Source organism: Streptomyces sp. NPDC024017 (assembly GCF_040638895.1).
GTDB lineage: Bacteria > Actinomycetota > Actinomycetes > Streptomycetales > Streptomycetaceae > Streptomyces.
Map to the genome: position 1 here is coordinate 1 of NZ_JBEZYZ010000012.1, position 111,746 is coordinate 111,746.

107 protein-coding genes (1 of these 107 running past the window's edge) are annotated in these 111,746 nt (G+C 71.2%); 42 read left to right on the top strand and 65 right to left on the bottom strand.

The annotated features are described in order from the left end of the window. Positions 1–233: 233 nt before the first annotated feature. The gene (locus tag AB0G20_RS29270) at positions 234–599 is read right to left on the bottom strand and encodes a DUF3618 domain-containing protein (protein ID WP_361307480.1); all 366 of its coding nucleotides are present in this window, start codon (positions 597–599) and stop codon (positions 234–236) included. Beyond that, on the bottom strand, positions 596–1,015 hold the full coding sequence (locus AB0G20_RS29275; RefSeq protein ID WP_361307482.1) for a phage holin family protein: 420 nt from the start codon (positions 1,013–1,015) through the stop codon (positions 596–598). The genes AB0G20_RS29270 and AB0G20_RS29275 overlap by 4 nt, the downstream gene beginning before the upstream one ends. A gap of 202 nt (positions 1,016–1,217) precedes the next feature. On the opposite strand from AB0G20_RS29275, the gene dapA reads away from it, so the two are divergent. After that, positions 1,218–2,123 carry a 4-hydroxy-tetrahydrodipicolinate synthase gene (gene dapA / locus AB0G20_RS29280; protein ID WP_361307484.1) on the top strand — a complete coding sequence of 302 codons (906 nt, stop codon included), beginning with the start codon at positions 1,218–1,220 and terminating at the stop codon, positions 2,121–2,123. On the opposite strand, the gene AB0G20_RS29285 is transcribed toward dapA, so the two are convergent. The 6 genes from AB0G20_RS29285 to AB0G20_RS29310 all read right to left on the bottom strand — a co-directional run bounded on the left by AB0G20_RS29285 (position 2,124) and on the right by AB0G20_RS29310 (position 6,369). Then, a complete protein-coding gene (locus tag AB0G20_RS29285; protein WP_361307486.1) occupies positions 2,124–3,335 on the bottom strand; it encodes a WD40 repeat domain-containing protein in 1,212 nt (403 codons plus the stop codon). Beyond that, positions 3,332–3,889 (bottom strand): SigE family RNA polymerase sigma factor, encoded by a 558-nt coding sequence (locus AB0G20_RS29290; RefSeq protein WP_361307984.1) that lies wholly within the window; start codon positions 3,887–3,889, stop codon positions 3,332–3,334. The genes AB0G20_RS29285 and AB0G20_RS29290 overlap by 4 nt, the downstream gene beginning before the upstream one ends. A gap of 163 nt (positions 3,890–4,052) precedes the next feature. Beyond that, positions 4,053–4,283, bottom strand: coding sequence for a hypothetical protein (locus AB0G20_RS29295; RefSeq protein ID WP_361307488.1), 231 nt, complete (start codon positions 4,281–4,283; stop codon positions 4,053–4,055). A gap of 106 nt (positions 4,284–4,389) precedes the next feature. After that, positions 4,390–5,379: a 2,3,4,5-tetrahydropyridine-2,6-dicarboxylate N-succinyltransferase gene (gene dapD / locus AB0G20_RS29300; protein WP_161367357.1), complete on the bottom strand. Its 990-nt coding sequence runs from the start codon at positions 5,377–5,379 to the stop codon at positions 4,390–4,392. A gap of 121 nt (positions 5,380–5,500) precedes the next feature. Further along, on the bottom strand, positions 5,501–6,049 hold the full coding sequence (locus AB0G20_RS29305; protein ID WP_361307490.1) for a TetR family transcriptional regulator C-terminal domain-containing protein: 549 nt from the start codon (positions 6,047–6,049) through the stop codon (positions 5,501–5,503). Further along, positions 6,049–6,369: a multidrug efflux SMR transporter gene (locus AB0G20_RS29310; protein WP_361307492.1), complete on the bottom strand. Its 321-nt coding sequence runs from the start codon at positions 6,367–6,369 to the stop codon at positions 6,049–6,051. Before AB0G20_RS29310 ends, AB0G20_RS29305 begins: the two co-directional genes overlap by 1 nt. A gap of 180 nt (positions 6,370–6,549) precedes the next feature. Between AB0G20_RS29310 and AB0G20_RS29315 the strand changes: the two genes are divergently transcribed. Continuing rightward, positions 6,550–7,383: an AbfB domain-containing protein gene (locus AB0G20_RS29315; protein ID WP_361307494.1), complete on the top strand. Its 834-nt coding sequence runs from the start codon at positions 6,550–6,552 to the stop codon at positions 7,381–7,383. Between the two features lie 56 nt (positions 7,384–7,439). On the opposite strand, the gene AB0G20_RS29320 is transcribed toward AB0G20_RS29315, so the two are convergent. The 8 genes from AB0G20_RS29320 to AB0G20_RS29355 are packed head-to-tail and all read right to left on the bottom strand — an operon-like array spanning position 7,440 to position 13,973. Next, complete coding sequence (locus AB0G20_RS29320; RefSeq protein WP_028809645.1) at positions 7,440–7,772, bottom strand: metal-sulfur cluster assembly factor; 333 nt, start codon at positions 7,770–7,772, stop codon at positions 7,440–7,442. Next, a complete protein-coding gene (sufU, locus tag AB0G20_RS29325) occupies positions 7,769–8,239 on the bottom strand; it encodes a Fe-S cluster assembly sulfur transfer protein SufU (protein WP_358327735.1) in 471 nt (156 codons plus the stop codon). The genes AB0G20_RS29320 and sufU overlap by 4 nt, the downstream gene beginning before the upstream one ends. 15 nt (positions 8,240–8,254) lie before the next feature. Next, on the bottom strand, positions 8,255–9,511 hold the full coding sequence (locus tag AB0G20_RS29330) for a cysteine desulfurase (RefSeq protein WP_361307496.1): 1,257 nt from the start codon (positions 9,509–9,511) through the stop codon (positions 8,255–8,257). Beyond that, the gene (gene sufC, locus AB0G20_RS29335) at positions 9,508–10,272 is read right to left on the bottom strand and encodes a Fe-S cluster assembly ATPase SufC (RefSeq protein WP_361307498.1); all 765 of its coding nucleotides are present in this window, start codon (positions 10,270–10,272) and stop codon (positions 9,508–9,510) included. The genes AB0G20_RS29330 and sufC overlap by 4 nt, the downstream gene beginning before the upstream one ends. Before the next feature lie 7 nt (positions 10,273–10,279). Next, entirely contained in the window at positions 10,280–10,597 is a 318-nt protein-coding gene (locus AB0G20_RS29340; protein WP_030852669.1) for a non-heme iron oxygenase ferredoxin subunit, read from the bottom strand. Continuing rightward, entirely contained in the window at positions 10,594–11,778 is a 1,185-nt protein-coding gene (gene sufD, locus AB0G20_RS29345; protein WP_361307500.1) for a Fe-S cluster assembly protein SufD, read from the bottom strand. The genes AB0G20_RS29340 and sufD overlap by 4 nt, the downstream gene beginning before the upstream one ends. A gap of 54 nt (positions 11,779–11,832) precedes the next feature. Then, on the bottom strand, positions 11,833–13,254 hold the full coding sequence (sufB, locus tag AB0G20_RS29350) for a Fe-S cluster assembly protein SufB (protein WP_361307502.1): 1,422 nt from the start codon (positions 13,252–13,254) through the stop codon (positions 11,833–11,835). Then, positions 13,251–13,973 carry an ArsR family transcriptional regulator gene (locus tag AB0G20_RS29355; RefSeq protein ID WP_306923951.1) on the bottom strand — a complete coding sequence of 241 codons (723 nt, stop codon included), beginning with the start codon at positions 13,971–13,973 and terminating at the stop codon, positions 13,251–13,253. Before AB0G20_RS29355 ends, sufB begins: the two co-directional genes overlap by 4 nt. A gap of 161 nt (positions 13,974–14,134) precedes the next feature. Here AB0G20_RS29355 and AB0G20_RS29360 point away from each other — a divergent pair, with 161 nt between their 5' ends. From AB0G20_RS29360 to AB0G20_RS29375, 4 genes are all read left to right on the top strand, one after another. After that, entirely contained in the window at positions 14,135–14,947 is an 813-nt protein-coding gene (locus tag AB0G20_RS29360) for an AAC(3) family N-acetyltransferase (RefSeq protein WP_361307504.1), read from the top strand. Between the two features lie 31 nt (positions 14,948–14,978). Beyond that, positions 14,979–15,902: an ABC transporter ATP-binding protein gene (locus AB0G20_RS29365; RefSeq protein WP_361307506.1), complete on the top strand. Its 924-nt coding sequence runs from the start codon at positions 14,979–14,981 to the stop codon at positions 15,900–15,902. Positions 15,903–16,035: 133 nt separating this feature from the next. Continuing rightward, complete coding sequence (locus AB0G20_RS29370) at positions 16,036–16,791, top strand: ABC transporter permease (protein WP_361307986.1); 756 nt, start codon at positions 16,036–16,038, stop codon at positions 16,789–16,791. A gap of 54 nt (positions 16,792–16,845) precedes the next feature. After that, positions 16,846–17,853 (top strand): COX15/CtaA family protein, encoded by a 1,008-nt coding sequence (locus tag AB0G20_RS29375; RefSeq protein ID WP_361307508.1) that lies wholly within the window; start codon positions 16,846–16,848, stop codon positions 17,851–17,853. Here AB0G20_RS29375 and AB0G20_RS29380 read toward each other — a convergent pair. The 3 genes from AB0G20_RS29380 to AB0G20_RS29390 all read right to left on the bottom strand — a co-directional run bounded on the left by AB0G20_RS29380 (position 17,850) and on the right by AB0G20_RS29390 (position 20,438). Then, positions 17,850–18,956 (bottom strand): amidohydrolase family protein, encoded by a 1,107-nt coding sequence (locus AB0G20_RS29380; RefSeq protein WP_361307510.1) that lies wholly within the window; start codon positions 18,954–18,956, stop codon positions 17,850–17,852. The two genes, AB0G20_RS29375 and AB0G20_RS29380, sit on opposite strands and share 4 nt — an antisense overlap. 173 nt (positions 18,957–19,129) lie before the next feature. Next, entirely contained in the window at positions 19,130–19,462 is a 333-nt protein-coding gene (locus AB0G20_RS29385) for a hypothetical protein (RefSeq protein ID WP_361307512.1), read from the bottom strand. Positions 19,463–19,520: 58 nt separating this feature from the next. Beyond that, positions 19,521–20,438 carry a heme o synthase gene (locus AB0G20_RS29390; protein ID WP_361307514.1) on the bottom strand — a complete coding sequence of 306 codons (918 nt, stop codon included), beginning with the start codon at positions 20,436–20,438 and terminating at the stop codon, positions 19,521–19,523. Between the two features lie 383 nt (positions 20,439–20,821). Between AB0G20_RS29390 and tkt the strand changes: the two genes are divergently transcribed. From tkt to pgl, 5 genes are read left to right on the top strand one after another with little or no spacing between them, the layout of a single operon-like run. Next, complete coding sequence (tkt, locus tag AB0G20_RS29395) at positions 20,822–22,909, top strand: transketolase (protein ID WP_361307516.1); 2,088 nt, start codon at positions 20,822–20,824, stop codon at positions 22,907–22,909. Positions 22,910–22,943: 34 nt separating this feature from the next. After that, the gene (tal, locus tag AB0G20_RS29400) at positions 22,944–24,062 is read left to right on the top strand and encodes a transaldolase (protein ID WP_361307518.1); all 1,119 of its coding nucleotides are present in this window, start codon (positions 22,944–22,946) and stop codon (positions 24,060–24,062) included. Positions 24,063–24,066: 4 nt separating this feature from the next. Then, complete coding sequence (gene zwf / locus AB0G20_RS29405; protein WP_361307520.1) at positions 24,067–25,590, top strand: glucose-6-phosphate dehydrogenase; 1,524 nt, start codon at positions 24,067–24,069, stop codon at positions 25,588–25,590. Next, positions 25,587–26,726, top strand: a complete 1,140-nt coding sequence (gene opcA, locus AB0G20_RS29410; protein ID WP_361307522.1) for a glucose-6-phosphate dehydrogenase assembly protein OpcA — start codon at positions 25,587–25,589, stop codon at positions 26,724–26,726. The genes zwf and opcA overlap by 4 nt, the downstream gene beginning before the upstream one ends. After that, the gene (pgl, locus tag AB0G20_RS29415) at positions 26,723–27,508 is read left to right on the top strand and encodes a 6-phosphogluconolactonase (protein ID WP_361307524.1); all 786 of its coding nucleotides are present in this window, start codon (positions 26,723–26,725) and stop codon (positions 27,506–27,508) included. Before opcA ends, pgl begins: the two co-directional genes overlap by 4 nt. A gap of 173 nt (positions 27,509–27,681) precedes the next feature. Here the strand turns inward: pgl and AB0G20_RS29420 are convergent, their stop codons facing one another. The 5 genes from AB0G20_RS29420 to AB0G20_RS29440 all read right to left on the bottom strand — a co-directional run bounded on the left by AB0G20_RS29420 (position 27,682) and on the right by AB0G20_RS29440 (position 34,377). Next, entirely contained in the window at positions 27,682–28,521 is an 840-nt protein-coding gene (locus AB0G20_RS29420; protein WP_191845532.1) for a carbohydrate ABC transporter permease, read from the bottom strand. Then, positions 28,518–29,879: an ABC transporter permease subunit gene (locus tag AB0G20_RS29425; protein WP_361307526.1), complete on the bottom strand. Its 1,362-nt coding sequence runs from the start codon at positions 29,877–29,879 to the stop codon at positions 28,518–28,520. Before AB0G20_RS29425 ends, AB0G20_RS29420 begins: the two co-directional genes overlap by 4 nt. Before the next feature lie 6 nt (positions 29,880–29,885). Continuing rightward, positions 29,886–31,211 carry an ABC transporter substrate-binding protein gene (locus AB0G20_RS29430; RefSeq protein ID WP_361307528.1) on the bottom strand — a complete coding sequence of 442 codons (1,326 nt, stop codon included), beginning with the start codon at positions 31,209–31,211 and terminating at the stop codon, positions 29,886–29,888. A 97-nt stretch (positions 31,212–31,308) separates the two neighbouring features. Beyond that, positions 31,309–32,964, bottom strand: a complete 1,656-nt coding sequence (locus AB0G20_RS29435; protein WP_361307530.1) for a glycoside hydrolase family 13 protein — start codon at positions 32,962–32,964, stop codon at positions 31,309–31,311. 141 nt (positions 32,965–33,105) lie between these two features. Further along, on the bottom strand, positions 33,106–34,377 hold the full coding sequence (locus AB0G20_RS29440) for an ABC transporter substrate-binding protein (RefSeq protein WP_361307532.1): 1,272 nt from the start codon (positions 34,375–34,377) through the stop codon (positions 33,106–33,108). 122 nt (positions 34,378–34,499) lie between these two features. On the opposite strand from AB0G20_RS29440, the gene AB0G20_RS29445 reads away from it, so the two are divergent. The 3 genes from AB0G20_RS29445 to AB0G20_RS29455 all read left to right on the top strand — a co-directional run bounded on the left by AB0G20_RS29445 (position 34,500) and on the right by AB0G20_RS29455 (position 38,131). Further along, the gene (locus AB0G20_RS29445) at positions 34,500–35,015 is read left to right on the top strand and encodes a PadR family transcriptional regulator (RefSeq protein ID WP_361307534.1); all 516 of its coding nucleotides are present in this window, start codon (positions 34,500–34,502) and stop codon (positions 35,013–35,015) included. Next, the gene (locus tag AB0G20_RS29450; RefSeq protein ID WP_361307536.1) at positions 35,012–35,770 is read left to right on the top strand and encodes an ABC transporter ATP-binding protein; all 759 of its coding nucleotides are present in this window, start codon (positions 35,012–35,014) and stop codon (positions 35,768–35,770) included. Before AB0G20_RS29445 ends, AB0G20_RS29450 begins: the two co-directional genes overlap by 4 nt. 78 nt (positions 35,771–35,848) lie before the next feature. Continuing rightward, entirely contained in the window at positions 35,849–38,131 is a 2,283-nt protein-coding gene (locus AB0G20_RS29455) for an FtsX-like permease family protein (protein ID WP_361307538.1), read from the top strand. Positions 38,132–38,149: 18 nt separating this feature from the next. On the opposite strand, the gene AB0G20_RS29460 is transcribed toward AB0G20_RS29455, so the two are convergent. The 13 genes from AB0G20_RS29460 to uvrC all read right to left on the bottom strand — a co-directional run bounded on the left by AB0G20_RS29460 (position 38,150) and on the right by uvrC (position 54,715). Continuing rightward, positions 38,150–39,106 carry a hypothetical protein gene (locus AB0G20_RS29460; RefSeq protein WP_361307539.1) on the bottom strand — a complete coding sequence of 319 codons (957 nt, stop codon included), beginning with the start codon at positions 39,104–39,106 and terminating at the stop codon, positions 38,150–38,152. A 93-nt stretch (positions 39,107–39,199) separates the two neighbouring features. Next, complete coding sequence (pgi, locus tag AB0G20_RS29465; protein ID WP_361307541.1) at positions 39,200–40,852, bottom strand: glucose-6-phosphate isomerase; 1,653 nt, start codon at positions 40,850–40,852, stop codon at positions 39,200–39,202. A 69-nt stretch (positions 40,853–40,921) separates the two neighbouring features. After that, positions 40,922–42,154 (bottom strand): MFS transporter, encoded by a 1,233-nt coding sequence (locus AB0G20_RS29470; protein ID WP_361307543.1) that lies wholly within the window; start codon positions 42,152–42,154, stop codon positions 40,922–40,924. Positions 42,155–42,277: 123 nt separating this feature from the next. Continuing rightward, positions 42,278–42,613 (bottom strand): RNA polymerase-binding protein RbpA, encoded by a 336-nt coding sequence (locus AB0G20_RS29475; protein WP_003957010.1) that lies wholly within the window; start codon positions 42,611–42,613, stop codon positions 42,278–42,280. Positions 42,614–42,821: 208 nt separating this feature from the next. Continuing rightward, a complete protein-coding gene (gene secG, locus AB0G20_RS29480) occupies positions 42,822–43,058 on the bottom strand; it encodes a preprotein translocase subunit SecG (protein ID WP_094052663.1) in 237 nt (78 codons plus the stop codon). Positions 43,059–43,153: 95 nt separating this feature from the next. After that, entirely contained in the window at positions 43,154–43,930 is a 777-nt protein-coding gene (tpiA, locus tag AB0G20_RS29485; RefSeq protein WP_030852764.1) for a triose-phosphate isomerase, read from the bottom strand. A 5-nt stretch (positions 43,931–43,935) separates the two neighbouring features. Further along, entirely contained in the window at positions 43,936–45,147 is a 1,212-nt protein-coding gene (locus AB0G20_RS29490) for a phosphoglycerate kinase (RefSeq protein WP_361307546.1), read from the bottom strand. A 142-nt stretch (positions 45,148–45,289) separates the two neighbouring features. Then, a complete protein-coding gene (gene gap / locus AB0G20_RS29495; RefSeq protein WP_361307548.1) occupies positions 45,290–46,297 on the bottom strand; it encodes a type I glyceraldehyde-3-phosphate dehydrogenase in 1,008 nt (335 codons plus the stop codon). 227 nt (positions 46,298–46,524) lie between these two features. After that, positions 46,525–49,479 (bottom strand): M14 family zinc carboxypeptidase, encoded by a 2,955-nt coding sequence (locus AB0G20_RS29500; RefSeq protein ID WP_361307550.1) that lies wholly within the window; start codon positions 49,477–49,479, stop codon positions 46,525–46,527. 151 nt (positions 49,480–49,630) lie between these two features. Continuing rightward, entirely contained in the window at positions 49,631–50,620 is a 990-nt protein-coding gene (gene whiA / locus AB0G20_RS29505; RefSeq protein ID WP_361307552.1) for a DNA-binding protein WhiA, read from the bottom strand. After that, positions 50,611–51,687, bottom strand: coding sequence for a uridine diphosphate-N-acetylglucosamine-binding protein YvcK (yvcK, locus tag AB0G20_RS29510; RefSeq protein ID WP_361307554.1), 1,077 nt, complete (start codon positions 51,685–51,687; stop codon positions 50,611–50,613). Before yvcK ends, whiA begins: the two co-directional genes overlap by 10 nt. Continuing rightward, a complete protein-coding gene (gene rapZ, locus AB0G20_RS29515; RefSeq protein WP_361307556.1) occupies positions 51,684–52,643 on the bottom strand; it encodes an RNase adapter RapZ in 960 nt (319 codons plus the stop codon). Before rapZ ends, yvcK begins: the two co-directional genes overlap by 4 nt. Then, the gene (gene uvrC, locus AB0G20_RS29520) at positions 52,640–54,715 is read right to left on the bottom strand and encodes an excinuclease ABC subunit UvrC (protein ID WP_361307558.1); all 2,076 of its coding nucleotides are present in this window, start codon (positions 54,713–54,715) and stop codon (positions 52,640–52,642) included. Before uvrC ends, rapZ begins: the two co-directional genes overlap by 4 nt. A 264-nt stretch (positions 54,716–54,979) precedes the next feature. Between uvrC and AB0G20_RS29525 the strand changes: the two genes are divergently transcribed. The 4 genes from AB0G20_RS29525 to AB0G20_RS29540 all read left to right on the top strand — a co-directional run bounded on the left by AB0G20_RS29525 (position 54,980) and on the right by AB0G20_RS29540 (position 58,488). After that, positions 54,980–55,132 carry a hypothetical protein gene (locus tag AB0G20_RS29525; protein WP_200839649.1) on the top strand — a complete coding sequence of 51 codons (153 nt, stop codon included), beginning with the start codon at positions 54,980–54,982 and terminating at the stop codon, positions 55,130–55,132. Between the two features lie 273 nt (positions 55,133–55,405). After that, a complete protein-coding gene (locus AB0G20_RS29530; protein WP_361307560.1) occupies positions 55,406–56,353 on the top strand; it encodes a hypothetical protein in 948 nt (315 codons plus the stop codon). Between the two features lie 186 nt (positions 56,354–56,539). Further along, complete coding sequence (locus tag AB0G20_RS29535; RefSeq protein WP_361307562.1) at positions 56,540–57,583, top strand: LacI family DNA-binding transcriptional regulator; 1,044 nt, start codon at positions 56,540–56,542, stop codon at positions 57,581–57,583. Then, a complete protein-coding gene (locus AB0G20_RS29540; RefSeq protein WP_361307564.1) occupies positions 57,580–58,488 on the top strand; it encodes a carbohydrate kinase in 909 nt (302 codons plus the stop codon). Before AB0G20_RS29535 ends, AB0G20_RS29540 begins: the two co-directional genes overlap by 4 nt. A gap of 33 nt (positions 58,489–58,521) precedes the next feature. Here AB0G20_RS29540 and AB0G20_RS29545 read toward each other — a convergent pair whose 3' ends face one another. After that, positions 58,522–59,391 (bottom strand): helix-turn-helix domain-containing protein, encoded by an 870-nt coding sequence (locus AB0G20_RS29545; RefSeq protein WP_361307566.1) that lies wholly within the window; start codon positions 59,389–59,391, stop codon positions 58,522–58,524. A 101-nt stretch (positions 59,392–59,492) separates the two neighbouring features. Here AB0G20_RS29545 and AB0G20_RS29550 point away from each other — a divergent pair, with 101 nt between their 5' ends. Then, the gene (locus AB0G20_RS29550; RefSeq protein ID WP_361307568.1) at positions 59,493–60,050 is read left to right on the top strand and encodes a YceI family protein; all 558 of its coding nucleotides are present in this window, start codon (positions 59,493–59,495) and stop codon (positions 60,048–60,050) included. 68 nt (positions 60,051–60,118) lie between these two features. Here the strand turns inward: AB0G20_RS29550 and uvrA are convergent, their stop codons facing one another. Further along, complete coding sequence (gene uvrA, locus AB0G20_RS29555; RefSeq protein ID WP_361307570.1) at positions 60,119–63,145, bottom strand: excinuclease ABC subunit UvrA; 3,027 nt, start codon at positions 63,143–63,145, stop codon at positions 60,119–60,121. Between the two features lie 222 nt (positions 63,146–63,367). Here uvrA and AB0G20_RS29560 point away from each other — a divergent pair, with 222 nt between their 5' ends. The 5 genes from AB0G20_RS29560 to AB0G20_RS29580 all read left to right on the top strand — a co-directional run bounded on the left by AB0G20_RS29560 (position 63,368) and on the right by AB0G20_RS29580 (position 67,567). Continuing rightward, the gene (locus tag AB0G20_RS29560) at positions 63,368–64,057 is read left to right on the top strand and encodes a maleylpyruvate isomerase family mycothiol-dependent enzyme (protein ID WP_361307572.1); all 690 of its coding nucleotides are present in this window, start codon (positions 63,368–63,370) and stop codon (positions 64,055–64,057) included. Between the two features lie 55 nt (positions 64,058–64,112). Then, positions 64,113–64,769, top strand: a complete 657-nt coding sequence (locus AB0G20_RS29565; RefSeq protein ID WP_361307574.1) for an MBL fold metallo-hydrolase — start codon at positions 64,113–64,115, stop codon at positions 64,767–64,769. Between the two features lie 286 nt (positions 64,770–65,055). After that, a complete protein-coding gene (locus AB0G20_RS29570) occupies positions 65,056–65,925 on the top strand; it encodes an ABC transporter substrate-binding protein (RefSeq protein ID WP_361307576.1) in 870 nt (289 codons plus the stop codon). After that, positions 65,922–66,818, top strand: coding sequence for an amino acid ABC transporter permease (locus AB0G20_RS29575; protein WP_361307578.1), 897 nt, complete (start codon positions 65,922–65,924; stop codon positions 66,816–66,818). The genes AB0G20_RS29570 and AB0G20_RS29575 overlap by 4 nt, the downstream gene beginning before the upstream one ends. Then, positions 66,815–67,567: an amino acid ABC transporter ATP-binding protein gene (locus tag AB0G20_RS29580; protein ID WP_361307580.1), complete on the top strand. Its 753-nt coding sequence runs from the start codon at positions 66,815–66,817 to the stop codon at positions 67,565–67,567. The genes AB0G20_RS29575 and AB0G20_RS29580 overlap by 4 nt, the downstream gene beginning before the upstream one ends. A gap of 58 nt (positions 67,568–67,625) precedes the next feature. On the opposite strand, the gene aroQ is transcribed toward AB0G20_RS29580, so the two are convergent. Then, the gene (gene aroQ, locus AB0G20_RS29585; RefSeq protein WP_361307582.1) at positions 67,626–68,099 is read right to left on the bottom strand and encodes a type II 3-dehydroquinate dehydratase; all 474 of its coding nucleotides are present in this window, start codon (positions 68,097–68,099) and stop codon (positions 67,626–67,628) included. A gap of 112 nt (positions 68,100–68,211) precedes the next feature. On the opposite strand from aroQ, the gene AB0G20_RS29590 reads away from it, so the two are divergent. Continuing rightward, complete coding sequence (locus AB0G20_RS29590; protein WP_361307988.1) at positions 68,212–69,258, top strand: S66 peptidase family protein; 1,047 nt, start codon at positions 68,212–68,214, stop codon at positions 69,256–69,258. Positions 69,259–69,352: 94 nt separating this feature from the next. Continuing rightward, entirely contained in the window at positions 69,353–70,627 is a 1,275-nt protein-coding gene (locus tag AB0G20_RS29595; protein ID WP_361307584.1) for an MFS transporter, read from the top strand. Between the two features lie 78 nt (positions 70,628–70,705). Here AB0G20_RS29595 and AB0G20_RS29600 read toward each other — a convergent pair whose 3' ends face one another. The 7 genes from AB0G20_RS29600 to AB0G20_RS29630 form a co-directional block, all read right to left on the bottom strand. Continuing rightward, complete coding sequence (locus AB0G20_RS29600; RefSeq protein ID WP_361307586.1) at positions 70,706–71,806, bottom strand: ionic transporter y4hA; 1,101 nt, start codon at positions 71,804–71,806, stop codon at positions 70,706–70,708. 73 nt (positions 71,807–71,879) lie between these two features. Further along, positions 71,880–72,182 (bottom strand): hypothetical protein, encoded by a 303-nt coding sequence (locus AB0G20_RS29605; RefSeq protein WP_361307588.1) that lies wholly within the window; start codon positions 72,180–72,182, stop codon positions 71,880–71,882. A gap of 130 nt (positions 72,183–72,312) precedes the next feature. Then, positions 72,313–73,314, bottom strand: coding sequence for a TerC/Alx family metal homeostasis membrane protein (locus tag AB0G20_RS29610; protein ID WP_361307590.1), 1,002 nt, complete (start codon positions 73,312–73,314; stop codon positions 72,313–72,315). Between the two features lie 222 nt (positions 73,315–73,536). Then, positions 73,537–75,546: a TerD family protein gene (locus tag AB0G20_RS29615; RefSeq protein WP_361307592.1), complete on the bottom strand. Its 2,010-nt coding sequence runs from the start codon at positions 75,544–75,546 to the stop codon at positions 73,537–73,539. A 76-nt stretch (positions 75,547–75,622) separates the two neighbouring features. Then, positions 75,623–76,201, bottom strand: a complete 579-nt coding sequence (locus tag AB0G20_RS29620; RefSeq protein ID WP_361307594.1) for a TerD family protein — start codon at positions 76,199–76,201, stop codon at positions 75,623–75,625. Positions 76,202–76,340: 139 nt separating this feature from the next. Continuing rightward, entirely contained in the window at positions 76,341–78,485 is a 2,145-nt protein-coding gene (uvrB, locus tag AB0G20_RS29625) for an excinuclease ABC subunit UvrB (RefSeq protein WP_361307595.1), read from the bottom strand. Between the two features lie 40 nt (positions 78,486–78,525). Next, positions 78,526–79,392 (bottom strand): MHYT domain-containing protein, encoded by an 867-nt coding sequence (locus AB0G20_RS29630; RefSeq protein ID WP_361307597.1) that lies wholly within the window; start codon positions 79,390–79,392, stop codon positions 78,526–78,528. A 289-nt stretch (positions 79,393–79,681) separates the two neighbouring features. On the opposite strand from AB0G20_RS29630, the gene AB0G20_RS29635 reads away from it, so the two are divergent. Next, entirely contained in the window at positions 79,682–80,554 is an 873-nt protein-coding gene (locus AB0G20_RS29635) for a glycerophosphodiester phosphodiesterase family protein (protein ID WP_361307599.1), read from the top strand. A gap of 52 nt (positions 80,555–80,606) precedes the next feature. Then, complete coding sequence (locus AB0G20_RS29640) at positions 80,607–81,161, top strand: methylated-DNA--[protein]-cysteine S-methyltransferase (protein WP_361307601.1); 555 nt, start codon at positions 80,607–80,609, stop codon at positions 81,159–81,161. A 32-nt stretch (positions 81,162–81,193) separates the two neighbouring features. On the opposite strand, the gene AB0G20_RS29645 is transcribed toward AB0G20_RS29640, so the two are convergent. Beyond that, complete coding sequence (locus AB0G20_RS29645; protein WP_361307603.1) at positions 81,194–81,622, bottom strand: VOC family protein; 429 nt, start codon at positions 81,620–81,622, stop codon at positions 81,194–81,196. 106 nt (positions 81,623–81,728) lie between these two features. On the opposite strand from AB0G20_RS29645, the gene AB0G20_RS29650 reads away from it, so the two are divergent. Together AB0G20_RS29650 and AB0G20_RS29655 are read left to right on the top strand one after the other, a co-directional pair. After that, on the top strand, positions 81,729–82,637 hold the full coding sequence (locus AB0G20_RS29650; protein ID WP_361307605.1) for a pseudouridine-5'-phosphate glycosidase: 909 nt from the start codon (positions 81,729–81,731) through the stop codon (positions 82,635–82,637). Beyond that, the gene (locus AB0G20_RS29655; protein ID WP_361307607.1) at positions 82,607–83,689 is read left to right on the top strand and encodes a sugar kinase; all 1,083 of its coding nucleotides are present in this window, start codon (positions 82,607–82,609) and stop codon (positions 83,687–83,689) included. The genes AB0G20_RS29650 and AB0G20_RS29655 overlap by 31 nt, the downstream gene beginning before the upstream one ends. Positions 83,690–83,764: 75 nt before the next feature. On the opposite strand, the gene AB0G20_RS29660 is transcribed toward AB0G20_RS29655, so the two are convergent. Next, on the bottom strand, positions 83,765–84,556 hold the full coding sequence (locus AB0G20_RS29660; protein WP_361307609.1) for a methyltransferase: 792 nt from the start codon (positions 84,554–84,556) through the stop codon (positions 83,765–83,767). 266 nt (positions 84,557–84,822) lie between these two features. On the opposite strand from AB0G20_RS29660, the gene AB0G20_RS29665 reads away from it, so the two are divergent. After that, entirely contained in the window at positions 84,823–85,950 is a 1,128-nt protein-coding gene (locus AB0G20_RS29665; protein ID WP_361307611.1) for a magnesium and cobalt transport protein CorA, read from the top strand. Positions 85,951–86,003: 53 nt separating this feature from the next. Here AB0G20_RS29665 and AB0G20_RS29670 read toward each other — a convergent pair whose 3' ends face one another. Both AB0G20_RS29670 and AB0G20_RS29675 read right to left on the bottom strand, forming a co-directional pair. Next, a complete protein-coding gene (locus tag AB0G20_RS29670) occupies positions 86,004–86,432 on the bottom strand; it encodes a CBS domain-containing protein (protein ID WP_361307613.1) in 429 nt (142 codons plus the stop codon). Between the two features lie 161 nt (positions 86,433–86,593). Further along, positions 86,594–87,235 (bottom strand): uridine kinase, encoded by a 642-nt coding sequence (locus AB0G20_RS29675; protein WP_361307615.1) that lies wholly within the window; start codon positions 87,233–87,235, stop codon positions 86,594–86,596. Between the two features lie 126 nt (positions 87,236–87,361). On the opposite strand from AB0G20_RS29675, the gene AB0G20_RS29680 reads away from it, so the two are divergent. The 3 genes from AB0G20_RS29680 (at position 87,362) to AB0G20_RS29690 (ending at position 90,341) form a co-directional block, all read left to right on the top strand. Further along, complete coding sequence (locus tag AB0G20_RS29680; protein WP_361307617.1) at positions 87,362–88,060, top strand: DUF2293 domain-containing protein; 699 nt, start codon at positions 87,362–87,364, stop codon at positions 88,058–88,060. 176 nt (positions 88,061–88,236) lie between these two features. Next, positions 88,237–88,716: an anthrone oxygenase family protein gene (locus AB0G20_RS29685; RefSeq protein WP_361307619.1), complete on the top strand. Its 480-nt coding sequence runs from the start codon at positions 88,237–88,239 to the stop codon at positions 88,714–88,716. Positions 88,717–88,850: 134 nt separating this feature from the next. Beyond that, the gene (locus AB0G20_RS29690) at positions 88,851–90,341 is read left to right on the top strand and encodes a glutamate synthase subunit beta (RefSeq protein ID WP_361307621.1); all 1,491 of its coding nucleotides are present in this window, start codon (positions 88,851–88,853) and stop codon (positions 90,339–90,341) included. A gap of 84 nt (positions 90,342–90,425) precedes the next feature. On the opposite strand, the gene AB0G20_RS29695 is transcribed toward AB0G20_RS29690, so the two are convergent. Beyond that, the gene (locus tag AB0G20_RS29695; protein WP_361307623.1) at positions 90,426–90,911 is read right to left on the bottom strand and encodes a carboxymuconolactone decarboxylase family protein; all 486 of its coding nucleotides are present in this window, start codon (positions 90,909–90,911) and stop codon (positions 90,426–90,428) included. Between the two features lie 47 nt (positions 90,912–90,958). On the opposite strand from AB0G20_RS29695, the gene AB0G20_RS29700 reads away from it, so the two are divergent. After that, on the top strand, positions 90,959–92,404 hold the full coding sequence (locus AB0G20_RS29700) for a PLP-dependent aminotransferase family protein (protein ID WP_361307625.1): 1,446 nt from the start codon (positions 90,959–90,961) through the stop codon (positions 92,402–92,404). A 36-nt stretch (positions 92,405–92,440) separates the two neighbouring features. Here AB0G20_RS29700 and AB0G20_RS29705 read toward each other — a convergent pair whose 3' ends face one another. The 3 genes from AB0G20_RS29705 to AB0G20_RS29715 form a co-directional block, all read right to left on the bottom strand. Then, on the bottom strand, positions 92,441–93,253 hold the full coding sequence (locus tag AB0G20_RS29705) for an SAM-dependent methyltransferase (protein ID WP_361307627.1): 813 nt from the start codon (positions 93,251–93,253) through the stop codon (positions 92,441–92,443). Positions 93,254–93,345: 92 nt separating this feature from the next. Then, entirely contained in the window at positions 93,346–93,600 is a 255-nt protein-coding gene (locus AB0G20_RS29710; RefSeq protein WP_361307629.1) for a DUF397 domain-containing protein, read from the bottom strand. Beyond that, entirely contained in the window at positions 93,601–94,461 is an 861-nt protein-coding gene (locus AB0G20_RS29715; RefSeq protein ID WP_361307631.1) for a helix-turn-helix transcriptional regulator, read from the bottom strand. It lies immediately after the preceding gene. 243 nt (positions 94,462–94,704) lie between these two features. On the opposite strand from AB0G20_RS29715, the gene AB0G20_RS29720 reads away from it, so the two are divergent. From AB0G20_RS29720 to AB0G20_RS29730, 3 genes are all read left to right on the top strand, one after another. Further along, positions 94,705–95,382, top strand: a complete 678-nt coding sequence (locus AB0G20_RS29720) for an ATP-binding protein (RefSeq protein WP_361307633.1) — start codon at positions 94,705–94,707, stop codon at positions 95,380–95,382. After that, positions 95,379–95,813 carry a hypothetical protein gene (locus AB0G20_RS29725; protein WP_361307635.1) on the top strand — a complete coding sequence of 145 codons (435 nt, stop codon included), beginning with the start codon at positions 95,379–95,381 and terminating at the stop codon, positions 95,811–95,813. Before AB0G20_RS29720 ends, AB0G20_RS29725 begins: the two co-directional genes overlap by 4 nt. 738 nt (positions 95,814–96,551) lie before the next feature. Continuing rightward, positions 96,552–98,432, top strand: a complete 1,881-nt coding sequence (locus AB0G20_RS29730) for an ABC transporter ATP-binding protein (protein ID WP_361307990.1) — start codon at positions 96,552–96,554, stop codon at positions 98,430–98,432. A 9-nt stretch (positions 98,433–98,441) separates the two neighbouring features. Here the strand turns inward: AB0G20_RS29730 and AB0G20_RS29735 are convergent, their stop codons facing one another. The 3 genes from AB0G20_RS29735 to AB0G20_RS29745 form a co-directional block, all read right to left on the bottom strand. Beyond that, on the bottom strand, positions 98,442–98,624 hold the full coding sequence (locus AB0G20_RS29735; RefSeq protein ID WP_248501361.1) for a hypothetical protein: 183 nt from the start codon (positions 98,622–98,624) through the stop codon (positions 98,442–98,444). A gap of 155 nt (positions 98,625–98,779) precedes the next feature. Further along, positions 98,780–99,469, bottom strand: coding sequence for a DUF899 domain-containing protein (locus AB0G20_RS29740; protein ID WP_361307637.1), 690 nt, complete (start codon positions 99,467–99,469; stop codon positions 98,780–98,782). A 100-nt stretch (positions 99,470–99,569) separates the two neighbouring features. Then, positions 99,570–100,934 carry an amidohydrolase gene (locus tag AB0G20_RS29745; RefSeq protein ID WP_361307639.1) on the bottom strand — a complete coding sequence of 455 codons (1,365 nt, stop codon included), beginning with the start codon at positions 100,932–100,934 and terminating at the stop codon, positions 99,570–99,572. 134 nt (positions 100,935–101,068) lie between these two features. Here AB0G20_RS29745 and AB0G20_RS29750 point away from each other — a divergent pair, with 134 nt between their 5' ends. Further along, on the top strand, positions 101,069–102,022 hold the full coding sequence (locus AB0G20_RS29750; RefSeq protein ID WP_361307641.1) for an endonuclease/exonuclease/phosphatase family protein: 954 nt from the start codon (positions 101,069–101,071) through the stop codon (positions 102,020–102,022). Positions 102,023–102,109: 87 nt separating this feature from the next. Here AB0G20_RS29750 and AB0G20_RS29755 read toward each other — a convergent pair whose 3' ends face one another. Together AB0G20_RS29755 and AB0G20_RS29760 are read right to left on the bottom strand one after the other, a co-directional pair. After that, positions 102,110–104,002, bottom strand: coding sequence for an FUSC family protein (locus tag AB0G20_RS29755; protein WP_361307643.1), 1,893 nt, complete (start codon positions 104,000–104,002; stop codon positions 102,110–102,112). 186 nt (positions 104,003–104,188) lie between these two features. Then, positions 104,189–104,968 (bottom strand): nucleotidyltransferase domain-containing protein, encoded by a 780-nt coding sequence (locus AB0G20_RS29760; RefSeq protein WP_361307645.1) that lies wholly within the window; start codon positions 104,966–104,968, stop codon positions 104,189–104,191. Between the two features lie 145 nt (positions 104,969–105,113). Here AB0G20_RS29760 and AB0G20_RS29765 point away from each other — a divergent pair, with 145 nt between their 5' ends. Together AB0G20_RS29765 and AB0G20_RS29770 are read left to right on the top strand one after the other, a co-directional pair. After that, positions 105,114–105,527, top strand: coding sequence for a RidA family protein (locus tag AB0G20_RS29765; RefSeq protein WP_361307647.1), 414 nt, complete (start codon positions 105,114–105,116; stop codon positions 105,525–105,527). Positions 105,528–105,537: 10 nt separating this feature from the next. Beyond that, a complete protein-coding gene (locus AB0G20_RS29770; RefSeq protein WP_361307649.1) occupies positions 105,538–106,152 on the top strand; it encodes a gamma carbonic anhydrase family protein in 615 nt (204 codons plus the stop codon). 1 nt (position 106,153) lies between these two features. On the opposite strand, the gene AB0G20_RS29775 is transcribed toward AB0G20_RS29770, so the two are convergent. Then, the gene (locus AB0G20_RS29775; RefSeq protein WP_361307651.1) at positions 106,154–106,876 is read right to left on the bottom strand and encodes an aspartate/glutamate racemase family protein; all 723 of its coding nucleotides are present in this window, start codon (positions 106,874–106,876) and stop codon (positions 106,154–106,156) included. A 5-nt stretch (positions 106,877–106,881) separates the two neighbouring features. After that, complete coding sequence (locus AB0G20_RS29780) at positions 106,882–108,333, bottom strand: NCS1 family nucleobase:cation symporter-1 (RefSeq protein WP_361307653.1); 1,452 nt, start codon at positions 108,331–108,333, stop codon at positions 106,882–106,884. A gap of 160 nt (positions 108,334–108,493) precedes the next feature. On the opposite strand from AB0G20_RS29780, the gene AB0G20_RS29785 reads away from it, so the two are divergent. Continuing rightward, positions 108,494–109,156, top strand: coding sequence for a GntR family transcriptional regulator (locus AB0G20_RS29785; protein WP_361307992.1), 663 nt, complete (start codon positions 108,494–108,496; stop codon positions 109,154–109,156). Here the strand turns inward: AB0G20_RS29785 and AB0G20_RS29790 are convergent. The 3 genes from AB0G20_RS29790 to AB0G20_RS29800 form a co-directional block, all read right to left on the bottom strand. Then, complete coding sequence (locus tag AB0G20_RS29790) at positions 109,153–109,857, bottom strand: uracil-DNA glycosylase (RefSeq protein ID WP_361307655.1); 705 nt, start codon at positions 109,855–109,857, stop codon at positions 109,153–109,155. The genes AB0G20_RS29785 and AB0G20_RS29790 overlap by 4 nt on opposite strands. Before the next feature lie 80 nt (positions 109,858–109,937). Continuing rightward, on the bottom strand, positions 109,938–111,251 hold the full coding sequence (locus AB0G20_RS29795; protein WP_361307657.1) for an MFS transporter: 1,314 nt from the start codon (positions 111,249–111,251) through the stop codon (positions 109,938–109,940). Next, a protein-coding gene (locus AB0G20_RS29800) for a helix-turn-helix domain-containing protein (RefSeq protein WP_361307659.1) crosses the window boundary here: on the bottom strand, positions 111,248–111,746 show its 3' portion. The gene runs 137 nt beyond the window's last position; 499 of the gene's 636 nt are visible here — the last part of the coding sequence; its start codon lies beyond the right edge, outside the window; it ends in the stop codon at positions 111,248–111,250. The genes AB0G20_RS29795 and AB0G20_RS29800 overlap by 4 nt, the downstream gene beginning before the upstream one ends.

Sequence of the window (111,746 nt, forward strand, 5' to 3'; positions counted from 1 at the left end):
GCGCGCAGGTGTTCAACCCGGAGAACGGGGGCGCGGTCCTGTGGCAGCACTTGTTCTGGTTCTTCGGCCGGGGGTGTCCGCCCGCAGCGGTTGGCGCGTCAACGAACAGTCAGTCGGCACGCAACCCCATCGCGCCGTTCCGAGGACGGACACCCCCCGACACGGCCCCGACCCACCGCATCGAGCAGGCGCCAACGAGGCGCACCCCCACCACCGGAGGGCACGAACCCCGCTCAGCGATGCCCGTGCACATGCCTCCACCGCAACACCCCGACAGCCACCACGGCCCCCGCCGCCCCGGCCACCAGCACCGGCTTCGGGTGCCGCATCCCGGCCTGGACAGCGGTCCGCACCGGACGAGGCCCCGTATGCGTCGCCCTGTCCTGCACGGTGTGCCCCGCCTGCGCGGCACTGCTCCGCAACTGCACCGTCATCGCCCCGGCCTTGTCCCGCAGATCAGCCGCCCGCGCCCGCGCACGCCCCTTCACATCCGCCTTCCCCGCCAACTCCGCCACCGTGTTGCCGAGTTCACCGCGGGTCCGCTCGATCTGCCGCCGCAGCTCATCGGGGCCCTTCGCCCCACTCGTCGCGTCCGTCATCGATGCGCCCTCTCCTTGATCTCCTCCACGTCGGCCCTGACACTGCCGAGGGCCTTCTCCGGCGTAGGCGGCGCGGCCTTCCTCAGCTGCCCACGCCCGGTCGCCGCCAGCACGGCCGCGATCACGAACAGCACCCCGGTGACGATCAGCGCCGCGGCCCACACGGGCAGCACCAGCGAGAGCGCGGCGACACCCGTACCGGCCAGCGCGAGCAGCCCGGCGTACGCGACGGCCCCCGCCGCCCCGAGCAGCCCGCCACCACGCCCCGCACGCCGGCCCTTCTCGGCCAGCTCCTCCTTGGCGAGAGCCACTTCCTGCCGCATGAGCGTGGAGAGCTGCTCCGTGGCCTGTGCGACGAGCTCGCCCACGGAGTGGCGCTCGTCGTGCACGGCCCGATGTTCCATGGTCCCGGTCACGGTGTTCCGCCTCCTCTCGAAGTCAGGAACCCCCGGGTACCCGGACGGCCCCGCGGCTACCCTGCGACTCGCCCCCAGCCCTGCCGAGCCCGCGCCTCGGCAGGGCACCGGCCAGAACTCCCCCCACCATGAAGCAAAACTTACACATACCTGGTAGCAGAATTAAGTGGAGCTACACAGTCAACAGCCCGACACTACCCCCATGACCACGCCGCCCACGCCGCCCACACCACCCCTCGGCCGCACCCTCTGCGCCATGATCACCCCCTTCACCCCGTCCGGAACCCTGGACCTCGACGGCGCCCAGCACCTCGCCACCCACCTGGTGGCGAACGGCTGCGACGGCCTGGTCCTCTCCGGCACGACGGGCGAGTCCCCCACCACCACGGACGCCGAGAAGTCGGCCCTCGTCGCTGCCGTCCGGGAGGCGGTGGGCGACCGGGCGAAGGTCGTCACCGGTATCGGCACCCCCGACACCCGGCACACCGCCGAACTGGCCCGGGAGGCCGAAAAGGCGGGCGCGGACGGCCTGTTGGTGGTGTCGCCGTACTACAGCAGACCCCCACAGGACGCGATCGAGGCCCACTTCCGGGAGATCGCGGACGCCTCCGAACTCCCGCTCATGCTCTACGACATCCCGGCGCGCACCGGCACCCGCATCGACCCGGAGACGATCCTCCGCCTCGCCGACCACCCCAGGATCGTCGCGGTCAAGGACTGCTCCTGCGACTTCCTGGGCGCCCAGAAGGTGCTCGCCCGCACAGCCCTGGCGTACTACGCGGGCTGCGACGAACACAACCTCGCGCTGTACGCCGTGGGCGGCACGGGATACGTCAGCACGGTCGCGAACGTGATCCCGAGCCACCTGCGGGCCGCCCTGGACGCCTTCGACGCGGGCGACACGGCCCGGGCGGCCCGCCTCCAGCAACGGGCGACACCTCTCATCGAGGCGATCATGTCGGCGGGCCTGCCGGGCACCGTCACGGCGAAGGCGCTCCTCAACGAACTGGCCCTGCCGGCAGGCCCGGTCCGCAGGCCCCTTCAGCCCGCCGGCCGCAGGACGACCGACGAGCTGCTCTCGCTCCACGAAGACCTGATCAGCACGTGATCACCGCTCCGCGAACACCGGCTCCCACCGCCCCTTGGTGTTGTCCTTGGGTGACCGGAAGTCGCTGAGCGGGGTGGTCTTCTCGCCGCCGATGGTCACCAGCACCAGCCGCTGGTGGTACTCGTTCCCGTCCGCCCCGATGTCCCAGGCGACGAGCGAGTTCCCGTCCGCCCAGGCGAGCAGTTGCTGCCCGCGCACCTCGCGCTGCTTCCCGGTGCGCGCGTCGAGGACGAAGGACGACGTCTTCCACTTCCGCCCCGCGAACGGCCCGGCGACGAGCTGTCCGTCCGGCGACACCCCCGCGTCGACGGACCAGTCCCGGTACCGCTCCAGCTCCGGCGCGAGGACTTCCTTGCCGGTGAAGTCGTACCACTTCTCGCCGGGTTCGGTGGGCATCCCGGACCAGACGAGACGGCCGTCGCGGGTGAACGCGAAGTCCTGACGGGAGTTGATGAACGCCTCGGGGTTGTGCGCACCCCCGCCGATCTCCACCCCGGCCCAGGAGCCGCTCCCGGACGCCACGTCGATGACATGGAACCCGGTCCGGTCCGACTCCATGAACGGGGCGTCCCAGCCCTCCGACCCGTCGATCTTCACCCGGCGGTCGGGGTTCTTGCTGTACGTCGTCGCGACGAGCTTCCTGCCGTCGGTGGAGAACTCCACGCCCGCCACCGGCCGGTCGACCGGGATCCACCGCTTGACCTGTCCGCTCGCCAGATCGAGCAGTCCGATGCGCGGCACGGGCAGGTCCCGCTCCAGCACGGCGGCGGTCGTCATCCCGGGGGCGACCGCGACGTACGACCACCGGTCGTCCTTCGCGTACTTCTTCGTCTTCGGGTTCAGCAACCAGTACGTCCGCTCCGAAACGGCACGGTCGGCGGACTGCTCGACGACGGTGCTGGTGTAGTAGGCGGCCAGCGCGACCCGCCCGGCCGCGATCATGTCGCGCGGCGGAGACTGGTCCGGGTGGGCGGTGATGCCGGTCTGCTCGACCCCGCCCGAGGGGCGTACGTCCTGCTTGCCGGCGTCCAGGACGGGCACGGCCACGGCGACGGCCACCACGGCGACGGCCGCGGCGGCCGCGGCCGCGAGCCGCCGGCTGCGGCGGCGACGGCGCACGGCCAGCACCCGGTCGGCGAAGCCGGGAGCCGCGGGCGGCTGCCCGTCGGCCTGGTCGCGCAGTGCGTCACGCACGAGTTCGTCGACGTTCACTGACGCACCTCCACGGGCGAGTAGTCACGGGAGGGCCGCTGCTCGGCGTCGGCCGGGCCGAGGGCGGCCAGCTCGGGCGCGAGGGCGCGCAGCCGGGCGAGGGAACGATGGGTGGCGGACCGTACGGTGCCGACGGAGCAGCCCAGGATGCGGGCCACCTCGCCCTCGGGCAGGTCCTCGAAGTAGCGCAGCACGAGCACGGTGCGCTGCCGCGCGGTCAGCCGGGCCAATGCGCCGCGCATCAGCAGGCGCAGCTCGGCGGCCCCGGAGGCGTCCGGGTCGGTGCCGGTCTCCGGCAGTTCGGCGACGCTCAGTTCTCGCCTCGGCCACTTCAGCCGCCAGCGGCTGACCTGCTGCCGGTAGAGGATCTGGCGGACGTACGCCTCGGGTTCGTCGATGCGGTGCCAGCGGCCCGCCGCCTTGATCAGCGCGTTCTGGAGCAGGTCCTCGCCCGCGTGCCGGTCGCCGCCGCTCAGCAGGACGGCGGTCTTCAGCAGCGCGGACGACCGGTTCGCCACGAACTCCCGGAAACTCTCCTGCGCTTCGGCATCCATCGTCACCTTCGCTCTCCCCCGGGGCGAACCCTGTGCCCGCTCCCCGTACTTCCTGTGACGCGTGCGGGGGCGTCCCGCTATGCCACCGGCCAGGAACAAAAAAGAGGGGACGGCCCGCACCGCAGTCACCTGCGGCACGGGCCGTCCCGTCTGCTCCGCCCGTTCAGTTCCAGGCGTACCCGTCACCGAACAGCAGCGTGTGCTCCAGCACGTCCTCCGCCGGGTCGTCGATCTGACCGACGTTGACGTTGATCAGACCGACCCGGTGGCCGTTGTGCGAGCCGGTGTTGGTCTCGTCGGCGTGCGCGGCCCCCGCCGGCAGCCAGCACACCGCCAGCACCGCGACCACCCCGGCCAGCCGGCACACCACGGCCCGCCCCCGCTCGTTCCTCATGCCCCGGTCCTCTTTCATCGGTTCGGCGTCTGATCGGACACTGCGTCCACCCGTTCATCTGCCAAAACCACCGCGAGGTCACGCCGGGTCATCCGTACGGGGGGCGTCAGTTGTGGCTGTGCAGGATCTCGTTCAGCCCGCCCCACACCGCGTTGTTCGGCCGGGCCTCGACCGTGCCGGTGACCGAGTTGCGGCGGAAGAGGATGTTGGAGGCGCCGGACAGCTCGCGGGCCTTGATGATCTGGCCGTCGGGCATGGTGACGCGGGTGCCGGCGGTGACGTAGAGGCCCGCCTCGACGACGCACTCGTCGCCCAGCGCGATACCGACGCCCGCCTCGGCGCCGATCAGGCAGCGCTCGCCGACGGAGATGATGACGTTGCCGCCGCCGGAGAGGGTGCCCATCGTGGAGGCGCCGCCGCCGATGTCCGAGCCGTCGCCGATCACGACACCGGCGGAGATGCGGCCCTCGACCATCGACGTGCCGAGCGTGCCGGCGTTGAAGTTGACGAAGCCCTCGTGCATGACGGTGGTGCCCTCGGCGAGGTGCGCGCCGAGGCGGACCCGGTCGGCGTCGGCGATCCGGACGCCCTTGGGGGCCACGTAGTCCGTCATTCGCGGGAACTTGTCGACGGAGGTCACCTGCAGGTGCAGGCCCTCCGCGCGGGCGTTCAGCCGCACCTTCTCCAGGTCGTCGACGGCGACCGGGCCGAGCGAGGTCCAGGCGACGTTGGCGAGGAAGCCGAAGATGCCGTCCAGGCTCTGGCCGTGCGGCTTGACCAGGCGGTGGGAGAGAAGGTGCAGGCGCAGGTACGCGTCGTGCGCGTCGATCGGCTTCTCGTCGAGCGAGGCGATGACCGTGCGGACCGCGACCACCTCGACGCCCCGGCGGGCGTCCGGGCCGATCGCCGCGGTAGCGCCACCGCCGAGCAGCTCCGCGGCACGCTCGGCGGACAGCCGCTCGGTGCCGGACGGGCCGGGCTGGTCGGCCAGCTCGGGCGCGGGGAACCAGGTGTCGAGAACGGTGCCGTCGGCGGCGATCGTGGCGAGGCCGGCGGCCACGGCGCCGGTGGTGCGAGGAGCAGTCGTGTCGGTCATGAGGGAAACCTAACCGGCGGACGGCGGTCGATGCGAGCCGGTGCGGGGGCATCTCACGGGACGGGCGGTATCCACCCCTCGAAGGCACCCCTCAGCAGCACGGACACCCGCCCCGCCGGCCTCACCCGCGGGCCCCCGCGACGACCCGCCCCAGCACCTGCCGCGCGTACTCCTCGTCGTACGGCACCCCCGTCAACAGCACCTGAAGACAGATGCCGTCGATGAGCGCCACGAGCGCCCGCGCGGTGACCGGATCCGTACGCCGGGACAGCAACTCGGCGACCGTCTCGGTGCACTCGGCGGCGACGGGGCGCAGGGCGGGCCGGCGCAGGGCGGCCAGATACAGCTCGTACTCCAGCTCGACGCCGGTGCGGTCGCCCGTGAGCCACTCCCCCATCCACCCGGCGAGTTCGGCCGCGAGGTCGGTCTGCGGATCCGCCAGGCCGGCGCGTGCGGCGGCCACCTTGGCGAACCCCTCGTTGGCCTGCCGCAGCGCGGCGACCATGAGTTCGTCGAGGGTCGTGAAGTGGTACGTCGTGGAGCCGAGCGGCACATCGGCCTCGGCGGCGACACTGCGGTGGCTCAGCCCGGCGATGCCCTTCTCGCCGACGACCCGGATCGCCGCGTCGATGATCCGCTGCCGCCGCTCGGGGTCGTAGCGCCGGGGCATCAGTGAGCGCCTCCCATGTTCAGCACCACGACCCCGGCGATGATCAGCGCGATACCGGCGGCCTTGGCCGTGGTCATGCCCTCCCCCAGGAACAGGATCCCGATGGTGGCGATGGCCGCGGTGCCGACGCCGGACCAGATCGCGTACGCCGAGCCGACGGAGACGGTCTTCAGCGTCTGCGCGAGCAGCGCGAAGGAGACGACGTATCCGAGGAGCGTGAGCAGCGAGGGCCCGAGCCGGCTGAAGCCGTCGCTGAACTTCATCGCGGTCGTCGCGCCCACTTCGGCGGCGATGGCCGCGGCCAGCATCACATAACCCATGCGTACGAGCGTACACATCACCTGTACACCCGTACACAACGAGAGCCCGGGTATCGGTGAGAAACCGCTCTCACCAAACGCGTCACAGGCGCCCCACCTGTCCACTACGGTGTCACCGATCACACACCGGGCCACCACAACTGCGCCGCCGTCAAGGGTGCCCCGCCGGAGGAACAGCGCATGTCAGCAGAGAAGTCCCGGCCGCCACAGGATCGCCCCTGGGAGAGCGGCTGGGCCCCGGACACCACCCGGGCACCGGGGACGCGACGGCTCTGGCTGGCGGGCACGCTGGCCCTGGCCACGGTCACCGCGTGCGTCACGGCCATCACCGTGATGGACAGCGAGTCCGGCGAGCCGAGAACCCGGGCGGCGGAGCCGACCACCCTCAGCAGCTCGGCGCCGGGCGGCCTGATCTCCTTCGCGACCCCCTCCAAGGGGGGCGCCGAAAAGGCCGGTGCGGACCGCGCCCACCAGTCCCCCACCCCCACCAGCAGCGCCCCGAAGGCCGCCCCGAGCCCGGAGCCCCAGAAGAAGGCCCCGAAGCCGCCGAAGGCGTCACCCACCCCTTCGAAGCATCCGAAGCCCCCGTCCTCGCAGGGCATATCCATACGCTCGGTCAACTTCCCCGACCGCCACTGGCGGGTGCGCGACGGCTATGTGCGCCTCGACCAGATCGGATCGGGCCCCGAGCAGCGCGAGGACGCCACCTTCCAGCGCGTCGCCGGCCTCTCCGACTCCGCCTGCTACTCCTTCACCACCGCGGACGGCCGCTACCTCCGCCACCGCAGCTTCGTCCTGGTCGCCGACAGCAACGACGGATCGTCCCTCTTCCGCCAGGACGCGACGTTCTGCCCCCGCGTCTGGTCCCGCTCGGGAACGCTCACGCTGGAGTCGGTCAACTACCCGGGCCGCTTCCTGCGCCACCGCAACTTCCAGCTCCGCCTGGACCCCCTCGAGAACAGTCACCAGTACTACGCGGACGCGTCGTTCCAGATCGTCTCCGGCCTGGACTGAGCATGCGTGAGGGCGGCACCCGGGATGGGTGCCGCCCTCATTCGCGTCAGTGGATCTCAGACGTTGAACCCCAGAGCACGCAGCTGCTCGCGGCCGTCGTCCGTGATCTTGTCGGGGCCCCACGGCGGCATCCAGACCCAGTTGATGCGCAGCTCGCTCACGAGGCCGTCCGTGGCGGACTTCGCCTGGTCCTCGATGACGTCCGTCAGCGGGCAGGCCGCCGAGGTCAGGGTCATGTCGAGCGTCGCGATGTTCGCGTCGTCGATGTGAATGCCGTAGATCAGGCCGAGGTTGACGACGTCGATGCCCAGCTCGGGGTCGACCACGTCGTACAGCGCCTCACGGACCTCTTCCTCAGAGGCCGGCTTCATCTCAACGGTCTCGCTCATGCCGTCGTCTCCTTCTCGGCGTCGGCTCCGCCCAGTACCTGGGCCGTCGCGTCCTTCCAGGCCATCCAGCTCAGCAGGGCGCACTTCACCCGGGCCGGGTACTTGGACACCCCGGAAAACGCGACCGCGTCCTCCAGGATCTCCTCCATCGCATCGTCGGGTTCGAGCTTCCCCTTGGACTGCATCAGCTCCAGGAATGTCTCCTGGATCTTCCGCGCGTCGGAGAGGTCCTTGCCGACGAGGAGGTCGTTCAGTACGGACGCGCTCGCCTGGCTGATCGAACAGCCCTGGCCCTCGTACGAGACGTCCTCGATCGTGGTGCCGTCGTACTTCACGCGCAGTGTGATCTCGTCACCGCACGTCGGGTTGACGTGGTGCACCTCGGCGTCGCCATCCCGCAAGCCCCGCCCGTGCGGGTTCTTGTAGTGGTCCAGGATGACTTCCTGGTACATGGAGTCCAGTTTCACCGTTCAGCACGCCCCTCAGCCGAAGAAGTTCCGTACGTGCTCCAGGCCGTCGACCAGTGCGTCGATCTCGGCCGGCGTGGAGTACAGATAGAACGACGCTCGCGTGGTCGCAGGAATTCCGTAGCGCAGGCAGACCGGGCGTGCGCAGTGGTGGCCGACCCGGACCGCGATGCCCTGCTCGTCGAGGACCTGACCCACGTCGTGCGGGTGGATGTCCCCGAGGGTGAAGCTGATCGCCGCGCCGCGCTCCTCGGCCGTGGTGGGGCCGATGATCCGCAGGTCGGGGACCTCCAGCAGCCGCTTGACCGCGTACTCGGTGAGCGCGTGCTCGTGGGCGAGGATCTTGTCCATGCCGATCGAGTTGAGGTAGTCGATCGCCGCGCCCAGTCCGACCGCCTGGGCGATCGGGGGCGTGCCCGCCTCGAACTTGTGAGGCGCCGGGGCGTAGGTCGAGGAGTGCATCGACACCGTCTCGATCATCTCGCCGCCGCCGAGGAACGGAGGCAGGTCCTCCAGCAGCTCCTGGCGGCCCCAGAGGACGCCGATGCCGGTCGGGCCGCACATCTTGTGGCCGGTGAAGGCCACGAAGTCGGCCTGCAGGGCCTGCACGTCCAGCGGCATGTGCGGCGCGGCCTGGGAGGCGTCGATGCACACCAGCGCACCGACTTCCTGGGCGCGGCGCACGATCGCCTCGACGGGGTTCTGGGTGCCGAGGATGTTGGAGACCAGCACGAAGGAGACGATCTTCGTCTTCTCCGTGATGATCTCGTCGATGTTCGACAGGTCGAGGCGGCCGTCGTCGGTCAGGCCGAACCACTTCAGCTTCGCGCCCGTGCGCTGCGCGAGCAGCTGCCACGGCACGATGTTGGAGTGGTGCTCCATCTCCGTGATGACGATCTCGGTCTCGGAGTCCACGCGGTAGGGCTCGTCGGCCCAGCCCAGCATGTTCGCCACGAGGTTGAGCGACTCGGAGGCGTTCTTGGTGAAGATCACCTCGTCACGGCTGGGCGCGTTGATGAACTCCGCGACCTTGTCGCGCGCACCCTCGTACAGCGCCGTGGCCTCCTCGGCGAGCACATGCACACCGCGGTGGACGTTGGCGTTGTAGCGCTCGTAGTACTCGCTCAGGGCGTCCAGTACCTGGCGCGGCTTCTGGCTCGTCGCCGCGTTGTCCAGGTACACGAGCTTCCGGCCGTCGTGGACCTGGCGGTCCAGGATGGGGAAGTCCTTGCGGATCGCCTCTGTGTCGAGGAGGCCCGGCAGCAATGTCACGCGGATGCGCCACCCTTCGTGTAAACCTCGTAGCCCTCGTTCTCCAGCTTGTCGGCGAGCTCGGCGCCGCCGGACTCGACGATCCGGCCGCCGGAGAAGACGTGCACGTGGTCGGGCTTGATGTAGCGGAGGATGCGCGTGTAGTGCGTGATCAGCAGGGTGCCGACCTCGCCCGTCTCGCGGACCCGGTTCACGCCCTCGGAGACGACGCGCAGCGCGTCGACGTCCAGGCCGGAGTCGGTCTCGTCGAGGACGGCGACCTTGGGCTTGAGGAGCTCCAGCTGGAGGATCTCGTGGCGCTTCTTCTCACCGCCGGAGAAGCCCTCGTTGACGTTGCGCTCGGCGAAGGACGGGTCGATGTTGAGGCGCTCCATGGCCTCCTTGACCTCCTTCACCCAGGTGCGCAGCTTGGGGGCCTCGCCGCGGACGGCGGTGGCGGAGGTGCGCAGGAAGTTCGACACGGACACACCCGGCACCTCGACCGGGTACTGCATCGCGAGGAACAGGCCGGCGCGGGCGCGCTCGTCGACGGACATCTCCAGGACGTCCTCGCCGTCGAGGGTGACGGTGCCGCCGGTGATCGTGTACTTCGGGTGACCCGCGAGGGAGTAGGCGAGGGTCGACTTGCCGGAGCCGTTGGGGCCCATGATGGCGTGCGTCTCGCCCTGCTTCACGGTGAGGTCGACGCCCTTGAGGATTTCCTTCGTGGCGTTGTCGGCCTCGACGGTGACGTGCAGGTCTCGGATTTCAAGCGTTGCCATGAATGCCTCAGGACTCCTGGGTGAGGGAGACGAGCACGTCGTCCCCATCGATCTGTACGGGGTAAACGGGGACGGGGCGCGTCGCCGGAAGGGCGTCGGGCTTGCCGGAACGGAGGTCGAAACGCGAGCCGTGCAGCCAGCACTCGATGTGGCAGTCGTCGACCTCGCCCTCCGACAGGGAGACGTTCGCGTGCGAGCAGATGTCGTGGATCGCGAACACCTCGCCCTCGGTCTGCACGATGGACAGGGGCGTGCCGTCGAGTTCCACCCGCTTCGGGGTGTCCTCCTCCAGCTCGCCCAGTCCACAGGCGCGTACGAAGGTCATGCGACCGCCGCCTCCAGCTCCTCCTCGATCCTGGCGATCAGACGCTCCTCGATGTCGGGGAGGCCGATCTGCTGGACCAGCTCGGCGAAGAAGCCACGGACCACCAGCCGGCGGGCCTCCTGCTCCGGGATGCCGCGGGCCATGAGGTAGAAGAGCTGCTCGTCGTCGAAGCGGCCGGTCGCCGAGGCGTGGCCGGCGCCGACGATCTCGCCGGTCTCGATCTCGAGGTTCGGTACGGAGTCCACGCGCGCCCCGTCCGTGAGGACCAGGTTGCGGTTCATCTCGTACGTGTCCGTGCCCTCGGCCGTGGCCTCGATGAGCACGTCGCCGATCCACACCGCGTGCGCGTCGTCGCCCTGGAGCGCGCCCTTGTAGACGACGTTCGACTTGCAGTGCGGGACGTTGTGGTCGACCAGGAGGCGGTGCTCCTGGTGCTGGCCCTGGTCGGTGAAGTACAGGCCGAACAGCTCGGCCTCGCCGCCGGGCCCGGCGTACTGCACGCGCGGGTGCAGCCGGACGAGGTCGCCGCCGAAGGTGACGACGACCGACTTGAAGGAGGCGTCGCGGCCGACGAGCGCGTTGTGCTGCGCGACGTGGACGGCCTTTTCGTCCCAGTCCTGGACGGAGACGACGGTGAGCTTGGCGCCGTCGCCCAGGAGGTAGTCGACGTTGGCGGCGAGCACCGCGTCACCGGTGTGGTCGATGACCACGACGGCCTCGGCGAAAGCGCCCAGCTCGATCACCTGGTGGCCGAAGGCGGTGCCGCCCTCGCCGTGCACCGCGATGCGGATGGGCTCGGTGAGGACGGTCTCCTTGGGGACGGTCACGACCGAGGCCTTCTCGAAGACCGAGTAGGCCTGGGCGGCGACGCGGTCCACCGGGGTGCCGGCCTTGCCGAGCCGCGCGTCGTCGCGGCCGACGGCCTCGACGGTGACGCCCTCGGGGGCCTGGACCTCGACCTTCACGCCGTTGCCGGTGGCGACGGCGGTGCCGTCGTGCAGGCCGCGCAGGCGCTCTAGCGGGGTGAACCGCCACTCCTCCTCACGGCCGTGCGGGACGGGGAAGTCCGCCACGTCGAAGGAGGCGGGCGCGCTCATGCGCGTGGCGACGGTCGACTCCGCGGCGACCGCGATCGAGCCCGCGGTGGTGGATCCCACGGGGATGTTCTGGGCCTCAGCCATGGCTGTCGTGGTGCTCTCTTTCCTGGGTAGGACGTCTGCTGTCGAGGGGGCGGGTCAGCCGACCGCGCCTTCCATCTGCAGCTCGATCAGCCGGTTGAGCTCCAGCGCGTACTCCATGGGGAGCTCCTTGGCGATGGGCTCGACGAAGCCGCGCACGATCATCGCCATGGCCTCGAACTCGCTCAGGCCGCGGCTCATCAGGTAGAAGAGCTGGTCCTCGGAGACCTTGGAGACGGTCGCCTCGTGGCCCATGGACACGTCGTCCTCGCGGACGTCCACGTAGGGGTAGGTGTCCGAGCGGGAGATGGTGTCGACGAGCAGCGCGTCGCAGAGCACGTTCGACTTGGAGCCGTGGGCACCCTCGCCGATCTCGACGAGGCCGCGGTAGGACGTACGGCCGCCACCACGCGCCACGGACTTCGAGACGATGTTGGAGGACGTGTTCGGCGCCATGTGGACCATCTTGGAGCCGGCGTCCTGGTGCTGGCCCTCGCCCGCGAAGGCGATGGAGAGGGTCTCGCCCTTGGCGTGCTCGCCCATCAGGTAGACGGCCGGGTACTTCATCGTCACCTTGGAGCCGATGTTGCCGTCGATCCACTCCATGGTCGCGCCCTCGTAGGCGACGGCGCGCTTGGTGACCAGGTTGTAGACGTTGTTCGACCAGTTCTGGATGGTCGTGTAGCGGCAGCGGGCGTTCTTCTTGACGATGATCTCGACGACCGCGGAGTGCAGCGAGTCCGACTTGTAGATCGGGGCGGTGCAGCCCTCGACGTAGTGCACGTAGGCACCCTCGTCGACGATGATCAGGGTCCGCTCGAACTGGCCCATGTTCTCCGTGTTGATACGGAAGTAGGCCTGGAGCGGAATCTCCACGTGGACGCCCGGCGGCACGTAGATGAAGGAGCCGCCCGACCACACGGCGGAGTTCAGCGACGCGAACTTGTTGTCGCCGACGGGGATGACGGTCCCGAAGTACTCCTTGAAGAGCTCCGGGTGCTCCTTCAGCGCGGTGTCGGTGTCGAGGAAGATGACGCCCTGCTCCTCCAGGTCCTCACGGATCTGGTGGTAGACGACCTCCGACTCGTACTGGGCCGCGACACCGGCGACGAGGCGCTGCTTCTCCGCCTCGGGGATGCCGAGCTTGTCGTACGTGTTCTTGATGTCCTCGGGCAGGTCCTCCCAGGACTCCGCCTGCTTCTCCGTGGAGCGCACGAAGTACTTGATGTTGTCGAAGTCGATGCCCGAGAGGTCCGAGCCCCAGCTCGGCATGGGCTTCTTCTCGAACAGGCGCAGGCCCTTGAGACGGAGCTTGGTCATCCACTCCGGCTCGTTCTTCTTGGAGGAGATGTCCCGGACGACGTCCTCGTTGATGCCGCGCTTGGCAGAGGCGCCGGCCGTGTCGGAGTCGGCCCAGCCGTACTCGTACTTGCCCAGGCCCTCGAGCTCGGGGTGGGCAGTCTCCGTGGGGAGAGTCATGCGGGGTTCCTCCCGGCCGTGCTTGCAGATGCGTTGTGGGAAATCTTGGGGATGAACGTCGTGCAGACGCCGTCGCCGTGCGCGATGGTGGCGAGTCGCTGTACGTGCGTACCGAGCAGCTCGGCGAAAAATTCCGTCTCCGCCTCGCACAGTTGCGGGAACTGCTCGGCGACGTGGGCGACCGGGCAGTGGTGCTGACAGAGCTGCTCACCCTTCTGCGGGTGGGGCGCATTGCGCGCCGTAGCAGCGTACCCGTCGGCACTCAGGGCCTTGGCCAGCGCTTCGGCGCGCTTCTCGGGCGGGACGCCCTCGACCGCCCGGCGGTAGGCGCCCGCCTGCGCGGCGATCCTGGCGCGGGCGAAGGCGGCGATCGCCTCGTTGCCGCCCTCGCGGTCGGCGATCCAGCGCAGGGCGTCCGCCGCGAGCGTGTCGTACGACTGGTCGAAGGCGTCACGGCCGCAGTCCGTCAGGGCGAAGACCTTGGCCGGCCGGCCGCGGGTCCGCGCGCCGTACACCCGCTGCTCGCGCGCCTCCACGACACCGTCGCCCGTGAGGGCGTCGAGGTGCCGGCGCACGGCCGCCTGGGTGAGGCCCAGCCGCTCGGCGAGCTCGGCGACGGTCGAGGGGCCGTGGTCCAGGATGGACCGCGCGACCCGGTTGCGGGTGGACCGCTCCCCGGTCGCCAGCTCCTCGTGAGGTGCCTCGCCGACGTTTTTCACAACGCCATTGTTGCGTAATTCTTCCGGACCGGGCAAGCCGCGGGTGCCGCACATCACGGTGCCCTGCGTCACTTAGGTAAACCTAATCTGACCTGCGGAAACGATCTCTGATCGATCAAACCGGTGGCATGCGGCAGCCGCATCGGGGACACTCCGGAACCATGTCCACACCCCCTCCGACCGGCCCTCTTGTCACCCGCGAGACGCTCCGGACGCAGCTCGGCGAGTTCGGTGTACGCCCTGGTGAGACCCTCCTCGTGCACTCCTCGCTCAGCTCTCTCGGCTGGGTCAACGGCGGTGCCGTGGCGGTGGTGCAAGGACTGCTCGACGCGCTAGGCCAGCGGGGCACGCTCGTGGTGCCCACCCAGACCGGCGACCTGTCCGACCCGGCCCTGTGGAGCAACCCGCCGGTACCCCCGCAATGGTGGGCGGCCATCCGCGCCACCATGCCCGCCTACGACCCGCGGATCACGCCCACCCGTGGGGTCGGCGTCGTCCCGGAGACCGTGCGCACCTGGCCCGGAGCCCTGCGCAGCGCGCATCCGCAGACCTCGTTCGCGGCGCTCGGGCCGCGTGCGGCGGAGGTGCTCGACGGGCACGCGCCCGACTGCCGGCTCGGTGAGCGCAGCCCGCTGGCGAAACTGGAGGCGATGGGCGCCCGGGTGCTGCTGCTCGGGGCCGGCTACGCCTCCTGCACGAGCTTCCACCTCGCCGAGTACCGCATACCCTCCCCGCGCGTCGCCGTGGGCCGGCCGGGTCCGCAGGGCTGGGAGACCGTGACCGAGGTGTCGATCAGCTCGGACCGTTTCGACGAGCTGGGCTACGACTTCGAACGGGACCGTCCCGTCGTCCGCGGAAAGGTGGCCGCGGCCGAGGCCCGGCTGTTCCCCGTGGCCGACGCGGTGGCCTACGCCGCACAGTGGCTGGCGGTCCACCGGCCCCGTGAGGAGGAGTTTCTGCACCCGCCGGTCTGATGTCCGGCGCGCCTACCTAGACTCTGGACCCATGCGAAGTGAGCCCGTGGTCCAGGTCCAGGCCCTGGTGAAGCGGTACGGCACGAAGACCGCGGTGGACGGGCTCGACCTGGTGGCCCGGGCGGGTGTGACCGCTGTGCTCGGCCCCAACGGGGCTGGCAAGACGACCACGGTCGAGACCTGCGAGGGGTACCGCAAGCCGGACTCCGGCACGGTGCGCGTCCTGGGCCTCGACCCGGTGAGACAGTCCGGGGACCTGCGGCCCCGCATCGGCGTGATGCTCCAGTCCGGCGGCGTCTACTCGGGCTCCCGGGCCGACGAGATGCTCCGCCACGTGGCGAAGCTGCACGCCCATCCGCTGGACGTGGACGCGCTGATCGAGCGGCTGGGGCTCGGCTCCTGCGGCCGGACGACGTACCGGCGGCTGTCCGGCGGGCAACAGCAGCGGCTCGCGCTGGCCATGGCCGTGGTCGGGCGACCGGAACTGGTCTTCCTCGACGAGCCGACCGCCGGGCTCGACCCGCAGGCCCGCCGGGCCACCTGGGACCTCGTCCGCGACCTGCGCGCGGACGGCGTCTCCGTGATCCTCACCACCCACTACATGGACGAGGCCGAGCAGCTCGCCGACGACGTGGCGATCATCGACGCGGGCCGGGTCATCGCCCACGGCTCCCCGGAGGAGCTGTGCCGGGGCGGCGCCGAGAACACGCTCCGTTTCACGGGCCGGCCCGGCCTCGACGTGGGCTCGCTGCTGAAGGCGCTGCCCGCCGACTGCTCGGCCGCCGAGCTGACGCCGGGCTCGTACCGGGTCGTCGGCAAGGTCGACCCCCAGCTGCTCGCGACGGTCACCTCCTGGTGCGCCCAGCACGGCGTGATGCCGGAGAAGATCTCGGTGGAGCGGCACACCCTCGAAGACGTCTTCCTGGAGCTGACCGGCAAGGAGTTGCGCTCATGATTCCGGCTCACACCGAGGTCGGCCGGGGGTCCGGCCCGCGGCGCAGCCGCCATCAGGCGCAGCGTCCCCCGGGAAGGCACAGCCTGGAGCTGACCGGCAAGGAGTTGCGCTCGTGACCGCCACCGGCACGGGGATGTACACGCCGAAGCCCGGCGCGGCGCCCCTCCCCCGCATGATCGCGGCCCAGGCCGCACTCGAGACGAAGATGCTGCTGCGCAACGGCGAGCAGCTGCTGCTGACCGTCGTCATCCCGACCCTGCTCCTGGTGCTCTTCAGCACCGTGGACATCGTCGACACCGGCGCCGGAGAGGCGGTCGACTTCCTCGCGCCCGGCATCCTCGCGCTCGCGGTGATGTCGACCGCGTTCACCGGCCAGGCCATCGCCACCGGCTTCGAGCGCCGCTACGGCGTGCTGAAGCGGCTCGCGTCCTCACCCCTGCCCCGTTGGGGCCTGATGACGGCGAAGACGCTGTCCGTCCTGGTCACCGAGGTGCTCCAGGTCGTCCTGCTGACGGTGATCGCCTTCGTGCTCGGCTGGTCGCCGCAGGGCAACCCGGTCGCCGTCGTGCTGCTCCTGGTCCTCGGCACGGCGGCCTTCTCGGGCCTGGGCCTGCTGATGGCCGGGACGCTGAAGGCCGAGGCCACGCTGGCCGCGGCCAACCTGGTGTTCCTGCTGCTGCTCGTCGGCGGCGGCGTCATCGTGCCGCTCGACAAGTTCCCCTCGGGCGTGCAGGACGTGCTCGGCCTGCTGCCGATCTCGGCGTTGTCCGACGGACTGCGGGACGTGCTCCAGCACGGCGCCGGGATGCCCTGGGGCAACCTGGGGATCCTGGCCGTCTGGGCGGTCGTGGGGCTGGCGGCGGCCGGGAAGTTCTTCCGCTGGGAGTAGGGAGGGTGTCCTGTGACGGACCCTCGTGAAAGTGTGCACAAGCGGCGGCCTACGATGGTGCGCGTGCCAAACGTGACCCGCGCCGACGCCATGGCCGCCCTGCGCAACCCGCTCGCCTTCATCGCCGAGCGCTGGACCCCGGATCCCCGGACGGTCCGGCGCGCGGCCCTCACCGCGCTCCTGATGTCGGTGATCATCGTCGTCACCGGTGGCGCGGTGCGGCTGACCGGCTCGGGTCTGGGCTGCCCGACCTGGCCCAAGTGCACCGACGACTCGCTCACCGCCACCAGCGAGATGGGCTTCCACGGCGCCATCGAGTTCGGCAACCGCATGCTGACGTACGTGCTGTGCGCCGCCGTCGGCTGGGCGATCATCGCCGCGCGCTCGCAGAAGCCGTACCGGCGCGGCCTGGTCCGGCTGGGCTGGGCGCAGTTCTGGATCGTGATGAGCAACGCGATCCTCGGCGGCATCGTGGTGCTGGTCGGTCTCAACCCGTACACGGTCGCGGCGCACTTCGTGGCGACATCGGCGCTGATCGCGGTGGCCACGGTGATGTGGCAGCGCACCCGTGAGGGCGACGGGGCACCGCGCCCGCTGGTCGGCAAGGCCGTGCAGCAGCTGGTGTGGTTCCTGACCGTGGCGGCCGTCCTGCTCATCCTGGTCGGCACGGTCGTCACCGGCGCGGGCCCGCACGCGGGCGACTCCAGCGAGGTCGAACGGATGCCGGTCGACTGGGAGACGGTGAGCAAGCTGCACGCCGTGCTGGCGTGGATCGTGGTGACGCTGACGTTCGCCCTGTGGTTCGTCCTCAAGGCGGTCGACGCGCCCAGGAACCCGCTGAACCGCACCCGCGAGCTGTTCCTGATCCTGCTCGCGCAGGGCGTCATCGGTTACGTCCAGTACTTCACGGACCTGCCCGAGGTCCTGGTCGGCCTGCACATGCTGGGCTCGGCCGTGATGTGGATCTGGGTGCTGCGGGTGGTGCTGTCGCTGCGCGAACGGCCGGAGGCCGCCGTGGACCTGCCCGGTCCCCCGGCCGAGGCCACCCTGACGAAGGCCTAGTCCAGCCCGTACACCCGGCGCGCGTTGCCCGACGCCAGCATGCCCGCCACCCGCTGCGCGTCGGCCAGTGACCAGGCGCCCTCGGCGACCCAGGTGCCGAGCACCCGGCCCAGGGCCTCGCGGAACAGGCGGGCGCCCACCACGTGGAGTTCGGGCAGGCCCTGCGCGCCGGTGGAGAAGAGGACCTTGCCGAAGGGGGCCAGCTCCAGGAGCTCCGCGAGGACGGCCGCGGCCCGGGCGCCCGTGCGGACCAGGGCGGCGCCGCAGTCGACGTGGACGTGCGGGAAGACGCCGGCGAGATGGGCGGCGTGCCGGTGGTACGGGTAGCCGTGCAGCAGGACGAGGTGCGTGCCCAGGCCGGCCGTGGCCCGCACGAAGTCCGTCAGCAGCACCGGGTCCGTACGGTCGATCCGCAGCCCCGGCGCACCCAGCCCCGCGTGCAGCTGGAGCGGCAGGCCCGAGGCGACCGCGCTCCACAGCAGATGCCGCAGCAGCACCGGGTCGCTCAGCTCCCCGCCGACCCCGCGCCCGGCGAGCCAGCGGCCCACCGCCCCGCGCACCTCCCCCGGCCCGGGCGGCTCCGGCGCGAGCGCGAGGCCGTGCCGTACTCCCGCGACCGAGGTGAAGGCGACGGCGTTCGCGGCGGCCGCGTGCACCGACTCGGCGAGGTTGGCGAGGAAGGACTCGACGGTTCCGGAGGTGTCGGCGACCTGCTCGGCGAGGAGTTCCAGGCGCACGATCTCGCGGGCCTCGGCGGCTCCGGCGGAGGCCAGCTCGCCGGGTTCCGTCAGATCACCGGGGAGGCCGGTGTCGACCAGGTACGTCGTGATGCCGCTGCCGCGCAGGAGCCGGCGGCCGGACTCCAGGACGCCCAGTTCCCGGCGTCGGGCCAGGTAGCGGGCGGGCGTGCAGTGCGGTTCGAGACCGAGCAGGGGCGGACACCAGCGCCGCACGGCGAAGCCGGTCTGGGTGTCGAAGAGGGTGGTGCCGGGGGCGGGCGGGCCCTCGGTGCGGGAGAGGTGGGCCTCGAAGGTGCCGAGGCCCAGCTCTGTGCGGAGTACTCCGTGGCAGTACTGGTCCACCAGTGACGGCGTTTCGATCATCCGGGCCTCCCGGTGTGGACCCTGTTGCTCTCAAGGGTCCTAACGGGTGAACCGGGTTCGAGGTGGCGGTCCCGAGGGGGGTGCGGGTGATTCGGCGACCGCGGGCGGAGTGTGGCGTGTCGCGCCCACGCGGCGGAGCCGCAGATCGATACAGCCCCGCGCCCCCGAGAGGGTCAGTCGTTCTTGGGGCCGCCGACCTGGATGCCCGCCATGCGCGACCATTCGTAGCGGCCCGTCTTGACCTTCGCGGCGAACTCGCCGTCGAAGGACTCGTGGGCCGTGATGCCGGACTTCTCCACGGCCTTCTCGGCGATCTCGTAGGACGGGGCGACCAGGTCGCCCCAGTTGCCGTCCTCGCCGACCAGGACGATGCGGGCGCCGCGCTCGCCGATGTAGGCGACCTGGCCCTCCGCACCGCCGTGGGCCTGGGAGAAGGAGGAGATCTGCTTGGCCAGCCGGGCCACCTTGCGCTCGGCCTTCGGGTCAACCTGCTGCGTGTCTGCCATGGCCAGGATGCTACTCACGGGTAGATCGTCTCGCGAGGGCAGGGCGGTGTGACGTACGTCAGCGCAGGAACGGGTCGACCGCGACCGCCACGAACAGCAGCGAGACGTAGGTGATCGACCAGTGGAACAGGCGCATCTCCTTCAGCTTCGCGCCCGTCACCTCCGCCTTGGCGCGTGTCTGCAGGCCGTGCGCCTCCCAGAGCCAGAAGCCGCCCGCCAGCAGCGCGACCGACGTGTAGAACCAGCCCGTGTAGCCGAGCGGGGTCAGCAGGAGGGAAACGGCGACCATGACCCAGCTGTAGATCACGATCTGCTTGGCGACGACCTTGTTGGAGGCGACCACCGGCAGCATCGGCACGCCCACGCGCGCGTAGTCCTCCCTCACCTTCATGGACAGCGGCCAGTAGTGCGGCGGCGTCCAGAAGAACATGACGAGGAAGAGGATGATCGGCGCCCACGACATCGAGTTCGTGACCGAGGACCAGCCGATCAGCACCGGCAGGCAGCCGGCGATGCCGCCCCACACGATGTTCTGCGAGGTACGGCGCTTGAGGATCATCGTGTAGACGACGACGTAGAAGAGGAGCGCGCCGAGTGCGAGCCAGGCGCTCAGCCAGTTCACCGTGAGGCCGAACAGCAGCGTCGAGGCGACGGCCAGCGTGATGCCGAAGGCGAGGCACTCACGCGGGCTGACCATGCCGGTGACCAGCGGCCGCTGCGAGGTGCGGTCCATCAGCGCGTCGATGTCGCGGTCGATGTACATGTTGAGCGCGTTGGCGCCGCCCGCGGACATGTAGCCGCCGAGGCACGTCAGCAGCACCAGTGTCAGGTCGGGCACACCCTGCTGCGCCAGGAACATCACCGGCACCGTCGTGATCAGCAGCAGTTCGATGATCCGCGGCTTGGTGAGAGCCACGAATGCCATGACACGGGCCCCGAGCGGCCGGTGGGCCGGGCTCTGGTCCGTCCCGGTCATCCCCGCTGGACGGGATTCAACGGCCGTCACGCACACCCCTACAGAGACATCCCAGCAAGCCTCACCCCTGTGAAGTCCCGGTAAAGGCTCGCGCGTACCACGCCACTTTAGACGTTGCCCAGACTCGGACATTCGCGGGGGTCGGCTCGTGTTGGGAGGCACCTTCCGAAGGGCGCGCCGAAGCTCGATTGAGCACCCGGATGAGCGGCTCCGTATTCACCTGTCGAATGCGGTACGGCCCAGTCATGAGGCGGATCGGGATCAGCCCCGGCACTCTGGAGTGACCCGCAAAAACGCACGTCCCACGGGGGTAGGCTCGACTGCGGCCGGTGGGCGCCCCGATACACCGGCATCCGACATGTGGAGAGGAGCCCTGACCCAGGGTGAGCACCAAGCCGACCACCACAGACCTCGAGTGGACCGAGTTGGACCAGCGGGCCGTCGACACCGCGCGTGTCCTGGCCGCCGATGCCGTACAGAAGGTCGGTAACGGCCATCCGGGTACGGCGATGAGCCTGGCGCCTGCCGCCTACACCCTCTTCCAGAAGGTGATGCGGCACGACCCGGCGGACGCCGACTGGGTCGGGCGGGACCGCTTCGTGCTGTCCGCCGGCCACTCGTCCCTGACCCTCTACACCCAGCTGTACCTGGCCGGCTTCGGCCTGGAGCTGGACGACCTGAAGTCCTTCCGCACGTGGGGGTCGAAGACCCCCGGCCACCCCGAGTACGGGCACACCACCGGTGTGGAGACGACCACCGGCCCGCTCGGCCAGGGTGTCGCGAACGCGGTGGGCATGGCGATGGCCGCCCGCTACGAGCGCGGTCTGTTCGACCCGGAGGCCGCCGAGGGCGAGTCGCCGTTCGACCACTTCATCTACTGCATCGCCGGTGACGGCTGCCTCCAGGAGGGCATCTCCGCCGAGGCGTCCTCCCTCGCGGGCCACCAGAAGCTCGGCAACCTGATCCTGCTGTGGGACGACAACCACATCTCGATCGAGGGCGACACCGAAACGGCCGTGTCCGAGGACACCGTCAAGCGCTACGAGGCCTACGGCTGGCACGTGCAGCGTGTGGAGCCGAAGGCCGACGGCGACCTGGACCCGGCCGCGATCTTCGAGGCGGTCCAGAAGGCCAAGGCCGTCACGGACCGGCCGTCGTTCATCGCGATGCGCTCGATCATCGCCTGGCCGGCCCCGAACGCGCAGAACACCGAGGCCGCGCACGGCTCGGCGCTGGGCGACGACGAGGTCGCGGCGACCAAGCGGGTCATGGGCTTCGACCCGGAGCAGAGCTTCGAGGTCTCCGACGAGGTCATCACGCACACCCGCAGGGCGCTGGAGCGGGGCCAGGCGGCCCGCGCGGTGTGGGAGAAGGCGTACCAGCAGTGGCGGGACAACAACCCCGAGCGCGCCGCGGAGTACGACCGCGTCGCCAAGGGTGAGCTGCCCACGGGCTGGGAGGAGAAGATCCCGGTCTTCGAGGTCGGCAAGGGCGTGGCCACGCGTGCCGCCTCCGGCAAGATCCTCCAGGCGCTCGGCGGGGTCATCCCCGAGCTGTGGGGCGGCTCGGCCGACCTGGCCGGCTCCAACAACACCACGATCGACAAGACGTCGTCGTTCCTCCCGGCGGACAACCCGCTGCCGGAGGCGGACCCGTACGGCCGCACGATCCACTTCGGTATCCGCGAGCACGCGATGGCCGCCGAGATGAACGGCATCGCGCTGCACGGCAACACCCGGATCTACGGCGGCACGTTCCTGGTCTTCTCCGACTACATGCGCAACGCGGTACGGCTGTCGGCGCTGATGCACCTGCCGGTCACCTACGTGTGGACGCACGACTCCATCGGCCTGGGCGAGGACGGCCCGACCCACCAGCCGGTCGAGCACCTCGCCAGCCTCCGTGCCATCCCGGGCCTGAACGTCGTCCGGCCGGCGGACGCCAACGAGACCGCGATCGCCTGGCGCGAGATCCTGGGGCGCTGGACGAAGGAGTTCGGCAAGGGCCAGCCGCACGGCCTGGCGCTGACCCGTCAGGGCGTGCCGACGTACGAGCCCAACGAGGACGCCGCCAAGGGCGGTTACGTCCTGTTCGAGGCCGAGGGCGGTGAGCCCGAGGTGATCCTCATCGCCACCGGCTCGGAGGTGCACGTCGCTGTCGAGGCGCGCGAGCAGCTCCAGGGCGCCGGCGTACCCACGCGCGTGGTGTCGATGCCGTCGGTGGAGTGGTTCGAGCAGCAGGACCAGGGGTACCGGGACAGCGTCCTGCCGCCGGCCGTCCGGGCCCGTGTCGCGGTGGAGGCCGGCATCGGTCTCACCTGGCACAAGTACGTGGGCGACGCCGGCCGCATCGTTTCCCTGGAGCACTTCGGTGCTTCGGCCGACGGCAAGGTCCTCTTCCGCGAGTTCGGCTTCACTCCCGAGAACGTGGCCGCCGCCGCGCGGGAATCGATCGCCGCAGCTCAGCGCTGACGCTTACATACGACACGTAGGAGATGGAATTTCCATGACAGACGCACTCAAGCGCCTCTCCGAGGAAGGCGTGGCGATCTGGCTGGACGACCTGTCGCGCAAGCGGATCACGTCCGGCAACCTCGCCGAGCTGATCGACCAGCAGCACGTCGTGGGCGTCACCACCAACCCGTCGATCTTCCAGAAGGCGATCTCGCAGGGCGACGGCTACGACACGCAGCTGACCGACCTCGCCGCCCGCGAGGTCACGGTCGAAGAGGCCATCCGCATGATCACGACGGCGGACGTCCGTGACGCCGCCGACGTGCTGCGCCCGGTCTTCGACGCCACCGGCGGCAAGGACGGCCGGGTGTCGATCGAGGTCGACCCCCGCCTGGCGCACAACACGCGGGCGACGGTCGCCGAGGCCAAGCAGCTCGCCTGGCTGGTGGACCGGCCCAACACGCTCATCAAGATCCCGGCGACCGAGGCGGGCATCCCGGCCATCGCCGAGACCATCGGCCTGGGCATCAGCGTGAACGTCACGCTGATCTTCTCGCTGGAGCGCTACCGCCTGGTCATGGACGCGTTCCTGACCGGTCTGGAGAAGGCCAAGGAGCGCGGCCTGGATCTGTCGCAGATCCACTCCGTGGCGTCGTTCTTCGTCTCCCGCGTGGACACCGAGATCGACAAGCGGATCGACGCGCTGGGCACCGACGAGGCCAAGGCGCTGCGCGGCAAGGCCGCCGTCGCCAACGCCCGTCTGGCCTACCAGGCGTACGAGGAGGTCTTCTCCTCGGACCGCTGGAACGCCCTGGAGAAGGCGGGCGCCAACAAGCAGCGTCCGCTGTGGGCGTCGACCGGCGTGAAGGACAAGGCGTACAGCGACACCATGTACGTCACCGACCTGGTCGCGCCGAACACGGTGAACACCATGCCCGAGGCGACCCTGTTCGCCACCGAGGACCACGGCGAGATCACCGGCAACACCGTCGCCGGCACCTACGAGCAGGCCCGCGCCGACCTCGACGCGGTCGAGCAGCTCGGGATCAAGTACGACGACGTGGTGCGGCTGCTGGAGGAGGAGGGCGTCGAGAAGTTCGAGGCGTCCTGGACCGACCTGCTGAAGTCGACCGAGGCCGAGCTCAAGCGCCTCGCCCCTTCGGAGGGCTGAACAGGTGTCGAGCAGCAACCCGCTGCGTGACCCCGCGGACCGACGGCTCCCGCGTATCGCGGGGCCGTCGGGCCTGGTCATCTTCGGCGTCACGGGCGACCTGTCCCGCAAGAAGCTCATGCCCGCCGTGTACGACCTCGCCAACCGGGGTCTGCTGCCGCCGGGCTTCTCGCTGGTGGGCTTCGCCCGCCGCGAGTGGGCGCACGAGGACTTCGCTCAGGAGGTCCACGACGCGGTCAAGGAGCACGCCCGCACGCCCTTCCGCGAGGAGGTCTGGCAGCAGCTCATCCAGGGCATGCGCTTCGTGCAGGGCACCTTCGACGACGACGACGCGTTCGAGCGGCTGCGCTCCACGATCGACGAGCTGGACAAGGCACAGGGCACGGGCGGCAACTTCGCCTTCTACCTGTCGGTTCCGCCGTCGGCCTTCCCTGTGGTCATCCAGCAGCTGAAGAAGCATCAGCTGGCCGATCAGACGGGCGGATCGTGGCGGCGCGCGGTCATCGAGAAGCCGTTCGGCCACAACCTCGCCTCGGCCGAGGAGCTCAACAAGGTCGTCCACGAGGTCTTCGCCCCGGACCAGGTCTTCCGCATCGACCACTACCTGGGCAAGGAGACCGTCCAGAACATCCTGGCGCTGCGCTTCGCCAACACGATGTTCGAGCCGATCTGGAACCGGTCCTTCGTGGACCACGTGCAGATCACCATGGCCGAGGACATCGGCATCGGCGGCCGGGCCGGCTACTACGACGGCATCGGCGCCGCCCGTGACGTCATCCAGAACCACCTGCTCCAGCTCATGGCCCTGACGGCCATGGAGGAGCCGGCCTCCTTCGACGCGGACGCGCTGGCCGCCGAGAAGACCAAGGTCCTCGGCGCCGTGAAGCTGCCGAAGGACATGGGCCGGGACACCGTGCGCGGCCAGTACTCGGCCGGCTGGCAGGGCGGCGCGAAGGTGATCGGTTACCTCGACGAGGACGGCATCAACGCCTCGTCGAAGACCGACACGTACGCCGCGATCAAGCTGGAGATCGACAACCGCCGCTGGGCGGGCGTCCCCTTCTACCTGCGCACCGGCAAGCGGCTCGGCCGCCGGGTGACGGAGATCGCGGTCGTCTTCCAGCGGGCCCCGCACTCCCCCTTCGACTCCACGGCCACCGAGGAGCTCGGCTCCAACGCGATCGTCATCCGCGTCCAGCCGGACGAGGGCGTGACGGTCCGCTTCGGCTCGAAGGTGCCGGGCACGTCGATGGAGATCCGGGACGTGTCGATGGACTTCGCGTACGGCGAGTCCTTCACGGAGTCCAGCCCCGAGGCGTACGAGCGTCTGATCCTGGACGTTCTGCTCGGTGACTCGAACCTCTTCCCGCGCACCGAGGAGGTCGAGCTGTCCTGGGAGATCCTCGACCCGATCGAGGAGTACTGGGACAAGAACGGCAAGCCCGCCCAGTACCAGGCCGGTACCTGGGGGCCCGTCGAGGCGGACGAAATGCTCGAGCGAGACGGACGGAGCTGGCGCCGGCCATGAAGATAGACCTCACGGACACCACGGCCAGCAAGGTCAACAAAGCGCTGGTGCAGGGTCGCCGGGCGATCGGCACCCCTGCGGTCGGCATGGTGCTCACGCTGGTCATCGTGACGGACGAGGAGAACGCCTACGACGCGCTGAAGGCCGCGAACGACGCCTCGCACGAGCATCCCGCCCGCACGCTCGTGGTCATCAAGCGCGTCTCCCGCTCACCCCGCGACCGTACGCAGTCCCGCCTCGACGCGGAGGTCCGGGTCGGCGCGGACGCCGGTTCCGGCGAGACGGTGGTGCTGCGGCTGTACGGCGAGGTCGTCGACCACGCCCAGTCGGTGGTGCTGCCGCTGCTGCTGCCGGACGCCCCGGTGGTGGTGTGGTGGCCGGTGAACGCGCCGCTCGACCCGGCGAAGGACCCCCTGGGTGCCCTCGCCCAGCGCCGTGTCACCGACACGTACGCCTCCGAGCAGCCGGTACGGGACCTGGCGACCCGGTCCGGGACCTACACCCCGGGCGACACGGACCTGTCCTGGACCCGCATCACGCCCTGGCGCTCCATGCTGGCGGCGGCCCTCGACCAGGTCACCTGCGAGGTCCGGGCCGTCGAGGTGGAGGGCGAGGAGTTCAACCCGAGCTGTGAGCTGCTGGCGATGTGGCTCGCGGACCGGCTTGACGTCCCCGTGAAGCGGTCGCTGTCCAGCGGCCCCGGTCTGACGGCCGTGCGGATGGACACCAACTGCGGCCCGATCAAGCTGGACCGCGCCGACGGCTCCCTGGCGACGCTCTCGATCGAGGGTCAGCCGGACCGGGCGGTGGCGCTCAAGCGCCGGGAAACCGCCGAGCTGATGGCGGAGGAGCTGCGGCGGCTGGACCCGGACGACACGTACGCGTCCGCGCTGCGGTACGGCGTGGACCGGCTGAAGTCCTCCTGGTCGGCTCAGGTGCCCCGGCCTGCGGCCGCGGAGGGGCCGGAGGCCAAAGGAGAGCGTGGTGAGCCCAAAAGTGACGGGCGAGCACGACTCGCCCTCCCCGCTCCCGTTGAGGCGGCTGCGAAAGCACCCGCTGCGGAAGCGGCGGCGCAGGCACCGGTGAAGCAGGAACCGCCCGCGTTGGAGCCGGTCCGGAAGGCGGAGGTGAAGTGAGTACCGCACCTCAGCTGGTCGTGCACCGCGACAAGGACCTGATGGCGCAGGCCGCGGCGGCCCGGCTGATCACCAAGATCGTGGACGCGCAGACCTCCCGGGGCTCGGCGTCCGTGGTCCTGACCGGCGGCCGCAACGGCAACGGCCTGCTGGCCGCGCTGGCCGCGGCGCCCGCCCGGGACGCGATCGACTGGAGCCGGCTCGACCTCTGGTGGGGCGACGAGCGTTTCCTGCCCGAGGGCGATCCCGAGCGCAACATCACCCAGGCGAGGGAAGCTCTCCTCGACTCGGTGCCGCTCGATCCGAAGCGGCTGCACGCGATGCCCGCGTCGGACGGGCCGTACGGCACCGACGTGGACGCGGCGGCGGCCGCGTACGCGGAGGAACTGGCGCAGGCGGCGGGCCCTGAGAACCACGGCCCTGTGCCCACGTTCGACGTCCTGATGCTGGGCGTCGGGCCGGACACGCATGTCGCGTCACTGTTCCCGGAGCTGCCGGCGGTCCGGGAGACCGACCGCACGGTGGTCGGCGTGCACGGCGCGCCCAAGCCGCCGCCGACCCGGGTGACACTGACGCTGCCGGCGATCCGTGCGGCGCGTGAGGTGTGGCTGCTGGCCGCGGGCGAGGACAAGGCCCAGGCGGCTGCGATCGCCCTCTCGGGCGCGGGCGAGATCCAGGCCCCGGCGGCGGGGGCGTACGGCAGGAGCCGGACGCTGTGGCTGCTGGACGCGTCGGCGGCTTCCCAACTGCCCCGCTCCTTGTACCCGCCGGCTTCGGCTTAGCAACCAGGGGGCTCCGCCCCCTGGACCCCCGTGCCTTCGCCCACCCACCACCCGAAGCAGTCAGCCAGGAGGCTGGACTCGCGAGTTGCCCCCATCAAGGGCAGTTTCGGGTGGCGGGTGGGCATAGGCGGGGGCCCAGGGGGCGGAGCCCCCTGGGCGTGCATCGGCAGTGCCTACTTCACCGACCCGGCCATGACTCCCTGCACGAAGTGCCGCTGGAACGCGAAGAACACCACGACAGGGACGACCAGGGACACGAACGCCCCGGGTGCCAGGACGTCGATGTTGCTTCCGAACTGGCGTATCTGGGACTGGAGTTCCACCGTCAGCGGCTGCGACGCACTGTCCGCGAACAGCAGTGCCACCAGCATGTCGTTCCACACCCACAGGAACTGGAAGATGGCCAGGGAGGCGATCGCGGGCCGTCCCACGGGCAGGACGAGCCGCGTGAAGATGCGCCACTCGCTGCCGCCGTCCATGCGCGCGGCCTCCAGCATCTCCTTCGGCATCTCGGCGAAGTAGTTCCGCAGCAGGAACACCGCGAAGGGAAGTCCGTAGGCCACGTGGAAGAGCACGACCCCGGGGATCGTGCCGAACAGGCCCAGCTGCCCGAAGAGTTTGGCGACCGGCAGCAGACCGATCTGCACCGGCACCACCAGCAGCGCGACCACGACCAGGAAGATCGCCTCCCGCCCGGGGAAGTCCAGCCACGCGAAGGCGTACCCCGCGAGTGCCGCGACGACCACGACCAGCACCGTCGTCGGCACCGAGATCAGCACCGTGTTCCAGAACGCCTGCGTGATGCCGGCGTTCCCCAGCAGCGAGGAGTAGTTGTCGAAGGACAGCTGCCCGGGGCTGGTGAACACCGTCCACCAACCGCCCTTCGCCGTGTCCTCGGCGGACCGCAGCGAGGACAGGAACAGCCCGGCCAGGGGCGTCATCCACACCAGGCCGACCACCACGAGGAAGGCCTGGACGACGCCGTTGCCCAACCCGCGCCGGACCGCGTTCATCGTTGACTCCTTCGGAAACGGCGGACGTTGAACACCATGGCCGGGACGACCAGCAGCAGGAGCAGCACGCCGAGCGCGCTGCCGAGCCCCTGGTTGTTGCCGCCGCCGAACGACACCAGCCACATCTGCGTCGCGAGCACGGTCGCGTCCTCCTGCACGGGCCCAGGCGCGATGATGTAGACGAGGTCGAAGACCTTCATCACGTTGATGACGAGCGTGATGAACACGACCGACAGCACGGGTGCCAGCAGCGGCACCGTGATCCGCCGGAAGATCTGCCACTCGTTCGCGCCGTCCATCCGCGCCGCCTCCAGGGCGTCCCGCGGCAGCGTCGACAGACCCGCCCCGATCAGCACCATGGCGAAGCCGGTCCAGATCCACAGGTAGGCGCCGATGATCGCCGGGGTGACCAGGGCCGGCCCGAGCCAGGAGACACCGTCGTAGGGCTGGGCGAAGTTGGAGGAGGGCAGTTTCACCGCGTAGGAGCCCGGTGCGAGTCCCTCGAAACGGAAGGAGCCGTCCCCGGCCGTGGTCGCCGAGGCGACCTGCTTGCCGTCGCGGACCGCCTCGACCTTCATCTGGGGCAGACCGCTCTCGCGCCGGTCGACCTTGCCCTGCTCCCCTCCCCCGCCGGGCGTGAAGTCCAGGTAGACGACACCGCGCAGTTCGTCGGGGGCGGCCTTTTGTCCCGCCGCCGCGTACGCGGGCGCGGCCCCGCCGGGCAGGTCGTCGGGCTGCACCCCGACCAGGCCCAGCGCCACCGCGTCCCCCGGGGACACGGTCGTACTCGTGCGGTACGAGCCGTCCTTCTCCTTCGTCAGGCCCTGGGCGTCACGCGCCCGGGCCGTCGGGTAGGAGGACTCCCCCTTGAAGGCGTCGTGGACGGAGACCACCGCGGCGTTGAGCACGCCCTTGTCGGGGTCCTCGTCGTAGGCGAGCCGGAAGATGATGCCGGCGGCGAGGAAGGAGACCGCCATCGGCATGAAGAGGAGCAGCTTGAAGGCCGTAGCCCAGCGGACCTTCTCCACCAGCACGGCGAGGATCAGTCCGAGGCCGGTGAGCAGGGCCGGGGCCACGACGACCCAGATGGCCGTGTTCTGGACGGCCTTGAGGGTCGCCGGGTCGCGGAACATCTCGGTGTAGTTGTCGCCGCCGACGAAGCTCGTCCCGGAGGCGTCGAAGAAGCTGCGGCCGATGCTGAACAGCACGGGGTAGACGACGAGCGCGCCGAGCAGCAGCAGCGCGGGCAGCACGAACAGCAGGGCGATGATCTTCCCGCGCCGGCGCAGTCGCCGGGTACGTTCGGCGACCGGGCCGGGCGGTGGGGAGCTCGTCTCTTTCACGAGGGTCGCTGTCATGGCGAATCAGTCCTGGTACGCCTTGGCCGCCGCGGCCTCCAGCTTCGCCGCGGTGCCCTTCGGGTCGGACGGGTCGCGCAGGAAGTCCTGGAGCAGCTTCCACTCGCCGGTGCCCTTCGTGCCGCCGAAGGCAGCCGGGGCCTGGTCGGACATGTCGAAGCGGACCGAGTCCCCGGCCTGGACGAGGGACTTGGCGGTGGCGCGGGTGACGTCGTCGCCGTAGGAGGCGAGGTCGACCTTCTTGTTCGGGGAGAGGAAGCCGCCCGCCTCGGCCCAGACGGCCGAGGCCTCGGGCGTGGCGAGGTACTCCAGGAGGGCCTGGGCGGCCTTCTGGTTCTTGCCGTCCTTGAGGACCACGGCGGCGTCACCGCCGCTGACCACCGGTGCCTCGCCGCCGCCGACCGCCGGGAACGGGAAGAAGTTCGCGTCCTGGCCGACCTTCTTGCCGAACTGGTCCTTGGCGACACCGGCGACGAAGTCGCCCTCGTAGACCATGCCGGCCTCGGGCTCCGGGCCGAAGACCTTCTCCACCGAGCCGGGGAAGTCGGTGTTCAGGGCGCCCTTCTGGCCGCCCGCGATGAGCTGCTTGTCCTTGAAGAGCTTGCCGAGGGTGGTGAGGGCGTCGACGACGGACGCGTCGGTCCACTTCAGCTTGTGCGCGGCGAGGGCGTCGTACTTCTCGGGTCCGGCCTGGGAGAGGTAGACGTTCTCGAACCAGTCGGTGAGGGTCCAGCCGTCCTGCCCGGCCACGGAGAACGCGGCGAGGCCGGAGTCGGACACGGTCTGCCCGGCCTCGAGCATCTCGTCGTAGCTCTTCGGGGGCTTCACGCCGGCCTGCTCGAGGGCGTCGGGGCTGTACCAGACGGTCGACTTGTGGGCGGCCTTGAAGTACAGGCCGTAGAGGGTGCCGTCGACGCTGCCGTACTTCTTCCACACGGGGGCGTATCCGGCGTCGACGGCCTGCTCGGTCTTCTTCGACAGCGGCTTGAGCCAGCCCTTCTGCGCGAACTGCTTGAGCACGCCGACCTGCGGGACCATCACGACGTCGGGGGCGTTGCCGCCCTCGATCTTGCTGCCGACGACGGTGGAGACGTTGTCGCCGGTGGACGTGAACTGCGTCTTGGCGCCGGTCTTCTCGGTGAAGGCGTCCAGCACCTTCTGGAAGTTCTTCTGCTCGGTGCCCGACCAGACGCCGGCCACGGTGATCGACTGGCCGCTGAGCGCCTTGTCGCCGCCGCCGGCCGAGACGGGTCCGCCGCCGCAGGCGGTCGCGCCGAGCGCCAGGGCGAGGGCGGTGCAGCCGGTGAGCAGGGTGGTACGTCGTCGCATCATCGTTGATGTCCCTTCGGAGGGTTCGCTTGCGGGGAGTTCGCTTGCGCGGATGTCGCTGAGGCGGACTTCGCTTGTGCGGAGGTCGCTTGCGGGGCGGTCAGGAACGGATCCACCAGGCGGCCGTCGAGCCGGAGAGCACTCCGGACGGGCAGGGGCCGCTGGCGAGCAGGGGGGAGCCGGGGACCGGCGCGGGTGTGGGGGCCGTGCCGAAGTTGACGGCGCACACCAGGTCGCCGCGTTCGAAGGCCAGGACGCCGGGCGAGGCATCCAGCCAGCGCATGGTGCCCTCTCCCAACTGGGGCAGAGCGGAGCGCAGTTGGAGGCCGTCGCGGTACAGGTGCCAGAAGGAGCGGGTGTCGGCGAGGGCGCGGTCGGTGGCGTACTCGGCGAAGTACTCCGGCTGCGGCAGCCACGGCTTGGCGCTCTCCACGCCGGGCGTGAAGCCGAACGGCGAGGCCTGGCCCGACCAGGGCAGGGGGACCCGGCAGCCGTCGCGGATGCGGGCGCGGCTGCCGGTGCGGCGGAAGATCGGGTCGGTGAGCACGTCGTCGGGCAGGTCCACGACCTCCGGCAGACCGAGCTCCTCGCCCTGGTAGATGTAGGCGGCGCCGGGCAGGGCCAGCATCAGCAGCGCGGCGGCGCGGGCGCGGGCGGCGCCGAGGCCGCTGCCCTCGGTGGCGGGTTCGCCGTAGCGGGTGACCGTGCGGACCTGGTCGTGGTTGTTGAGGACCCAGGTGACGGTCGAGCCGGTCCCGGCGATGTCCTGCATGGCCTCCGAGATGACCTTCTGGAAGGCGTCGGCGTCCCAGGAGGCGCTGAGCAGGTCGAAGAAGAAGGCCTGGTGCAGCTCGTCGGAGCGGACGTACTGCGCGTGCTCGCGGGCGGTCGGGACGGACACCTCGCCGACGAGGAGGCGTTCGCTGCCGTCGCGTTCGGTGTACTCCTCGCATATGGAGCGCCAGCGCCGCCACACGTCGTGCACCTCGGGCTGGTTCCAGGCGAGCGGGTTGACCGAGTCGCGGGTGCGGGCGTCGGCCTCGGGGTCGTCGGAGTCGGGCAGCTCCGGGTGCTTGTAGAGGCCGGCTGCGACGTCGATGCGGAAGCCGTCGATGCCCCGGTCCAGCCAGAAGCGCAGGACCCGGTCGAACTCGGTGCCGATCTCGGGGTTGCGCCAGTTCCAGTCGGGCTGCTCGGGCGCGAACATGTGCAGGTACCACTGGCCGGGCGTCCCGTCCGGCTCGGTCACCCGGCTCCAGGCGGGGCCGCCGAACATGGAGTGCCAGTTGTTGGGCGGCTCGGCGCCGTCCGGGCCGCGGCCGTCGGCGAAGTGGAAGCGGGCCCGGGCCGGGCTGCCGGGAGCCGCCGCGAGCGCCTCGCGGAACCAGGGGTGCTCGCTGGAGCAGTGGTTCGGGACGATGTCGAGCAGCACCTTGATGCCGAGCCGCCGCGCGGCCCCCACCAGCTGGTCGAACTCGTCGAGGTCTCCGAAGAGCGGGTCGACGTCGCAGTAGTCGGCCACGTCGTAGCCGTGGTCGTGCTGCGGCGAGGGATAGAAGGGGCTCAGCCAGATCCCGTCGACGCCGAGCTTCTTGAGGTACGGCAGTCCGGCCCGGACTCCGGCGAGATCGCCGATGCCGTCGCCGGTGCTGTCGAGGAAGCTGCGGACGTACACCTGATAGATCACTGCGTCACGCCACCAGTGGTGCCTGTTCAACCCATCGACCTGTCTCTGAGGAGGGCAGCGGTTATGCATGCATGTTAAGTAGGCGTGTCGAGAGGGTGTCAATGAAAAGGCAGAAGCTACCGAGCGGTTGAGGTGGTGGAATCGGGACATACTGGGGCAATGGTCAGCCAGATGAGATGTCCGCGTTACCTAACAAGTAAGTAGGGGAGGCTAGCGGCGCGAGATCAGCGCGAGCTCTCGCGCCAGACGCCGCACCGCCGCGGCGGGCGTCTGCTGCCCGGCCATCGCGTCGTGCACGACCGCCTGCACGACCAGGCTGACCTGGTCGTAGCGCGGGCTCTTGGGGCGCGGCTCGGCCGCGAGCACGCTCGTGCGCAGGGTGGGCAGGTACGGGAACCTGCGGATGAGCGCCGGGTCCTCGTAGAGATCGGCCCGTACGGGCGGCAGCGCGCCGCGGGTGAGGACCTGGCGCTGGACGCGCTCACTGGTGAGGTACGCGATCAGGCGGGCCGCCGAGTCGGGGTGCCGCGCGTGGGCGCTGACGGCCAGGTTGGAGCCGCCGAGGACGCTGGTGCCCGGCCCGTCGGGTCCGGGCAGGGGTACGGCGCCGACCTTCCCGGCGACCTTCGAACCGGGGGCGGAGGCGCCGACGTAGGCGTACGGCCAGTTTCGCAGGAAGAGCAGCCGGCCGTCCTGGAAGGCCTGTTTGGACTCCTCCTCCTTGTACGTCAGCGCTTCCCTCGGGATCCATCCCTCGCGCACTCCGCGCGCCAGGAACCCGATGCCCTCGCGGGCCGCCGCCGAGTCGACGGTGACGCGTTCGCCCTCGTCGCCGAGGATCGAGCCGCCCGCCGAGTAGACGGCCTCGGCCGCGTTCACGGTGAGGCCCTCGTAGGGCAGGAACTGTCCGGCGTAGCCGTCGAGGCCGTGCTTCGGGGCGATGGTCTTCGCGTACCGCTCCAGCTCCGCCCAGGTGCGCGGCGGCTCGACGCCCTCCTCGGCGAGGACGTCCTTGCGGTAGAGGAGCAGGCCGGCGTTGGTGACGTACGGGACGGCGTAGAGCTGCCCGTCGTAGGTCGCCGTGTCGACGACCGGCTGGAGGAAGGTCTTCAGGGGGAAGCGGTCCCGGGGCAGGGGCCTGATCCAGCCCGCCGCGGCGAACTCCGGGGTCCAGTTGACGTCGATGTTGAGCACGTCGAAGCGGCTGCGGTCGCCGTCGCGCAGGTCGGTGGCCATCTGGGCCTGGGTCTCGTCGGCCGAGTCCGGCAGTTCGACGAGGGTGACCTTCTCGCCGGGGTGGGTACGGTTCCAGCCCTCCAGCAGGGGCCCGAGGTAACCGGTGAGGTCTCCGGCGGTGGCCAGGGTGAGGGGGCCGCGGCCGCCCTCCGGGGGCTCGCCCGCCTGCGCTCCGGCGGCGACGTAGCCGGTCAGGACCACGACGAGAACGAGGAGGCCCCTACCCGCGGCATGGATCCACCGCATAGGTTCCTCCCTGTACACCGGCGCTGGGCACCCTTGCCCGGAATCAGAGGCCATGTATACCTGTTAGGTATGGGCGATACTAGGGCCTGGAGCACATTGGACCGGACAGGAGGACTGCACGCGTGCGCCTGCACCTCCTGGCACTCCTGGCCCGCGGACCAGCCCACGGCTACGAGCTCAAGCAGGACCTTGAGCAACTGCTGGGCTCCGCGTACCCTCAGCCGAATGTCGGCCAGATCTATGTGACCCTCGGCCGCCTCGAGAAGTCGGGACTGATCGAGGGCGAGGACGTGGCGCAGTCCAGCCGGCCCAACAAAAAGGTCTACCACCTCACCGACGCCGGGCGGGAGGCGCTGCGCGCCTGGTTCGAGGAGCCCGAGGACGAGCCGCGGGTACGGGACGACTTCTTCATGAAGCTGGCGCTCGCTCCCCAGACCGGTCTCGCGGAGCAGATCACCCTGATCAACCAGCAGCGGCGCCAGTATCTGAACACCATGCGGCAGCTGTCGAAGCTGGCCGCCGCCGAAGACCGCGACAACCGCATCGCCCACCTGCTGATCGAGGGTGCGATGCTGCACCTGCAGGCCGACCTCGACTGGCTGGAACGGTGCCAGGAAGAGCTGGAGGAGCTGGAGTGAGCGACGACCGTCCCGCTCCTGTGCTGCGCGCCGAGGGGCTGGTGAAGACACACCACGGCGAGGGCGCCCCGGCTCATGCCGTGCGCGGGGTGGACCTGTGCGTACGGCAGGGCGAGTTCGTGGCGATCACCGGCCCGTCCGGCGCCGGCAAGTCGACGCTGCTGCATCTCCTCGGCGGGCTCCAGCGGCCGGACGCGGGCCACCTCTGGCTCGACGGCGAGTCCACCGACACCTACAGCGAGGCGCGCTGGGCGGTGGAGCGCAGGAAGCGGATCGGGATCGTCTTCCAGTTCTTCAACCTCGTGTCGAACCTGTCCGTCGCCGACAACGTGGAGCTGCCCGCCCTGCTCGCCGGGACCCCGCCGAAGCGGGCGCGCGCCGAGCGCGAGGCGCTGCTGGCCGAGCTGGGCCTGACGGGCAAGGAGCGCAGCATGCCCGGCGAGCTGTCCGGCGGCGAGCAGCAGCGCGTCGCCCTGGCCCGGGCCCTGGTCAACCACCCGCCGCTGCTGCTGGCCGACGAGCCCGCGGGCAGCCTCGACAGCAAGGGCACCCGCGAGGTGATGCGGCTGCTGTCCCGCTTCCACCAGCGCGGTCAGACGATCGTGCTGGTCACGCACGACGCCCGGCTGGCGAGCGCCGCGGACCGGGTGATCAGCTTCTTCGACGGCCGGATCGCCGACGACGCGGAACTCGACGGCGGCACCACCCCGCCGCGCCGCTCCGGAATATCCGGTGTGCTGGAGCTCAGGGACTGACATGCGCGTCCACCACGACTGTCCGGACATGGGCGTCCGCGACGACCACGCGACCCGCGGCCCGAGGGGCTGAGGCCCGTGCGAGCCACCCTGCGCTGGGCCCACTCCGATCTGCGCACGCACCGCGGCGAGGCGCTGTTCCTCGTCCTCGCCACCGCGGGCATCGTCGCCTCCCTGCTGCTGGCCACGGCCCTGTTCGGCTACGCGACCAACCCCTGGCAGCGCGTCTTCACGCAGTCGCACGGCGCGCACGTGTGGCTGCACACCGCCACGGCGGCCGACACCGGGAAACTGGCCGGCCTGGACGGCGTCGACTCCGTCGCCGGCCCCTACCCCACCGCCTCCACCACCGTCTCCTCGCGCGGCAGCCGCGCCGCCGTCGAACTGCGCGGCACCCCGGAACGGCCCTCCGTCGGCCGCCCGCCGATCGTCTCCGGCCACTGGCTGGACCCCTCGGCCCCGAACGGCGTGGTCCTGGAGAGCCGCCTCGCCCGCGCTCTGCTGGCCGAGCCCGGTGACACCCTCACCGTGCCCGGCACCGCCCGCGAGCTGACCGTCGTGGGCCTCGCCGACAGCGCCGAGCCGCGCTACCGGCCCGGTGAGCAGCCGGGCCTGGTGTGGGCGCTGCCGTCGGCCGTGCCGGACCCCGGCGGCCAGGTGATCGGGCTACGGCTCACGGACCCGGGCGACACGTCCTACGTCGTCCAGCGCGCCGTGACGGTGCTGGGCTCCGGAGCGATCGGCGAGGTCTCGACCTGGCAGCAGGCGCAGGCCGAGGCGCAGGGCGACAACCGGCTCCTCGGCCAGGTGCTGGGGTTGTTCGGGCTGGGCGCGCTGGTCGCGGCCGGGCTCGCCGTGCACGGGGCGATCGGCACCCGCATCCGCGGCCACCTGCGCGACCTCTCCGTCCTGAAGGCCATCGGCTTCACCCCCGGTCAGGTGGTCCGGATCTTCCTGCTCCAGCACCTCGCCTACGCCCTGCTGGGCGCCGTGGCCGCAGCCGGTCTCGCCGAGGCCCTGGGCAGCCGGATCCCCGGGCGGCTCGGGGACGCGGTCGGCGTGTGGCAGGGGCTGCCCGGGCACACCGTGGCGCTGCTCGTGGTGCCGGTCGGCGCGGTGCTGTTCATCGGCGCCACCACCGGGCTGGCCGCCTGGCGGGCCGGACGCGTGCCGCCGGTGCCGGTACCGAGACCCGCCGCGACCTCGGGCGGCCGGCTGTCCGGCGTGGCGCGCCGGGCCCTCGGCATGCGGATTCCCCCCGCGCTGGTGCTGGGCTGGCACAAGGCGTTCACCCGCCGCCCCCGCTCGCTGGCCACCGTCGCCCGCCTCACACTGCCGCTGCTGCTGATCGTCGTCGCGATGAGCGCCTGGACCACCATCGACCGTTTCCACAGCGAGCCCGAGCAGATCGGCCTGCCCACCACGCTCAGCGTCCGCGCCGACGCCGGCCGGAGCGAAGAGCAGACCCGCACCCTGCTGGAACGCGACCCGCAGGTGACCGCCGCCTACCCGGGCGTCGAGACGGCAGCACTGGTCCCGGGCCAGACGGCGACCATCGCGCTGCGCGGCCTCGGCACCCACCAGGACCCCTACCCGTCCACCCTCGCCGAGGGCCGCCCCGCCCGCGGCGCCGACGAGGCCGTGGCCGGGCAGGGGCTGCTCGACCTGCTGGACGTGCGGGTCGGCGACTGGGTCCGGATGACCGTGGGCGACCAGCCGCAGATCCTGCACATCGTGGGCCGCAGCATCGAGCCGGAGAACGCGGGCCGGGTCATCTCCACGTCCCTCGACACCCTCCGCGCGAACGACCCGGGGCTCCGCCCGACCCTCTACGAACTCCGCCTGGACCCCGGCGCCGACCCGCGGGAGGTCGCCGACCGGCTCGCCACGGCCGGGCGCGGCCACCTGGACGTGCACACGGTGACCAACCCGGCGGACGGGCTCTCCCCCCTCCGCGCGGTCGTGGCCGGACTGATCGCCGTCCTCGCCCTCATCGGGCTCATCGAACTGCTGACCGCGATCGGCGGCACCGTGCGCGAGAGCGAACGGGACCTGCTGGCCCTGAAGGCCATCGGCCTGTCCCCCCGGCAGATCACGGCGATCACCGTCACGGCCACCGGCCTCACGGCCCTGACGGCCGTCCTCGCCGCCACCGCGCTGGGCCTCCCGCTCGCCCACTGGCTGATCGACGCCCAGGGCCGGTCCAGCGGCATCGGCGCGGGAATCGCCCAGGGCCCGTCCGCGATCCTGATGGTGCCGCTCGGGGCGGCGGCGGTCCTGTGCGCCGCCGCGCTGGCCGCCGTCCCCGCGGCCCGGGCGGCCCGGCGGCGCCTCGCGGACACGCTGAGCGCGGTGGCCTGAGCCCGGCGGCCTCGCCGGTCAGCCGCCGTACGGGGCGTGCGGGTGGTACGGCGGCTGCGGGTGGGGTGCGTACGGAGCTTGCGGGTGGTACGGCGGCTGCGGGTGCGGGGCGTACGGGTGCTGCCCGCCCGGCGCGTAGGGATGGCCGTACGGGTTCCCCTGCGGCGGCAGGTACGGCGCTCCCGCCGGAGGCATCGGCGGGACCGGGCCCGGGACGGGTGCGGGCGTCGCTGCGAACGTCGCCGGATGTGCCTTCAGCCGGATCCCGTACCGCCGCTTCAACCGCCCCATCTCCAGCAGCGCGATGGCGGTGACCGTCACCGGCGCGCCCAGGATGAAGACGATGCCGAGGGTGAGGCTGAGACCGTGCAGATCGCCGGTGACGAGGTCCGGGATGGCCATCAGCCAGCTGGTCACCACGGCGAGCAGCGGCGGCAGGCAGCGGTGCACGGCGGCCGTGCCGAAGAAGTTGCCGGAGACCCGCACCGCTCCGTAGGCCGTGAAGATGAGCATCCACATCATGGTCAGGCCGACCGTCAGGATCATCACCATGCTGCCGGCCGCGTTCGTCGTCCGCACCAGCAGCAGCAGCGCCGCGACACAGCCGACGAACAGCAGCAGCAGCTTGAGGGAGTTGAGGAGCGGCACCCGCAACTGCCGCACGGTGCCGCCGCGCCGCCAGACCCAGAGCATCGCACCGACCGTCAGCGGCGTGAGGAAGAGCAGGACGACGGAGGCCGTCATCGCGTTCTCCAGCAGTTCCGTGAAGTCGAAGCCGCCCTCGATGAAGGTGAAGACCCCGAGCGATGCGACCGCCCCGGCGATGACGCGGAACCTCTTGAGCCGCTCCACCGACGGATCGAGCGGCTGCGGAATCCACGCGGGGTGGAACACCGCCCGCGCCGCGTCCTGGGGTTTGAGCAGGGACCGGACCGTCAGCGTGCCACCGGTCCAACTTCCGCGTGTGCGTGCCACTTCGCGCTCCCCCGAGCACTCGCCGTGATGATCGTCGGGGAGTCTACGGGAAGCGGACGGCGCACTGCCGCCCGCCTTCCCGTCCGGCGCTCGTCACTGCCGGCCGCGCAGCTCCCGGTACGTGGCGACCAGGGCCTTGGTGGAGGCGTCCAGGCCCTCGACCTCGGCGCCCTCGGTCAGCGCGGGCTCGACGCGCTTGGCGAGGACCTTGCCGAGCTCCACGCCCCACTGGTCGAAGGAGTCGATGTTCCACACCGCGCCCTGCACGAACACCTTGTGCTCGTAGAGGGCGACCAGCTGGCCGAGGACGGACGGCGTCAGCTCGGGCGCGAGGATCGTGGTCGTCGGGTGGTTGCCCTGGAAGGTCTTGTGCGGCACCAGTTCCTGGGGCACGCCCTCGGCCCGCACCTCCTCGGGCGTCTTGCCGAAGGCGAGCGCCTGCGTCTGGGCGAAGAAGTTGGCCATCAGCAGGTCGTGCTGGGCCTTCAGTTCCTCGCTCAGCTCGCCGACCGGCCGGGCGAAGCCGATGAAGTCCGCCGGGATCAGCTTCGTGCCCTGGTGGATGAGCTGGTAGTAGGCGTGCTGCCCGTTGGTGCCGGGCGTGCCCCACACCACCGGCCCGGTCTGCCACTCCACCTCGCGCCCGTCCCGGCCGACGTACTTGCCGTTGGACTCCATGTCGAGCTGCTGGAGGTAGGCGGTGAACTTGGACAAGTAGTGGCTGTAGGGCAGGACGGCGTGCGACTGGGCGTCGTGGAAGTTGCCGTACCAGATGCCCAGCAGGCCCAGCAGCAACGGCACGTTGGACTCGGCGGGCGCGGTCCGGAAGTGCTCGTCGACGATGCGGAACCCGTCGAGCATCTCCCGGAAGCGCTCCGGGCCGATCGCGATCATCAGGGCCAGGCCGATCGCGGAGTCGTAGGAGTAGCGGCCGCCGACCCAGTCCCAGAACTCGAACATGTTGGCCGTGTCGATGCCGAACTCGGCGACCTTCTCGGCGTTCGTCGACAGCGCGACGAAGTGCTTGGCGACGGCGGCCTCGTCAGCGAGGGTGTCCAGCAGCCAGGAGCGCGCGGACGTGGCGTTGGTGACCGTCTCGATGGTGGTGAAGGTCTTGGAGGCGATGACGAACAGCGTCTCCGCCGGGTCCAGGTCCCGTACCGCCTCGTGCAGGTCGGCGCCGTCCACGTTCGACACGAAACGCACCGTCAGCGAGCGGTCCGTGAAGGCCCGCAGCACCTCGTACGCCATCGCGGGGCCGAGGTCGGAGCCGCCGATGCCGACGTTGACGACGTTCCGAATCCGCTTGCCGGTGTGGCCGGTCCACTCGCCCGAACGCACCCGGTTCGCGAAGTCCGCCATCTTGTCGAGCACGGCGTGCACATCCGGCACCACGTTCTCACCGTCGACCTCGATCACCGCGTCCCGCGGGGCGCGCAGCGCGGTGTGCAGCACGGCCCGGTCCTCGGTGGTGTTGATCTTCTCGCCGCGGAACATGGCGTCCCGGAGCCCGAAGACGTCGGTGGCGGCGGCCAGTTCGCGCAGCAGCCGCAGGGTGTCGTCGGTGACGAGGTGCTTGGAGTAGTCGACGTACAGGTCACCGACCCGGAGGGTGTACGCGGTGCCGCGGCCGGAGTCGGCGGCGAACAGCTCGCGCAGCTCGACTCCGCCCAGCTCCTCGCGGTGCTTGGCCAGTGCCGTCCACTCGGGCGTCTGGTTGAGCCTGGTACGGCCGTCTGCGTTCATCTGGGACTTCAGCCTTCTTTCCTGTCCTGCCTGCGTACCTTGCCCCGCTGCCGGTCCCAACCTAATTGATCAGCGCGTGGCATCGGCTGTCGTGGCGCCGTCCTCCGGCTCGACAACAGATACGTTCATCTTGAGCACGGGTATCAGCGCGATGACGGCGAGGACGAAGAAGGCGGCCGTCAGCAGGGGCGGGGTGTTCGGCCCCCAGGCGGCGGCGACGGCTCCGCCCAGCAGCGCGCCGAGGGGTACTCCGGCGAAGGCCAGGGTGCGGAAGGCCGAGCTGACCCGGCCCAGGAGCCCGGCGGGGCTGCGCTCCTGCATGAGGGTCGTCGTGTTGACGTTCCACACCATGCCGAGGAGCCCGAAGACGGCCAGAGCACCCACCAGCACGGCCAGGCTGCGTACGGTGCCCATGACGACGAGGAGCGCCGTCTGCACCGAGCCGGCGAGCAGCACCGACCGCAGCCGGCCGAGCCGCGCCACCAGCCGGCCGTTCACCACTCCCCCGGCCAGGCTGCCCAGGGTGAAGGCGGCGCCCGCCGCCGCGTATCCGGCGGGGCCGGCTCGGAGCCAGTCGGTGACGAGGACGACCAGCATGGCGAGTTGGGTGCCCATGCCGATGTTGCACAGGGCCGTGGCGGCGCACAGGGCGCGCAGGGCACGGTCGCGCCACAGGGTCCGCAGCCCCTCCGCGATCTCCCGGCGCAGCGTGCTGCCCGCAGGTCTCGGCTTCCGGTCGGGCCCGGCATTCGGCAGGGAGGCGATCAGCGCGGCGGCGACGAGGAAGGTCACGGCGTCGGCCGCGAACGGCACGGCCGTCCCGGCTGCCAGCAGCAGCGGCACGACGGGGCCGCCGAGCAGCCCTCCGGCGATGCGCTGGCCCGTCATCAGCCGGGCGTTGGCGCTGCCGAGCGCGTCCCGGTCGACCAGGGTGGGCAGCAGCGCCGTGGCGGCGTTGTCGAAGAGGGTCTGGAGGGTGGTGAGGGCGACGGCCAGCACGATGAGCAGGCCGATCGAGGCGTGTCCGAGCGCGACGGCCACCGCGAAGGCGGCGACCAGCAGCCCGCGTAATGCGTCCACCGTCCACATGGCCCGCCGTTGGTCCACCCGGTCGGCGACGGCCCCGCCGAGCAGGCCGAAGACGATGAGCAGTGGATCGTCGGTCAGCGTGACGGCCAGCAGGGGCAGCGCGGCCGTCCGCAGCGCGTCGCCGAAGCTGGACAGCACGGCGGCGCTCCACAGCCGCCCGAAGCCCCCGCGCCACGCGGGCGCGCGCACTTCCCCCGCCTCGACCGTCGCCACCGCTCCCCCTCATGGTTCGTCCGATGCACAAACCGTAGAGGGGACCACTGACAATCGGTCGGCGGCGAAGGCGGGAAGGCAGTTCCGGCCGGGCACCTGCTGGTGCCCGGCCGGTCTCGACTTCTAGATCTCGCCCCGCAGTTTGGCGAGCGCCTCGGCGAGGATCGCCTCGCCGTCCGCGTCGCTGCGCCGCTCCCGCACATACGCCAGGTGCGTCTTGTAGGGCTCGGTGCGCGGCGGGTCCGGCGGGTTGTCCCGGTCCTGGCCGGCCGGAAATCCGCAGCGGGGACAGTCCCAGGTATCGGGCACCTGCGCGTCGCTGGCGAAGCTCGGCTGGGTCTCGTGTCCGTTGGAGCACCAGAAGGAGATGCGCAGCCGCGGCGCGGACTCGCCGCGCTCGGCCTCGCCCATCGGCCCCGCCCCGACCCGGCTTCCCCGGATCGCGTTGCCACTTGCCACGGTCGTAACTCCCTGCGTGATGGTGCCGCGAAGCGAGTCGGCGTTCCGCTTCGCTGCGAGCGCCTCAGTCTACGTAAGGCCCAACGCGCGTCCAGTGATTGGAGTTACAACCCTCACACCTAGACGCAAGCCCCATGATAGGCCGCGCTCAGCTGCGCGTACCGAACATGGGGCCTTACGTACGAGTTCCGTGCGGATTGCGGCTCGGTCAGTTGTTCACCTTCATCAGGATGCCGAGCACGACAATGCACGCGAACCACAGCAGACCGATCACGACGGTGATCCGGTCGAGGTTGCGCTCGGCGACCGAGGAGCCGCCGACGGAGGACTGCATGCCGCCGCCGAACATGTCGGAGAGGCCGCCGCCCTTCCCCTTGTGCATCAGCACCAGCAGCATCAGCAGCAGGCTGAAGACGATCAGGGCGATCGAGAACCCCAAAACCACGGCTGGACCAACTTCCTCGGATTCGGATGGACGACGCGGGGCCCAGCACAGCGCTGGACCCCGCAAGGGTACGACGGATCGCCGCTACCGCATACTCACTGGTCGCGGAAGCGCACGATCTTGACGAACTCGTCGGCGTCCAGGGAGGCGCCCCCGACCAGCGCGCCGTCGATGTCGGCCTGGGCCATGATCTCCGCGACGTTGCCCGCCTTGACCGAGCCGCCGTACTGGATGCGGATCTTGTCGGCCAGGTCCTGCGAGTACAGCTCGGCGATCTTGCCGCGGATCGCCGCGCAGACCTCCTGGGCGTCCTCGGCGCCGCAGACCTTGCCGGTGCCGATGGCCCAGACGGGCTCGTAGGCGATCACGACGGTCTCGGCCTGCTCGGCGGGGAGGTCCTTCAGACCGCCCTCGACCTGGGCGAGGGTGTGGGAGACGTGGTTGCCCGCCTCGCGGACCTCCAGCTCCTCGCCGACACACAGGATCGGGGTCAGGCCGTGCTTGTAGGCGGCCTTGACCTTGGCGTTCACCAGCTCGTCGGTCTCCGCGTGGTACTGGCGGCGCTCGCTGTGGCCGATGGCGACATACGTGCACTTCAGCTTGGCCAGCATGGGGCCGGAGATCTCGCCGGTGAAGGCACCGCTGTCGTGCGCCGAGATGTCCTGGGCGCCGTACTTGATCTTGAGCTTGTCGCCGTCGACCAGAGTCTGCACGGAGCGCAGGTCGGTGAAGGGCGGCAGGACGGCGACCTCGACGGCCTCGTAGTCCTTGTCGGCCAGGGCGAAGGCGAGCTTCTGGACGTGGGCGATGGCCTCGAGGTGGTTGAGGTTCATCTTCCAGTTGCCCGCCATCAGCGGCGTGCGCGTGCTCATTAAGGTCAGTCCTCCAGTGCGGCGAGGCCGGGGAGCGTCTTGCCCTCGAGGTATTCGAGGGAGGCGCCGCCACCGGTCGAGATGTGGCCGAATGCGTTCTCGTCGAAGCCCAGGATGCGGACGGCCGCGGCGGAGTCGCCACCACCGACCACCGTGAAGGCCTGGGAGTCGAGGAGAGCCTGGGCGACCGCCTTGGTGCCCTCGGCGAAATCGGGGTGCTCGAAGACGCCCATGGGGCCGTTCCAGAAGACGGTGGCGGCGTCGACGATCTTCGAGGCGTACAGCTTGCGGGATTCGGGGCCGATGTCCAGTCCCATCTGGCCGACCGGCATGGCGTCCGCGGCGACCGTGCTGGGCTGGGCCGGGGCCTTGGTCTTGAGGTCCGGGAACTCCGGCGCGACCACGACGTCCACGGGCAGGACCAGCTCGACGCCGTGCTTCTCGGCCCGCGCGATGTACTCCTGGACGACCGGAAGCTGGTCCTCCTGGACCAGGGACGAGCCGATCTCGTGGCCCTTGGCCTTGAGGAAGGTGAAGACCATGCCGCCGCCGATGAGCAGGCGGTCGGCCTTGCCGAGCAGCTGGTCGATGACGGCGAGCTTGTCGGACACCTTGGCGCCGCCCAGGACGACGGCGTAGGGCCGCTTGACGTCGTCGGTGAGCTTCCTCAGGACGCCGACCTCGGTTGCGATGAGGTAGCCGGCGTAGTGCGGCAGGCGGGCCGGCAGGTCGAAGACCGAGGCGTGCTTACGGTGCACCGCGCCGAAGCCGTCGCCGACATAGACGTCCGCGAGGGCGGCGAGCTGGTCGGCGAACGCGCCGCGCTCGGCGTCGTCCTTGCTCGTCTCACCGGCGTTGAAGCGCAGGTTCTCGACGACCGCGACCTGGCCGTCGGCGAGGCCGTCGACGGTGGCCCGGGCGGAATCGCCGACCGTGTCGGTCGCGAAGGCCACGTCCGACCCGAGGAGCTCACCGAGGCGCGCGGCGGCCGGGGCGAGGGAGAAGGCCGGGTCCGGGGCGCCCTTGGGGCGGCCCAGGTGGGAGGCGACGACGACCCGGGCGCCCGCGTCGGCGAGGGCCTTGACCGTGGGCAGCACGGCGCGGATGCGGCCGTCGTCGGTGATGCGCGTGCCGTCCAGCGGCACGTTCAGATCGGCGCGGACGAAGACCCGCTTGCCCGCGACCCCTTCGGTGAGGAGTTCGTCGATCGTCTTCATGAGGGGACTCCTGAAAGAGCTCGTGATCGCTCGTAAGCGCTCGTGATCGAACAGCTCTGATCTGTACGTGAGTCAGGGCTCGGACGGCGCGTCCTCGCGCCGCCCGAGCCCTGCTCTCACATGGACGTGCCTGCTCGGTTGATCAGAGCTGGTTGCCGACGAAGACCGTAAGGTCCACGAGGCGGTTGGAGTAGCCCCACTCGTTGTCGTACCAGCCGATGACCTTCACGCTCTTGCCCTCCTGGACCATGGTCAGGGAGGAGTCGAAGGTGCAGGACGCCGGGGCGTTCACGATGTCGGAGGAGACGATCGGGTCCTCGGTGTACTCGAGGATGCCCTTCAGCTCGCCCTCCGCGGCCTTCTGGAAGGCGGCGTTGACCTCTTCCTTGGTGACCTCGCGCCCGAGCTCCAGCACCAGGTCGGTGACCGAGCCGGTCGGGACCGGGACGCGCATCGCGATGCCGTCCAGCTTGCCCTTGAGCTGCGGCAGGACCAGCGCGGTGGCCTTGGCGGCACCCGTGGTGGTCGGAATGATGTTCTCGGCGGCGGCACGCGCGCGACGCAGGTCCTTGTGCGGGAAGTCCAGGATGCGCTGGTCGTTGGTGTACGCGTGCACCGTCGTCATCAGGCCCTTGACGATGCCGAAGTTCTCGTCGAGGACCTTCGCCATCGGCGCCACACAGTTGGTGGTGCAGGAGGCGTTGGAGATGACGTGGTGGTTCGCCGGGTCGTACTTGTCCTGGTTGACGCCCATCACGATGGTGACGTCCTCGTCCTTGGCCGGAGCCGAGATGAGGACCTTCTTCGCGCCACCGGCGATGTGCTTCTCGGCGTCGGCCTTCTTGGTGAAGATGCCGGTCGACTCGATGACGATGTCGACGCCCAGCTCGCCCCACGGGATGTCGGCGGGGTTGCGCTCGGCGAGAACCTTGATGGTCCTGCCGTCGACAGTGATCGTGTCGGCGGTGTGCGTGACCTCCTGCTTGAGGCGGCCCAGGATGGTGTCGTACTTCAGCAGGTGCGCGGTGGTCGCGGTGTCACCCAGGTCGTTGACAGCCACGATCTCGATGTCTGCACCCTGCTCCAGCAGCGCGCGGAAGTAGTTGCGACCGATACGACCGAAGCCGTTGATGCCTACGCGGATCGTCACGAACCGATCTCCTCGTTGGTACGCCGGCCATGCGGTGCCGGCGAGCTCTGTTTGGGATGTCCCCGACCGCCTACGACCCTACCTCTCTGAAGCCGCGGTGGTGACATCCAGATGCCTCATACACGGCAGGGCGGTCCGTACCCGTCAGTAGGGGTACGGACCGCCCACCGCCGAGTGCAAGATCACTCGATTTCGCTACGGGGCGGGTTCCCTGTTGACCAGGGATGTCACCCGTCCAGGGAAGCGAGCGCCTTCCTCATCAGCGCCGCCCGGTCGGCCGCTGCGGTGACGTGCTCCAGGCCGAAGCCCAGCAGCACGGTGTCGTCCGTGGTGACCGCGCCGTACGTCTGGAACAGGGCGCCGGTGCGTGCCCAGTCCTTCAGGACGGCCGGGCTGCCCTCGGGCGGTCCGGCGACCTTCCAGGCGCCGAGCGAGGTCTCGAAGCCCTCGGTCTCCTTCGGCGTGCCGCCGACGACGAGCGAGGCGTCGTCGGCGAGGACGCCGTGCCCGCCGCTGCCGGGATCGGTGACGTAGCTGATCGAGACCTCGACCGTCTTGCCCGCGTAGGCGCTCAGGTCGAAGTTCACCTGCTGCCAGCCGCCGGAGGCGCCCGTGAGGCTGTTCCACGTGCCGGTGGTGCCGGTCGCGGTGCAGCCGTCGGCCGCCACGGTCAGGTAGTGCTTCAGCCACGGGTGCTCGTTGACGTAGAATCCGCCCTGGCACTCCGTCGGCACGGCGGTCCTGGTGGCGCCGCCGAGCTCAGGGAGGGTGGTCCAGTCGTCGGCGCCCGTGGTGTGGGCCTCGACGACGGCGTGGTCGTAGCCGGCCTCCGTGTCCCACAGCAGCTGGGTGCGCAGGGTGGGCTTCTCGGAGGCGGTGATGCCGGTGAGGTCCACGGTGCGGGTGAGGCGCTTGTAGGCGTCGTCGGTGTGGACGGCGGCGGCCATCGAGGAGCCCGCGAACGGCCCGTACGGGTTGACCGTGCCGGCGAACTGTCCGGCCCCCTTGCTCGCGAACTGCGGGAACTCGTCGGTCCCCAGTTCGTCGGAGGTGACGCTGTAGGTGCCGGCCTTGTCCAGCGGGTTGCCGGGGGCGGCGCCCAGCGGGCTCGTGATGCCGCCCAGCTCGCCGGAGCCGGTGAAGCCGGTGGCCCCGGGGGTGGCGGTGCGGGTGTAGGCGCCCAGGTAGTACTGGCCGAAGTCGTTCGACAGCGTGCCGCCGCCGAGGTCGACGTTGCCGCCTGCCTGCTCACCGGCCTCGATGAGCCGGCCGCCCTCGTTGAGGAAGGCCCGCAGCTGGAGCTGGGTGGCGACACCCGGGACGCTCGCGCCCGTGTAGTGGACGACGGTGTCGAAGTGGCTCAGCACGCCCAGCGCGTCCGGCGCGCCCTGCTTGGTCACGTCCCAGACGATCGCCTTGCGGCCGCTCGCCTTGAGCGCGTCCACGTACGTCTGCGCCTGCGTGGCGGCCGCACCCTCCTCGGCGACGACGAGGGTGTTCGCCCGGGGCCGCTCGGCGACGGTGTAGGTGAAGCGCTCGCTGGAGACCTTCTTGCCGTTCTTCGCCTCGCCGGTGAACCACACCTCGACCTTGTCGCCCGGCTCGCCGTCCTTGACCTTCGCCCGGTACTCGTCGAAGTAGAGGTTGTCCTCACCGCCGTAGGGCTCGCCGCCCTTCCAGGGCTTGAGCGCCATGTCCTCGGTGCGGCCGCCGTTGACGCGGTACTTGAGTTCCTTGTCGCGCACCGACTTGCGTACGACGACGGAGACCTCCTGGTCGGCGCCGCGGGAGTACGAGGTGGTGAACGCGGCCGGGGTGAAGTCGGCGGCGCTCAGGCCGACCGACGAGGACGGCCGGTCGGGGTGGGCGGCGGACTCGGCGACGGAGAGCGCGAACGGGACGTTCTTGGCGAACTCCTGCTGGATCAGCTTCTCGTCGTCCGGGAAGGTGAAGACCGACTGGCAGTCGGCCGCCTTCCACGCGTCGTTCGGGTCGAGGTCGGAGACGGTCTGGCAGGTCGACATCTCGGGGGTGAACATCGCCAGCCCGTTGACGTTCGCCGCGTGGCCGTCCGCCTCGCCGTTGGTGGTGTACAGCTCGGAGGAGAGCTGCGGGTGGTAGCCGGGGATCGCGGAGTTGTCGGGCGTACCGGCGAGCGCCTCGTACAGGACGTCGTCCGGGGTGTGCGTGGCCACCTGCCAGCCGACTCCGTAGAGGATGAGTTCGGCGGCGGAGTGGTAGTTGATGCCGTAGGTGAAGCCGATCCGCTTCTGGAAGGCGTCCAGGGCCTGGGTCTCCGGTTCGGAGTTCGGGCCCGCGCCGCGGTAGGTCTGGCTGGTGGGGTTGGGGGACGAACCCTCGTCGTCGTAGCCCCACTTGTAGGCGAAGTTGCGGTTGAGGTCGACGCCGTCACCGGTGGTGATGGTGCCGTCGCCGTTGACGTCCCGCAGGTTCTTGCGCCACTGCCGGTTGGCGGGGTCCGCGAAAGTGAAGTCGTAGCCGTCGGGGTTGGCCGACAGCAGGAACCACAGTTCGGTGGAGTCGACGAGCTTCTTGACGCGCCGGTCCTTCTTGTAGTTGTCCAGGTAATGGTGCATCAGGCGCCGGGTCATCTCCGGCGTGATCCACTCGCGCGCGTGCTGGTTGGACATGTAGAGGACGGAGGGCTTGGAGCCGTCCTTCGTCTTCTTCGCGCCCTTGGTGAGCTTCAGCGCGAGGATGTCCTGGCCCTTGATGGTCTTGCCGATGGAGACGACCTTGGTGAGGTCCGGGTTCTCCTGTGCGGTGCGCAGGAGTTCCTCCCGCAGGCCGCCCTTGCCGCTGTACGGGCGGAACACGCCCTCGGCGGCTTCCTCGACGCGGGCCTCGGCCCGGGTGGAGAGCTCGTGCTCGGTGAGGTCGAGGCCCTGCTTCTCCAGCTTCTTCGCCTGCTGGTCCGTCAGGTAGACCTCGACGGTCGCGGTGCCCTTCTCGGGCACCCGCTCACTCAGTTCGTGGCCGTCCTGGCCGGCCGCCAGCAGCAGGGGTACCTGCTTCTGGGTGACATCGGTGCGGAAGACCTTGACTTCGTCCGGGTCGGACGGGGTCGAACCACCCGGTTCTGCCTGGGCAATGGGTGCGAAGCTCGCTCCGCCGATCAGGAGCGCGCCGACAGCGAGGATCGATCTCGCTCTTCGTCTCATGAACCCCCCTAGCGTGGGTCCGCCACAGCAGCGAACAGATGCCAGGCTCATGACAGACCATGATCGAGTCAAGGGTGCCTCAGCGACACGCAAAAGCCGGTGCCGGTCACCCAAGTGGGCGACGGCACCGGCTTCTTGACGTCGTGTGGGATCATCCCACGAGATTGTCGGCCAGGTCCTCGCTGAGGTTGGCCTCCGTGCCCGGAATGCCGAGGTCGGAGGCGCGCTTGTCGGCCATGGCCAGCAGGCGGCGGATCCGGCCGGCGACCGCGTCCTTGGTCAGCGGCGGGTCGGCGAGCGCGCCCAGCTCCTCCAGGGAGGCCTGCTTGTGCTCCATCCGCAGCCGGCCGGCGGCGGCGAGGTGCTCGGGCACGTCGTCGGCGAGGATCTCCAGGGCGCGCTGCACCCGAGCACCGGCGGCGACGGCCGCACGGGCGGAGCGGCGCAGGTTGGCGTCGTCGAAGTTGGCGAGCCGGTTGGCCGTGGCGCGCACCTCGCGGCGCATCCGTCGCTCCTCCCAGGCCAGCACCGACTCGTGCGCGCCGAGGCGGGTCAACAGGGCGCCGATGGCGTCACCGTCCCGGACGACGACCCGGTCCACGCCGCGCACCTCGCGGGCCTTCGCGGGGATCTGGAGGCGCCGGGCGGCGCCGACCAGGGCGAGCGCCGCCTCGGGGCCCGGGCAGGTCACCTCCAGGGAGGAGGAGCGGCCGGGCTCGGTGAGCGAGCCGTGCGCCAGGAACGCGCCACGCCAGGCGGCCTCGGCGTCGCAGGTGGCCCCCGAGACCACCTGCGGGGGCAGGCCGCGGATCGGGCGGCCCCGCCCGTCGACCAGGCCGGTCTGGCGAGCGAGCTGATCGCCGCCCGCCACGACGCGCACCACGTAACGCGAGCCTCGGCGCAGCCCGCCCGGAGCCATCACGATCAGCTCGGAGCTGTGGCCGAAGATCTCCAGAATGTCCCGCTTGAGACGGCGGGCCGCCATCGCCGTGTCCAGCTCCGCCTCGATCACGATCCGACCGCTCACCAGGTGAAGGCCGCCGGCGAACCGCAGAATGGCGGAGACCTCCGCCTTTCTGCAGCAGGTCCGGGTGACGGGGAGCCGGGAGATCTCATCCTTCACCGCTGCCGTCATCGCCATGGGCCGATCCTTCCATGCATCCGAAAAATACGGTCGTACGCGGCGGCCAACAGCTCCGGGTCGTGCCTCGGGGTGCCGTCGGGCCGGGCCACCGGCGCCAGCTCGACCGCGGCTCCGAACCGCTTGGCGGCATCGGTCAGGGAGTCACGGTCGGGCACGGCGGCCTCGTCGGCCAGCACCACGTCCAGGGCGAGTTTAGGGGCGTGTCGTCCCAAAACCTCCAAATGACGCTGCGGGGAGAAGCCCTCGGTTTCTCCGGGCTGCGGCGCGAGGTTCAGGGAGAGTACCCGGCGGGCCTTCGTCTGGGTGAGCGCGTCCAGCAGCTCGGGCACGAGCAGGTGCGGGATGACCGAGGAGAACCAGGAGCCGGGGCCGAGCACCACCCAGTCCGCGTCCAGGACGGCCTCGACCGCCTCGGGCACGGCCGGCGGGTCGTTCGGCACGAGGTGCACGGACTGCACCTCGCCCGGGGTGAGGGCCACGGTCGCCTGACCGCGGACCGTGTCGACCTCCTCCGGGCGCTCCGGGTCGTGACCCTTGACCAGGGCCTGGAGCTCCAGCGGCACGGCGGACATCGGCAGCACGCGCCCCTGGGCGCCCAGCAGCCGTCCGACCAGGTCGAGGGCCTGGACATGGTCGCCGAGCTGCTCCCACAGGGCGACGATCAGCAGATTGCCGACCGCGTGCTCGTGCAGGTCGCCCTGGGACTGGAAGCGGTGCTGGATGACGCGGGCCCAGGTCTGGCCCCAGTCGTCGTCGCCGCACAGCGCGGCCAGCGCCTTGCGCAGATCGCCGGGCGGCAGCACGCCCAGCTCGTCGCGCAGGCGCCCGCTGGAGCCGCCGTCGTCGGCGACGGTGACGACGGCGGTGAGGTCGCCGGTGATCCGGCGCAGCGCGGCGAGCGAGGCGGACAGGCCCATGCCGCCGCCGAGGGCGACGACCTTGGGCTGGGTGCCCCGGCGGCGCGGCCTGCCGCCCCGGGCCTCGGCGGGCCGGCCGCCCTTTCCGCCGTTGCCCTCGGGCACCACCCGGCGCAGCCGGCTCAGCCGCGGTGTACGTCGTGTCATTCGCGTCCCATGTCCCGGTGTACGACCACCGTCTCCACGCTCTCGGCGGCGAGCCGGGCGGCGAGCTTCTCCGACATGGCGACCGAGCGGTGCTTGCCGCCCGTGCAGCCCACGGCGATGGTCACATAGCGCTTGCCCTCACGGCGGTAGCCGGTGGCGACGAGCTGGAGGAGCTCCGTGTAGCGGTCGAGGAACTCCTTGGCGCCGGGCTGGTTGAAGACGTACCCGGAGACCTCGTCGTTGAGGCCCGTGAACGGGCGCAGCTCCGGGACCCAGTGCGGGTTCGGCAGGAAGCGGCAGTCGACGACGAGGTCGGCGTCGACCGGCAGGCCGTACTTGTAGCCGAACGACATCACCGTGGCCCGCAGCTCCGGCTCCTCCTCGCCGGCGAACTGGGCGTCCATCTTGGCGCGCAGCTCGTGCACGTTCAGGCTGGAGGTGTCGATCACCAGGTCGGCGTCGCCGCGCAGCTCGCGCAGCAGCTCGCGTTCGGCGGCGATGCCGTCGACGATGCGGCCGTCGCCCTGGAGGGGGTGCGGGCGGCGCACCGACTCGAAGCGGCGGACCAGGGCATCGTCGGAGGACTCCAGGAAGACGATCCGCCGCGTGACGTTCTTCGCCTCCAGGTCGGCGAGGGACTCGCGGAGGTTGTCGAAGAAGCGGCGGCCGCGGACGTCGACGACGACGGCGATCCTCGCCACGTTGCCCTGGGAGCGGGCGCCGAGCTCCACCATGGTGGGGATCAGCGCCGGCGGCAGGTTGTCGACGACGAACCAGCCGAGGTCCTCCAGGCACTTCGCTGCCGTGGAGCGCCCGGCTCCGGACATGCCGGAGATGATCACCAGCTCTGGGATGGCCGCGTCCGGGACCGGGGCCTTCTCGTTGGGCGTGCCCGTACTCACCTGTGCTCCGTCTCCGGCTTGCTCGTGTTGCCCGTCGTGCTCGTTCACATTCATGTCTCCTGCCCCCGTCGTTCGTCCGGGGCGCCCATCGTCACGGGTTCCCCACTGGAACCCATCGTGCCGGGTTCCTCCTCAATGATCTCTCCAGTCGCCGTGTTGACGGCGGGTGCGGCCGGGGCCGAGCGGGCGAGAGCCACGGCGATCGTCTCGGCCGTCTTGCGGCCTATGCCCGGCACCTCGCAGATCTGGTCGATGGTGGCGGCTCGCAGTTTCTTCAACGAACCGAAGTGCTTCAGAAGTGCCTGCTTGCGCGTGTCCCCGAGGCCGGGGACGTCGTCCAGGGGGCTGGAGCGGAAGCGCTTGGACCGCTTCGCGCGCTGGTAGGTGATCGCGAACCTGTGGGCCTCGTCACGGACGCGCTGGAGCAGGTACAGGCCCTCGCTGGTGCGGGGCAGGACCACCGGGTCGTCGTCGCCGGGCAGCCAGACCTCCTCCAGGCGCTTGGCCAGGCCGCACACGGCGATGTCGTCGATGCCCAGCTCGTCCAGGGCGCGCCGGGCGGCCGCGACCTGCGGGGCTCCGCCGTCGACGACCACGAGCTGGGGCGGGTAGGCGAACTTCTTGGGGCGGCCGTCGTCCTCGGTGAGGCCCGTCCCGACGATCTCGCCGTTCCTGTCGATCTCAGGGGTCTCGGCGTTCTCGCCGTCGGTCCACTCCCCCGTCTTCTCCTTCTCGGCGAGATAGCGACGGAAGCGGCGGGTGATCACCTCGTGCATGGAGCGGACGTCGTCCTGTCCGGCGAAGCCCTTGATCTGGAAGCGGCGGTACTCGCTCTTGCGGGCGAGTCCGTCCTCGAAGACGACCATGGAGGCCACGACGTCGTCACCCTGGAGGTGGGAGATGTCGTAGCACTCGACCCTGAGCGGGGCGCTGTCCAGGCCGAGGGCGTCGGCGATCTCCTCCAGGGCGCGCGAGCGCGTGGTCAGGTCGGAGGCGCGCTTGGTCTTGTGCAGCACGAGCGCCTGCTGGGCGTTGCGCTCGACGGTCTCCATGAGGGCCTTCTTGTCGCCGCGCTGCGGGATGCGCAGGGAGACACCGGAGCCGCGCCGCCCGGCGAGCCACTCCTGGACCGGCTCGACGGGGTCGGGCAGGGCCGGGACCAGGACCTCCTTGGGGACGGCGTCGCCCGTCTCCTCCCCGTACAGCTGCTGCAGGGCGTGCTCGACGAGGGCGCCGGTGGTGATCTCCTCCACCTTGTCGGTGACCCAGCCGCGCTGGCCGCGCACGCGTCCGCCCCGTACGTGGAAGATCTGGACGGCCGCCTCCAGCTCGTCCTCGGCGACCGCGATCAGGTCGGCGTCGGTCGCGTCGGCGAGCACGACCGCGTTCTTCTCCATGGCCTTCTTCAGGGCGCCGATGTCGTCGCGCAGCCGGGCCGCCCGCTCGTACTCCATGTCGTCGGCCGCTTCCGCCATCTGCTTCTCCAGCCGGCGGATGTAGGTGTTCGTCCGGCCGGTCATGAAGTCGCAGAACTCGTCGGCCAGTTCGCGGTGCTCCTCGGCGGAGACGCGGTCCACGCAGGGGGCCGAGCACTTGCCGATGTAGCCGAGGAGGCAGGGGCGGCCGGTGCGGGCGGCGTTCTTGAACACGCCCGCCGAGCAGGTGCGTACGGGGAACACGCGCAGCAGCAGGTCGACGGTGTCGCGGATCGCCCACGCGTGCGCGTACGGCCCGAAGTAGCGGACACCCTTCTTCTTGTGACCGCGCATCACCTGCACGCGCGGGTACTCCTCGTTCATCGTCACCGCGAGGTACGGGTAGCTCTTGTCGTCGCGGTACTTGACGTTGAACCGGGGGTCGTACTCCTTGATCCACGAGTACTCCAGCTGGAGCGCCTCGACCTCCGTGGACACCACCGTCCACTCCACGGACGCCGCCGTGGTGACCATGGAGCGGGTGCGCGGGTGCAGGCCCGCCAGGTCCTGGAAGTAGTTCGCCAGGCGCTGGCGCAGGCTTTTCGCCTTTCCGACGTAGATCACCCGGCGGTGCTCGTCACGGAACCTGTAGACCCCCGGCGAGTCGGGGATCTCACCCGGTTTGGGGCGGTAGCTGGAGGGGTCGGCCATGTCTCACACCCTACTGGCGAGCACCGACACTCCGGCGCGCCGCGGGACACGATCACGACCCCGGCCGGGAGGCAGTTTCCAACGGCATGTCCCGCCCCGGGGTTACGGCCCCCCGGGAGCGGGAATGTGGCTCACCCACGGGACACGGCGACGTCCGGCGGACGGCGCCCGTCCCGCGGTGCAGGCACAGGTTGTCGGTGCGGACCGTCGTTCCCGGTGCGGAGCGGGCGGGCCACGGGTCGGAGGGCTGCGCACATGAGGCAGATGCGGATCGAGAAAACCCGGCGGGCGGTCCGTGCCCGCAGGTACACGGACGAGCCGTTGGCGCTGCGCGACGCCCTGGACCCGCGCGATCCCGACATCGCGCGGGCCAAGCGCCTGGCTCTCAGGGAACAGGGCGGAAGCGACCGCTCCTAGAAGCAGACGTCCACCGCACACGTCCACTGCGAACGCCCGGGGCGCACGCCCCGGGCGTTCGCATGTCCGGACGGAGCCGGCCGGGAGCGCGTACGTCACTGTCCGGCATCAAGTGTTGTCGGGACCAGGTCAACACGCTTCAATGCGGGGGAACTCGGGGCCCTGAACGACGGCGTACGGATGTGAAGACCTCCCCCGCGCCGGGGGGACGGCCCCGGGCGGCCCGCGCCGACGGTCTGACCAGCCGTCGCCGACTCACAGAGAGGCCCCTGCATGCCGCACGCCCCACAGCAAGCGGACGTCGCCACCGCGGAACTGGACTCGGCCCTGCGAGGCGGCCCCTTCCACGTCGCCCTGCGGGCCGCGATCGCCGCCCGCGGACTGCCCCTGCAGCGCGTGCAGCACCATCTGTCCCGCCACGGTGTGAAGGTCGGCGTCACGAGCCTGAGTTACTGGCAGCAGGGGGCCCGGCGTCCGCAGCGCCCCGAGTCGCTACGGGCCGTGCGCGCGCTGGAGGAGATCCTGGAGCTTCCAGAGGAGTCGCTGATCCGGCTGCTCGCCGAGTCCGGAGAGAGCCCGTCCGGGCTGCGGTCCGCCGCCCGCTCCTACCGCTCCCTCGTCGAGGCCTCCGGGGTCCTGGACCAGTTGCTGGCCGAACTCGGCTGTCCGCCGGACGGGGGCCTGCACACGCTCGGCCATCACGAACGGCTCCGGATCGGGGCGCGGCGCGAGCTGGCCGAGCGCGAGTCGCACCACATCGTGCGCGCCCACCGGGACGGCATCGACCGCTTCGTGGCCGTCCACCACGGGGACCGGGGAGCCACGCCGGAGCGCATGAGGGTGCACGCCCTGGAGAACTGCCGTATCGGACGCGTCCGTTGGCACCGCGACACGGGATTGCTCGCTGCCGAGCTGCTCTTCGACACCCGACTGCGGGCCGGGGACACCTTCCTGTTCCGCTACGGCGTCGAGGACGGCACGGCGGGCGTGGCACGCGAGTACGTCCGCGGCTTCGACTCCCCCGGCGGCCAGTACGTCCTCCAGGTGTGCTTCGACGCTGCGGCCCTGCCGGTGCGCTGCCACCGCTTCGCGCAGCACTCGGCTGCGGCGCCGCGCAGCGGGTGCCAGGACCTGGCTCTGAGCGGCCGGCACCGGTCGGTGCACCTGGTCGAGCCGCGGGTGCGGGCGGGTTTCCTGGGGATCGGCTGGGACTGGGAGTAGACAGCTGAAGGCAGCGGCCGCAGTCGAGGCTGCGGCTGCCGGCCACTGCCCGCTGCCCGTCGTCCGCCGGCCTGGCCCGCTGTCCGTTGTCCGCTGCCTGACGTAAACGCTTGCGCAAACGTTTACGTCCGCCGTCGGATGCGATACGTTCCCCGCCTGGGACCTGACTGAGGAGGCGGGAGCGGTATGGCGACCATGGCCGACGTCGCGCGGAGCGCCGGTGTCTCCGTTGCGACCGTCTCGCATGTGCTGAACGACACCCGGCCGGTGCTGCCGCACACCCGCCAGGCGGTCCTTGATGCCGTGGAGGAGCTCGGCTACACCACGAACACGCTGGCCCGTTCCCTGGTGACGGCCCGTACCCGGTCCATCGGGCTGGCGGTGTCGGCGATCAGCAACCCGTACTTCACGGAGATCGTCCAGGGCGTCGAGACCGCCGCGCTGGAGGCCGGCTACAGCCTGCTCATCGCCGATCCGCACGACGACCCCGAGCACGAGCGCAAGGTCGTGCAGCTGCTGCACGAGCGCCGGGTCGACGGCATGATCGTCGCGCCCTCCGCCGAACCGCGCGGGCTGCTCGCCTACCTGGGGCGGCACGACGTACCGGCCGTGTTCCTCGACCGGCTGGTGGACGCCCCCGGGAAGGACGGCGGTCCGCGCTTCGACCAGGTGTGCGCCGACAACGCCGAACCGACGTCCCGGCTGGTCACCCATCTCGCCGGGCTCGGTCACCGGCGGATCGGGCTGGTGGCGGGGCGGCCGGGGCTCAGCACCACGAGTGAGCGGATCACCGGCTACCGCAGCGGTCTCGCGTTCGCGGGGCTGGCGTACGACGGGCGGCTGCTGGTGCACGGCGACTCGGAGTCGGCCGGCGCCGAGCAGGCCACCGAGGCCTTGCTGTCCCTGGGCGTGCCGCCCACCGCGCTGGTCACCGGCAACAACGCCATGACCATCGGGGTGCTGCGTGCCCTGAGCGCGCGCGGCCTGTCCGTGCCGGGCGACATCGCGCTGTGCTGCTTCGACGACTTCGCCTGGGCGGATCTGTTCTCGCCCCGGCTCACCGCGATCGCCCAGCCCGGCAAGGACATCGGCGCGCGGGCCGTCCGCGTGCTCCTGGAGCGGCTCGCCGAGCCGGACCGGCCCGCCCGGACCGTGCGTCTGCCCTGCGCCTTCGTCCACCGCACGTCGTGCGGCTGCCCCAGTTCGTCCGAGGAAGGAACCCTGTCGTGATCGTCGTCGCCGGTGAGGCACTGATCGACCTGGTACCGCGGGGCACGGGTGCCCTGGCGGCGCTGCAGCCCGCGCTCGGCGGCGGTCCGTTCAACACGGCCGTGGCGCTGGGCCGCCTCGGTTCCCCCGCGGCCTTCTGCTCGCGGGTGTCGTCCGACGCCTTCGGAGAGGCCCTGCTGGACCGGTTGCGCGAGACCGGGGTCGACGTGTCGTCGGTGCAGCGGGGCACCGAGCCGACGACCCTGGCCGTCGCCACGGTCGGCGCGGACGGCTCGGCGGCGTATTCCTTCTACGTCGACGGGACGGCGGACCGGCTGTTCGCAGCGCCCTCGGCGCTGCCGCCGGGCACCCGGGCCGTGTCCTTCGGCACCTGCTCGCTGGTGCTGGAGCCGGGGGCAAGCGCGTACGAGGAGCTGATGCGCCGGGCGGACGCGCAGGGTGTGTTCACCGCGCTGGACCCGAACATCAGGGCCGGGCTGATCCCGGACGCGGACGCCTACCGGGCACGGTTCAAGAGCTGGCTGCCGTCGGTGTCGCTGCTGAAGCTGTCCGCGGAGGACGCCGAGTGGCTGGGCGGCACGCCCCGGGAGTGGCTGGCGGCCGGTCCGGCGGCGGTCGTGATCACTCGGGGCGGCGACGGGCTGACCGCCTTCACCGCCGACGGCGGCGAGTATGCGGTGCCGGGCGAACGGGTGGCGGTCGTGGACACGATCGGCGCGGGCGACACGGTCAACGCGGCCCTGCTGCACGGGCTCGCCGAACGCGATGCCCTCAGCGCCCGGGCGCTTGCCGGACTTGGCCCCGGCGGCTGGACGGAACTGCTGGGCTTCGCTGCCCGCGCGGCGGCGGTCACCTGCTCACGGGCCGGGGCGGAACCGCCGTACGCGCACGAACTGAAGGGCTGACCGGCCGGCGGCCGGTGGCGGGCCGAGGGCGCTTCAGCCGGTCTCGCCCATCGCCACCGCCCGCAGTGCGCCGGGGCGGCGGCCGTTGAGGCGGTCGAGTGCGGCGGCCGTGGCGTCGTCCGCCGGAAGGTGGATGACGAGCTGCTGCCCCTCGTCGGGAAGCGCGAGCGTCTCGTGCAGGAGCCGCAGGGAACCGGCCTCCGGGTGCTCGATGTGCTGGGAACCCGTCCGCCGCGGCGCCATGGCCAGGTCGGCGAACCGGTCGGTGAAGTCCGCGCCCGCCGTCACCGACAGCTCGTCGGCCAGCTCGGCGAGGTACGGGTCCCGGAGGGGAACGCCGTGCCGGAGCCGGGCGACGAGATCGTCGGCCACCCGGTCCCAGTCACGGTAGGCGCTGCGGGCCCGCTCGTCGGTGAACAGATACCGGAGCAGGTTGGGCCGCTCGTCGTCGAGCAGACCGAGGGGGCCGACCAGCCGCTCGTACCCGGCCGTGTGGGCGAGGACGTCGCCGATCCAGTTGACCACCAGCGCGGGAGTGGGCTCCAGGCGGTCCAGCACGGCCCGTACGGTGGGGCGCGCCGCGTGGCTGAGCGCTGGGGCCGCCGCACAGACCAGCACGTCGCCGCCGTTCGCCTCCTTGGTCAGGCGGCGCAGCAGCATCCGGTCGTTGAGGGAGAGGTTCAGGGCGTCGGCGAGGGCGCCGAGCACCTGGGCAGAAGGGTTGCGGTCGCGGCCCTGTTCCAGCCGGGTGAGGTACTCGACGCTGACGCCGGCGAGCGTGGCCAGCTCGGCACGCCTCAAGCCCGGGGTGCGGCGCCGGGGGCCCGCGGGCAGCCCCGCCTCGGCCGGGGTGACGGCTTCGCGCCAGGTGCGCAGGAACGTGCCCAACTCGTTGTCGCTCACCCGCCGAACGTACAGCGCGCGCGGGCGCGGAGGGTGGCCCCGTCACTACCAGGCTCCGGCCGGTCTCCCTCCCGGGCCGCGCGGCTCTCAGGGTGGAGGGCATGACGAATGAGACCGCTACCGCCGCTGCCGCTCTGCCGCTCGCTCCGGGGCCCTGGGCCCTCGACCCGTTCCACTCCTCCGTGAACTTCACCATCCGGCACCTGGGCATCGCCAAGGTGCGCGGGCGCTTCGAGCGGCTGGAGGCCGAACTGTTCGTCGGGGAGCGGGTCGAGGACGTGCGGGTCTCCGCGACCGTCGACCTGGCCTCGGTCAACACCGGCAACGCCGACCGGGACGCGCACGTCCGCGCCTCCGACCTGCTCGACGTGGAGAAGCGCCCGACGATGACGTACCGCTCGACGCGGGTGTCGGGCGAGGGCGAGGACTGGACCATGGAGGGCGAGCTGACGATCGGCGACGTGACCCGCCCGGTCACGCTCGCCGTGGAGTTCGGCGGGCTGGTCGACGTGCCCATGGACGGCAGCCGGCACGCCGGGTTCGAGGCGACGGGCGAGATCCGGCGCGGCGACTTCGGGCTGGACTTCGCCCCCGGTCTGCTCGGCGACGTGGTCAAGATCCAGCTCGACATGCAGTTCGTGGAGCCGAAGAAGGCCTGACCGCACACCGAACGCGCCGTGCCCCGCAGGACGTTGCCTGCGGGGCACGGCGCGTTCGGCAGGAGACCTCAGCCCTTGCTGGTCCGGGTCGTCTTCTTCGCGGCGGCCTTGGTGGTCTTGGCCGCCGTCTTCTTGGCGGCCGTGCCGGCGACCGTCTTGGTGGCGGTCTTGCGGGCCGATGCCGTCTTGGCCGCGACCGTCTTGCGGGCCGTCGTCTTGCGCGGCGCCTTCACCGAGGACGCGTCGCTGACGCGGTCGGCGCCGAGGACCTCCCGCAGGAACTTGCCGGTGTGGCTGGCCGGGACCCCGGCCACCTGCTCGGGCGTGCCCTCGGCGACGACCAGACCGCCGCCGGCGCCACCTTCGGGGCCCATGTCGACGATCCAGTCGGCCGTCTTGATCACGTCGAGGTTGTGCTCGATGACGATGACCGTGTTGCCCTTGTCGACCAGTCCGGACAGGACCGTCAGCAGCTTGCTGATGTCCTCGAAGTGCAGACCGGTGGTCGGCTCGTCCAGGACATAGACCGTGCGGCCGGTGGAGCGCTTCTGCAGCTCGCTGGCGAGCTTCACGCGCTGCGCCTCACCGCCGGACAGGGTGGTCGCGGCCTGACCGAGGCGGACGTAGCCGAGGCCGACGTCCTTCAGCGTGTTGAGGTGCCGGGCGATCGCGGGGACCGCCTCGAAGAACGCCGTGGCCTCCTCGATCGGCATGTTCAGGACCTCGGCGATGGACTTGCCCTTGTAGTGGACCTCCAGGGTCTCCCGGTTGTACCGGGCACCGTGGCAGACCTCGCACGGGACGTAGACGTCCGGGAGGAAGTTCATCTCGATCTTGATGGTGCCGTCGCCCGCGCAGTTCTCGCAGCGGCCGCCCTTGACGTTGAAGGAGAAGCGGCCGGGCAGGTAGCCGCGGACCTTCGCCTCGGTGGTCTCGGCGAACAGCTTGCGGATGTGGTCGAAGACGCCGGTGTACGTGGCCGGGTTGGAGCGCGGGGTGCGGCCGATGGGCGACTGGTCCACGTGCACGACCTTGTCGACGAGGTCGTCGCCGTCCACGCGCGTGTGCCGCCCGGGCACGCTCCGCGCGCCGTTCAGCTCGCGGGCCAGGTGCGTGTACAGGATGTCGTTGACCAGCGTCGACTTGCCGGAGCCGGACACGCCGGTGACGGCGGTGAACACGCCCAGGGGGAACGAGACGTCGATGTCCTGGAGGTTGTTCTCCCGGGCGCCGTGCACCGTGAGCTGCCGGGACGGGTCCAGCGGGCGGCGGATGTCGGGCAGCGGGATGGCCTTCTTGCCGGACAGGTACTGACCGGTCTGCGACTCGGCGTTGGCGAGGAGATCCTTCAAGGAGCCGCTGTGCACGACCTTGCCGCCGTGCTCACCGGCGCCGGGGCCGATGTCGACGACCCAGTCGGCCATCTTGATCGTGTCCTCGTCGTGCTCGACGACGATGAGCGTGTTGCCCATGTCGCGCAGCCGGACCAGGGTCTCGATCAGCCGGTGGTTGTCGCGCTGGTGCAGACCGATGGACGGCTCGTCGAGGACGTACAGGACGCCCACGAGGCCGGAGCCGATCTGGGTGGCCAGGCGGATGCGCTGGGCCTCGCCACCGGACAGGGTGCCGGCCGCGCGGTTCAGCGAGAGGTAGTCGAGGCCGACATCGACCAGGAACCGCAGCCGCTCGTTGACCTCCTTCAGCACGCGCTCGGCGATCTTCTTGTCGCGGGCGGTGAGCTTCAGCTCGCCCAGGAAGTCCGCGCAGTCGCTGATCGACATCGCGGAGACCTCGGCGATGGACTTGTCCATGATCGTGACCGCGAGGACGATCGGCTTCAGGCGCGTGCCCGAACAGGTCGGGCAGGGTACCTCACGCATGTAGCCCTCGAAGCGCTCGCGGCTGGAGTCGCTCTCGGCCTCGCTGTGCCGGCGCTTGACGAACGGGACGGCGCCCTCGAAGGCCGTGGTGTAGCGGCGCTCGCGCCCGTAGCGGTTGCGGTAGCGGACCTCGACCTGGGTCTTGTGGCCGTGGAGCAGGGCCTTCTTGGCGCGCTGCGGGAGGCCTCCGAAGGGGATGTCGGTGCGGAAGCCCAGCGCGTCGGCGAGGGCGCCGATCAGGCGGCCGAAGTAGTCCTTGGTGTGGCCGTGCGACCAGGGGTGGATGGCGCCCTCGTCGAGGCTCTTGTCCGGGTCCGGGACGATCAGCTCCGGGTCGACCTCCATGCGGGTGCCGATGCCGGTGCAGTCGGGGCAGGCGCCGAAGGGCGAGTTGAAGGAGAAGGAGCGGGGCTCCAGCTCCTCGAAGGACAGGTCGTCGTACGGGCAGTACAGGTGCTCCGAGTACATGCGCTCGCGCTCGGGGTCGTCCTCGGGGAGGTCGACGAAGTCGAGCACGACCATGCCGCCGGACAGGCCGAGGGCGGTCTCCACGGAGTCGGTGAGGCGGCGCTTGGCGCCGTCCTTGACCGTGAGGCGGTCGACGACCACCTCGATGGTGTGCTTCTCCTGCTTCTTCAGCGTGGGCGGGTTCGACAGCTGGATCGTCTCGCCGTCCACCCGCGCGCGGGAGTAGCCCTTGGTCTGGAGGTCGCCGAAGAGATCGACGAACTCGCCCTTGCGCTCGCGCACCAGCGGCGACAGCACCTGGAAGCGGCTGCCCTCGGGCAGCTCCAGGACCCTGTCGACGATGGCCTGCGGCGACTGGCGCGAGATCGGACGGCTGCACTCGGGGCAGTGCGGCTTGCCGATGCGCGCGAAGAGCAGACGCAGGTAGTCGTAGACCTCGGTGATGGTGCCGACCGTGGAGCGCGGGTTGCGCGAGGTCGACTTCTGGTCGATGGAGACGGCCGGGGACAGGCCCTCGATGAAGTCGACGTCCGGCTTGTCCATCTGGCCGAGGAACTGCCGGGCGTACGAGGAGAGGGACTCCACGTAGCGCCGCTGTCCCTCCGCGAAGATGGTGTCGAAGGCCAGCGAGGACTTGCCCGACCCCGACAGGCCCGTGAAGACGATGAGCGAGTCGCGCGGGAGATCGAGCGAGACGTTCTTGAGGTTGTGCTCGCGCGCTCCACGAACGATGAGACGGTCGGCCACGCCGGTCCGCACCTTTCTTGAGAGAAGTGACAGGGGCGGGGCCCCCGTCTTTCTCAGACTAGGGGGAGCCACTGACAACGCCGGTCGGATTCACGGGTTGCCAACAAACCCCGGCTCTCCAGCATGCCCGACGCCACGTCCGACCATATAGCACGTGCTTTCGATTTACGGCACTGCTTCACCACCTTCACCCGAAGGAGTGGCGGAGCTAGGGTCAGCACCATGATTGATCACGCTCATGACCTGGCGTCTGTACGTGACGCGACGGAGCGGCTGCTGACCGCAGTCGGCAAACTGGACAACGCGTCTGTGACCCACCCGTCACGGCTGCCCGGCTGGAGCCGCGGCCATGTCCTGGCCCACCTCGCCCGCAACGCGGACGCCCTCGTGAACGTCCTCGAGGGGCGTCCCATGTACGTCTCCGGCGAGGCCCGGGACGCCGACATCGAGCGGGACGCCCCGCGTGCCCTCGACGCCCAGCTCGCCGACCTGCGCGAGAGCGCGGCCCGCTTCCAGGAGACCGGGGCCGCTCCGGCGGACTGGTCGCGCACGGTGGAGCTGCGCAACGGGGTCACGGACTCCGCGTCCCGGGTGCCGTTCCGGCGGTGGGTCGAGGTGGAGCTGCATCACGTGGACCTGGGGATCGGATACGAGCTGGAGGATCTGCCGGCGGAATTCACGCAGCGGGAGATCGACTTCCTCGCCGACCGGTTCGCCGGGCATCCCGACGTACCGTCCACGCGCCTCACGGACGGCACGCGTGCGTGGAGCACGGAACGGGACGCGAAGGAGGGGCCGGAAGTGACCGTCACGGGCTCCCCGGCGGACCTGCTGGGCTGGCTCGCCGGCCGCCGCACCGGGGCGGCACTGACGGTGGACGGGGGTCCGCTGCCTGCGCTGCCGCCGCTCTAGGGCCGCTTCCCCGGCAGCAGGACCGGGGCCACTCCCCCGCTATAGGCTGGCGGACATGACGTACAGCGGAGAGGTGACGGTCGGCGGACCGGCCGATGTGCACGAGCTCAAGGACCTGATGATCACCAAGATCGCGGTGGGTCCGATGAACAACAACGCCTATCTGCTGCGCTGCCGGGCCACGGACGAGCAGGTGCTGATCGACGCCGCGAACGAGGCGGAGACGCTGCTCGGCATGATCGGTGACGACGGCATCGCGTCCGTCGTCACGACCCACCGGCACGGCGACCACTGGCAGGCGCTGGCCGAGGTCGTGGCGGCCACCGGCGCCCGCACCTACGCGGGCCGCGAGGACGCCGACGGCATTCCCGTACCGACCGACGTGCTGGTCGACGACGGCGACACCATCCGGGTGGGGCGCGTGGAGCTCACCGCGCGCCACCTGGTCGGGCACACGCCCGGTTCGATCGCCCTCGTCTACGACGACCCGCACGGGCATCCCCATGTGTTCACCGGGGACTGCCTGTTCCCCGGCGGTGTGGGCAACACCCACAAGGACCCCAAGGCGTTCGCCAGTCTCATCCACGATGTCGAGACCAAGATCTTCGGCGCCCTCCCGGACGAGACCTGGGTCTACCCGGGGCACGGCAACGACACGAGCCTGGGCGCCGAGCGCCCGCACCTGCCGGAGTGGCACGCGCGCGGGTGGTGAACCGCGCACGCGCCCCGTGTGAATCGTTCGCACACGCCGGTGTCGCACGTGCGCTCCCCTCGAACCTGGTTGCGCAGTCAACTGGTCTCAGCCCCGCGCAGGATGACGGCTCCTGGGCGGATGGGCCGCCGGCCTGTCGTTCCCCGCCCTCGGTCGGCGGCCCCGGCGCCTGCCGACACGGCAGTGGCCGGGACGCGTTCACACAGCTGCAACACCCGTTCCCACTATCCGGACATGTGTTGCCGTGACCTCGACAAACGGGTCCCTCGGCTGTCAATCTCCCGCCATGCATCCTGCCCCGCGTGCCCTGCGCCGCGCTGCCGTCGCCGTCGCCCTCCTCGCCGCCGCCGTGAGCTGCGCTCCGCAGCCGGAGTCGGGCAAGCCGTCGTCGTCCGCCGGGAACGCGTGCAAGAAGGGCGAGTTGGCCACGCGGACCTCGGGCAAGCTGACGATCGCCACCGACGAGCCCGCCTACGAGCCGTGGTTCAAGGACGACGAGCCCGCCAACGGCAAGGGCTTCGAGTCGGCGGTCGCCTACGCCGTCGCAGAACGGCTCGGCTACGGCAAGGACAAGGTCGCCTGGCAGACCGTCCCCTTCAACAAGGCCTTCGCGCCGGGTGAGAAGACCTTCGACTTCGACATCAACCAGGTGTCCGTGAGCGAGGAGCGCAAGAAGGCGGTGGACTTCTCCTCCGGCTACTACGACGTGCGTCAGGCCGTCGTCGCGCTGAAGGGCTCCAAGGCCGCCAAGGCGAAGAGCGTCGCGGACCTGAAGGGCGTGAAGCTGGGCGCACAGGTCGGCACCACCAGCCTCGACTACATCGACGACGTGGTGCGGCCCACGCAGGCGGCGGCCGTGTACGCCAAGAACGACCAGGCCAAGTCCGCGCTGAAGAACGGCCAGGTCGACGCGATCGTCGTCGATCTGCCGACCGCCTTCTACATCACCGGGGCCGAGATCACCGACGCGACGATCGTGGGTCAGTTCGAGCACCAGGGCGGTACGCCGGAGCAGTTCGGTCTCGTGCTCGACAAGGGCAGCGCGCTCACCCCCTGCGTCTCGCGGGCCGTGGAGGCGCTGCGCAAGGACGGCACGCTCGCGAAGATCGAGCAGCAGTGGCTGTCGGACGCCGTAGACGCGCCGGTGCTCAAGTGACGGTGAACAAGGAAGAGCTGGGCTCCGGCGAGCGCGAGGCGGCAGACGACTACGTCCCGTCGCGGCGGCGCCTGGACCGGGAGCGCTACCGGCGCACCCGCGCCCGGCGCGCGACGGCGATCGGCGCGCTCTCGACCCTCGCCACCGCGGCCGTCCTCTACCTCGTCGTCGTCAACGCCCCGGGCTGGCCGCGCACCAAGGAGACCTTCTTCGACTGGGGGTACGCGCGCGAGGCGTTCCCGAAGGTCCTCGAAGGGCTGTGGCTGAACGTCCGGCTGCTGCTGGTCTGCGGTGCCGCGGTGCTCGTGCTCGGCATGCTGATCGCCGTCGCCCGCACGCTGCGCGGACCGGTGTTCTTCCCGCTGCGCTTCCTGGCCGCCGCGTACACGGACTTCTTCCGGGGGCTGCCGCTCATCATCAACCTGATGATCGTGGTCCTCGGCGTCCCGGCGCTGCGGCTGCAGGGGGTGACCGTGGACCCGGTGCTGCTCGGCGGCACCGCGCTCACCCTGACGTACTCGGCGTATGTCGCCGAGGTGTTCCGCGCCGGCATCGAGTCCGTGCACCCCTCGCAGCGCGCCGCGGCCCGCTCGCTGGGGCTGAGCAACCGGCAGGCGCTGCGGTACGTGGTGCTGCCCCAGGCGGTGCGCCGCCAGGTGCCGCCGCTGCTGAACGACCTGGTGTCGCTGCAGAAGGACACCGGACTCGTCTCGATCGGCGGTGCGGTGGACGCCGTGCGGGCCGCCGACATCATCGTGGGCCGCAGCCTCAACTACACGCCGTACATCGTCGCCGGTCTGGTCTTCGTCGCGCTGACCATCCCCATGACCCGCTTCACGGACTGGGTGACGGCCCGGATGGACCGCCGTCAGGCCCAGGGAGGAGCCATATGAGCGAGACGCCCGTGCTGCGTATGGAGTCCGTCCGCAAGACCTTCGGCGGCTCGGTCGTGCTGCGGGACGTCGACCTGGAGGTCGCGCCGCACACGGTCACCGCTCTGATCGGCGCCTCGGGCTCCGGCAAGTCCACGCTGCTGCGGTGCGCGAACCTGCTGGAGGACATCGACGACGGGGCGATCTGGCTCGACGACGAGGAGATCACCGACCCGCGCGCCGACCAGGACGCCGTGCGCCGCCGGATCGGCGTGGTCTTCCAGGCGTACAACCTGTTCCCGCACATGACGGTCCTGGACAACATCACGCTCGCCCCGCGCCGCGTGCACGGTGTGCCCCGAGCCGAGGCCGAGGCACGCGCGCGTGAACTGCTGGAGCGGCTGGGACTCGGCGGGAAGGCGGGCGCGTACCCGGACCGGCTGAGCGGCGGACAGCAGCAGCGCGTGGCGATCGTCCGCGCCCTGGCCGTACGCCCCCGGCTGCTGCTGCTCGACGAGATCACCGCCGCCCTCGATCCCGAGCTGGTGGGCGAGGTGCTCACCGTCGTCCGCGGGCTGAAGGACGAGGGCATGACCATGGTGCTGGCCACGCACGAGATGGGCTTCGCCCGGGAGGTCGCCGACCAGGTGTGCTTCCTGGAGGGTGGCGTGGTGCTGGAGCGCGGCACCGCCGAGCAGGTCTTCGGGGATCCGCAGCAGGAGCGCACGCGGCGCTTCCTGCGGCGGATCGTGGAGGCGGGGAGGCTGTAGGAAGCCGCCGGGCTGTAAGGGGCGTCCGCCATGGCCGGCGGGGCTTACCGGCAGCGGCTCACGCGTTCGCCTTGCCCGCCCCCGCCAGCGCCGCGACGCGCTCCACACCGAACACGTACCCCTGCACGCCGCAGCCCGCGATGACCCCGTCGGCGCGCAGCGAGACGTAGGAGTGGTGCCGGAACGACTCGCGCTGGTGGATGTTGGAAATGTGGACCTCCAGCACCGGCAGTCCGTCACAGGTGTTGAGGGCGTCCAGGATGGCGACGGAGGTGTGCGAGTAGGCACCGGGGTTGATCACGATGCCGCAGTGGTTCAGCCGCGCCTCGTGGATCCAGTCGACCAGCTCGCCCTCGTGGTTGGACTGGCGGAAGTCGACCGTGCCGCCGTGCGCGGCCGCCGCCTTGGCGCACAGGGCCTCGACGTCGGCGAGCGTGTCGGAGCCGTAGATCTCCGGCTGGCGCTGGCCGAGCAGGTTCAGGTTGGGGCCGTTGAGGATCATGATCGGGGCGTGGGCCAGGGTGCGGGGCACGGTTCCTCCGGTCCGTTCAGGGTCGGGCGGCCCGTGGCGGACCGCTGCTCACAGCCGGTTTATCACGGTGCGCCGGCAGCCCGCCGGGCCGTAGCCTCCCGGCATGACGAGCCTGACCAGCCCGACCTGTCCGCCCAAGCCGTCCCCGGGTGACCGCATCGCCGTGATCTCGCCCTCCTCCGGCCTGCCGGGGCTCTTCCCGCTCCCCTACGAGCTGGGCCTCCAGCGGCTGCGCGAGGAGTTCGGGCTGGAGCCGGTCGAGTATCCGGCGACGCGCACCATGGGCGCCACGCCCCGGGAGCGGGCCGACGACATCCACGCGGCCTTCGCCGACCCGGAGATCAAGGCCGTCATCGCGTCGATCGGCGGCGACGACCAGATCACCGTGCTGCCGTACCTGGACCGGGAGTTGATCCGGGCCAACCCGAAGCCGTTCTTCGGGATGAGCGACAACACGAACCTGCTCGCCTTCCTGCGCACCTGCGGCATCGTCGGCTTCCACGGTGGCAGCGTGATGTGCGAACTGGGCCGCCCCGGGGCCATGCATCCGCAGACCGCCGAGTCCCTGCGCGCCGCCCTGTTCACCTCGGGACCCTACGAGTTGAGGCCCGCCGAGCGGTGGCGTGACATCGACCGTGACTGGGCGGACCCGGCGACCTTCGACGCGGAGCCCGAGACCCGGCCCGGTACCGGCTGGACCTGGGTGAACCCCGGCCGGGTGGCGGAGGGCCGCAGTTGGGGCGGCTGCCTGGAGATCGTCGCCTGGCTGCTGATGGCCGACCGGGAGATCGCCCGCGACCTGTCCGAGTACGACGGCGGCGTGCTGCTCCTGGAGACCTCGGAGGACATGCCGAGCGCCACCGAGGTCTTCCACACCCTGCGGAGCATGGGCGAGCGCGGGCTGCTCAGGCGCTTCTCGGCCCTGCTGATGGGCCGGCCGAAGACATGGTCCTTCGAGCGGCCCAACACCCCGGAGCAGGCTGCCCGATACGCCGCCGACCAGCGTGAGGCCGTACTGCGCGCCATGCGGACCTACGCCCCCGAGGCCACGATCGTCTTCGACGTGGACTTCGGGCACACCGATCCGCAGCTGGTGATCCCGTACGGCGGCACCGTGCGCGTGGACGGACCCGCCCGGCGCATCACGGTCACGTACTGAGGGCCCCCAAGCCCGCCGCGCGCCCCCGTAACCGGCGATCACGGTGGGTAGTTGACGCGGCATGCACGACGTACGCACCGTAAGAGCACCCTCCATGCCGCGCCTCGCGGCCGCCTCACTCGCCGGCACGGCCATCGAGTTCTACGACTTCTTCGTCTACGGCACCGCGGCGGCCCTGATCCTGGGGCCGCTGTTCTTCCCGACCTTCTCTCCGGTGGCCGGGACACTGGCCGCCTTCGCCACCTTCGGTGTGGGCTTCGTGGCCCGGCCGCTCGGATCGGTGCTGTTCGGGCACATCGGGGACCGGCGGGGGCGGCGGCCGGTCCTCGTCGCCTCCCTGCTGCTGACCGGGGCCTCCACGGTCGCGGTCGGCTGCGTGCCGACGTACGACTCGATCGGCGTGGTCGCTCCCCTGCTGCTCCTGGTGCTGCGTTTCCTCCAGGGGCTGGGGCTCGGCGGGGAATGGGGCGGGGCGGTGCTGCTGGCCGTGGAGCACGCGCCATCCGAACGGCGCGCCCTGTGGTCGAGCTTCCCGCAGGTCGGGCCCGCGCTGGGGTTCCTGCTCGCCAACGGTGTGGTGCTGGGGCTGTCCTCGACGCTGACCGAGGCGCAGTTCGCCGCGTGGGGGTGGCGGGTGCCGTTCTGGGCGGCGGGAGTTCTGGCCGTCGTGGGGCTGTGGCTGCGGTCGTCGCTCACCGAGTCCCCCAGCTTCCTCGAGATCGACGACCACGCGCGCGTGCCGCTCGCCGAGGTCGTCCGCGACCACTGGCGGCTCCTGCTGCTGACCGGCGGGGGACTCGCGATCGGCTACGCGATCTTCTACGCCGTGACGACCTGGTCCCTCGCCTACGGGACGGAGCGGCTCGGGGTGAGCCGCAGCGTCATGCTGACGTGCATCATGGGCGCGGTGCTCGTGAAGGGCGCTCTCACCCCGCTGGTGGCGCTGCTCGGTGACCGCTACGGCCGGCGGCCGCTGTGCCTGGCCGGGTGTGCGGCCGCCGCCCTGTGGATGTTCCCGATGGTCGCGCTCCTCGCCACCGGGGCGCCGTTGCCGATGTTCCTCGGCTTCCTCGGGGCGATGCTCGCGTTCATCACGATGTTCGCCGTGATCGCCGCCTATCTGCCGGAGCTGTACGAGCCGCGGGTGCGCTGCACGGGCGCCGCCGTCGGCTACAACCTCGGCGGGGTCGTCGGAGGCGCGCTCACACCGATCGTGGCGACGGCCCTGGCCGAGCAGGGCGGGCGGGTGCCGTGGGGCGTGGCCGCCTATCTGACGGTGATCGCGCTGTTCAGCCTGGGGTGCTTCGCGCTGCTGCCGGAGACCCGTCCGGTGCGGGCGGGGGCGGCGGCGGAGGCCACTGCTGGGTGAGCCGGGTGCTGGTGCCGTGTCCGGCGCGGCGCGTAAACGGTTGCGCGGGCGTTTGCGCGCCTCTATGGGTGAGCGCGCCTACGGGTTGATCGCCAGCTCCAGGTAGGCCGCGAACAGCACCAGGTGGACCCCGCCCTGAAGCGGCGTGGCCCGGCCCGGCACCACGGTCAGCGAGGCCACCACCACGGTCAGGGCGAGCAGCACCAGGTGGGTGGAGCCGAGACCGAGGACGAGCGGGCCGGAGAGCCACAGGGAGGCGAGTGCGACGGCGGGAATGGTCAGGCCGATGCTGGCCATGGCCGAGCCGAGGGCGAGGTTCAGGCTGGTCTGCACACGGTCGCGACGGGCGGAGCGCAGCGCGGCGATGGTCTCCGGGAGCAGCACCAGCAGCGCGATGATCACGCCGACGACCGCTTGACGGAGCCCTGCGGCCTCCACCCCGGACTCGATGGTGGGCGAGACGCCCTTCGCCAGGCCGACCACGCCGACCAGAGCCAGGCCCAGCAGGGCCAGGCTGATCCGGGCGGTGCGAGCGGTCGGCGCCTCGGCGTGCTCCTCGGCGGTGATCACCTCGCCGTGCCGGGTGATCGGCAGGAAGTAGTCCCGGTGCCGCACGGTCTGAGTGGCGACGAACAGGCCGTACAGAATCAGCGAGGACAGCGCCGCGAAGGTCAGCTGGACGGTGGAGAACTCCGGTCCCGGCTTGCTCGTGGTGAACGTCGGCAGGACCAGGCTGAGGGTGGCCAGGGTCGCGACGGTGGCGAGTGCGGCGCCGGTGCCCTCCGGGTTGAAGACGGCCGTGCCGTGCCGCAGTGAGGCGACCAGGAGGCACAGGCCGACGATGCCGTTGCAGGTGATCATCACGGCCGCGAAGACGGTGTCCCGCGCCAGCGTCGAGCTCTTGTCCCCGCCATCGACCATCAGGGTGACGATGAGGGCGACCTCGATGATCGTGACGGCGACGGCGAGCACGAGAGAGCCGAATGGTTCACCGACCCGGTGGGCCACCACTTCGGCGTGGTGCACGGCGGCCAGGACGGCTCCCGCGAGGACCAGGGTCACCAGGGCGACGATCGCGACGGGCAGATCCCGCCCCCAGGTCAGAACCAGCAGCACGGCCGCGAGCAAGGGCACCAGGGTCGTCCACTGTGCTGCGAGCCGCCTGCGCCGAGCGATCATGCAGAGATCGTCGCAGACCGGCAGAAGCCACGCACTCCGGTCGTACCGGGCCCCTGGGGGCGCTCTGCCGGGGCTACTTGAGGTCACGCGCGTCCAGGACGTCGCAGTTGATGAACACCCGCTCGCCGATGCTGAGTGCGTTCAGCCGCTCCGCCATCCTGCTGGTCTCCGGATCGGCGCTGTTGCGCATGGCCTCGTCGAACGACTCGAACTCGACCAGCGCCAGGAAGCGGTTGGGCTTGTCCCGGTCCTTCAGCAGCATGCTGTGGGTGGGGCCGCCCGCACGGTCGGCGTTGCGCTGCCCCGCCTCTTCGAGCACCTGCTGCATCTCTTCCAGACGCTCGGTCTCGAACTCGATGATCTGCACGAACTTCATGGCACCTCCAGCCGGCCTCGGCGCCCCCGGGCCGGGGAACGCGCTCAGGAAACAAGCAAGCACCGGGACCGGTGGACGGCAATTCGCCGACCACCGATCCCGGTGATGGTTGTTCCTACGACCGACGCGGTCAGACGTCGACGCTGTCCTTCTGAGCGCCTCCGCTCGTCTCCTGCGCCGCCTCGGCCGCCGCCTGCTTCTTGGAAGCTCGCAGGCTGGTGATCGTGGTGACGATCAGGACGGAGCAGATCACGCCGAGCGAGACCGGAATGCTGATCTCGGGGACATGTACCCCGGACTCGTGCAGCGCGTGCAGCACCAGCTTCACGCCGATGAAGCCGAGGATGATCGACAGGCCGTAGCTGAGGTGGACCAGCTTCTTCAGCAGGCCGCCGATGAGGAAGTACAGCTGGCGCAGACCCATCAGGGCGAACGCGTTGGCCGTGAAGACGATGTACGGGTCCTGCGTCAGGCCGAAGATCGCGGGGATGGAGTCGAGGGCGAAGAGCACATCGGTGGTGCCGATGGCCAGCATCACGACCAGCATCGGGGTCATGACCCGCTTGCCGTTCTCCTCGATCCACAGCTTGGTGCCGTGGTACCGGTCCGCCACGCCGAAGCGGCGCTCGGCGGCCTTGAGCAGCTTGTTCTCCTCGAACTCCTCGTCCTCCTCGTCGGCCCGGGCCTCCTGGATGAGCTTCCAGGCGGTGTAGATGAGGAAGGCGCCGAAGATGTAGAAGACCCAGGCGAAGCTGGCGAGGATCGCCGCGCCGGCGGCGATGAAGATCGCTCGCAGGACCAGGGCGATGAGGACACCGATCAGCAGCACACGCTGCTGGTACTGCGACGGCACCGCGAACTTCGCCATGATCAGGACGAAGACGAAGAGGTTGTCGACGCTCAGCGACTTCTCGGTGATGAAGCCCGCGAAGAACTCACCGGCGGGCTGGCCACCGGCGAACAGAAGCAGACCGAGCCCGAAGAGCGCGGCCAGGACGATCCAGACGACCGTCCATATCCCGGCTTCCTTGATCGACACGTCGTGCGGCTTGCGGCCGATGAAGAAATCGACCGCGATGAGGGCGGCAAGGCCCACGATCGTCAGGACCCATAGGGTCACGGAAACATCCACTGCGCCTCCGGCAGTCGTAACGGCAAATGTCAGCGTCGTCGCTGCCGGAGGTCTCTTCCACCCAAGATGGGCCGACGCCCCGGGATCTGGCCTGATCCGTATTGACGGGTACGCCGCAGCAGACAGGGAGTACTCCCCTCCGTGCCGTCAACAGTACCCCAATCACCAAGAACAGGTAAAGCGCTTGGCAAAAGAAAGGCCAAAATCCCTGGTCAGGAGGCTTTACATGAACTTGGTACGGGCGGTGGCCACCTGGGCGAGCACCTGCTGGAGGACCTGGCTGCCGGGTGGCACGAGCGACGGCTCGTACGTCCAGGCGTGGCCGACCCACGGGTCGGCCAGGTGATCGTCGGCCACCGGCGTCAGTCGCAACAGCGAACGCCACAGCGGGTCGAGCAAAGGCCCGTACCCGGAGGACTCCTCCCGGTCGGCGACCATCATCAGGTGGACGCCGAAGGCGGGGCCCTCGTCGGAGAGGTAGCGCAGCTGGTTCACGGCCCGGTCGTCGAAGCCGTGCGGGAAGTCGTTGACGATCAGGAGCTGCTGGGAGGTGTCGAAGCCGGGCGGAAGGGAGTCGGCGGCGCCGCCCCGGACCGCCATCTGCACGAGGTCGACCCGCTGGGTGAGCCGGCCCAGCACATCCGCCACCCCGGCGGCGCCGAGCGCGGGCGGGGCCGCCAGCACGCCGGTCTGCACGAGGGGCGCCAGCGGCTGTGCCCCCGAACCGGCCGGGTCGATGACATGGACGGTGAACTCGCCCGCCGGGTAGACGGCGAGCAGCCGGGCCGCGTGCGCGACCGCCGTCTCCATGGCGAGACGGCTCATGGCGTGGGAGTCGGTGAACGAACCGTCGGACGATCCGGCCGACCCGCTGTCGATCCACAGGCCCCGCTCCAGCGGCAGCCGGACCAGCATCGGGATGCGGATCCGGTCGGCCTCGGGGAGATGGAGGTCGCCCAGGCGCAGGGCCATGGGGATCTCCATCGGTACCCGGTAGGCATGCCACACCGGGCTGTCCCAGCGGGCGTACGCCGGTGGCAGGGCCGGTTCGACGACGTCGGCCTCGGCCGCGAGCTGGGTGAGGTCCCGGTCGAGGGCCTCCTGGGCCTGGGCGACGAGCTGGGCGTGCCGGGCCCGGGCGGCCTCGCGGGCGGCGTCGCCCTGCCCGCCGATCCGGCTGCGCGGGTCGGAGAGGACCTGCTCCAGCTCCTTGTCCATACGTGACTCGGCGAAGTCGACGGCGCTGCGGTAGGCGGCGGTGGTGCGGGCCAGGTCCTCGAACATGCCCCACACCTGGTTGTAGAGCCGCTCCTCCATGGACCAGCCGGTCGCGTCGCCCGCGACGGGCTGTGCGGGCTGCCCGGGTGCTGCCGGCGGCGTGGCCGACGGGGGCGGGGGCGGAGCGGCGTTCTGGCGGCGCGGGTGGCTGTAGTCGATCGGACCGCCGGCCGTCGGCTGGGTGACGGCGTTGGGGTCCGGCGCGGCGCCCTGATACGACGGCTGCTGCGGGGCGGGCTGCCCGGGACCACCGGACGTCTGACCGCTGTACGGGGACACCGGTGGTACGGGACCGGGCTGAGGCGCGGTGCCGCCTTGGTCCGGGCCGAGGGCGGGGGCCGCTGTCTGCCGGGAGCGGTCACCGTCCGCGGTGCGCGGCGGGGGCGCCTGCACCGAGCGGGCCAGCCCCTGGGCCACCGCTTCGTTGATACTGCCGGCGAGCTGGTGGGCCTGCGCCAGGCCCTGGTCGGTGAGGAGTTCGGCGAGGCCGCCCGCGTAGCCCTGGCCGACGGCGCGCACCTTCCAGGCGCCCTGCCGGCGGTAGAGCTCCAGGGCGACGACGGCCGACTCGGCCTCCAGGCCGGTGATGGTGTAGCTGGCGACCTCGCCGCCGTCGAGGCCGGTGACGGCGACGAAGGGGGCCGCCACCGCGCCGAAACGGACCGGGCCCGTCCCGCCCACGGGGAGGGCGAGCAGCACGCTGACACGGTGGACGGCCTCCGGCACGGCGTCCAGGTCCACCGCGAGGCGATGGTCGGCGGCGGCCTGCCGGGAGACCTCGAGACCCGGCTGGGTGGGTGCGCCCGGGTGGGCCACCCACTCCACGCCGTGGATCCGGCCGTTCTCGTCGCCGAGCGCGGCCACGGCCACGATCGGCGTACCGGCCGAGATCCGGATCTCGAGACGGGCCTGGGAGAGCGGGTGGTTCTGCCCCCGCACCAGCTCGGCCGTCATCGCCTTCGTCCCCCTGTGTCGTTGTGTGGAGTCGTGTGCTGCTCGCCGGGCCCGCCGGTCCGGGGCCCGGGTGCTCTCAGAGCACCGGCAGGATCGACGGCATCAGGTCCTGGAAGGTACGGCCGTTGGCCGGGTTACCCAGGGCCGTCATCGACCAGCCCTGGCCGGAACGGTGGACCTTGGCCATGATCTGGGCCGTGTACTGGCCGCCGCCGGCGAGCGTGTAGCGGGCGAGCTCCTGGCCGTTGGTCTCGTCGACCAGGCGGCAGAACGCGTTCTGCACCTCCTGGAAGGTCTGGCCCGTGAAGGAGTTCACGGTGAAGACGATCTGGTCGATGTGGACCGGGATCCGCGCGAGGTCGACGAGGATCGCCTCGTCGTCGCCGCCCTGGCCGACACCGCCGACGAGGTTGTCACCGGTGTGGCGCACCGAGCCGTCGTCGCTCACCAGGTGGCGGAAGAAGACGACGTCGACCGGCTGCTTGTCCGCGAACAGGACGGCGGAGGCGTCGAGGTCGATCTCTCGCGTGCGCGAGCCGAACAGGCCGCGCCGGGGAGCCGCCTGCCAGCCGAGACCCATGCGAACCGCGGTCAGGCTGCCGCCGTCGTTCTTCTGCAGACTGATGGCCTGACCCTTGGTCATGTTGACGGTCACGCGCTGATTCCCCTCTCGAACGTCCCCTGTTGCCGCGTAGTCGCGGTTGACCAGCACCCTACGCAGCGGCACTGACAGCGACGTACCCCGGTCCGCACTTTGTGTCGGTCTTGCAACACTGCGCGTACGCGGCACGCTGTCAGGCCAGGCCCGCCTCCTTCATCTGACGCAGCTCCTTCTTCATCTCCGAGACCTCGTCGCGCAGTCGGGCCGCGATCTCGAACTGGAGCTCCGCGGCGGCGGCCCGCATCCGCGCGGTGAGCTCCTCGATCTGTCCGGCCAGTTCGGCCGCGGGGCGGTCGGTCGGGACCGCCTCCTCGGCCTTGCCCTTGCCCTTGGCGGACTTGGCCGTCGCACCCGCCTTGCCGAGGGAGGGCACGGGCGCCTTGGTGCCCCCGCCGTCCTTCTTCGCCTTGCGGTAGCCCGAGCCGAGCAGTTGCTCGGTGTCGATGTCCTCGCGCGCGATCTGGGCGACGATGTCGTTGATCTTCTTGCGCAGGGGCTGGGGGTCGATGCCCCGTTCGGTGTTGTACGCGATCTGCTTCTCGCGGCGCCGGTTGGTCTCGTCGATGGCCTTCTCCATCGCCGGCGTGATCTTGTCGGCGTACATGTGGACCTGGCCGGACACGTTGCGCGCGGCGCGGCCGATGGTCTGGATCAGGGACGTGCCGGAGCGCAGGAAGCCCTCCTTGTCGGCGTCCAGGATCGCCACCAGGGACACCTCCGGCAGGTCGAGGCCCTCGCGCAGGAGGTTGATGCCGACCAGCACGTCGTACTCGCCCGCGCGCAGTTCACGCAGCAGTTCGACACGGCGCAGGGTGTCGACGTCGCTGTGCAGATAGCGCACCTGGATGCCCAGCTCCAGGAAGTAGTCCGTCAGGTCCTCGGCCATCTTCTTGGTGAGCGTGGTGACCAGGACGCGCTCGTCCTTCTCGGTGCGCTGCCGGATCTCGTGCACCAGGTCGTCGATCTGGCCCTCGGTGGGCTTGACGACGACCTCCGGGTCGACGAGACCGGTGGGGCGGATGATCTGCTCGACGAAACCGTCCGAGCGGGACATCTCGTAGTTCCCCGGGGTGGCCGACAGGTAGACCGTCTGGCCGATGCGCTCCTGGAACTCCTCCCACTTCAGGGGGCGGTTGTCCAGGGCGGAGGGCAGCCGGAAGCCGTGGTCGACGAGGGTGCGCTTGCGGGAGGCGTCGCCCTCGTACATGGCGCCGATCTGCGGGACGGTGACGTGCGACTCGTCGATGACGAGGAGGAAGTCGTCCGGGAAGTAGTCCAGCAGGGTGTTCGGCGGGGACCCGGGCGAGCGGCCGTCGAAGTGCATCGAGTAGTTCTCGACGCCGGAGCAGCTGCCGATCTGGCGCAGCATCTCGATGTCGTACGTGGTCCGCATGCGCAGGCGCTGGGCCTCCAGCAGCTTGCCCTGCTTCTCCAGCTCCGTCAGGCGCTCGGCCAGCTCCTTCTCGATGTCGTTGACGGCCCGCTCCAGGCGCTCGGGGCCTGCGACGTAGTGGGAGGCCGGGAAGACGTAGAGGTGCTCGTCGTCACTGATGATCTCGCCGGTGAGCGGGTGCAGGGTGGACAGCGCCTCGATCTCGTCGCCGAACATCTCGATGCGGACGGCCAGCTCCTCGTAGACCGGGAAGATCTCGATGGTGTCGCCGCGGACACGGAAGGTGCCGCGCGTGAAGGCCATGTCGTTGCGCGTGTACTGGATGTCCACGAAGCGGCGCAGCAGCTCGTCGCGGTCGATCTCCTCGCCGACGCGGAGGGGGACCATGCGGTCCACGTACTCCTGCGGGGTGCCGAGGCCGTAGATGCAGGAGACGGAGGCGACCACGATGACGTCGCGGCGGGTGAGCAGCGAGTTGGTCGCGGAGTGGCGCAGGCGCTCGACCTCCTCGTTGACCGAGGAGTCCTTCTCGATGTAGGTGTCCGACTGCGGGACGTACGCCTCGGGCTGGTAGTAGTCGTAGTACGAGACGAAGTACTCGACGGCGTTGTTCGGGAGCAGCTCGCGGAACTCGTTCGCCAGCTGGGCGGCCAGCGTCTTGTTCGGCGCCATCACGAGCGTGGGGCGCTGGAGCTTCTCGATCATCCACGCGGTGGTGGCGGACTTGCCGGTGCCGGTCGCGCCGAGCAGCACGACGTCCTTCTCGCCCGCCTCGATGCGCCGGGCGAGGTCGGCGATGGCCGTCGGCTGGTCGCCGTTCGGCTGGTAGGGGCTGACGACCTCGAAGGGCGCCACCGTGCGTTCGATCTTTGAAACGGGCCGCATGGGTTCCACCGTACGACCCCGCACTGACAACGGGCTCTGATCAGCGATTCTGCGGGGTGCGGGACCCCCGGTGCTCCACGGTGCGGCGGGGGCGGAACCGCAGGCGCTGGGCGGAGTGCCGGACGTGGGCGTGGGCGGGGATGCCGGGCTTCTGCTCCACGGGGAGGACGGCGGGCTTCCCCATGACCATGAGCGGGTCGAACATCACCACGACGCCCGCGAGGAGCAGGAAGGCGAGCGGGCCGATCAGCATGGGTGCGAGCAGACTCGCGGGCGAGTCTCCCGTGGTGGGTTCGGCCGTGCCGTGCAGGTGGACGCTGAGGGCGGCCATGCCGGTGTAGTGCATGCCGCTGACGGCGAGGCCCATGACGAGGCTGGCGCCCACGCTCCACGCAAAGCCCCTGACCTGGCCGGCGGCCCACAGGGCGGCGGTGGCGGCGCCCATGGCGATGGCGACGGAGATGCCGACGGTGAGGGTGTTGTACTCCAGCTTCCCGTCCAGGCTCATGCTGGCCATGCCGAGGTAGTGCATCGACGCGATGCCCAGGCCGGTGATGGTGCCGCCGGTGAACAGGGCCGTGCCGCGGGCTCCCTTGTAGCCGACGATGAAGATCCCGACGCCCACCATGACGATCGCGACGGCCAGGCTCGCGAAGGTCATCGCCTTGTCGTAGTGGATCGGGATCCCCCGGACCGTGAATCCCATCATCGCGACGAAGTGCATGGTCCATATGCCGGAGCCGATGGCGGCCGACCCGAGAGCGAGCCAGCCGGGGCGCCAGGACTGGGCGACGAGCATGGATCTCGTGGTGCAGCGCAGGCCCAGCGCGCCACCGAGGCAAGCCATGAAGTAGGCCACCAGGGGTGTGACCAAGCCATAGCTGAATCCGTCGACCGTGCCCTGCATGCGCGGCTGCCCTTCCCGCCTGTGAACGTCCCGGAATTCCTGATGTGCGCCCCCTCCCAGGACCGCACGAGCGGTCAGGGTTGACGCAGAGAGTATGACCCCCACCGGAATGGTCGAACGACTTTCCGGCAAAGAAACACGGCCTTGCCTCAGTTGTGCGGTACCGGTGAGCGGAGTTGGGTCATCTCCGTTCAGCGTGTGGCCATCCTGTACCCCTCTCGCGTTGACCCTCTGCTGTCACAGTTGTGCTGTCTGTGATGTCGCCGATCGCTCGTCGCGAGGAGTACGCATGCACGCGCGCGCTGTTGCCGCCTCGACCACCGCACTCCTGGGAGCCGCCGCCCTGCTGTTCCCCGTCTCCCCCGCCCAGGCCGCGGGAGGCAGCACGTCGCCGCTGGTCATCGCGCACCGGGGTGCCTCCGCGTACGCGCCCGAGAACACCCTGGCCGCCGTGGACAGAGCGGCGGAGCTGGGCATCCGCTGGGTGGAGAACGACGTGCAGCGGACCAGGGACGGCGAGCTGGTCGTCCTCCACGACGACAACCTGCGGCGCACCACCGACGCCGAGGAGGTCTTCCCCGGCCGCGCTCCATGGAAGGTGAAGGACTTCACCGCCGCGGAAATCGCAAGGCTGGACGCGGGCAGTTGGTTCGGACCCGCGTACGCGGGCGCGCACGTGCCGACGCTGGAGCAGTTCGTGCACCGCTTGGAGCGTCATCACCAGAAGCTGCTCCTGGAGATCAAGAACCCGGAGCTGTACCCGGGCATCGAGCGGCAGACGCTGAAGGTCCTCGGCAACGAGGGCTGGCTCGACCGGTCGCATCTGGCGGGCCGGCTGATCGTGCAGAGCTTCAGCGCGGACAGCGTGCGGACCGTGCACGAGCTGAAGCCCGGCGTGAAGACGGGCCTCCTGGGGACTCCGCGGGTGTCGGACCTGCTCGACGTCGCCGAATTCGCCGACCAGGTCAACCCCTCGTACCGCTCGCTGTCCCCGGCGTACGTGTCTTCCGTGCAGGCGTTCGACGGACCGCACGGCAGGCCGATGGAGGTCTTCGCCTGGACGATCGACGACGGCAGGACGGCCCGGCGGGTCGCCTCGTACGGGGTCGACGGGATCATCACGAACAAGCCGGATGTGGTGCGAAAGGCCGTGGGCGGCTGATCCGGCGTCCCGCCCGGGCGGGGTTGTCAGTGGCGGGTCCTACTGTGGGCGCATGGACAGCCGAGAGCAGGTCGAGCCGCGGATCGTGTGGGCGGTCGTCGGGAGCGAGATCGGGCCGTTGCTGCTGGCCGCGAGCCGGGACGGCCTGGTCAACGTCGTGTTCCACGCCACGGACACGGTGCGGGACCGGGCCGTCGAGCGGCTGGCGTCGCGGCTGGGCACCGAGCCCGTCGAGGCGCCCGGGTCCCCGCTGCTGGCCGAGGCGATACGCCAGGTCGAGGCGTACTTCGCGGGTGAGCGACGCGATTTCGACCTCCCGCTCGACTGGTCGCTGATCTCCGGCTTCAACCGGGAAGTCCTGCGCGAACTGGCCTCGGGCGTGCCGTACGGCTCGGTCGTCGGATACGGCGACCTGGCCGGGCGGGTCGGTCAGCCGGGTGCCGCCCAGGCCGTGGGCATGGCCATGGGCGCCAACCCGCTGCCGGTGGTGGTGCCCTGTCACCGGGTCGTCGAGAGCGGCGGCGGCATCGGCGGCTTCGGGGGCGGCCTGGAGACGAAGCGGAGGCTCCTCGCACTGGAAGGGGTGCTGCCCGAGCCGCTCTTCTGACCCGCGGGCCTGGCCAGTCGTCCCGGGCCTGGTCAGTCGTAGTGCCGCGCCTCGAAGACGTTGCCGTCCGGGTCGCGGAAGTAGAAGCTGCGGGTGGCCTTGCCCCGGGCTCCGAAAGAGTCGTACGCGAGGTCGGACACCGGTACGGAGCGCTCCTCGAGGCGGCTGAGGAGGGCGTCGAAATCGCCGCGGGGCAGCGACAGGCAGACGTGGTTGACCGGGTGCCCCGCGCTGTCGGCGGAGCCGGGCAGCATCCTCATGCGTTCCGCGAAGCTCAGCGGCATGAGGTCGAGGATGGTCTCGTCGTTGACGCGCACGGAGGGGAACGGCACCTCACCCGCCGCGAATTCAGCGAGCCGCACCGCCTCCATGCCGACGGCCTTCTCGTAGAAGTCGGCGGCGGCGAGCGGGTCGCGCACCCAGAGGACGACGTGGTCGAGACGCGGTATGTGGTCAGTCATGCACCCCAGGCTCGTGACGACTCGGGCAGCCCGCAAGGGTTTGGCCCGGCGCGCCGCCCGCCAGAGATGAGGGAAGACGACTGACCGACTGGCAGGAGGCAGGCGCGTGGTGCTGGTGGTGTCCGAAGAAGTGCGGGAGGCGATCGACGCGCGCAGGCCCGTCGTGGCCCTGGAGTCCACGATCATCGCCCACGGGCTGCCCCGGCCGCGCAACCTCCAGGTGGCGCTGGAGCTGGAGACGGCCGTGCGGCATGAGGGCGCGGTACCCGCGACGATCGCCGTGCTGGACGGGCGTCCCCATGTGGGCCTGGACAAGGACCAGCTGGAACGGGTCGCGAACGAGGACGGGATCCGCAAGCTCGGTCACCGTGACCTGCCGCTCGCGATGGCGTCCGGGGCGAGCGGGGCCACCACGGTGTCGGCGACCGCGCTGCTGGCGGCGCTGGCGGGCGTACGGGTCTTCGCGACGGGTGGGCTCGGCGGTGTGCACCGGGAGTGGACGGTGACGCAGGACGAGTCGGCCGACCTGGGGCTGCTGGCGCGCACGCGCATCACGGTGGTGTGTGCCGGGGTGAAGTCGATCCTGGACGTGCCGGCGACCTTGCAGCGCCTGGAGACGCTGGGTGTCGCCGTGGCCGGTTACGGCACCGACCGGTTTCCCGGCTTCTATCTCTGCGACTCGGGGCATCCGGTGGACTGGACGCTGGACACGCCGGAGCAGGTGGCGGGTGTCATGCGGGCCCAGGACGCGCTCGACGGGCCCGAGTCGGCGCTGATCGTCGCCAACCCCGTCCCCGAGGAGGAGCAGCTCGATCCGGACCTGCACGCGCGCGTGCTCGCGGACGCGCTGCAGGCGTGCGAGGAGGAGGGCGTCACCGGCCAGGCGGTCACGCCCTTCCTGCTCGACTATCTGGTGCGGCACACCGACGGCGCCTCCCTGAGCGCCAACCTGGCGGCGGTCCGGGGCAACGTACGCCTGGCGGCGTGGATCGCGGCGGCCTGGGTCCGGGGATGACGGTGGCCGGCGGCGCGGGACCGGGAGGGGGAGCGGTTTCCGGGGGCTCGGGTCCGGGCTCGGCGGCGACCGGCACCGGCTCGGTGGAGAGCAGCGCGGAGTCGGCGCAGACCGGCGAGGAGCCGGCGCAGACCGGCGTCGGCTCGGCGGTCGGCCGGGGGCTGCTGGTCGTCGGGGACGTCATCACCGATGTCGTCGCGCGGCACCGAGGGCCGCTCGCGGCCGGGACGGACACGACTGCCTCGATCCGGACGGTGGCGGGCGGGGCGGGCGCCAATGTGGCGTGCTGGGCGGCGCACCGGGGCGCGGCGGACGTACGGCTGCTCGGGCGGGTGGGGGCGGAGGCGGCGGCCTGGCACGAGCGGGAGCTGGTCGCCCAGGGGGTGCGTCCACAGCTCGTCGTCGATCCGCTCGTGCCGACCGGCACGGTGATCTGCATGGTCGACGGGGGTGCTGCGGCGGAGCGGACGTTCCTCACCGACAGCGGCGCGTCCTTGCGGCTCGGACCCGCCGACTGGTCGGACGCGCTGCTCGAGGGCGTGGCCCGGCTGCACCTGTCGGGCTACCTCCTGTTCTCCGAGCCGAGCCGGGCCCTGGTGACGGTGGCCCTGAGAGCCGCACGCGCGCACGGAGTGCCGGTGAGCGTGGACCCGGCATCGGCCGGCTTCCTCGCGGAGCTGGGCGCCGAGCGGTTCCTGACGCTCGTCGAAGGCGTGGACGTACTGCTGCCGAGCCGGGACGAGGCGTGCCTGCTGACGGGGCTGGCGGACGCGGCCGAGGCGGCGGCAGAGCTGAGCCGGCACGTGCCGCTGGTCGTCGCCAAGCAGGGCCATGAGGGGGCGCTCGTGGCCCGCTCGGGGAAGGTGCGTGCCCATGTTCCGGCCGTACCGGCGACGCCTCGGGACACGACCGGCGCCGGTGACGCCTTCACCGGCGCGTTCCTCGCCGCCCTGCTCGCGGGTGCCGGGCCGGAGGATGCCGCGGCGGAGGGCTGCCGGGCGGGCGCGCGAGCGGTGGAGCGGGTGGGTGGGAGACCGCCGCTGCCGAACTGACCTGCCGCGGCCACCTGCACCACCGGCTGCCTGGCGGGTCAATCACCCCTGGTTACTGCTTCCGCCCCCACGTGGTTACTGCTTCCGTCCCCACGCCGAGATCATCGGTGCCGTCGTCAGATCGAGCGCACCGGAGGTGACGTTCTCCAGGTGCCGGTCGATGTCCTGGTCCGTGGCGAGGCCCGCCGTGACGAGCTGGTCGCGGATCTGGCGGATCGTGACGGACTCCAGGGCCGCACAGGCCGGCGAGACGAGGGGGAAGTAGGCGTCGGCGTGGACCCGGGTCAGTCCGGCGTCCCGGAGCAGCCGCGGCAGGGTACGGCCGCACGGCAGGTCGGTCCCGCGGTCGGCGAGCAGTCTGCGGAAGCCCTGCCGCAGCCGGTTCGCGAGCTGCTGCTCCGGGCCGTACTCGTCGGGGCAGAGCAACGGCTGGAGGGCGGGATCGGCGTCCTCGACGAGGAGGCGACCGCCGGGGCGCAGAGCCTTGACCATGGACCGCAACGCCTGTTCCCGGTCGGTCACGTGGACGAGGGCGAGGCGGGCGTGCACCAGGTCGAAGCCCTCCCCCGGCGGCTCGTGCGCGCCGAGTTCGTGGAGCCGCACCTCGACGGGTGGCCGGGCGGCGGCGGCGAGGCGTGTGGTGTCGGTGTCGGTCGCGACGACGCGTCCGGTCGGGCCGACCTTCTTGGCCAGCCAAGACACCACGGTGGTACCGGCGCCGACCTCCCAGCACCGCCAGCCGGATCCGACGCCGAGCGCTTCGAGGTGCCGGAACGTCGTGGGGTCGAAGAGAGCGGCGAAGGCGCTGAAGTGTTCCGCCGCCTCGGTCTGCTGGTTGTCGAGGAGGTACCCGTCGGTTCGCGTCATGCCACGATCATCCCAGTTATCCGACTTATCCGTACTTGTCGACGCTCCGGCGCGGAGAACCGCGTCGGATGCTCCCGTACCGAGAACCGCACGACGCGGGCATGCGTCGATGTGGCGGGGGCGCGGCTCCGACCGCCGTTCGTCCACAGCCGGGAACCAAGCGGAATGGGTCGTTTCCACAGGCTTACCCGCAGCTCACGCAGGCCTGGCAGACTGGCGCGCCAGGGCGCAGGAACGGCGCGAGAGTTCCACGCAAGGAGATCTGGATGTCCATGGCAGGGAATCTGCGGAAGGTCACGAGCCTCGGCGGGGTCGGCGGTCTTCGCAGGGTGGCTCGGCTGGCCCGGCGGCGCCCGCGCGTCGACCTGAGTCACCCGGCCCGGTCCCCGCTGGGCTCCTCGGTGGTGAACTGCGTGACGTACCGGGAGGGCGTCCGCACCCCCGCGCGCGGCGATCTGGTGGACACCGTGGAGCGGGTGCGCAAGAGCCGGGAGGGCTTCGTCTGGCTCGGTCTGCACGAGCCCACCGACCAGGAGTTCGCGGGCATCGCCGAGCTCTTCGACCTCCACCCGCTGGCCGTCGAGGACGCGATCGAGGCCCACCAGCGCCCCAAGCTGGAGCGCTACGGCGAGACGCTCTTCGCTGTGTTCAAAACGGTCTGCTACGTCGAGCACGAGGAGCTGACGGCCACCAGCGAGGTGGTGAACACCGGCGAGATCATGGTGTTCGTCGGCGCGGACTTCGTGATCACGGTGCGGCACGGCCGGCACGGCTCGCTGGGCCCGCTGCGCGAGGAGCTGGAGTCCGATCCCGGCCAGCTCAGCAAGGGCCCGTCGGCGGTGCTGCACGCCATCGCGGACCACGTGGTCGACGACTACCTGACCGTCACGGACTCGGTGCACGCGGACATCGACCAGGTCGAGACGGACGTGTTCTCGGAGACCGGCGCGCGGACCGACCCGGGGCGCATCTACCAGCTCAAGCGCGAACTGCTCGAACTGAAGCGGGCGGTGGTGCCGCTCAGCCGGCCGCTCGAGGATCTCGCCACCCGGCCGATCCGGGCGGTCGACCCGGAGATACAGGCGTACTTCCGCGACGTCTCGGACCACCTGCTGCGGGCGAAGGAGCAGATCGCCGCCTTCGACGAACTGCTCAACTCCATCCTGCAGGCGCACCTCGCGCAGGTCACGGTCGCGCAGAACGAGGACATGCGGAAGATCACGGCATGGGCCGCGATCATCGCCGTGCCGACGATGGTCTGCGGGGTGTACGGCATGAACTTCGACCACATGCCGGAGCTGCACTGGCGGTACGGCTACGGCATGGTCATCGGCGTGATATCCGTCGCGTGTCTCACGCTGTACCGGGCGTTCCGGCGCAGCGGCTGGCTCTGACGCGGGCCGTGGCCTGCGGCGGGCCGAAGGCGCCTGCGGGCTGATCCGCGACGTCAGTGCATGGCGGTCGAGGCGTAGACGCTCTCCGCCCAGGAGGCGAGCTGGTCCTTCGCGAGATGCCGGGCCAGGTCGGCTTCGCTGATCATGCCGACCAGGCGCTTGTTCTCGATCACGGGCAGTCGGCGGATCTGGTGCTCCCGCATCTCGTGGAGCACCTCGCCGACATCGGCGTCCGCTTCGATCCAGCGGGGCGTGCCCTTGGCCATCTCGCCCGCGGTGATCCTGGCGGGGTCGTGGCCCATGGCGACGCAGCCGACGACGATGTCGCGGTCGGTGAGGATGCCGCAGAGCCGCTCGTTCTCGTCGCTGATGGGCAGGGCGCCGACGTTCAGCTCGCGCATGAGCTGGGCGGCGCGGTCGAGGGTTTCGTGGGCGGGGATCCACTGGGCGCCGCGGTGCATGATGTCTCCGGCGGTGGTCATGGGTACCTCCCGGTGCCGGCCGGCGCGGCGCGGGACGCACCGCGAGTCCCGGCGCACTTCATTCTCGCCGCGCCACCGGACGCCCGCACACGGAAGGCGGCGCACGGAAGACGGCGCACGGAAGGCCACCACCCGTCCGGCACCTGACACCGGCCCCTGGCTCAGCCGCCCCACGCCGGATGGCGCGGATCGTCGGCCCGTACCAGGACGTCCGCCGTGTTCACCGGGTCCGTCTCGTGCTCGTAGCGCTCGAAGGCCGGGAGGGTCCAGTGCTCGGCCTCGGGTGTGCGGCGGCGCAGCGCGCCGTGGGAGAGGAGGACGTGGACGCTCAGATCGAAGGGGAACCAGTGCCGAAGGAGGAAGGGCCCGTGCAGCAACAGCACGCCGCCGGGCGGGAGTTCGACGTAGGAGCTGCGGGTGGCGCGGTCGGCGGCCGGGTCCCACAGGTCGGGCAGGACGCGACCGGATCCGTCGGCTTCGAGCGGGCGGAACACCTCGCGCCACAGGGCGCCGGTGTCGTACCAGCCGCTGTAGTAGGCCTCGACGTCCTGGTGGCCGTACTCCAGCCGCACGGAGGCGGGACGCAGAAAGCCCTCCGTGGCCACGACGAGCGAGGAGCGGCCGCGTATGCGCAGCGCCTCGGAGACGCGGTGCGCGAGGTCCCCCGGGCAGGCGGCCGGGGCGCCGTCGAAGGCGATGCGCGGCCAGGGGCTGCCGTCGGCGGGCTTCAGATCGAGCAGGCGCTCGGCGAGCAGGTCGCCGAGCCGTTCCCAGGTGATCGCTTCGAGTCGCACACGGCCCATGATGCGTCAGGCCGGGGCAGGAGGAGTCGTCCCGCCCGCGGGCGCCCGGGAGGGGTGGCGTCCGGATCGCCGGGCTCTGTCGTGGCGTGCGTAGTTCGCGCTGCTCTCAGGGGGAATGAACCCCTTATGGTCCCCCGCGCGTCGCTCCCGCCCCTCGCCGGACTTCTCGTCTTTCAGCCCCTCAGGCGGCGGTACTGCGCCGAGTGCCGGCGAGGACCGCTGCCGCTGCTCGTCCTCGAGGACGGCGCCCCGCGCTGCCTCGACTGCGCCGACCTCGGGCATCTGGTGTTCCTGCCGAGCGGTGACACCGCGCTGACGCGCAGATCGCGGGAGGAGAGCACGCTGTCGGCGGTGGTCGTGCGGTTCAACCGGCGCAAGAGCCGGTACGAGCGGCAGGGCGTGCTGGTCGAGGAGGCGGCGCTCGCGCGGGCCGAGCGGCGGTGCCTGGCGGACGCCGAGGCGAGACGGCGACGGCGGGTGCGGGACGCGCGGCGGCGGGCGGGTCAGGACGCCCTGTTCGCCCAGGCGTTCGCGACGGAGATACTCCGGCTGTTTCCCGGGTGCCCGGCCGATCGGGCCCGGGCCATCGCTCTGCACGCCTCGGAGCGGGGCAGCGGGCGGGTGGGCCGCAGCGCGGCGGGGCGTGCGCTGGCCGAGGGTGCGGTGACCTCGGCGGTCGTGGCGTCCGTACGGCATCTGGACACGCCGTACGACCGGCTGCTGATGAGCGGCGTGCCCAGGCACGAGGCGCGGCGGCGGATCGCGGCGGCGGTGGCGACGGTGCTGAGGGGATGGACCGAGGCGGGACTCGGTTCCGCGGGGTGAGGTGAGAGGTCCCGGGGCGTGGAGCCGCAAGGCGTCGCCCCGGCCGTTCGGGGGACCGTGGACGTGTGCTTATGGGCCCGCGCCCCTCGGCCATGGTCACTGTGCCCGTACGGGAATTCACTTGTGGTGCGGAAGGGTGCCGGGCAGGATCCCGGCTCGACGGGCGGGAGAGGGACATGATCGACGGACCGTACTTCGTGCTGACGGTGCTGGGTGTGCTCGGGACCGGTCTGGTGGCCGGGGTGTTCTGCGGGTTCTCGACCTTCGTGATGCGAGGCCTCGGCATGCTGCCGCCCGCGCAGGGGGCCGCCGCGATGAACGCGATCAACGTGGCCGCGGTGACTCCGCCCTTCATGATCGTGTTCCTCGGGTCGGCCGTGCTGTGTGCGGTGATCGCCGTGGTGACGTTCGTGCTGTGGCCGGACGAGGGGACGGTGGAGCTGCTGGTGGGCAGCGCGCTGTACCTGTTCGGGTCGTTCGGGCTGACCATGGTCGCGAACGTGCCGCGCAACGACGCGCTGGCCGAGCTGGAGCCGGGCTCACCGGAGGCGGCGGCGTACTGGCCGGCGTATGTGCGCGAGTGGACGCTGTGGAATCACGTCCGCACGGCCGCCTCGGCCGGGGCGGCGCTGGCGTACGTGCTGGCGCTCACCTGACGCCCGCGCCACGCGGTGACAGGCACCGGCCGGGAGGCGGACGTATCGTGGCGAAAAGAGTGCCGCACGGCGGGTGAGAAGGGTGCCGCCGGGTGGTGCACGGCCTGCCACACGCGCACGCAAGGAAGACGGCCATGGCCGATCCCAAGGGTTTCATGACCACGCCCCGCCAGGACTGGCCGCGCAGGCCGGTCGAGGAACGGTCGCGGGACTGGGACGAGGTCTACGTCCCCGGGGCGCTGCTGCCGATCATCAGCAAGCAGGCCGACCGTTGCATGGACTGCGGCATCCCCTTCTGCCACGACGCCTGCCCGCTGGGCAACCTGATCCCCGAGTGGAACGACCTGGTGTCCAGGGAGGACTGGCGGGCGGCCGCCGACCGGCTGCACGCGACGAACAACTTCCCGGAGTTCACCGGCCGGTTGTGCCCGGCGCCGTGCGAGACGGGGTGTGTGCTGGCGATCAACCAGCCGGCCGTCACCATCAAGAACGTCGAGTGCGCGATCGCCGACCGGGCCTGGGAAGAGGGCTTCGCGCCGCCGAGGCCACCGGAGCGGCTGTCCGGCAGGACGGTCGCGGTGATCGGCTCGGGCCCGACCGGGCTGGCCGCGGCCCAGCAGCTGACGCGGGCGGGGCACACGGTCGCCGTGTACGAGAGGGACGACCGGCTCGGCGGGCTGATGCGGTACGGCATCCCCGCCTTCAAGATGGAGAAGCACCACCTGGAGCGGCGGCTGGAGCAGATGCGGGCCGAGGGGACGAAGTTCCGGACGTCGACGGCGGTCGGGCGGGACATCAAGGCCGACGAGCTGCGGACTCGCTACGACGCCGTGGTGCTCGCCACCGGGGCGACCGCGTGGCGTGAACTCCAGGTGCCGGGGCGGGAGCTGACGGGCATTCACCAGGCGATGGAGTATCTGCCGTCGGCCAACCGGGTGTGCGAGGGCGATCTGGAGATCTCCCCGCTGTCGGCCGCCGGGAAGCACGTCGTCATCGTCGGCGGTGGCGACACCGGGGCGGACTGCCTGGGCACGGCCGTCCGGGAGGGTGCCGCGTCCGTGACCCAGCTGGACATCTACGCGCTGCCGGACGCGGAGCGCGACGAGGACACCGAGCCCTGGCCGACGTACCCGATGCGGGTCTACCGGCTGTCCGCCGCCCATGAAGAGGCCCGTGACCTGCGGACCGCCCCGGTGGCGGACGCGGACGCACGGCTGTTCGCGGCGTCCACGCTGCGCTTCGACGGCGACGCGCGGGGACATGTGCGGGCGCTGCACCTGGTCGAGGTGGACGCGGGGCGCCGCCCGGTGGAGGGCACCGGGCGGACGCTCCCCGTCGACCTCGTGCTGCTCGCCCTCGGCTTCACCGGGCCCGATCGGGAGGACGGGCTCGTCGACCAGCTGGGGCTGGAGATGGAGCCCCGCGGGACGATCGCGCGGGACTCCGGTTTCGCCACGAACGTGCCCGGGGTGTTCGCCGCGGGAGACGCGGCCCGGGGGCAGTCGCTCATCGTCTGGGCGATCGCCGAGGGGCGGGCGGTGGCGGCAGCCGTCGACCGTCATCTGACGGGCAGTTCGAGGCTGCCGGCGCCGATCGGACCGTACGACCGGCCCATGGCGGTGTAGGGCGCGTCCCCGGCCTCAGCCCCGGCCCCGCCCCGGCCCCAGCCCCAGCCCCAGCCCCAGCCCCAGCCCCAGCCCCGGGGACGATCACCGCTCGTCCGTTCCCGCCACCTTCCCCGTCGACAGCGCCACCCGGTTCCAGGTGTTGATCGTGCAGGTCAGGGCGAGGACGTGGGCCAGTTCCCGCTCGTCGAACTGTGCGGCGGCCTGCGCGTAGACGTCGTCCGGGACGCCGGCGTCGGCGACGAGCGTCATCGCGTCCGTGAGGGCGAGGGCCGCCTGCTCCCGCTCGGTGAAGAAGTGGCGGGCCTCGCGCCATACGGCGACCATGTGCAGCCGGTCCTCGCTCTCGCCGGCCTTGCGGGCGTCGTTGGTGTGCATGTGGAGGCAGTACGCGCAGTGATTGAGGTGGGAGGAGCGGATCTGGATCAGCTCGACGAGGGCCGGGTCGATGCCCTCGCGGGCCGCGGCGTCGAGGGCGATGAGGGCCCGGAAGGCCTTCGGGGCCCACTTGCCGAACTCCAGCCGGGTCGCCGTCACATCGGTGCTGTTCGTGCTCGTGTTCGTCGTCATGCCCTTCAACCTACGAGCCGGAAAGACCCACTGTAGGGTGCATTTCCATGGCAAAGACGTGGGTCAATTCCGCAGAGCGGATCGGGTCCGACCTGCATCTGGAGCTGACCGGGCCGGGCGGGCGGCGGGCGGCGCTGATCCGGGCCCTGCGCGAGGCCGTGCGCAGCGGGCGGCTCGCTCCGGGCACGCGGCTGCCGCCGTACCGCTCGCTCGCGGCGGACCTCGGCGTCGCCCGCAACACGGTGGCGGACGCCTACGCGGAGCTCGTCGCGGAGGGCTGGCTCACCGCCCGGCAAGGCTCGGGAACGCGGGTCGCGATGGGGGTACCACCCATGCCCTTCAGGCAATGGGGGAGGGCCGAGCCGCTGCGGCCCGCCGCCCGCGTGCCCAAGAAGGCACCTCCCCGCGTGCGTGGCCCCCGGCACGACCTGACGCAGGGCACGCCGGATGCCTCCGCCTTTCCGCGCACCGCCTGGCTGGCCTCCTACCGGCGGGCCCTCCAGCAGGCGCCCAACGAGGTGTTCGGGCCGGGCGACCCCGCCGGCCGGCCGGAACTGCGGGAGGCGCTCACGGAGTACCTGGCACGCGCGCGTGGCGTACGGACCGAGCCGGGCCGGATCGTGGTCTGCTCCGGCTTCGCGCACGCGCTGCGACTGCTGTTCGGCGGCGGCGTCCTGCGTGGGCCCCTCGCGGTGGAGGCGTACGGGCTCGGGTTCCACCGGGAGGTCCTGGCCGCGGCCGGGGTGCGTACCGTGCCGCTCCCCCTCGACGAAGACGGCGCGCAGATCGACCGGTTGGGGCGTGAACGGGCCGTGCTGCTCACGCCGGCGCACCAGTTCCCGACCGGCGGCCCCCTGCATCCCGCGCGCCGGGCCGCCGTGATCGACTGGGCACGCGCGCGTGACGGGCTGGTCCTGGAGGACGACTACGACGGGGAGTTCCGCTACGACCGCAAGCCGGTCGGCGCCGTCCAGGGGCTCGACCCCGAGCGCGTGATCCACATCGGCTCGGTCAGCAAGAGCCTGTCGCCCGCGGTGCGGCTGGGCTGGATGGTGCTCCCGGAGCGGTACGTCGGCGCCGTCCTGGCCACCAAGGGCGAGCGCGAGGCGTGGGCGAGCGTCCTCGACCAGCTGAGCCTGGCGGACTTCATCGCCTCGGGGTCGTACGACCGGCACGTCCGGCGGATGCGGCTGCGGTACCGGAGCCGACGGGACCGGCTCGTCGCGGCGCTCGCCGAGCACGCGCCGCACATCGAGGCCACCGGCATCGCGGCCGGGCTGCACGCGGTGCTGAGGCTGCCGCCCGGTACCGAGGCGTCCGCGGTCAAGGCCGCCGCCTGGCAGGGCATCGCCCTCGACGGCCTCGCCGCGTTCCGGCACCCGGAGACGGACATGCCGGTGAGCGACGGGCTCGTCGTCGGGTACGCGACCCCGCCCGAGCATGCCTACGGGCCGGCCCTGGCGGCGCTGTGCGGTGCACTGCCGCCGCCGTGACCGGCCCGAGGCGGGACCGGGGAAACCTCCGGAGGCCTAGGCTTTGCGCCCGACCGCCCCGTACCCCGGGATCACCCCGTCGTCCTGCCCGGGCACGGGCTCGCCCAGCTCGGGGTGCCAGCGGTGGGGCACCTCGACGCCGGGCTCGACGAGGTCGAGGCCGTCGAAGAACCGGGTGAACTCCGCGCGGGAACGCAGAACCAGGGTGACGCCCGCGGCGCGCAGCTTCTCGGTGGCCGCCTTCGACTCCTCCGGGGTGAAGTCGGCGGTCGCATGGGTCATCACCAGGTGGCTGCCGGAGGGCAGTTCGGCGAGCAGGCGGCGGACCAGGTCGTGGGCGCCGTCCTCGTCGGAGACGAAGTGCAGCAGCGCGACGAGCGACAGCGCGACGGGCCGGCTGAAGTCCAGGACCTTCCTCGCGCCCTCCAGGATGGCGTCCGGGTCGCGCACGTCGGCCTGGAGGTACTCGGTCGCGCCCTCGTCCGTGCCGCGCAGCAGGGCCGCCGCGTGGGCCAGGACGATGGGGTCGTTGTCGCAGTAGACGACCCGGGCATCGGGCGCGATCCGCTGGGCGACCTGGTGGAGGTTGGGCTCGGTCGGGATGCCGGTGCCGACGTCCAGGAACTGCCGTACGCCGCTGCGGGCCAGCCAGCGCGTGGCCCGGTGCATGAAGGCCCGGTTGACCCGCGCCATCACCGGCACCCTCGGGTCGAGGGTGAGCATCTGCCGGCCCATCGCCTCGTCGACCGGGTAGTTGTCCTTTCCGCCGAGGTACCAGTCGTACATCCGCGCGGGATGGGGTCTGGTCGTGTCGATCTGGACGGCCGACGTGGGGTCCTGCCCGGTCATGAGGCACTCCGTAAGGCACAGAGGGTGGTCAATTCAGCACCATCGATTCAATGACAACGCAAGGAAGTCGAGCGACAGCAACGGCAATCACCTCAGGACAGCAGGAAGTCCGCGTCCCCCGCCTTCGCTCCTTCGATGAAGGCCGTCATCTCGGCGGTGGTGTAGATCAGCGCCGGACCGTCCGGGTCGGTGGACTGGCGGAGGGCGATCCGGCCGTCGGCGAGTTTCATCGCCTCCAGGCAGTTGCCTCCGTTTCCGCCGCTCCACGGCTTGTGCCAGCCTTCGCTGCCCAAGTCACGCGCGGGCATGCCGTTGTAGACGTGTTTGCGCGGCTTGATGCGATCCATTCAGAGCTCCTTGCGGAGATCCCGGAGGATCTCCTTCGTGCGATGTGCCGTAGCGGCCTGCGCCGCCATGCGGTCCATGACCTCGAGGTGGGTCGCCACCTCGGTGCGCGCGTCGAGATAGACCGCGCCGGTCAGGTACTCGCTGTAGACCATGTCCGGCAGTTCGGGCACGGCGAATCGGAACAGCACGAACGGCCCGTACGTCCCCGGGTGCGGCCCATTGGCGAACGGGGCGATCTGCAGCGTCACGTTGGGGAGCTTCGTGGCGTCGAGCAGTCTGTCGATCTGGGCGCGCATCACCTCCGGGCCGCCGGCCGGGCGCCGCAGTGCGGTCTCGTCCATCACGACCCACAGCCGGGGGGCGTCCTCGCGGACGAGCAGGTCCTGGCGCTGCATGCGCAGGGCGACATGGCGCTCGATGTCCTCGGGCCGGGTCTGGCCGATGGCGCCCGACCGGAGGACCTCGCGCGCGTAGTCCTCGGTCTGCAGCAGCCCGGGGACGAAATGGGGCTCGTAACTGCGGATGACGCTGGCCGCGCCCTCCAGGCTCACGTACATCGAGAACCAGCCGGGCAGGATGTCGTGGAAACGCTGCCACCAGCCGGGCTTGTTGGCGTCCTCGGCGAGCTGGACGAAGGCCTCGGCCTCCTCGTCGGAGATCCCGTAGGCCTTGAGGAGCAGTTGCAGATACGGGATTTTGAGCGCGACCTCGGCCATCTCCATACGGCGGACCGTGGCGGGCGCGACGCGGAGGATGCGCGCGGCCTCCTCGCGCTTCATCCCGGCGTGTTCCCTCAGATCCAACAGGCGTCGGCCGAGAACGACCTGACCGACCGTCGGCGCGGACCGCGGTTCACTCACGCTCCACCTCCACGAAGAGTTATGACGAGCCGGCCACAAAAGAACGCTGACAGCCCGGCGGCGCCATTCGAGGACCCTTTCGAAGAACTGATCCGAACAAACGTTTCGAACGAATCTTCGATGATCTCAACTGGCGCCGCGCCGGGTGCTGTTGCGAGCAGTGTGCCACGGCCTTCCAGACCGTCACACAGCACTCTGCAATTTTCAGAGTGACACTTGCCAAGTGTTCACGGCGGGGCGATAGTGGCAAGCGTGATTCCGTCCGCGCCCTTAGGAACAGACGCCGCCGCAGGCCCTCTCGGGCTTGGCGCCGACACGGGAGAGGCCCTGCTCGGGGCCGCTGCCGAGCGCCGGTTCCGATTCGAGCTGGCCGCGCATCCGGGTTCTCCCGCCCAGGCCAGACGCCTGACGCGGACCCGGCTGGCCGGCTGGTCGGTGTGCGAGGACACGTGCGACAGCGCGGCCCTGGTGGTTTCCGAGCTGGTCACCAACGCCATCGTGCACACGGCGAGCACCCACATAGTGTGCGAGCTGCACGACGGCGACGACCTGGTGCGAATAGCCGTGCGCGACGAGGGCTGCGCCCCTGGCCAGCCCCACGCCGCCAGCCGGACACGGCCCGAGGAGGAGCACGGGAGGGGACTGCTTCTCGTCGACGCCCTCTGCCATTCCTGGGGTGCCCATGAGCACGGCCCGGGGCTGATGGTCTGGGCCGAGCTGCCGCGCACGGCCGAGTTGCCGGGCCCGGCGGACACTCCGCCCGATCCGGCCGGGCCCCGGAGCGACCTGGGCTGGGGCGCCCGCCCCAAGCGCGGCCCGTCCGACGACTCGGACGAGGGGGACGGAAGCCCTCAGGCACGCCCCGAGCGGGGTGCCGCGGAGGTTCCTCCGCAGCGCCGCCGAGAGCGGGGGCACGCATGAGCCCTGCGCGGGGAGGCCGCGTGCTGAACCTGGACACGCTGGTGCGCGTCCGGCGCGGACTGCGCACACCGGGCCCGGCCCTACGGCTGCCCGTGCCCGACGGCATGACAGCCCCGCTCGGCTGCGACGCGGTCGCCGTCCCCGCCCACGTCGGCCCGCTGGTCATGCCCCGGCTGCCCCGTGTGGGCTGCGTCTACGCCGACGAGACGCACTGGTGGTGGCTGGTCCCGTCCGACTCCGACCACGCCCTGGAGTGGCCCGCCCCGGCGCGCTACGTGACCGGCGCGGTCGTCCCGGACCTGCTGGACATCCCCGACCTGATCCACCGCCCGGACGGCACGCTTCCGTACACCCCGCCGATCCCCCTCTATCTGGCGCTGTGCCGCGCGACGGGGACGGCACCGTCCTGGTCGCGTCCGGTCAGCGCATAGGCGGGGCCCGACCCAGCTCGGCACGGCGGACCCCCGCGCAGCCGGCGGCTCGCACGGCCGATCCCCGCCAGCCGTCCGCGCCCGAGCGCGCAGGCGGGCCGGAGCCTCCTCGGCACGACCCGCCTCCGCACCGGTTTCACCCACGCGGTCTCCGCACAGCCGGCCTGCCCCCCCCCACACACGACCGCTCCGCACACAACCGACCCCGCACAGCCCGCGTGACGCACCGGCCCGCACACAGCCAGCCCGCACAACCCGCGCGACACACCGGCCCGCCCACGACCGACCCCGCACAACCTGCGGGATGCACCGGCCCGCACACGACCGACCCCACACCACCCGCATCACGCACCGGCCCCACACAACCGGCCTCCACACGACCCGCGCGACACACCGCCCCCCCCACACAGTCGGTGGCCTCCGCACGACCGACCCCCACCACCACTGCCACCTCTCGCACCCCCACCCCGTGCTCTCCCCGCGCACCCCCACTCCCCACTCCCCGCGCACCCCCACCCCCGCGCCGCCCCGCACCTCCCCCCGGCCAGGTCGTGCGCCCGCGCGCATCCGGCGCCCCGGGCTGCGCCCTGCCCGGGCAGGTGGCGGCGCCGCGATAGTGGCCGTTCGTTCAGGAGCGGGCCCGAGCGGGGAGGTCGGTCGACGGTGGAGAAGAAGCGGACCGCGCCGGAGGTGTCCGAGTCGGAGCGGCTGCTCTTCGGCGGGCCGCTGCGCTACGACATGGGCTGGAACCAGCACGCCGACGCGTTCCTGGAGCTGAACTTCCGCGCCATGATCACCCGGCTGCCGTCCCTGCTCGCCTCCAGCCTCCGGCTCGCCCGGCAGGCCGACCGGGGCGCCGCGCGGATCGTGCTGGCCGCCGAGGCGGGCCGGGGCGTGGCGCAGGCGGTGAGCCTGCTCGCGGTGAACAGCGTGCTGGCCCGGCTGATGGGCGGCGGCGCGATCGACGACCGTCTGCGCGGAGCCGTCCCCGCCCTGGTCACGGTGGCCGTGGAGATGTTCCTCGCGGCCCTGCTGCGGGCCGCGAGCACCTACGCCACCGGCCGGCTGGAGCCCAAGGTGGAGCGGGTGGCGACCGAGCAGTACCTGGAGCGGGCCGCGGCCGTGGAGCTGGCCGCCATCGAGGACCACGCCTTCCACAAGCTGCTGGACACCGCGCAGTACGGCGCAGCCTCGGCGCGCCGGATGATCTCCTACGGGACGCGCGTGATCAACGCGATGATCTCGCTGGTCGCGGCGGCGGGCGTGCTGACCGTGCTGCACCCGGCCCTGCTGCCGCTGCTGGTCACGATGACCCTGCCGAGCGCCTGGAGCGCGCTGACCGTCGCCCGGCGGCGCTACGAGTCCTTCCACGCCTGGGTGCAGCACGCCCGGGCGGGCCGGCTGCTCGGCAACCTGCTGATCGAGCCCGAGGCGGCCCCCGAGATCCGGGTGCACGGGGTGGGCTCCTTCCTGCTGCGGCACTTCCGCGCGATGTCGGAGACGGCCGAGGCCGAGCAGGCCCGCCTGGCCGGGCTCGCCGCGCGCACGGGCCTGATCGCGGCGGCGTGGACGGGCCTGGCGACCGTGGCGACGTACGCCACGCTCGGCGGTCTCCTCCTGGCCGGGGCGATGGCCCTGTCCGTGGCGGGTACGGCCGTGATCGCGATCCGGACCGGTTCACAGAGCCTCGACACCCTCGTGGTCGAGGTCAACGCGCTGCACGAGGAGGCTCTCTTCGTAGGCGACCTGCACCGGCTGTACACGGAGGCGGCGCAGCGGGCGATCCCGGAGGGCGGCATGCCGCTGCCGGAGGACCCGCGCGAGATCCGCTTCGAGAACGTCACGTTCCGCTACCCGGGCGACTCCGCCCGGCCCGCTCTCGACGACGTGACCCTGACCCTCCCCCTGGGCCGGATCGTCGCGCTGGTCGGCGAGAACGGCTCCGGCAAGACGACCCTGGTCAAGCTGCTCGCCGGGCTCTACACACCGGAGAGGGGGCGGATCCTGTGGGACGACGTGGACGCGGCGACCGCCGACCGGCACCGGCTGGCCGAGCGGATCGCGATGGTGGCGCAGGACTTCAAGCGGTGGCCGTTCACGGCCCGGGTGAACATCGCCCTCGGGCGTACCTCGGCGCCGGTGTGCGAGGACCGGCTGGCCGCGTCGGTCGCCGAGGCCGGGGCGGAGACGGTGATCGCGGACCTGCCGCGCGGGCTGGACACGCTGCTCGCCCGCAACTTCAGCGGCGGACACGAACTGTCGGGCGGCCAGTGGCAGCGGCTGGGCATCGCCCGGGCGGCCTACCGCAGGGGCCGCATCCTGATCGTGGACGAGCCGACGGCGGCCCTGGACGCCCGGGCCGAGCTGGAGGTCTTCGAGCGGATCCGCGCCCTGGCCGACAGCGGCCAGACGGTCGTGCTGATCACGCACCGGCTGGCGTCCGTACGGCACGCGGATCTGGTGCACGTGCTGGACCAGGGCCGGCTCGTGGAGTCCGGGACGCCGGACGAGCTGCTGGCCACCGGCGGGCTCTACGCCGAGCTGTACGCGCTCCAGGCGGAGCAGTTCGCCTCGTCACCCGCGCCGGTCAGGAAGGTGCCGGCGCCGAAGGCGGGCTGACGGCACACGTCAGGCCGTGGCGTCGGCCGCGTCCCCGCTGCGCACGATCACCAGGAACATGTCCGTGGCGAGGTCCATGACAACCTCGGCGGGCAGGCCTTCGCTGCGCCGCGCCTGCGCGAACTCCTCCGCAGGCCAGGAGCCGCGCGGCCCACCGGCGGGAAAGCTCTCGAGCACCGTTCGCCCGTTCACCCTGCACCTCCATGTAGCGCTGTACTCGTAGAGTTAAACGCCAACGATGGGGTTAACGGCTCGCGAAGTGACGGTTCTGAGACGTAGTTGACACGCGTTCACCGCCAAGTGTGACCAACCTCTCAGCCTCTTGGCCTATGTGTTCACTTTCCGTATCAGTCGTCGTACTCATCGTGGTACCGGATGCGCTCACTTCCCGCAGGCGCCCCAAAGGCCGACGCACGCCCCTGGGGTTCCTCCCACTCCTCCTGCCGGCCCAGTGCGGTGAGGTCCAGCAGGCTGGTGGTCGAGCCGAGGCCGTCGAGGCCGCGCTCGTAGGTCGCGTACGTGTGGAAGACACGGTCGTGGTCCTGCAGGAAGCAGCTGAGCCCTGGGCGCTCGACGAGCTCGCCCTCGCGCTCGAGGGTCACCTCGAAGTCGCGGTTGAAGTCGCTGCCGTACGACGAGTACCAGGGCAGCGGCCAGCCCATCCGCGCCTTGAACGGCAGGATCTTCGGGTAGGGCGCGCGGGACACGGCCGCGAACGACGTGTCACGGGCCCGAAGATGGGCGAGATGCCCTATTTGATCCAAGAATGCGGAGCAGCTGCGGCAGCCCGCGTCCCATTCGGGCGCGAACATGAAGTGGTAGACGACGAGCTGGCGCCGGCCCTCGAACAGGTCGAGCAGGGTGGCCTTGCCGTCCCCGCCCTCGAAGACGTACTCCTCGTCGACCTCCACCATGGGCAGTCCGCGCCGTTCGGCGTTGAGCGCGTCCCGCGCGCGGGTGGCGGCCTTCTCCTTGAGCAGCAGTCCCGCGCGCGCCGCGCGCCACTCGCCGCGCGAGACGATATCCGGAAGCGACATGGGCCCTCCTGTGACAACGGTCCGTCGGGGGTGGTGACCGGCGGGAGGCGCGGAACTCATCGCTGTCCGGGAGAATTTCCCGGAGCACCTCGTGGTGCCGTCAGGTGTCGTACTGCTGGATGCGCCGGCCGTGGCCGCGGTCGACGAGCGCGGGCAGCCGTTCCTCCAGTTCCCGTACCGCCGCCGGCACGTCGATCGTCACCAGTTCCCGGTCGCGCATGAGGATCCGCCCGTCGACGATCGTGGTGCGGACGTCGGCGGAGCGGGCGCTGTGCACGAGGGTGGCGGCGAGGTCGTGGACGGGCTGGGTGTGCGGCCCGGTGAGGTCGACCAGGACGATGTCGGCCCTGCGGCCGGGCGCGATGCTGCCTGCGCTGTCCCCGAGCCCCACGGCACGGGCGCTCTGCAGGGTGGCGTGGTGCAGGGCCTGGCGGGAGGTCAGCCAGCGGGGGTCGCCCTCGGCCGATTTCTGGACCAGCGAGGTGAGTGCCATGGACTCCCACACGTCGAGGTTGTTGTTGGAGGCTGCGCCGTCGGTGGCGAGTCCGACGTCGACGCCGATGTCGCGCAGGGCACGGACGGGTGTGGTGTCGGGCCAGGCGAACTTGAGGTAGCCGCGGGGCGCGCTGGCGACGGCCGTACGACCGCCCGCCCGCTGCAGGAGGGGCAGGTCGCGGTCGGCGATGCCGGTGCCGTGGGCGAGGAGCACGTCCGTGTCGAGGATGCCGGTGCGTTCCAGGACCTCGATCGGAGTGACGCCGTGGCGGGCGAGGCTGGTGTCGGTCTGGTCGCGGTTCTCGGCGGCGTGCAGGTGCACGGGCAGACCGTGCTCGCCGGCGAGCCGGGCGGTGGCGGCGAGGTCGGTGTCGTCGACCGTGTAGGGGGCGTGCGGCGCGAGCGCGGTGGTGATCCGGCCGTCGGCCGCTCCGCGGTGCCGCAGTGCGAACTCCAGTGAGCGTTCCCGGCCTTCGGGGCCCTGCGAGGAGAAGAAGGCCTCCCCGAGCAGGGCCCGCAGACCGCAGTCCGCGACCACTTGGGCCACCGCGTCCATGGCGAAGTAGTGGTCGGCGAAGCAGGTGACGCCCGCCCGGATCATCTCGGCGCAGGCGAGCCGTGCCCCCAACTCGACGTCCTTCGCCGTGAGGTTGGACTCGACGGGCCAGACGACGTCGTTGAACCACTCCTCGGTGGGGAGGTCCTCGGCGAGGCCGCGCAGCGCGACCATCGGCGCGTGCGTGTGACAGTTGATCAGACCGGGGAGGGCGACCTGGCCGGGGGCGTGGATGCGCTCGGCGGCGGGCAGGTCCGTGGCCTCGGCGGTGGTCGTGACCGCCTCGACAACGCCGTCTCGTACGACGATCGCGGCGTCCCGCGTGAACCCGATCCGCTCTTGATCGTCGTGCACGAGGACGGTACATGCGCTGATGATGAGGTCGGCGGGACTGTCCGCGGCAGAAGGCGTCACCACGCCAACGTACGACGGCGTCGTAGGGCGGCATGAGCCGAACCGCACATCCCGTCACGGCTCTGTCGCGGGGCGGGCCGGGCGCGCACCCTGGCCTCACCACCCCGTCTGTCGGCTTCTGAAAGGAGCCCGGCATGCTCCTCGGCACCTGGAACCTGGAGAACCTCTACCGGCCCGGCGGCCCGTACGGCCCGAAGGACGACGCCGGGTACGAGGCGAAGCTCGCCGCGCTCGCCGCCGTGATCACCGAACTCGATCCGACCCTGCTCGGCGTGCAGGAGGTCGGAGACCCCGAGGCCCTGGAGGACCTGGCCGGGATGCTCGACGACGACTGGCATGTCGCCCTGTCCGAGCATGCGGACAGCCGGGGAATACGGGTCGGGTTCCTGAGCCGTACGGCGGTGACGGTGGTGGCCGACACGCGGGCGTTCCCGGCGGAGCTGCGTCCCGTCCAGGCGGACGATGCGGGGCTGACGGCGGGACAGGCGGGGCGGGGCGTCCTCGCGGTGGAGGTCGAGGGCGGGGACGGGCCGCTGCGGGTGGCCGTCTGTCATCTGAAGTCGAAGCTGCTGTCGTATCCCGACGGCCGGTTCCAGCCGCGCGACGAGGGCGAACGGGCCCGCTACGGCGCCTACGCCCTGTACCGCCGGGCGGCCGAGGCGACGGCCCTGCGCGCGCTCGCGGACGAGTTGCTGGCCGGTGACGGGCAGGGGCGGGACGTGGCGATACTGGGCGACCTGAACGACGAGGTGCAGGCGGCGACCACGCAGATCCTGCTCGGCCCGCCCGGCTCGGAGATCGGCACCCCGGGCTACGACCGGCCCGACCGGGGCGACGCGACGCGGCTGTGGGACGTGGCCCCGCTCATCCCGCCCGGGCAGCGCTGGTCCCGGGTGAACTCCGGGCGGCGCGAGCTGATCGACCACGTGCTGCTGAGCCACCGCCTGGTGCACCGCGTGACGGCGGCGGGCACGGGTCTGCCCGGCGAGGGCCCGCCCGGCCTGCCGTCGGTCGGCCCGGATCCGGCGGAGCGCCGGGGCGAGCCCGGATCGGACCACGCCCCGGTCTGGGTACGGGTCGGCGGCTGACCACGTCGCCGGTGCCGGAGCGGCCGCTGCGACAAGAGGCGGTCGCGGCCGGGAGGACGGACCGCGGGCCGGCGGCGATGCCGGGCGCTACCCGGCGAGGGGTGTCCGGGGCCGCCGTAGTCCCACCCGTTCTCCTCGTCCGGCAAGTTCGGCGAGGACGGCCGCGAGGCGTTCCTTGTGGCGCGGCCCGATCCGGCCCGTGTCGTCCAGGTGTACGGCGCAGGCGGTCGTGGTGTCGACGAGGCGTTCGAGGAGGTCGGCCACCTCGTCCGCGCCCTCGGTGTGCCGGGCGAGGGCGGGCAGTTCGTGCGCGGCGAGGGAGATGGCCGAACGGGCCTCGGCCAGGGTGCGGTAGGCCTCGCGGCGCAGGGTCCAGCGGGTGGCGCGGTGGTCGGAGGGGGTGCCGGAGGTCCCGATGCGCGGGGCGTCGGCCTCGTCGAGCACGTGCGCGAGGTAGGCGTGCGCGGCGTCGCTCGCCGCCGCGAGCCGGGCGCGCACGCCCCCGCCGCGCTGTCCGGGCATCGGCAGGTGCCCGACGATCAGCACGATCGCGCATGCCAGCAGCGTCTCGCCGATCCGGCCGGCGGAGGCCTGCGGCTCGCCGCCGACCATGACCAGGGCGAGGACCAGGACGGTGACGACCGCGGTCTGGGCGGCGAAGTGCCGGGTGGCGACGGGTATCAGCGCTCCGCTGAGGGCGACGAGCGCGATGAGCCCTTCCGGGTGGGGCAGAACGGCGGCCAGCCCGGCGAAGAGCAGCGCCCCGAGGACGGTCCCGGCGGCCCGGTTCAGCACCCGCGAGGCCAGCGGCCCGAGGTCGGGCTTGACCAGGAACACGGCGGTGGCGGGCAGCCAGTACCAGTGCTCGTGCTGCCCGTACCACTGCGTCTGGTGCAGGGCCTGGGCGACCGCGGAGCTGGCGCCGAAGCAGAGGGCGACGCGGAGCCCGTACTCGCGTCCGGCACTGCCGAAGGCGGCGCGCAGCCGGTCCCCGGCGCTGCGGGGCCGGGTGTGCAGATCGCCGCCCCGGCCCTGGTCGAACACCTCGGCGGCATGCAGGAGGGCGTCGTCGAGGGCCCGCAGGGCGGGCGCCGAACGGGACGGTGCGGGCAGCGGCCCGGTGTGGGTGTTGCCGCGTACGGCGGCGGCGAGCCGCCGGGGGCCTTCGGAGGCCCGCTCGGCGACGGCCTCCTCGGCCCAGGCGAGGGCGGTGGCGGCCTCGGCGAGGGGCAGGGCCGCGGCGTACTGCGCGTGCAGCCGCCGCTCGGTGGAGGAGGAGGCGTACCTCCGCAGCCGGGGCCCGGCGAGGGCGTCCTGGGCGTGGTCGAGGGCGGCGGTCAGGGCGGCCCGGCGGCGGATGGCGTCCGGCCCGCCGACGGCGTCGAGCAGCTCGGCGACGGCGTCGTACACGCCGGCCACGGCCTCCCGCTCCCCGTCGAACCGGAAGTCACCGGCGAGGGAGCCGGGCGTCGGCAGGGCGAGCCGCAGCACGAGCAGCCACCCGGCGCCGGCGAGATAGGCGAGGGCACGCTCCCATCCCGGCTCCGGCAGGGGCATCCCGGCGCCGATCGCCGCGCCGACCAGCAACTGCGTTCCGACGGCGGACGAGACGGGCCCGACGGCGCTCATCCCTCCGGCGACCAGCCCGACGGCCGTGAGCACCACGGTCAGCACGACCGCCCCGGTCTCCTGCCCGGTGTAGGTCCCGACCACCAGCCCCACCGCACCGCCCAGGGCGGGCACTCCGATCCGCTTGACCGAGACGCGCCGGCTCCCGGGCCGGTCGTTGATCCCGGCGAGCATGGCGGCGATGGCGGCGACGACGCCGAGGGAGGTGAGACCGGTCTGTACGGCCACGAGCAGCACGGGCCCGGCGGACAGGGCCCCCCGCGTCACCGCGCTCCAGGGCACCGGCCCCCGCTGGGCATGCAGGGCATGCGCGAGCCAGGGCGGAAGCTTCGGGGCGATGCGGCGGGACACGGGGCTCCTGTCGTCTCGACGAGGGCAGGGGTGAGCCTTCGGGCGACGGCGGCCGGGGCGGGGTGTGGCTGCCCACGGTAGGTGGGGTTCCTGGAGGATAGGTTTCCGGAACGTGTCGGACGGCTCGAAGCCGGCGTTCTTTATGTACGCAATCCAGATGTACGCAATCCAGAACGCCCTACTGGTTCACCCGGCGGTGACGGCTTCCACGGCCCGGGCGAGGAGCGTCTCCGCGTCGGTGACGGTGCGGGCGAGTGCGGCCGGGTCGTCCGTGAGGTTGCGTACGACCGCGTCCACCTCCTGCAACCCCGCCCGTGCCACCAGACCCTTCTCGTTGGTGACCCATTCCCCGCGCGCCGCCAGCACCGCGTGCGCGGTCTGTGCCGCGGCGAGGGCGATCGCGCCCGCGACCTGGGTGACGGCGTTCTTCGGCGCGTGGCCGGCCTTGGCGTAGGCGAGGGTGGCCGCGGCCATGCCGTGCCAGTGCGCCGGGGCGCTCTCGCGCAGGGCCGGCGGGTAGCCACCCGGACGCGGCAGTGAACCCCGCAGCACCTTGTTGATCGCGAGTTCCGCGACCAGCAGGTACGTCGGGATGCCCGCCAGGTGGAACATGAGGGGCTCGACGCGGAAGCGGCCGGCCTCCGCTTCCGTCAACTCGTGTTCGACCACGTCCAGATCGCGGTAGTGCACGTCCACGCGACGGCCCTCGATCGTCAGCCAGGCCCCTCCGTTGAAGACGCCGCCGCCCCAGGCGCCGATCTCGCAGACCTCGCCCTCCCAGCCGACCGCGCGGAGATCGGCCGGGTCGAAGGCGCCGCGGTAGTAGACCGCCAGGTCCCAGTCGCTGTCGGGCCGTTCGGTGCCCTGGGCCCGGGAGCCGCCGAGGGTGACGGCCTCGACGGCGGGCAGGCCGGCGAGGCGGTCCGCGGTGGCGGCGAGGAAGCTGTGGTCCGGGAGGGTCGGCACGTTTCGGGCTCCTGGGCAGGCGGGATCCGGAGAAGCCTAGGGGGACGGCTCCGTCGCCGGGAACCGAAATACGGGTGCGGGCGTGTGCCGGGGCCCGCATGATCGGTGGGTTGTCCTGTCGCCGCCCGTAGATCGGAGACCTCACGTGATCCGCCGCGTCACCGTCCCGAGCCTCTTCCCGCCACCCGCCTACTCCCATGTGTCCGTCGTGGAAGCCGGCACGCGGCTGGCGTTCCTCGCCGGGTCCGTACCGCTGGGCCCGGACGGCGCGCTCGTCGGGCCCGGAGATCCCGTGCGGCAGGCCGAACAGGTCATCGGCAATCTGCGGGAGCAACTGGCCGCCGTCGGGAGCGATCTGGCGCACGTGGTGGCGACCGACGTGTACGTCGTGAGCAGTGAGCCCGCCGTGCTGTCGGCCGTCTGGAGTGTCGTCGAGGCGTCCGGGCTCAGTGCGGGTCCGCACTCGTCGACGCTGATCGGCGTGGCGTGTCTGGGGTACACGGGACAACTGGTGGAGATCACGGCGACAGCCGTCGTGCCCGAGGGGTCGTCCGCCTGAGGAGAGTCCCATGTTGATCGAGCACCGCGGGCGGCGCCCCGTCGTCCCCGAGTCCGCGTACGTCGCCCCGACGGCCGTCCTGTGCGGGGCCGTCGTCCTCGGTGAGCGCAGCCGGGTGCTGCACGGGGCCGTGCTCACCGCGGAGGACGGGGAGGTGCGGGTCGGCTCGGACGTGGTCGTCATGGAGAACGCGCTGGTGCGGGGGCGGTCCGCGCACCCCACCGTGATCGGTGACGCGGTACTCGTCGGCCCGCACGCCCATGTCAACGGGGCGACCCTGGAGGACGAGGTCTTCGTGGCCACCGGTGCCTGCGTCTTCCCCGGTGCCCTCGCGTGCGTCGGCTCGGAACTGCGGATCCACAGCGTGCTGCACGTCAACTCCGTGCTGCCGCCCGGCACCGTTCTGCCCATCGGCTGGATCGCGGCGGGCGCGCCCCGGGCCCGGCTCTTCGCGCCCGGGGAGCACGACGAGCTCTGGCAGATCCAGGAGGCGCTGGACTTCCCCGGCACGGTGTACGGCATCCCGCGCGGCACTTCCATGCGGCAGGTCATGGCCCGACAGTCGGGGTTCTACGGGGCCCACCGCGACGACGTCACCCTCGACGACCCGGGCAGCACGTCATGACCTACGGCCGTCCGGGCCTGCCCCACACCCTCGGTTTCGGCAGCGGCTCGGCGTAGCTCCCCGCCCGGCTCGTCGTCAGCCCCAGTGTCACCAGCGACTCCGCCAGTTTGACCGCCGCGGCGACCCCGTCGACGACCGGCAGGCCCAGCTTCTCCCCGACGATCCGCTGCAGCCCCGTCATGCCGGCGCAGCCCAGGACGAGCACCTCCGCCCCGGCCGCGCAGGCCTGTTCGGCGGCGGCGAGGAACGCCGTCTCGGTCCGCTCGTCGTCGCCGAGGTCGAGCACGTTCAGGCCCGTGCCGACGATCGCCGCGCAGTTGCGCGCCACGCCCGCCGTCTCCAGGCTGTCCTCGATCTGGCCGCAGGAGCGCTCCAGCGTGGTCACGACGCCGTAGCGGCGGCCCAGCAGGCAGGCGAGATGCGCCGCGGCCTCGGTGATGTCGACGACCGGTACGTCCACCAGTTCCCGTGCGCCTTCCCTCCCGTGCTCCCCGAATCCGGCCATGACCACGGCGTCGTACGGCGGTCCGTCGTAGGTCCGCAGCGTGTCCAGGACGGCCGCTGCGGACAGGTAGCTGTCGAGCCAGCCCTCCGCGGACGCCGGCCCCCAGGCGGGGGTCAGTCCGGTCACGGCGGTGCCCGGGCCTGCGGCGGCCCGGGCACCTCGCACGATCTCCTCGGTCATCTCCTGCGTGGTGTTGCAGTTGGTGACGACGATCCGCACGTCTCTCAGACCTCCGCGGTGGCGCGCTCGGGACGGCACAGGGCCGCGTACAGCCCGGCGGCGAGCGCCGTGCCGATGAACCAGGAGTACGGGGCGACGTCGCTGAAGGTCTTCACCAGCGCGAGCACCGCCGCGACACCGGCCGCCGGCAGGAACGCCCACAGCGCCTTGGGGTTGAAGCCCTTGCGGTAGTGGTAGCGGGCGCCGGGAGAGGCGTCGAACAGTTCGTCCACGTTCACGCGGCCGCGCTTGACCCAGTAGTAGTCGACCATGATCACGCCGAACAGCGGGCCGAGGAACGCGCCGAGGCCGCCGAGGAAGTAGTTCACGACGGTCGGGTTGGAGAAGAGGTTCCAGGGGGTGACGAGCAGCGCCGCGACGGTGCTGATCATGCCGCCGATCTTGAAGGTGATCTTCTGCGGCCAGACGTTGGCGAGGTCGTACGCCGGTGAGACGAAGTTGGCGACGATGTTGACGCCCATGGTGGCGATGGCGAAGGTCAGCGCGCCCACCACCAGCACCCAGGTGTTGCCGATCTCGGCGACGAGGTAGGCCGGGTCGGTGATCTCCTTGCCGAAGACCTCGAAGGCGCCCGCGGTGACGATGACCGACACGATCACGAAGGCCGTGGAGTTGACGGGCAGGCCCCAGAAGTTGCCGCGCCTGACCGACTTGTAGTCGGGGGCGAAGCGGGAGAAGTCGCAGAAGTTGAGCATCAGGGTGCCGTACGTGGCGAGGACCAGGCCGATCGCGCCGAACCACTGGCGCCACTGCTCGCCGACGGAGACCGGGTGCGGGGTGGAGGTGAGCGAGATCGTCCAGCCGGCCTTGGCGAGGATCCACACGGCCAGTGCGATCATCACGAGCCAGATCGCCGGGCCGCAGAAGTCCTGGAACTTGCGGACCGATTCCATGCCCCGGCTGATGATCGCCGCCTGGACCAGCCACAGCGCGATGAAGGAGACCCAGCCGAGCGCGTCCAGGCCCAGGAACGAGTTGTGCGTCCACGACTCCAGTCCGGGCCAGGCCGCCAGCAGCATCACGTTGACGGCGACGGAGGCGAGGTAGGTCTGGATGCCGTACCACATGATGGCGATCACGGCCCTGATCAGCGCCGGGATGTTGGCGCCCCAGATGCCGAAGGCGATCCGGCTGACCACCGGGAAGGGCACGCCGTGGCGCTGGCCGATCTTCCCCATCCAGTTCATGCCGATGTAGATGATCACGAAGCCGACGAGCAGGGACGTGAAGATCTGCCAGACGTTCATGCCCAGGAAGAGCAGTCCGGCGGCGAACGTGTAGTTGCCGAGGTTGTGGACGTCGGACATCCACATGGCGAAGAGGTCGAAGACCTTCCAGTTCCGCTTCTTGGCGGGCGCGAGGTCTTCGTTGGTGAGCCGGGGATCGGGGACGAACGCTGGGGTGCCGGTGGCTGCGGCACGGTCGGCGAGTGACACGGGGCCTCCATGAGCGAGGGGAGGGCGGAGGACTGCTCGGTGGGCACTGCTCAGCGGGGGGTTTTGGTATACCAAACTTCGCTCATGCTCTCCCCGTCAACCGTTCTGACCGATGTCGCTCTCGTTAACGCTCCGTAAAAGACCCTTCGTGTCGACGAGGATGGGTTCCATGACGAAGATCGAACCCCTCGGAGCAGTACGCGAACGCGTCACGGCCGATCTGCGCCAGGAGATCATCGCCGGCAGTCTCCGCCCGGGCGACCGCCTGGTGGAACGCGAGCTGGCGGAGCGTTTCGGTGTCTCGCGCGTGCCGGTCCGGGAGGCGATCCGCGCCCTCGTCGCCGAGGGGTTCGTCCACTTCGAGACCCCCCGCCGCACGGTCGTGCGGCGCCTCACCCCGACCGACGTCAAGGAACTGTTCGAACTGCGCGAGGCCCTGGAGGTCTACGCCGCCGGACTCGCCGCCTCCCGCGCGACACCGGAGGATCTGGCCGGGATGCAGGAACTCCTCGACCGCGCGGCCGCCGCCACCGAGGCCGGGGACGCCGAGACGATCACCGACGTCAACAGCCGGCTGCACGACGGCATCGTGGCGATGGCGGGCAACAGCCTGCTCACCGAGGCCCTGGAACCGGTCGCCGGCCGGCTGCGCTGGATGACCCGGCGCAACGAGGAGTGGCCCCAGCTCCTCGTGGAGCACCGCGAGCTGTACGAGGCCATCGCCTCGGGCGACCCGGAGCGCGCCCGCGCGCACGCGCTGACGCACGTACGGACCAACTACCGCTCCACGGTCCGCCACCTGTTCGGCGAGGAGGCTCCCTAGCCGCTTTCGGTGGGCAGGTCCGCCGCCCGCCCGGCCGCCCGCAGGACGTCGCGCAGCATGGTGGGGGTGAGCCGTCCGGTGAAGGTGTTGCGCTGGCTCACGTGGAAGCAGCCGAAGAGTTCCAGGCCGCCGAGAAGGAACCGGGCGCCGTGGGAGAAGGCTGGGCGCGGCCGGGGAACGGACCAGCCGGCCTCGGCGAACGCGGGCAGCGCGGCCTGCCAGCCGAAGGCGCCGAGTACGACCACGGCCCGCAGCGTCGGGCGCAGCAGCCGCAGTTCCTGCACGAGCCAGGGGCGGCAGGTGTCCCGCTCCTCGGGGGTGGGTTTGTTGGCGGGCGGGGCGCAGTGCACGGGCGAGGTGACGCGTACGCCGTGCAGCTCCAGGCCGTCGTGGGCGTGCACGGCGGTCGGCTGGGAGGCGAGGCCCACGTCGTACAGCGCCTCGAAGAGGACGTCCCCGGAGCGGTCGCCGGTGAACATCCGGCCGGTGCGGTTGCCGCCGTGGGCGGCGGGGGCGAGTCCCACGATCAGCAGCCGGGCGTCCGCGGGCCCGAAACCGGGCACCGGCCGGCCCCAGTACGTCCAGTCCGCGAAGGCGGCTCGCTTGGTACGGGCCGTCTCCTCCCGCCAGGAGACCAGCCGCGGGCAGGCCCGGCAGTCCGCGATGCGCCGGTCGAGGAGGGGAAGGCCGCTGGCGTCCATCACTCCACGGTAGGCCTAGGGTCGCGCGCTCGTCACAGGGGCAAGATCCTGGGCAGGTCCGGCGCCGCCGGGGTGCGGGCTCAGGCGCTGCTGACCTGCGGGGCCCGTTCACCGCTCGGGCGGAGCCAGAGCAGGGCGCCGGCCAGAAGTACGGCTCCCGTCAGCAGCCAGGGCAGCGGGCCGGGCCTCAGGGCCCCGACGATCAGGCCGGTGAGCGCGCCGACCAGCTGCTGGGCGAGGGACTGGACGGACAGCGCGGTGGCGCGGCCCGCGCTGGAGACGCTGCGGTGGAGCAGCTCGTTCTCGTTCGGGGAGGCGGCGCCCAGCCCGAGGTAGAAGAGTCCGAAGCCGGCGACCGCGAGACCCGTGGCCATCGGGTGGCCGGAAGTCGCGGTGACCCCGAGGAACAGCAGGCCTCCGGCCCCGGCGGCGAGACTGACCAGGACGGCCCGCTCGCCACTGCCCGCGGCCCGGGCGGCGAAGGGCGCGAGGTGGCTGCCGAGACCGGAGCAGACGAAACCCGCGCAGGACAGGGCAGCGTAGATCATCGCCCCGGAGCCGGTCGCGCCGGTGACCGCGACGGTACGGCCCGGTACGAGCAGTTCGATGGCGGCCAGGGCACTTCCGGCGGCCGCGGCGCTGATCAGGACCCGGCGGACCAGCGCGTCCCGTCCGCCCAGCCGCAGTCCGCCCATGACGGTGACCGGGACGCCACGCACCACGGAGCGCAGGGTGGCCGGTGGTCGTGGCGGCTCCCGCAGGACGGCCAGTACGTAGCAGACGAAGACGACCTGGACCGCGGCGCCCAGCAGCAGGGGAACGGACAGCGGCAGCACCGCCCCGGACGTCGCCTCGCTCAGCCGGGTACCGGGATCGGGCCCCAGGCCGAGCAGCCAGGGCAGGGCGCCTCCGAGCAGGAGCCCTGCCGCGAGGACGGCGGAGGTCGCGGAACCGCCCCGGGCCAGGCCCGTGCGCAGATCGGCTTCGGGGCCGGAACCCGCCTGGACGGTGTCGACGTACCAGGCTTCGGCGGTACCGCTGGCCAGGGCCCGGGCCACGCCCATGAGCACCATGCCGGCCGTGAGCACATAGGCGGTGGCGCCGAGGCCGATCAGGAGGCAGGCGACCACGTTGAGCACACCGGCCAGGGCGAGGACCGGCCGGCGCCCGAGGACGTCGGAGAGCCCGCCGGTGGGCAGCTCCAGCGCGGCCACGGTCAGCGAGTGGGCGGCGAAGAGCCCCGCGATCGCGGCCAGGGACATGCCGCGTTCGCCGAGCAGCAGGACCATCGAGGCCATGCCCAGGCCCGGTGGCAGCCAGAGGAGCGCGCAGACGGTGACGTAACGACGGCGAGCGCTCCGTGTCCCGGGCGGCTGGGTCACGAGGTCCGTCATGAGGTGGCTGCCTCGGGGGCCGTGTCCTCGCGCCCGCTGTCGTTCCGCTCCTGCGGGGCGAACGGCAGGGCGGCGGTGAGGAGCACGACGTGTTCAGCGCGCGGGTCGTCCGCGTCCCGAGCGTTCAGTTCCTCCAGCTTGCCCGCGACGGTCTCCAGGAGCTCGGTGACCGACTCGGCCGTCAGCCGGGGCATGAGGTCGCTGATCCCGGACGGCTCCACCCACTCCTTGCCGAGCCGCCCGGCGGCCATGTCCGCCTCGTGCCGGGCCAGGGAGCTCTCCAGGTGCTCGATCTGCCGCCGCCGCGCCAGGCTGACGAAGGCCCGGCCCGCCGCGGTGGACTCCATCGTCTCGTTGCTCCAGGACGTGACGGTGTGCAGCGCCCGCCAGCGCCGCTCCCGCCCGTCGCGGTGCTCGGCCTCGGCGATGAACGCGTACTTCGCCAGCACCCGCAGGTGGTAGCTGGCCGACGCCGAGGACTCCCCCGTCCGCGCG

Coding starts and splice junctions, on each gene's coding strand:
- AB0G20_RS29270 (WP_361307480.1), bottom strand. CDS start 599: ATGACGGACGCGACGAGTGGGGCGAAGGGCCCCGATGAGCTGCGGCGG.
- dapA (WP_361307484.1), top strand. CDS start 1,218: ATGACCACGCCGCCCACGCCGCCCACACCACCCCTCGGCCGCACCCTC.
- AB0G20_RS29290 (WP_361307984.1), bottom strand. CDS start 3,889: ATGGATGCCGAAGCGCAGGAGAGTTTCCGGGAGTTCGTGGCGAACCGG.
- AB0G20_RS29295 (WP_361307488.1), bottom strand. CDS start 4,283: ATGAGGAACGAGCGGGGGCGGGCCGTGGTGTGCCGGCTGGCCGGGGTG.
- dapD (WP_161367357.1), bottom strand. CDS start 5,379: ATGACCGACACGACTGCTCCTCGCACCACCGGCGCCGTGGCCGCCGGC.
- AB0G20_RS29305 (WP_361307490.1), bottom strand. CDS start 6,049: ATGCCCCGGCGCTACGACCCCGAGCGGCGGCAGCGGATCATCGACGCG.
- AB0G20_RS29310 (WP_361307492.1), bottom strand. CDS start 6,369: ATGGGTTATGTGATGCTGGCCGCGGCCATCGCCGCCGAAGTGGGCGCG.
- AB0G20_RS29315 (WP_361307494.1), top strand. CDS start 6,550: ATGTCAGCAGAGAAGTCCCGGCCGCCACAGGATCGCCCCTGGGAGAGC.
- AB0G20_RS29320 (WP_028809645.1), bottom strand. CDS start 7,772: ATGAGCGAGACCGTTGAGATGAAGCCGGCCTCTGAGGAAGAGGTCCGT.
- sufC (WP_361307498.1), bottom strand. CDS start 10,272: ATGGCAACGCTTGAAATCCGAGACCTGCACGTCACCGTCGAGGCCGAC.
- AB0G20_RS29340 (WP_030852669.1), bottom strand. CDS start 10,597: ATGACCTTCGTACGCGCCTGTGGACTGGGCGAGCTGGAGGAGGACACC.
- sufD (WP_361307500.1), bottom strand. CDS start 11,778: ATGGCTGAGGCCCAGAACATCCCCGTGGGATCCACCACCGCGGGCTCG.
- sufB (WP_361307502.1), bottom strand. CDS start 13,254: ATGACTCTCCCCACGGAGACTGCCCACCCCGAGCTCGAGGGCCTGGGC.
- AB0G20_RS29360 (WP_361307504.1), top strand. CDS start 14,135: ATGTCCACACCCCCTCCGACCGGCCCTCTTGTCACCCGCGAGACGCTC.
- AB0G20_RS29365 (WP_361307506.1), top strand. CDS start 14,979: ATGCGAAGTGAGCCCGTGGTCCAGGTCCAGGCCCTGGTGAAGCGGTAC.
- AB0G20_RS29370 (WP_361307986.1), top strand. CDS start 16,036: ATGTACACGCCGAAGCCCGGCGCGGCGCCCCTCCCCCGCATGATCGCG.
- AB0G20_RS29375 (WP_361307508.1), top strand. CDS start 16,846: ATGGTGCGCGTGCCAAACGTGACCCGCGCCGACGCCATGGCCGCCCTG.
- AB0G20_RS29380 (WP_361307510.1), bottom strand. CDS start 18,956: ATGATCGAAACGCCGTCACTGGTGGACCAGTACTGCCACGGAGTACTC.
- AB0G20_RS29385 (WP_361307512.1), bottom strand. CDS start 19,462: ATGGCAGACACGCAGCAGGTTGACCCGAAGGCCGAGCGCAAGGTGGCC.
- AB0G20_RS29390 (WP_361307514.1), bottom strand. CDS start 20,438: ATGACCGGGACGGACCAGAGCCCGGCCCACCGGCCGCTCGGGGCCCGT.
- tal (WP_361307518.1), top strand. CDS start 22,944: ATGACAGACGCACTCAAGCGCCTCTCCGAGGAAGGCGTGGCGATCTGG.
- opcA (WP_361307522.1), top strand. CDS start 25,587: ATGAAGATAGACCTCACGGACACCACGGCCAGCAAGGTCAACAAAGCG.
- AB0G20_RS29420 (WP_191845532.1), bottom strand. CDS start 28,521: ATGAACGCGGTCCGGCGCGGGTTGGGCAACGGCGTCGTCCAGGCCTTC.
- AB0G20_RS29425 (WP_361307526.1), bottom strand. CDS start 29,879: ATGACAGCGACCCTCGTGAAAGAGACGAGCTCCCCACCGCCCGGCCCG.
- AB0G20_RS29430 (WP_361307528.1), bottom strand. CDS start 31,211: ATGATGCGACGACGTACCACCCTGCTCACCGGCTGCACCGCCCTCGCC.
- AB0G20_RS29435 (WP_361307530.1), bottom strand. CDS start 32,964: ATGCATAACCGCTGCCCTCCTCAGAGACAGGTCGATGGGTTGAACAGG.
- AB0G20_RS29440 (WP_361307532.1), bottom strand. CDS start 34,377: ATGCGGTGGATCCATGCCGCGGGTAGGGGCCTCCTCGTTCTCGTCGTG.
- pgi (WP_361307541.1), bottom strand. CDS start 40,852: ATGAACGCAGACGGCCGTACCAGGCTCAACCAGACGCCCGAGTGGACG.
- tpiA (WP_030852764.1), bottom strand. CDS start 43,930: ATGAGCACGCGCACGCCGCTGATGGCGGGCAACTGGAAGATGAACCTC.
- AB0G20_RS29490 (WP_361307546.1), bottom strand. CDS start 45,147: ATGAAGACGATCGACGAACTCCTCACCGAAGGGGTCGCGGGCAAGCGG.
- AB0G20_RS29500 (WP_361307550.1), bottom strand. CDS start 49,479: ATGAGACGAAGAGCGAGATCGATCCTCGCTGTCGGCGCGCTCCTGATC.
- whiA (WP_361307552.1), bottom strand. CDS start 50,620: ATGGCGATGACGGCAGCGGTGAAGGATGAGATCTCCCGGCTCCCCGTC.
- yvcK (WP_361307554.1), bottom strand. CDS start 51,687: ATGACACGACGTACACCGCGGCTGAGCCGGCTGCGCCGGGTGGTGCCC.
- rapZ (WP_361307556.1), bottom strand. CDS start 52,643: ATGAATGTGAACGAGCACGACGGGCAACACGAGCAAGCCGGAGACGGA.
- uvrC (WP_361307558.1), bottom strand. CDS start 54,715: ATGGCCGACCCCTCCAGCTACCGCCCCAAACCGGGTGAGATCCCCGAC.
- AB0G20_RS29525 (WP_200839649.1), top strand. CDS start 54,980: ATGCGGATCGAGAAAACCCGGCGGGCGGTCCGTGCCCGCAGGTACACG.
- AB0G20_RS29530 (WP_361307560.1), top strand. CDS start 55,406: ATGCCGCACGCCCCACAGCAAGCGGACGTCGCCACCGCGGAACTGGAC.
- AB0G20_RS29535 (WP_361307562.1), top strand. CDS start 56,540: ATGGCGACCATGGCCGACGTCGCGCGGAGCGCCGGTGTCTCCGTTGCG.
- AB0G20_RS29550 (WP_361307568.1), top strand. CDS start 59,493: ATGACGAATGAGACCGCTACCGCCGCTGCCGCTCTGCCGCTCGCTCCG.
- AB0G20_RS29560 (WP_361307572.1), top strand. CDS start 63,368: ATGATTGATCACGCTCATGACCTGGCGTCTGTACGTGACGCGACGGAG.
- AB0G20_RS29565 (WP_361307574.1), top strand. CDS start 64,113: ATGACGTACAGCGGAGAGGTGACGGTCGGCGGACCGGCCGATGTGCAC.
- AB0G20_RS29570 (WP_361307576.1), top strand. CDS start 65,056: ATGCATCCTGCCCCGCGTGCCCTGCGCCGCGCTGCCGTCGCCGTCGCC.
- AB0G20_RS29580 (WP_361307580.1), top strand. CDS start 66,815: ATGAGCGAGACGCCCGTGCTGCGTATGGAGTCCGTCCGCAAGACCTTC.
- AB0G20_RS29595 (WP_361307584.1), top strand. CDS start 69,353: ATGCCGCGCCTCGCGGCCGCCTCACTCGCCGGCACGGCCATCGAGTTC.
- AB0G20_RS29600 (WP_361307586.1), bottom strand. CDS start 71,806: ATGATCGCTCGGCGCAGGCGGCTCGCAGCACAGTGGACGACCCTGGTG.
- AB0G20_RS29605 (WP_361307588.1), bottom strand. CDS start 72,182: ATGAAGTTCGTGCAGATCATCGAGTTCGAGACCGAGCGTCTGGAAGAG.
- AB0G20_RS29615 (WP_361307592.1), bottom strand. CDS start 75,546: ATGACGGCCGAGCTGGTGCGGGGGCAGAACCACCCGCTCTCCCAGGCC.
- uvrB (WP_361307595.1), bottom strand. CDS start 78,485: ATGCGGCCCGTTTCAAAGATCGAACGCACGGTGGCGCCCTTCGAGGTC.
- AB0G20_RS29630 (WP_361307597.1), bottom strand. CDS start 79,392: ATGCAGGGCACGGTCGACGGATTCAGCTATGGCTTGGTCACACCCCTG.
- AB0G20_RS29635 (WP_361307599.1), top strand. CDS start 79,682: ATGCACGCGCGCGCTGTTGCCGCCTCGACCACCGCACTCCTGGGAGCC.
- AB0G20_RS29640 (WP_361307601.1), top strand. CDS start 80,607: ATGGACAGCCGAGAGCAGGTCGAGCCGCGGATCGTGTGGGCGGTCGTC.
- AB0G20_RS29645 (WP_361307603.1), bottom strand. CDS start 81,622: ATGACTGACCACATACCGCGTCTCGACCACGTCGTCCTCTGGGTGCGC.
- AB0G20_RS29660 (WP_361307609.1), bottom strand. CDS start 84,556: ATGACGCGAACCGACGGGTACCTCCTCGACAACCAGCAGACCGAGGCG.
- AB0G20_RS29665 (WP_361307611.1), top strand. CDS start 84,823: ATGTCCATGGCAGGGAATCTGCGGAAGGTCACGAGCCTCGGCGGGGTC.
- AB0G20_RS29670 (WP_361307613.1), bottom strand. CDS start 86,432: ATGACCACCGCCGGAGACATCATGCACCGCGGCGCCCAGTGGATCCCC.
- AB0G20_RS29675 (WP_361307615.1), bottom strand. CDS start 87,235: ATGGGCCGTGTGCGACTCGAAGCGATCACCTGGGAACGGCTCGGCGAC.
- AB0G20_RS29680 (WP_361307617.1), top strand. CDS start 87,362: ATGGTCCCCCGCGCGTCGCTCCCGCCCCTCGCCGGACTTCTCGTCTTT.
- AB0G20_RS29685 (WP_361307619.1), top strand. CDS start 88,237: ATGATCGACGGACCGTACTTCGTGCTGACGGTGCTGGGTGTGCTCGGG.
- AB0G20_RS29690 (WP_361307621.1), top strand. CDS start 88,851: ATGGCCGATCCCAAGGGTTTCATGACCACGCCCCGCCAGGACTGGCCG.
- AB0G20_RS29695 (WP_361307623.1), bottom strand. CDS start 90,911: ATGACGACGAACACGAGCACGAACAGCACCGATGTGACGGCGACCCGG.
- AB0G20_RS29700 (WP_361307625.1), top strand. CDS start 90,959: ATGGCAAAGACGTGGGTCAATTCCGCAGAGCGGATCGGGTCCGACCTG.
- AB0G20_RS29705 (WP_361307627.1), bottom strand. CDS start 93,253: ATGACCGGGCAGGACCCCACGTCGGCCGTCCAGATCGACACGACCAGA.
- AB0G20_RS29710 (WP_361307629.1), bottom strand. CDS start 93,600: ATGGATCGCATCAAGCCGCGCAAACACGTCTACAACGGCATGCCCGCG.
- AB0G20_RS29725 (WP_361307635.1), top strand. CDS start 95,379: ATGAGCCCTGCGCGGGGAGGCCGCGTGCTGAACCTGGACACGCTGGTG.
- AB0G20_RS29730 (WP_361307990.1), top strand. CDS start 96,552: ATGGGCTGGAACCAGCACGCCGACGCGTTCCTGGAGCTGAACTTCCGC.
- AB0G20_RS29740 (WP_361307637.1), bottom strand. CDS start 99,469: ATGTCGCTTCCGGATATCGTCTCGCGCGGCGAGTGGCGCGCGGCGCGC.
- AB0G20_RS29750 (WP_361307641.1), top strand. CDS start 101,069: ATGCTCCTCGGCACCTGGAACCTGGAGAACCTCTACCGGCCCGGCGGC.
- AB0G20_RS29770 (WP_361307649.1), top strand. CDS start 105,538: ATGTTGATCGAGCACCGCGGGCGGCGCCCCGTCGTCCCCGAGTCCGCG.
- AB0G20_RS29785 (WP_361307992.1), top strand. CDS start 108,494: ATGGGTTCCATGACGAAGATCGAACCCCTCGGAGCAGTACGCGAACGC.
- AB0G20_RS29790 (WP_361307655.1), bottom strand. CDS start 109,857: ATGGACGCCAGCGGCCTTCCCCTCCTCGACCGGCGCATCGCGGACTGC.
- AB0G20_RS29795 (WP_361307657.1), bottom strand. CDS start 111,251: ATGACGGACCTCGTGACCCAGCCGCCCGGGACACGGAGCGCTCGCCGT.